The organism is Rhizobium sp. NZLR8 (assembly GCF_019685025.1).
In the GTDB taxonomy this organism is placed as follows: domain Bacteria; phylum Pseudomonadota; class Alphaproteobacteria; order Rhizobiales; family Rhizobiaceae; genus Rhizobium.
In genome coordinates this window covers 454,446-566,610 of record NZ_JABDVY010000001.1, presented here as the reverse complement: position 1 = coordinate 566,610, position 112,165 = coordinate 454,446, and the positions used below count along the sequence as shown (strand labels likewise).

114 protein-coding genes, 2 pseudogenes and 1 riboswitch (2 of these 117 only partly in view) are annotated in these 112,165 nt (G+C 61.8%); of the genes and pseudogenes, 58 read left to right on the top strand and 58 right to left on the bottom strand.

Features of this window, described 5'->3' with window-relative positions; genetic code table 11:
• The 3 genes from HJB89_RS02715 to HJB89_RS02710 form a co-directional block, all read right to left on the bottom strand.
• A protein-coding gene (locus HJB89_RS02715; RefSeq protein ID WP_207585249.1) for a hydrolase crosses the window boundary here: on the bottom strand, positions 1-336 show its 5' end (the start). 354 nt of this gene lie to the left of the window's left edge; 336 of the gene's 690 nt are visible here — the first part of the coding sequence; it begins with the start codon at positions 334-336; the stop codon falls past the left edge of the window.
• A gap of 894 nt (positions 337-1,230) precedes the next feature.
• On the bottom strand, positions 1,231-1,359 hold the full coding sequence (locus HJB89_RS33065; protein WP_259669602.1) for a hypothetical protein: 129 nt from the start codon (positions 1,357-1,359) through the stop codon (positions 1,231-1,233).
• A 128-nt stretch (positions 1,360-1,487) separates the two neighbouring features.
• The gene (locus HJB89_RS02710; RefSeq protein WP_221148860.1) at positions 1,488-2,420 is read right to left on the bottom strand and encodes a VOC family protein; all 933 of its coding nucleotides are present in this window, start codon (positions 2,418-2,420) and stop codon (positions 1,488-1,490) included.
• A 117-nt stretch (positions 2,421-2,537) separates the two neighbouring features.
• Here HJB89_RS02710 and HJB89_RS02705 point away from each other — a divergent pair, with 117 nt between their 5' ends.
• A complete protein-coding gene (locus HJB89_RS02705; protein WP_207585247.1) occupies positions 2,538-3,437 on the top strand; it encodes a LysR family transcriptional regulator in 900 nt (299 codons plus the stop codon).
• A gap of 19 nt (positions 3,438-3,456) precedes the next feature.
• Here the strand turns inward: HJB89_RS02705 and HJB89_RS02700 are convergent, their stop codons facing one another.
• From HJB89_RS02700 to HJB89_RS02690, 3 genes are all read right to left on the bottom strand, one after another.
• Positions 3,457-4,134 (bottom strand): gamma-glutamylcyclotransferase, encoded by a 678-nt coding sequence (locus tag HJB89_RS02700; protein WP_221149020.1) that lies wholly within the window; start codon positions 4,132-4,134, stop codon positions 3,457-3,459.
• Between the two features lie 83 nt (positions 4,135-4,217).
• Positions 4,218-5,054, bottom strand: coding sequence for an alpha/beta fold hydrolase (locus HJB89_RS02695; RefSeq protein WP_207585246.1), 837 nt, complete (start codon positions 5,052-5,054; stop codon positions 4,218-4,220).
• Between the two features lie 583 nt (positions 5,055-5,637).
• On the bottom strand, positions 5,638-6,000 hold the full coding sequence (locus HJB89_RS02690; RefSeq protein ID WP_311044364.1) for a carboxymuconolactone decarboxylase family protein: 363 nt from the start codon (positions 5,998-6,000) through the stop codon (positions 5,638-5,640).
• Between HJB89_RS02690 and HJB89_RS33555 the strand changes: the two genes are divergently transcribed.
• Together HJB89_RS33555 and HJB89_RS02685 are read left to right on the top strand one after the other, a co-directional pair.
• A complete protein-coding gene (locus HJB89_RS33555) occupies positions 5,945-6,151 on the top strand; it encodes a hypothetical protein (RefSeq protein WP_311044366.1) in 207 nt (68 codons plus the stop codon). The genes HJB89_RS02690 and HJB89_RS33555 overlap by 56 nt on opposite strands.
• A 123-nt stretch (positions 6,152-6,274) precedes the next feature.
• Complete coding sequence (locus tag HJB89_RS02685) at positions 6,275-7,204, top strand: TauD/TfdA family dioxygenase (RefSeq protein ID WP_221148859.1); 930 nt, start codon at positions 6,275-6,277, stop codon at positions 7,202-7,204.
• Positions 7,205-7,237: 33 nt separating this feature from the next.
• Here the strand turns inward: HJB89_RS02685 and HJB89_RS02680 are convergent, their stop codons facing one another.
• The 7 genes from HJB89_RS02680 to HJB89_RS02650 all read right to left on the bottom strand — a co-directional run bounded on the left by HJB89_RS02680 (position 7,238) and on the right by HJB89_RS02650 (position 15,232).
• Positions 7,238-8,059, bottom strand: a complete 822-nt coding sequence (locus HJB89_RS02680) for a bifunctional allantoicase/(S)-ureidoglycine aminohydrolase (RefSeq protein WP_221148858.1) — start codon at positions 8,057-8,059, stop codon at positions 7,238-7,240.
• A gap of 84 nt (positions 8,060-8,143) precedes the next feature.
• Positions 8,144-9,979: an ABC transporter ATP-binding protein gene (locus tag HJB89_RS02675; protein ID WP_221148857.1), complete on the bottom strand. Its 1,836-nt coding sequence runs from the start codon at positions 9,977-9,979 to the stop codon at positions 8,144-8,146.
• Positions 9,980-9,996: 17 nt separating this feature from the next.
• Positions 9,997-11,193: an aminotransferase class V-fold PLP-dependent enzyme gene (locus HJB89_RS02670; protein ID WP_221148856.1), complete on the bottom strand. Its 1,197-nt coding sequence runs from the start codon at positions 11,191-11,193 to the stop codon at positions 9,997-9,999.
• 70 nt (positions 11,194-11,263) lie between these two features.
• Positions 11,264-11,776: a RidA family protein gene (locus tag HJB89_RS02665; RefSeq protein ID WP_207585240.1), complete on the bottom strand. Its 513-nt coding sequence runs from the start codon at positions 11,774-11,776 to the stop codon at positions 11,264-11,266.
• A gap of 35 nt (positions 11,777-11,811) precedes the next feature.
• Complete coding sequence (locus HJB89_RS02660; protein ID WP_221115702.1) at positions 11,812-12,681, bottom strand: ABC transporter permease; 870 nt, start codon at positions 12,679-12,681, stop codon at positions 11,812-11,814.
• Positions 12,681-13,622 (bottom strand): ABC transporter permease, encoded by a 942-nt coding sequence (locus HJB89_RS02655; protein ID WP_221140034.1) that lies wholly within the window; start codon positions 13,620-13,622, stop codon positions 12,681-12,683. Before HJB89_RS02655 ends, HJB89_RS02660 begins: the two co-directional genes overlap by 1 nt.
• An 83-nt stretch (positions 13,623-13,705) precedes the next feature.
• On the bottom strand, positions 13,706-15,232 hold the full coding sequence (locus HJB89_RS02650) for an ABC transporter substrate-binding protein (RefSeq protein WP_221148854.1): 1,527 nt from the start codon (positions 15,230-15,232) through the stop codon (positions 13,706-13,708).
• Positions 15,233-15,446: 214 nt separating this feature from the next.
• Here HJB89_RS02650 and HJB89_RS02645 point away from each other — a divergent pair, with 214 nt between their 5' ends.
• From HJB89_RS02645 to HJB89_RS02595, 11 genes are all read left to right on the top strand, one after another.
• Entirely contained in the window at positions 15,447-16,031 is a 585-nt protein-coding gene (locus tag HJB89_RS02645; protein WP_207585236.1) for a DUF1349 domain-containing protein, read from the top strand.
• Between the two features lie 147 nt (positions 16,032-16,178).
• Positions 16,179-16,275, top strand: a riboswitch (TPP riboswitch).
• Between the two features lie 49 nt (positions 16,276-16,324).
• Positions 16,325-17,128: a hydroxyethylthiazole kinase gene (thiM, locus tag HJB89_RS02640; protein WP_221115699.1), complete on the top strand. Its 804-nt coding sequence runs from the start codon at positions 16,325-16,327 to the stop codon at positions 17,126-17,128.
• Entirely contained in the window at positions 17,125-17,760 is a 636-nt protein-coding gene (gene thiE / locus HJB89_RS02635; protein WP_221148852.1) for a thiamine phosphate synthase, read from the top strand. The genes thiM and thiE overlap by 4 nt, the downstream gene beginning before the upstream one ends.
• On the top strand, positions 17,757-18,578 hold the full coding sequence (gene thiD / locus HJB89_RS02630; protein WP_207585233.1) for a bifunctional hydroxymethylpyrimidine kinase/phosphomethylpyrimidine kinase: 822 nt from the start codon (positions 17,757-17,759) through the stop codon (positions 18,576-18,578). Before thiE ends, thiD begins: the two co-directional genes overlap by 4 nt.
• A gap of 221 nt (positions 18,579-18,799) precedes the next feature.
• Positions 18,800-19,279, top strand: a complete 480-nt coding sequence (locus tag HJB89_RS02625; RefSeq protein WP_221148851.1) for a GNAT family N-acetyltransferase — start codon at positions 18,800-18,802, stop codon at positions 19,277-19,279.
• 24 nt (positions 19,280-19,303) lie between these two features.
• Positions 19,304-20,326: a glycoside hydrolase family 3 N-terminal domain-containing protein gene (locus HJB89_RS02620; RefSeq protein WP_221148850.1), complete on the top strand. Its 1,023-nt coding sequence runs from the start codon at positions 19,304-19,306 to the stop codon at positions 20,324-20,326.
• A 39-nt stretch (positions 20,327-20,365) separates the two neighbouring features.
• Complete coding sequence (locus HJB89_RS02615) at positions 20,366-22,012, top strand: ABC transporter substrate-binding protein (RefSeq protein ID WP_221148849.1); 1,647 nt, start codon at positions 20,366-20,368, stop codon at positions 22,010-22,012.
• 102 nt (positions 22,013-22,114) lie between these two features.
• Positions 22,115-23,092, top strand: a complete 978-nt coding sequence (locus HJB89_RS02610; protein WP_221148848.1) for an ABC transporter permease — start codon at positions 22,115-22,117, stop codon at positions 23,090-23,092.
• Position 23,093: 1 nt separating this feature from the next.
• Positions 23,094-23,972, top strand: a complete 879-nt coding sequence (locus HJB89_RS02605) for an ABC transporter permease (RefSeq protein ID WP_207585228.1) — start codon at positions 23,094-23,096, stop codon at positions 23,970-23,972.
• A complete protein-coding gene (locus HJB89_RS02600; protein WP_207585227.1) occupies positions 23,969-24,772 on the top strand; it encodes an ABC transporter ATP-binding protein in 804 nt (267 codons plus the stop codon). Before HJB89_RS02605 ends, HJB89_RS02600 begins: the two co-directional genes overlap by 4 nt.
• Positions 24,769-25,668, top strand: coding sequence for an ABC transporter ATP-binding protein (locus tag HJB89_RS02595; protein WP_207585226.1), 900 nt, complete (start codon positions 24,769-24,771; stop codon positions 25,666-25,668). The genes HJB89_RS02600 and HJB89_RS02595 overlap by 4 nt, the downstream gene beginning before the upstream one ends.
• Positions 25,669-25,687: 19 nt before the next feature.
• On the opposite strand, the gene HJB89_RS02590 is transcribed toward HJB89_RS02595, so the two are convergent.
• On the bottom strand, positions 25,688-26,125 hold the full coding sequence (locus HJB89_RS02590; RefSeq protein WP_207585225.1) for a VOC family protein: 438 nt from the start codon (positions 26,123-26,125) through the stop codon (positions 25,688-25,690).
• 244 nt (positions 26,126-26,369) lie between these two features.
• Between HJB89_RS02590 and HJB89_RS02585 the strand changes: the two genes are divergently transcribed.
• Positions 26,370-27,050, top strand: a complete 681-nt coding sequence (locus HJB89_RS02585; RefSeq protein WP_207585224.1) for a spermidine synthase — start codon at positions 26,370-26,372, stop codon at positions 27,048-27,050.
• A 120-nt stretch (positions 27,051-27,170) separates the two neighbouring features.
• Positions 27,171-27,708: pseudogene (locus tag HJB89_RS33675) on the top strand (ISAzo13 family transposase); the annotation flags it as partial.
• Positions 27,709-27,728: 20 nt separating this feature from the next.
• On the opposite strand, the gene HJB89_RS02570 reads toward HJB89_RS33675, so the two are convergent.
• From HJB89_RS02570 to HJB89_RS02530, 9 genes are all read right to left on the bottom strand, one after another.
• Positions 27,729-28,457, bottom strand: coding sequence for an amino acid ABC transporter ATP-binding protein (locus HJB89_RS02570; protein ID WP_207585221.1), 729 nt, complete (start codon positions 28,455-28,457; stop codon positions 27,729-27,731).
• Positions 28,458-28,489: 32 nt separating this feature from the next.
• Complete coding sequence (locus HJB89_RS02565) at positions 28,490-29,164, bottom strand: amino acid ABC transporter permease (protein WP_207585220.1); 675 nt, start codon at positions 29,162-29,164, stop codon at positions 28,490-28,492.
• A complete protein-coding gene (locus HJB89_RS02560) occupies positions 29,161-29,838 on the bottom strand; it encodes an amino acid ABC transporter permease (protein ID WP_221148847.1) in 678 nt (225 codons plus the stop codon). The genes HJB89_RS02565 and HJB89_RS02560 overlap by 4 nt, the downstream gene beginning before the upstream one ends.
• 131 nt (positions 29,839-29,969) lie before the next feature.
• Positions 29,970-30,758: an ABC transporter substrate-binding protein gene (locus HJB89_RS02555; protein WP_207585218.1), complete on the bottom strand. Its 789-nt coding sequence runs from the start codon at positions 30,756-30,758 to the stop codon at positions 29,970-29,972.
• 93 nt (positions 30,759-30,851) lie between these two features.
• Positions 30,852-32,015, bottom strand: a complete 1,164-nt coding sequence (locus HJB89_RS02550) for a saccharopine dehydrogenase C-terminal domain-containing protein (RefSeq protein WP_221148846.1) — start codon at positions 32,013-32,015, stop codon at positions 30,852-30,854.
• Positions 32,012-32,518, bottom strand: coding sequence for an Lrp/AsnC family transcriptional regulator (locus HJB89_RS02545; RefSeq protein ID WP_207585216.1), 507 nt, complete (start codon positions 32,516-32,518; stop codon positions 32,012-32,014). The genes HJB89_RS02550 and HJB89_RS02545 overlap by 4 nt, the downstream gene beginning before the upstream one ends.
• Before the next feature lie 766 nt (positions 32,519-33,284).
• Positions 33,285-34,079: an HpcH/HpaI aldolase/citrate lyase family protein gene (locus tag HJB89_RS02540; protein ID WP_207585215.1), complete on the bottom strand. Its 795-nt coding sequence runs from the start codon at positions 34,077-34,079 to the stop codon at positions 33,285-33,287.
• Between the two features lie 99 nt (positions 34,080-34,178).
• A complete protein-coding gene (locus HJB89_RS02535) occupies positions 34,179-34,382 on the bottom strand; it encodes a hypothetical protein (RefSeq protein ID WP_207585214.1) in 204 nt (67 codons plus the stop codon).
• Between the two features lie 110 nt (positions 34,383-34,492).
• Positions 34,493-35,395 carry a choline sulfate utilization transcriptional regulator gene (locus HJB89_RS02530; protein WP_221115693.1) on the bottom strand — a complete coding sequence of 301 codons (903 nt, stop codon included), beginning with the start codon at positions 35,393-35,395 and terminating at the stop codon, positions 34,493-34,495.
• A 96-nt stretch (positions 35,396-35,491) separates the two neighbouring features.
• Here HJB89_RS02530 and betC point away from each other — a divergent pair, with 96 nt between their 5' ends.
• Complete coding sequence (betC, locus tag HJB89_RS02525; RefSeq protein WP_207585212.1) at positions 35,492-37,006, top strand: choline-sulfatase; 1,515 nt, start codon at positions 35,492-35,494, stop codon at positions 37,004-37,006.
• Between the two features lie 18 nt (positions 37,007-37,024).
• On the opposite strand, the gene HJB89_RS02520 is transcribed toward betC, so the two are convergent.
• Together HJB89_RS02520 and HJB89_RS02515 are read right to left on the bottom strand one after the other, a co-directional pair.
• Positions 37,025-37,885 carry a sugar phosphate isomerase/epimerase gene (locus HJB89_RS02520; protein ID WP_207585211.1) on the bottom strand — a complete coding sequence of 287 codons (861 nt, stop codon included), beginning with the start codon at positions 37,883-37,885 and terminating at the stop codon, positions 37,025-37,027.
• 66 nt (positions 37,886-37,951) lie between these two features.
• Entirely contained in the window at positions 37,952-39,322 is a 1,371-nt protein-coding gene (locus tag HJB89_RS02515) for an amidase (RefSeq protein ID WP_221148845.1), read from the bottom strand.
• Positions 39,323-39,584: 262 nt separating this feature from the next.
• Between HJB89_RS02515 and HJB89_RS02510 the strand changes: the two genes are divergently transcribed.
• Positions 39,585-39,863, top strand: a complete 279-nt coding sequence (locus HJB89_RS02510) for a hypothetical protein (protein WP_221149018.1) — start codon at positions 39,585-39,587, stop codon at positions 39,861-39,863.
• Positions 39,864-39,956: 93 nt separating this feature from the next.
• A complete protein-coding gene (locus HJB89_RS02505; protein WP_207585209.1) occupies positions 39,957-40,388 on the top strand; it encodes a DUF1810 domain-containing protein in 432 nt (143 codons plus the stop codon).
• Positions 40,389-40,509: 121 nt separating this feature from the next.
• On the opposite strand, the gene HJB89_RS02500 is transcribed toward HJB89_RS02505, so the two are convergent.
• Complete coding sequence (locus tag HJB89_RS02500; RefSeq protein WP_207585208.1) at positions 40,510-40,707, bottom strand: hypothetical protein; 198 nt, start codon at positions 40,705-40,707, stop codon at positions 40,510-40,512.
• Positions 40,708-40,777: 70 nt separating this feature from the next.
• Entirely contained in the window at positions 40,778-41,401 is a 624-nt protein-coding gene (locus HJB89_RS02495; RefSeq protein ID WP_221148843.1) for a TetR/AcrR family transcriptional regulator, read from the bottom strand.
• A 127-nt stretch (positions 41,402-41,528) separates the two neighbouring features.
• Here HJB89_RS02495 and HJB89_RS02490 point away from each other — a divergent pair, with 127 nt between their 5' ends.
• Complete coding sequence (locus HJB89_RS02490) at positions 41,529-41,744, top strand: hypothetical protein (protein WP_007627616.1); 216 nt, start codon at positions 41,529-41,531, stop codon at positions 41,742-41,744.
• 55 nt (positions 41,745-41,799) lie between these two features.
• On the opposite strand, the gene HJB89_RS02485 is transcribed toward HJB89_RS02490, so the two are convergent.
• Positions 41,800-42,327 carry a winged helix DNA-binding protein gene (locus HJB89_RS02485; protein WP_207585618.1) on the bottom strand — a complete coding sequence of 176 codons (528 nt, stop codon included), beginning with the start codon at positions 42,325-42,327 and terminating at the stop codon, positions 41,800-41,802.
• 87 nt (positions 42,328-42,414) lie between these two features.
• Between HJB89_RS02485 and HJB89_RS02480 the strand changes: the two genes are divergently transcribed.
• Positions 42,415-46,023 (top strand): hydantoinase B/oxoprolinase family protein, encoded by a 3,609-nt coding sequence (locus tag HJB89_RS02480; protein ID WP_207585628.1) that lies wholly within the window; start codon positions 42,415-42,417, stop codon positions 46,021-46,023.
• A gap of 206 nt (positions 46,024-46,229) precedes the next feature.
• Here the strand turns inward: HJB89_RS02480 and HJB89_RS02475 are convergent, their stop codons facing one another.
• Positions 46,230-47,093, bottom strand: a complete 864-nt coding sequence (locus tag HJB89_RS02475) for a DUF1989 domain-containing protein (protein WP_207585617.1) — start codon at positions 47,091-47,093, stop codon at positions 46,230-46,232.
• Positions 47,094-47,614: 521 nt separating this feature from the next.
• Positions 47,615-48,472 carry an SDR family oxidoreductase gene (locus HJB89_RS02470; protein WP_207585616.1) on the bottom strand — a complete coding sequence of 286 codons (858 nt, stop codon included), beginning with the start codon at positions 48,470-48,472 and terminating at the stop codon, positions 47,615-47,617.
• A gap of 182 nt (positions 48,473-48,654) precedes the next feature.
• On the opposite strand from HJB89_RS02470, the gene HJB89_RS02465 reads away from it, so the two are divergent.
• Positions 48,655-49,494 carry an IclR family transcriptional regulator gene (locus HJB89_RS02465; RefSeq protein ID WP_207585615.1) on the top strand — a complete coding sequence of 280 codons (840 nt, stop codon included), beginning with the start codon at positions 48,655-48,657 and terminating at the stop codon, positions 49,492-49,494.
• 22 nt (positions 49,495-49,516) lie between these two features.
• On the opposite strand, the gene HJB89_RS02460 is transcribed toward HJB89_RS02465, so the two are convergent.
• Both HJB89_RS02460 and HJB89_RS02455 read right to left on the bottom strand, forming a co-directional pair.
• Positions 49,517-50,725 (bottom strand): amidohydrolase/deacetylase family metallohydrolase, encoded by a 1,209-nt coding sequence (locus tag HJB89_RS02460; protein WP_221149017.1) that lies wholly within the window; start codon positions 50,723-50,725, stop codon positions 49,517-49,519.
• Positions 50,726-50,896: 171 nt separating this feature from the next.
• Positions 50,897-51,766 (bottom strand): sigma-70 family RNA polymerase sigma factor, encoded by an 870-nt coding sequence (locus HJB89_RS02455; RefSeq protein ID WP_221131891.1) that lies wholly within the window; start codon positions 51,764-51,766, stop codon positions 50,897-50,899.
• A 127-nt stretch (positions 51,767-51,893) separates the two neighbouring features.
• On the opposite strand from HJB89_RS02455, the gene HJB89_RS02450 reads away from it, so the two are divergent.
• The gene (locus HJB89_RS02450; protein ID WP_207585613.1) at positions 51,894-52,352 is read left to right on the top strand and encodes a carboxymuconolactone decarboxylase family protein; all 459 of its coding nucleotides are present in this window, start codon (positions 51,894-51,896) and stop codon (positions 52,350-52,352) included.
• A 60-nt stretch (positions 52,353-52,412) separates the two neighbouring features.
• Here the strand turns inward: HJB89_RS02450 and rhaI are convergent, their stop codons facing one another.
• Together rhaI and HJB89_RS02440 are read right to left on the bottom strand one after the other, a co-directional pair.
• Positions 52,413-53,708, bottom strand: a complete 1,296-nt coding sequence (gene rhaI / locus HJB89_RS02445; protein ID WP_207585612.1) for an L-rhamnose catabolism isomerase — start codon at positions 53,706-53,708, stop codon at positions 52,413-52,415.
• 194 nt (positions 53,709-53,902) lie between these two features.
• Positions 53,903-55,999 (bottom strand): bifunctional rhamnulose-1-phosphate aldolase/short-chain dehydrogenase, encoded by a 2,097-nt coding sequence (locus HJB89_RS02440; RefSeq protein ID WP_221148841.1) that lies wholly within the window; start codon positions 55,997-55,999, stop codon positions 53,903-53,905.
• A 197-nt stretch (positions 56,000-56,196) separates the two neighbouring features.
• On the opposite strand from HJB89_RS02440, the gene HJB89_RS02435 reads away from it, so the two are divergent.
• The 9 genes from HJB89_RS02435 (at position 56,197) to HJB89_RS02395 (ending at position 65,164) form a co-directional block, all read left to right on the top strand.
• Positions 56,197-57,009: a DeoR/GlpR family DNA-binding transcription regulator gene (locus HJB89_RS02435; RefSeq protein ID WP_207585610.1), complete on the top strand. Its 813-nt coding sequence runs from the start codon at positions 56,197-56,199 to the stop codon at positions 57,007-57,009.
• 46 nt (positions 57,010-57,055) lie between these two features.
• The gene (gene rhaS, locus HJB89_RS02430) at positions 57,056-58,051 is read left to right on the top strand and encodes a rhamnose ABC transporter substrate-binding protein (RefSeq protein WP_007627590.1); all 996 of its coding nucleotides are present in this window, start codon (positions 57,056-57,058) and stop codon (positions 58,049-58,051) included.
• A gap of 74 nt (positions 58,052-58,125) precedes the next feature.
• Complete coding sequence (locus HJB89_RS02425; RefSeq protein ID WP_221131890.1) at positions 58,126-59,661, top strand: sugar ABC transporter ATP-binding protein; 1,536 nt, start codon at positions 58,126-58,128, stop codon at positions 59,659-59,661.
• 25 nt (positions 59,662-59,686) lie between these two features.
• Positions 59,687-60,688 (top strand): ABC transporter permease, encoded by a 1,002-nt coding sequence (locus HJB89_RS02420; protein WP_221131889.1) that lies wholly within the window; start codon positions 59,687-59,689, stop codon positions 60,686-60,688.
• Positions 60,685-61,692 carry an ABC transporter permease gene (locus HJB89_RS02415; protein WP_221131888.1) on the top strand — a complete coding sequence of 336 codons (1,008 nt, stop codon included), beginning with the start codon at positions 60,685-60,687 and terminating at the stop codon, positions 61,690-61,692. Before HJB89_RS02420 ends, HJB89_RS02415 begins: the two co-directional genes overlap by 4 nt.
• Positions 61,689-62,009: an L-rhamnose mutarotase gene (gene rhaM, locus HJB89_RS02410; protein ID WP_207585605.1), complete on the top strand. Its 321-nt coding sequence runs from the start codon at positions 61,689-61,691 to the stop codon at positions 62,007-62,009. Before HJB89_RS02415 ends, rhaM begins: the two co-directional genes overlap by 4 nt.
• Positions 62,006-63,385, top strand: a complete 1,380-nt coding sequence (locus HJB89_RS02405) for an FGGY-family carbohydrate kinase (protein WP_221148839.1) — start codon at positions 62,006-62,008, stop codon at positions 63,383-63,385. Before rhaM ends, HJB89_RS02405 begins: the two co-directional genes overlap by 4 nt.
• An 89-nt stretch (positions 63,386-63,474) precedes the next feature.
• The gene (locus HJB89_RS02400) at positions 63,475-64,233 is read left to right on the top strand and encodes a fumarylacetoacetate hydrolase family protein (protein ID WP_221115681.1); all 759 of its coding nucleotides are present in this window, start codon (positions 63,475-63,477) and stop codon (positions 64,231-64,233) included.
• Positions 64,234-64,384: 151 nt separating this feature from the next.
• Positions 64,385-65,164 carry an ABC transporter ATP-binding protein gene (locus HJB89_RS02395; RefSeq protein WP_221131885.1) on the top strand — a complete coding sequence of 260 codons (780 nt, stop codon included), beginning with the start codon at positions 64,385-64,387 and terminating at the stop codon, positions 65,162-65,164.
• Between the two features lie 110 nt (positions 65,165-65,274).
• Here the strand turns inward: HJB89_RS02395 and mmsB are convergent, their stop codons facing one another.
• The 7 genes from mmsB to HJB89_RS02360 form a co-directional block, all read right to left on the bottom strand.
• Positions 65,275-66,156, bottom strand: coding sequence for a 3-hydroxyisobutyrate dehydrogenase (gene mmsB / locus HJB89_RS02390; protein ID WP_221148837.1), 882 nt, complete (start codon positions 66,154-66,156; stop codon positions 65,275-65,277).
• A 9-nt stretch (positions 66,157-66,165) separates the two neighbouring features.
• The gene (locus tag HJB89_RS02385) at positions 66,166-67,761 is read right to left on the bottom strand and encodes a GMC family oxidoreductase (RefSeq protein WP_221149016.1); all 1,596 of its coding nucleotides are present in this window, start codon (positions 67,759-67,761) and stop codon (positions 66,166-66,168) included.
• 69 nt (positions 67,762-67,830) lie between these two features.
• Positions 67,831-68,820, bottom strand: coding sequence for a branched-chain amino acid ABC transporter permease (locus HJB89_RS02380; protein WP_221148832.1), 990 nt, complete (start codon positions 68,818-68,820; stop codon positions 67,831-67,833).
• Between the two features lies 1 nt (position 68,821).
• Complete coding sequence (locus tag HJB89_RS02375) at positions 68,822-69,709, bottom strand: branched-chain amino acid ABC transporter permease (protein ID WP_221131882.1); 888 nt, start codon at positions 69,707-69,709, stop codon at positions 68,822-68,824.
• 4 nt (positions 69,710-69,713) lie between these two features.
• The gene (locus tag HJB89_RS02370; protein ID WP_207585598.1) at positions 69,714-70,415 is read right to left on the bottom strand and encodes an ABC transporter ATP-binding protein; all 702 of its coding nucleotides are present in this window, start codon (positions 70,413-70,415) and stop codon (positions 69,714-69,716) included.
• Positions 70,415-71,197, bottom strand: a complete 783-nt coding sequence (locus HJB89_RS02365; RefSeq protein ID WP_221115676.1) for an ABC transporter ATP-binding protein — start codon at positions 71,195-71,197, stop codon at positions 70,415-70,417. Before HJB89_RS02365 ends, HJB89_RS02370 begins: the two co-directional genes overlap by 1 nt.
• 5 nt (positions 71,198-71,202) lie before the next feature.
• Positions 71,203-72,408, bottom strand: a complete 1,206-nt coding sequence (locus tag HJB89_RS02360; RefSeq protein WP_221131880.1) for an ABC transporter substrate-binding protein — start codon at positions 72,406-72,408, stop codon at positions 71,203-71,205.
• A 174-nt stretch (positions 72,409-72,582) separates the two neighbouring features.
• Between HJB89_RS02360 and HJB89_RS02355 the strand changes: the two genes are divergently transcribed.
• Complete coding sequence (locus HJB89_RS02355; protein WP_221148830.1) at positions 72,583-73,536, top strand: LysR family transcriptional regulator; 954 nt, start codon at positions 72,583-72,585, stop codon at positions 73,534-73,536.
• Here HJB89_RS02355 and HJB89_RS02350 read toward each other — a convergent pair whose 3' ends face one another.
• On the bottom strand, positions 73,537-73,875 hold the full coding sequence (locus HJB89_RS02350; RefSeq protein ID WP_183834382.1) for a cupin domain-containing protein: 339 nt from the start codon (positions 73,873-73,875) through the stop codon (positions 73,537-73,539).
• A 175-nt stretch (positions 73,876-74,050) separates the two neighbouring features.
• Between HJB89_RS02350 and HJB89_RS02345 the strand changes: the two genes are divergently transcribed.
• From HJB89_RS02345 to HJB89_RS02330, 4 genes are all read left to right on the top strand, one after another.
• Positions 74,051-75,238 (top strand): acyl-CoA dehydrogenase, encoded by a 1,188-nt coding sequence (locus HJB89_RS02345; RefSeq protein ID WP_207585594.1) that lies wholly within the window; start codon positions 74,051-74,053, stop codon positions 75,236-75,238.
• A gap of 89 nt (positions 75,239-75,327) precedes the next feature.
• A complete protein-coding gene (locus tag HJB89_RS02340; protein WP_221115673.1) occupies positions 75,328-75,789 on the top strand; it encodes a DUF4126 family protein in 462 nt (153 codons plus the stop codon).
• Positions 75,786-77,147, top strand: coding sequence for an FAD-containing oxidoreductase (locus HJB89_RS02335; protein WP_221131878.1), 1,362 nt, complete (start codon positions 75,786-75,788; stop codon positions 77,145-77,147). Before HJB89_RS02340 ends, HJB89_RS02335 begins: the two co-directional genes overlap by 4 nt.
• 40 nt (positions 77,148-77,187) lie before the next feature.
• Entirely contained in the window at positions 77,188-77,757 is a 570-nt protein-coding gene (locus HJB89_RS02330; RefSeq protein WP_221115671.1) for a DedA family protein, read from the top strand.
• A 15-nt stretch (positions 77,758-77,772) separates the two neighbouring features.
• Here the strand turns inward: HJB89_RS02330 and HJB89_RS02325 are convergent, their stop codons facing one another.
• Complete coding sequence (locus HJB89_RS02325) at positions 77,773-78,816, bottom strand: NAD(P)-dependent alcohol dehydrogenase (RefSeq protein ID WP_221139984.1); 1,044 nt, start codon at positions 78,814-78,816, stop codon at positions 77,773-77,775.
• A 294-nt stretch (positions 78,817-79,110) separates the two neighbouring features.
• Positions 79,111-79,266, bottom strand: a complete 156-nt coding sequence (locus tag HJB89_RS02320; RefSeq protein ID WP_221131876.1) for a hypothetical protein — start codon at positions 79,264-79,266, stop codon at positions 79,111-79,113.
• Positions 79,267-79,311: 45 nt separating this feature from the next.
• Here HJB89_RS02320 and HJB89_RS02315 point away from each other — a divergent pair, with 45 nt between their 5' ends.
• The 8 genes from HJB89_RS02315 (at position 79,312) to HJB89_RS02280 (ending at position 88,581) form a co-directional block, all read left to right on the top strand.
• Entirely contained in the window at positions 79,312-79,671 is a 360-nt protein-coding gene (locus HJB89_RS02315) for a copper resistance protein CopC (protein ID WP_207585589.1), read from the top strand.
• 299 nt (positions 79,672-79,970) lie between these two features.
• Positions 79,971-80,060: a K(+)-transporting ATPase subunit F gene (locus HJB89_RS02310; RefSeq protein WP_003547774.1), complete on the top strand. Its 90-nt coding sequence runs from the start codon at positions 79,971-79,973 to the stop codon at positions 80,058-80,060.
• A gap of 67 nt (positions 80,061-80,127) precedes the next feature.
• Positions 80,128-81,831, top strand: a complete 1,704-nt coding sequence (kdpA, locus tag HJB89_RS02305; RefSeq protein ID WP_221115669.1) for a potassium-transporting ATPase subunit KdpA — start codon at positions 80,128-80,130, stop codon at positions 81,829-81,831.
• Between the two features lie 82 nt (positions 81,832-81,913).
• On the top strand, positions 81,914-83,974 hold the full coding sequence (gene kdpB / locus HJB89_RS02300; RefSeq protein ID WP_221148828.1) for a potassium-transporting ATPase subunit KdpB: 2,061 nt from the start codon (positions 81,914-81,916) through the stop codon (positions 83,972-83,974).
• A 22-nt stretch (positions 83,975-83,996) separates the two neighbouring features.
• Positions 83,997-84,566: a potassium-transporting ATPase subunit KdpC gene (kdpC, locus tag HJB89_RS02295; protein ID WP_221115667.1), complete on the top strand. Its 570-nt coding sequence runs from the start codon at positions 83,997-83,999 to the stop codon at positions 84,564-84,566.
• A 94-nt stretch (positions 84,567-84,660) separates the two neighbouring features.
• Positions 84,661-87,366, top strand: a complete 2,706-nt coding sequence (locus HJB89_RS02290; RefSeq protein ID WP_207585585.1) for a sensor histidine kinase KdpD — start codon at positions 84,661-84,663, stop codon at positions 87,364-87,366.
• Positions 87,366-88,058 carry a response regulator transcription factor gene (locus HJB89_RS02285; RefSeq protein ID WP_207585584.1) on the top strand — a complete coding sequence of 231 codons (693 nt, stop codon included), beginning with the start codon at positions 87,366-87,368 and terminating at the stop codon, positions 88,056-88,058. Before HJB89_RS02290 ends, HJB89_RS02285 begins: the two co-directional genes overlap by 1 nt.
• 67 nt (positions 88,059-88,125) lie before the next feature.
• Positions 88,126-88,581, top strand: coding sequence for a PTS sugar transporter subunit IIA (locus HJB89_RS02280; RefSeq protein WP_221148826.1), 456 nt, complete (start codon positions 88,126-88,128; stop codon positions 88,579-88,581).
• 152 nt (positions 88,582-88,733) lie between these two features.
• Here HJB89_RS02280 and HJB89_RS02275 read toward each other — a convergent pair whose 3' ends face one another.
• On the bottom strand, positions 88,734-89,750 hold the full coding sequence (locus HJB89_RS02275) for a porin (RefSeq protein WP_207585582.1): 1,017 nt from the start codon (positions 89,748-89,750) through the stop codon (positions 88,734-88,736).
• Between the two features lie 359 nt (positions 89,751-90,109).
• Between HJB89_RS02275 and HJB89_RS02270 the strand changes: the two genes are divergently transcribed.
• The 5 genes from HJB89_RS02270 (at position 90,110) to HJB89_RS02250 (ending at position 94,943) form a co-directional block, all read left to right on the top strand.
• Positions 90,110-91,135 (top strand): sulfate ABC transporter substrate-binding protein, encoded by a 1,026-nt coding sequence (locus tag HJB89_RS02270; protein WP_207585581.1) that lies wholly within the window; start codon positions 90,110-90,112, stop codon positions 91,133-91,135.
• Positions 91,136-91,143: 8 nt separating this feature from the next.
• Positions 91,144-92,001: a sulfate ABC transporter permease subunit CysT gene (gene cysT / locus HJB89_RS02265; RefSeq protein ID WP_207585580.1), complete on the top strand. Its 858-nt coding sequence runs from the start codon at positions 91,144-91,146 to the stop codon at positions 91,999-92,001.
• On the top strand, positions 91,991-92,863 hold the full coding sequence (gene cysW / locus HJB89_RS02260) for a sulfate ABC transporter permease subunit CysW (RefSeq protein ID WP_207585579.1): 873 nt from the start codon (positions 91,991-91,993) through the stop codon (positions 92,861-92,863). Before cysT ends, cysW begins: the two co-directional genes overlap by 11 nt.
• 10 nt (positions 92,864-92,873) lie before the next feature.
• Positions 92,874-93,914 (top strand): sulfate/molybdate ABC transporter ATP-binding protein, encoded by a 1,041-nt coding sequence (locus HJB89_RS02255; protein ID WP_221148825.1) that lies wholly within the window; start codon positions 92,874-92,876, stop codon positions 93,912-93,914.
• Between the two features lie 159 nt (positions 93,915-94,073).
• Entirely contained in the window at positions 94,074-94,943 is an 870-nt protein-coding gene (locus HJB89_RS02250) for a cell wall hydrolase (protein ID WP_221115666.1), read from the top strand.
• A gap of 31 nt (positions 94,944-94,974) precedes the next feature.
• Here the strand turns inward: HJB89_RS02250 and pepT are convergent, their stop codons facing one another.
• The 9 genes from pepT to HJB89_RS02205 all read right to left on the bottom strand — a co-directional run bounded on the left by pepT (position 94,975) and on the right by HJB89_RS02205 (position 105,042).
• Entirely contained in the window at positions 94,975-96,207 is a 1,233-nt protein-coding gene (pepT, locus tag HJB89_RS02245) for a peptidase T (protein WP_221115665.1), read from the bottom strand.
• A 93-nt stretch (positions 96,208-96,300) separates the two neighbouring features.
• Positions 96,301-97,359, bottom strand: a complete 1,059-nt coding sequence (locus HJB89_RS02240; RefSeq protein WP_207585575.1) for an ABC transporter ATP-binding protein — start codon at positions 97,357-97,359, stop codon at positions 96,301-96,303.
• A gap of 4 nt (positions 97,360-97,363) precedes the next feature.
• Positions 97,364-98,194 (bottom strand): carbohydrate ABC transporter permease, encoded by an 831-nt coding sequence (locus tag HJB89_RS02235; protein WP_207585574.1) that lies wholly within the window; start codon positions 98,192-98,194, stop codon positions 97,364-97,366.
• Positions 98,195-98,198: 4 nt separating this feature from the next.
• Positions 98,199-99,134, bottom strand: coding sequence for a carbohydrate ABC transporter permease (locus tag HJB89_RS02230; protein ID WP_207585573.1), 936 nt, complete (start codon positions 99,132-99,134; stop codon positions 98,199-98,201).
• 208 nt (positions 99,135-99,342) lie between these two features.
• Positions 99,343-100,602, bottom strand: coding sequence for a sugar ABC transporter substrate-binding protein (locus tag HJB89_RS02225; RefSeq protein WP_207585572.1), 1,260 nt, complete (start codon positions 100,600-100,602; stop codon positions 99,343-99,345).
• A gap of 34 nt (positions 100,603-100,636) precedes the next feature.
• Entirely contained in the window at positions 100,637-101,809 is a 1,173-nt protein-coding gene (locus HJB89_RS02220; protein ID WP_207585571.1) for a PLP-dependent transferase, read from the bottom strand.
• Complete coding sequence (locus HJB89_RS02215) at positions 101,806-102,528, bottom strand: FadR/GntR family transcriptional regulator (RefSeq protein ID WP_207585570.1); 723 nt, start codon at positions 102,526-102,528, stop codon at positions 101,806-101,808. Before HJB89_RS02215 ends, HJB89_RS02220 begins: the two co-directional genes overlap by 4 nt.
• A 298-nt stretch (positions 102,529-102,826) precedes the next feature.
• Positions 102,827-103,807, bottom strand: a complete 981-nt coding sequence (locus tag HJB89_RS02210; protein ID WP_221148823.1) for an NADP-dependent oxidoreductase — start codon at positions 103,805-103,807, stop codon at positions 102,827-102,829.
• Between the two features lie 344 nt (positions 103,808-104,151).
• A complete protein-coding gene (locus tag HJB89_RS02205; protein WP_221148821.1) occupies positions 104,152-105,042 on the bottom strand; it encodes a LysR family transcriptional regulator in 891 nt (296 codons plus the stop codon).
• A gap of 103 nt (positions 105,043-105,145) precedes the next feature.
• On the opposite strand from HJB89_RS02205, the gene HJB89_RS02200 reads away from it, so the two are divergent.
• Positions 105,146-106,021 (top strand): SDR family oxidoreductase, encoded by an 876-nt coding sequence (locus HJB89_RS02200; protein ID WP_207585567.1) that lies wholly within the window; start codon positions 105,146-105,148, stop codon positions 106,019-106,021.
• 26 nt (positions 106,022-106,047) lie between these two features.
• Here HJB89_RS02200 and HJB89_RS02195 read toward each other — a convergent pair whose 3' ends face one another.
• Together HJB89_RS02195 and HJB89_RS02190 are read right to left on the bottom strand one after the other, a co-directional pair.
• Positions 106,048-106,866 (bottom strand): endonuclease/exonuclease/phosphatase family protein, encoded by an 819-nt coding sequence (locus HJB89_RS02195; protein ID WP_207585566.1) that lies wholly within the window; start codon positions 106,864-106,866, stop codon positions 106,048-106,050.
• 94 nt (positions 106,867-106,960) lie between these two features.
• A complete protein-coding gene (locus HJB89_RS02190; RefSeq protein WP_221131953.1) occupies positions 106,961-108,424 on the bottom strand; it encodes a phosphatidylserine/phosphatidylglycerophosphate/cardiolipin synthase family protein in 1,464 nt (487 codons plus the stop codon).
• Between the two features lie 166 nt (positions 108,425-108,590).
• Between HJB89_RS02190 and HJB89_RS02185 the strand changes: the two genes are divergently transcribed.
• From HJB89_RS02185 to HJB89_RS02170, 4 genes are all read left to right on the top strand, one after another.
• On the top strand, positions 108,591-109,232 hold the full coding sequence (locus HJB89_RS02185) for a UdgX family uracil-DNA binding protein (protein ID WP_207585565.1): 642 nt from the start codon (positions 108,591-108,593) through the stop codon (positions 109,230-109,232).
• A gap of 143 nt (positions 109,233-109,375) precedes the next feature.
• Positions 109,376-109,630, top strand: a complete 255-nt coding sequence (locus tag HJB89_RS02180) for a DUF2934 domain-containing protein (RefSeq protein WP_003574663.1) — start codon at positions 109,376-109,378, stop codon at positions 109,628-109,630.
• A 135-nt stretch (positions 109,631-109,765) separates the two neighbouring features.
• The gene (locus tag HJB89_RS02175) at positions 109,766-109,948 is read left to right on the top strand and encodes a hypothetical protein (protein WP_207585564.1); all 183 of its coding nucleotides are present in this window, start codon (positions 109,766-109,768) and stop codon (positions 109,946-109,948) included.
• A 10-nt stretch (positions 109,949-109,958) separates the two neighbouring features.
• Complete coding sequence (locus HJB89_RS02170; protein ID WP_221148816.1) at positions 109,959-110,132, top strand: hypothetical protein; 174 nt, start codon at positions 109,959-109,961, stop codon at positions 110,130-110,132.
• A 28-nt stretch (positions 110,133-110,160) separates the two neighbouring features.
• Here HJB89_RS02170 and HJB89_RS02165 read toward each other — a convergent pair.
• Positions 110,161-110,513 (bottom strand): annotated as a pseudogene (locus HJB89_RS02165) (hypothetical protein).
• 142 nt (positions 110,514-110,655) lie between these two features.
• Between HJB89_RS02165 and HJB89_RS02160 the strand changes: the two are divergent.
• From HJB89_RS02160 to HJB89_RS02150, 3 genes are read left to right on the top strand one after another with little or no spacing between them, the layout of a single operon-like run.
• Entirely contained in the window at positions 110,656-110,970 is a 315-nt protein-coding gene (locus tag HJB89_RS02160; protein WP_221115662.1) for a plasmid stabilization protein, read from the top strand.
• Between the two features lie 59 nt (positions 110,971-111,029).
• The gene (locus tag HJB89_RS02155) at positions 111,030-111,320 is read left to right on the top strand and encodes a DUF3175 domain-containing protein (protein WP_221115661.1); all 291 of its coding nucleotides are present in this window, start codon (positions 111,030-111,032) and stop codon (positions 111,318-111,320) included.
• A 5-nt stretch (positions 111,321-111,325) separates the two neighbouring features.
• Positions 111,326-112,051 (top strand): glutathione S-transferase, encoded by a 726-nt coding sequence (locus tag HJB89_RS02150; RefSeq protein ID WP_221115660.1) that lies wholly within the window; start codon positions 111,326-111,328, stop codon positions 112,049-112,051.
• Positions 112,052-112,063: 12 nt separating this feature from the next.
• Here the strand turns inward: HJB89_RS02150 and ligD are convergent, their stop codons facing one another.
• On the bottom strand, positions 112,064-112,165 hold the end of the coding sequence (gene ligD, locus HJB89_RS02145) for a non-homologous end-joining DNA ligase (RefSeq protein WP_221148815.1). The gene runs 777 nt beyond the window's last position; the window shows 102 of its 879 coding nt (coding positions 778-879); its start codon lies beyond the right edge, outside the window — the gene reads right to left on this strand; it ends in the stop codon at positions 112,064-112,066.

The window sequence follows — 112,165 nt, the reverse complement described above, 5'->3', positions numbered from 1 at the left end:
CGAGACGACGATCTTCTTGCGTGCGTTGGCGGCATTCTTCGCCAGCGCGTCACGGACGTTCTGATCGTCCCAGGAGTTCATAGAGGTCCGCTCGAGAATATCGTTCTCCGGGTAGACGGCGAGCAGTTCCGGAAAAGTATTGCCCGAGAAGGATTCGGTTTCGACCGTGGTGATCGTGGTGGGGACGTTGAAGATCTTGGCGGCCTTGGCAAGGCCGACGACATTGTTCTTCAGTGTCTGGCGATCAATCGACTGCACACCGAACGCCATCTGCGGCTGCTGGTCGATGAAGATGAGCTGGCTGTTTGCCGGGGTCAGGACTTCGAGCTTGGACATAGTCAATTCCTCTTCGGTTGTTTGGACCGCCTGTGCGGTGTCAGAATGGGCAGCAGCATCGGATGCCGCGGCACGACGCTCGTTCTGCAATCCTTGGAGTGTTGCGGGTTCCCTTTGAGAGCCGCTCACTCGTTGTCTTGGCTGCTGAATAGAAATCTATTGCGTCGGCTCTCGACACGGAATTGCAATATTACTTGCGAATGAATTACACATTTCGCAACAATGGACATCAAGCCTCAGCTTCCGCCGTTCCGTAGTGGGGAAGCGCCCGCCGCTCGCCCGATCAGGGGAGTCGGAACCACGCCTGGAATCTGGCGCCGAAACGCCTGGGCCGCTCCAGCGCGCGCGGCCAGATTTGCCTGTCTTTCGTTCCATGGATCTGACTATTCGACAAGACCTGCGGCGAACTTCGCGCGAGAAACTATCCTAATATGACCCGACGCGCCACAACGGTGGATTGAGCGGAAATTTGCAAACCAGCGGCTCGGGAAGTCTGTTCGACCTCCACGCCCTCTTCATAAGAGTTCATTGTGAGGGAGCATCGGCGGTCGCCAACAATATGGGCGAATGGGTCCAGACGGGCAGTGCACGCACTCTCGTGACGAGGCCTCTTCGGGAAGCCGAGATGACAATGGCCTATGTCGCCAGAGGTTACACCGAGCGGGATCCTGCCGTGGTCATATCCGGCCGACGACGCGTTTCTCATCGTGCTCCATCTGATCGAGTCGAGCATTCCGACATATGGCAGAACAGACCGCCCTCTCCTCCGGAGATCTTATCCCAAAGGATCCGTCTGTCTCATAAGTCTGCGCAGGGCGCGGCAATCGCCGTCCGCGGAAAGTTCGAAGCATTCGTCATACATCTCCCGCGGAAGCATCTGACCGAACTCGCGGATCAGACAGGTGAGGGCTGAATGATCTGGCTGTCTGTCGCGGCATGGATGATCCTACGGTGCGGGATATCGGCGCTGCCCTCCTGCCCCTGATCGGTCAGGATGGCGCGGACCGCTCTCTCGTCGCGCATATCGCCCTCGCCCTCAACGCCCACATAGCTCATCGCTGCGGGCGTTCGCGCAGGACGCACTGAAGCGCCGCGATTCAGGGATCCGCGACGCTTCAAGTTCTTCGTCACATGACGATCAATGCTGGGCATCAGGCCGCCAGTGGCACGAGGTTGGCCTGGATCTCATCCCGGAATTCCTCGTATCGGCTCGGGAGCTTGAGTGCTTCGCCGAGATGCGCGGTGTCCTCGTCTCGGTTGAAGCCCGGCTCGTTCGTGGCAACCTCGAACAGAACGCCACCCGGCGTGCGGAAGTAGATCGCCCAGAAATAGTCGCGGTCGATGACAGGCGTGACCTGATATCCGGTATCCATCAGCGTCTTGCGTACCTCAAGCTGCTTCTCGCGGTTGTCGACCGCAAACGCGATATGGTGGACCGAACCCGCACCCTGACGGGCAAAAGGCGTCTTCGGCAGTGCTGCAAGATCGATCGTGTCCGCTCCGTTTCTGTTTGGAATGATGAAGCGAGTCACATCGCCCTCCTTTTCGGCGCGTTGGTAGCCCATGAAGCCGAGCAGTTCTTCAGTCGCTGCGATATCGTGCAGGCTGAAGCGAGCGCCGGCGAAACCGCGGATGGCAGCATCGCTAGGGATACCGTCGCCCAGCCATGGGGCGCGGGTATCGTCGGCGGACTCGATAAGCGCAAGGCTGTCGCCATCCGGTCCCATGAAACGAAGACGGTTGGCACCAAAGACGGTGTCCGTTTCCAGCCCGTCGACACCTTGAGCGGTGAAGCGATCCTGCCAGAACTTCAGCGAACCCTTCGGCACGGAGAACTGCGTTTCACCGACCTCGCCCACGCCTGGACGCCCCAGCATCATGTTCTGGAACGGGAAGTAGGTCATGACCGTCCCGGCTGAGCCGTTCTCGTCGCCGTAATACAGATGATAGACGCTTGGGTCGTCAAAGTTGACTGTCTGCTTGACGCGGCGCAGGCCCAACGTGTCGGTGAAGAAGCGGTTGTTCTGCCGCGCATCCGATGCCATCGAGGTCACGTGATGCAGTCCCTTGATATCCTTGATCATGTCGATGCCTTTCAATGGGCGTTGATGTTCGTGTGTTGATATGAATGTAGGCCGGTTGATCGCCGCCGAGAATTGCAATATTCCTTGTGATTGAATTGCAATTTTTGAAACAATGATATGAACGATTACAAAGCTCTCCGAACCTTCCTCCTCGCCGCCGAGAAGCGGAATTTCGCCCAGGTAGCCCGCGAACTGGACATGACACCCGCAGCCGTCACGCGTGCCATCGCCGCGCTCGAGGCAGAACTCGGCGTTCAGCTCTTTGTGCGCACTACGAGGCAGGTTTCCCTCACGACCGATGGCGCGATCTTTGCCGCGCAGATCCAGCCTGCGGTGAAGACGCTCGAAGACGCACGGCGCGAGGTGATGAACACTCACAAGGCTGACGAAGGGCGGCTCCGGATCAGCGCGCCGACATGGTTCGGAAAGGCAGTGCTGCCGCCGATCCTTTCAGGATTCAAGGAACGATATCCAAAGATGAGCTTCGAGATCTCGCTGTCCGATGGATTGGTGAACATTGTCGATGACGACTACGACCTGGCGATCCGCATCTCATCCCAACCATCGGACAAGTTCACGATCTGGCGCAAGATCCGTGCCGTTCCTCGGATACTCATCGCGGCGCCCGGGAGTCGGTTCGCCGAAATGCAGCACCCGAACGAACTGACACCTGACGACTGCCTCGCCTATAGCGGTGAGAGCCGGCGCGAGAACTGGGTGCTGTCGGATGGTGGATCCAGCATGACGATTTCGGCAGGTCGGGCCTTCAGCGCCAACAGTGGCGAGGTTCTGGCGGACATGGCCGCCGACGGTGTGGGCGTTGCCATGCTACCGGGGTTCAATATTGCCGACCACATCCGCAGCGGTCGTCTTGTCCATGTCTTCAAGGGATGGGCTCCGCCCGACCTGTGGTTGACGCTCTACTACCCGCCATATCAGGCCCTGCCGCCCCGGATCGCATCCTTCTCGAAGTTCTTCGAAGAGCAAGTCCCGGCGCACATGGTCATGCTGGATTGACGTTCAGTTAGGACGACGATCAGGCTGCTTGCTTTGCCTTGATCTGCTCGGCCACGAGCGCCTGCAGATGCCAGAGATTTCGGTCTCGGATCCCCTCGGCCTCAAGATCAACGATCGTGTTGTGCAGATATTGCGCGCACGATCCGCCCTGCCCGCAGGCGTTTGCGATCAGCTCCGCGGTGGTCTGCCTCGGCAATGGCTTGGTGAGGCCGGATCGTCTGGTACTTGCCCAGAAGGTCAGGGCGTTCTTCATGCCTTCAGGCGTCTGCACGCGAACCCACCGGACCATGGCGGCGACTTCGTGGTACTTGATTTCGCGCGCCACGAGCGCACCGAGATCCTGGCGGCGACGCTCTTCGGATAAACGGAGTACCACACCATCACAACGCCCGCCGCGTTCGAGAACCATCATCAGACCTGGTTGTTCGCTGGTTGCCCGCCAACGTTCGATCCTCAGCGAAAACGATCGATGCCATCCATATGCGAATGCTGGCATTCGGGCTGCCGGCTCGAACTCAGGGTTCCAGATAAGGGACCCGTAAGCGAAGACCCAAATCGGTTCGCCACCTGCCTCTCGTTCAATCCTGTCGACGAGACAGTCAAGTTCCGCCTCGCAGAGTGGTGTCCAGCCCGGTTCTGGGCCATCGTCCAGGACGTCTCGCAACGTCAGGGCAACAAGCTCTGGGGTCAACAGCATCATGGTCCCGTTCCGAATTTCGTGCTGTGTTCAATAAAAGATCGGAGCCGCGATTGCTTTCACATCGCGGCTCCGGGTCTTGTTTAGGACTGCACGAAGGCCAGAAGATCGGCGTTCAGGACATCGGCATTGACGGTCAGCATGCCGTGCGAGAAGCCGGGATAGGTCTTGAGTGAACCATTCTTCAACAGCTTTGCCGACTTCAGGGCCGAATCCGCGATCGGAACGATCTGGTCATCTTCGCCGTGCAGTACGAGCGTCGGAACCGTGATCGCCTTCAGGTCTTCCGTTTGGTCCGTTTCGGAGAAGGCCTTGATGCCGTCGTAGTGGGCCTTGGCTCCGCCCATCATTCCCTGCCGCCACCAGTTCTGGATCACACCTTCCTGAACTGTCGCGCTATCACGATTGAAGCCGTAGAACGGACCGGCCGGAACGTCGCGGAAGAACTGGGCGCGGTTCGTCGCGAGCGCCGAACGGAAACCATCGAAGACTTCGATCGGCAGGCCTTCCGGGTTGTTCTCGGTCTTCAGCATCAGCGGCGGCACAGCCGAGACGAGAACCGCCTTGGCGACGCGGCCGGCGGGCTGGCCGTGCTTGGCGACATAGCGGGCAACCTCGCCGCCGCCCGTCGAGTGGCCGATATGCACGGCATTCTTCAGGTCGAGCGCTTCTGCGACGGCGAAGGCATCGGCGGCGTAATGGTCCATATCGTGTCCGTCGGCAACCTGGGCGGAGCGACCGTGACCGCGGCGGTCATGGGCGACGACGCGGTATCCCTTCGAAAGGAAGAAAAGCATCTGGGCGTCCCAGTCGTCCGATGACAGCGGCCAGCCGTGATGGAAGACGATCGGCTGCGCATCCTTCGGACCCCAGTCCTTGTAAAAGATCTCGACGCCGTCGTTGGTGGTTATATATGCCATTGTCTTGGTTCCTTCGATTGGGTTGGTGGCGGGAGCAGCATTGGCTGCGAAGCTGAGAGAGGGTGAAATTGCCATGGCCGCTGCGGCGGCGCCTGCGGAGAGTAGTACGCCCCTGCGTGTTCATGGAAGAAAGGTTCTGAGCCATCTCGCGTCTTGCGATTTCATCATTGAAAACTTCAGGCGACGCTGTGTTCGTCTGACGGATCGATATTGCCGTCAGATCCTCACACCCACAATTGCGTGAATAGTTTCTATTTTATTGCCGGGTCTGCAATAATGAGACGCGCCTTCGCAGAAGTGAAGGTTCGATCTTGAAGCCGCCCCCGAAATCGAGCAAGGCGGCGTTCATATCCGGACGTTTCATCAGGACGAAGAACGATCTCTTTGAGATGCCTGCAGCATCCCTCGCGGCCCGCAAGGCGCCGAGGAAAGGATCCTTGGAGGGTATTTAGCAGAAGGCGGGTGTCTGGTTCCCAGAGCCAACGGCCAATTTAACGTTGCATTATATCACTCCCGTATCTGGAGGTGGAGATTGCAGATGGCGGCAGCTGCGCATGTGATGCCAGCGCCAAGTCCCTTGTTTCTATCGCACCTCAAATTCCGGATCGGGCGGAACCTGCATGGCGAGAGCGAGATGGTTTGTCTGGCCGGCAAGTCCGATGATCGTCAGGAGTTCGCCGTGTTGGGCATCGGTCATTCCCCGCGCACGGGCGGCAGCGGTATGGGATTGAACGCAGTACTGGCAAGCATTGGCGGTTGACACCGCTATGTAGATCATCTCGCGCGTCAACGGATCGATCGCGCCCTCGACCGTCATGACCGATTTGAGCGTTTCCCATACGCGTTTGAGGTTTGCGGGATCGTTTGCAAGAGCACGCCAGAAATTGTTGATGAAGTCGGTCTTGCGTGTCGCCCTCTCCCGGCACCGATTTACGGCCTCTGAAATTGCCGGGCCATCCGGCGCAGCCTGCGGACGATACGAAGAAACGACAGGCGCCGCCAGTCTCCCCGTCGGCGAGGAAACCATCGGCAAGGAAGGAAAGATCGAAGTCGGTTGTTTCAGAAAAACAGGCAAAGTTAGAAATTTTTGTCTATAGATTTTATAGATTATTTTGTTTCATGGACCTGTCGATTTCAGCGATGAGATTTTCGAACACGCTCTGCTTCTTAAGGCGCGCATGTGACCCGCAGCTGTCTTCCCATATCAACAGGAGATTTCCATGAGCAATCCGGTTCTCGTCAATCAGATCATTCCCGAGTCCGATGTCGTGCCGCTGACCGGCCGTGTCGGAGCCGAAATCAAAGGTGTCCGCCTCGGCGGAGAACTTTCGGATGCAACGGTGGCGGCCATCAATCAGCTTCTCCTGAAGCACAAGGTCATCTTCTTCCGCGACCAGGGGCACCTTGACGATTCCGAACAGGAATCCTTCGCACGCCGCCTGGGCGACCTGGTGCCGCATCCAACCCAGGGACCGGTCGCCGGCACCGCTTCCATCCTCAACCTCGATTCCAGCCGCGGCGGCGGCAGAGCGGACCAGTGGCACACCGACGTCACCTTCGTCGATGCCTACCCCAAATTCTCTGTCCTTCGCGGCGTCGTCATTCCGGCGGCCGGCGGCGACACGATCTGGTCCAACACCCACGCCGCATACGAAAGCCTGCCGGCGCCGCTCAAATTGCTGGCGGATAATTTATGGGCCATTCACAGCAATGCCTATGACTATGCCGCCGTGCGCCCTCGCGCCACGGATGCAGAGAAGAAGCATTTCGAGGAGGTTTTCACCTCGACCATCTACGAGACCGAGCATCCGGTCGTGCGTGTTCATCCGGAAACCGGCGAAAGATCGCTGCTGCTTGGGAATTTCGTTCAGCGCCTGATCGGCGTATCGAAGGCCGATTCCGCAAAACTCTACGAGGTCTTCCAGTCCTATGTCACCGCCCCGGAAAATACCGTGCGCTGGCGCTGGAGAGCCGGAGATGTCGCGATCTGGGATAATCGCGCCACCCAGCATTATGCTGTCAACGATTATGGCGACCAGCACCGGGTGGTGCGCCGCGCCACCGTTGACGGCGACGTCCCTGTCAGCGTCGACGGTCGCCGCAGCACAACCCATGTCAAGGCTGCCAAGCGACAAGCAAAGGCGGCGTGATCACGGCCGCATGGATGTCGCCCGGCGCAGGTTCTACCAGAGTTTCATGTGCCGGTTGACGTCCTTGTAGAGCAGGTAGCGGAACCGGCCGGGGCCGCCGGCGTAACAGGCTTGCGGGCAGAAAGAGCGCAGCCACATGAAGTCGCCGGCCTCGACCTCGACCCAATCCTGGTTGAGGCGATAGACCGCCTTTCCTTCAAGCACATAAAGGCCATGCTCCATCACATGGGTTTCCATGAAGGGGATCACCGCACCCGGCTCCAGCGTCACGATATTGACGTGCATATCGTAGCGCACATCGGCAGGATCGATGAAGCGGGTCGTGCCCCAGCGCCCATCTGTGTCGGGCATCGCCCGGATCGGATGGTCGTCCTCATGCGTGACGATCGCCGGCGGCAGCTCCAGCCCGTCGACCTCCTGAAAAGCCTTGCGGATCCAATGGAAGATCGCGGCAGCCGAACCATCGTTTTTGAGGCGCCAGGCCGAAGCGGCCGGGATATAGACGAAGGAGCCGGCGCGCAGCGCGTGGCTGACGCCTTCAAGCTCCACCGTCATGCCGCCTTCGACGACGAAGAGGACCGCCTCGGCCCGCTTGTCCGGTTCCGGCCGGTCGCTTCCGCCGCCCGGCTGAACTTCCATAACATATTGCGAGAAGGTCTCGGAGAAGCCGGAAAGCGGCCGGGACAGAACCCATGCTCGCGTTCCCGTCCAATGCGGAAGGACGCTCGTGACGATATCGCTCATGACGCCGCGCGGGATGACCGCGTAAGCCGTGGTGAAAACGGCCTTGCCGGAAAGCAATTGGGTCTGCGGCGGCAGACCGCCAAGCTTCGAATAATACTCTGTCTTGTCCATTGATGCGGCTTTCCAGGCAGGTGTCACTACATCTGCTTTATGCGCCGCCAGCCCGTTAGGCAACTGCCATTGGGCCAAGCCAACCTACCGATCGGCCATCACCAGATGACCCGGTCCGACTTCACGATAGAAGGTGGCTGGAGGCTGATAGTCGACCGGGCGCATCGGGCTCTTGATCTCGTCATTCGCCACCATCCGCTTCTCATGGCGGCGGTCGGGATCGGGCACCGGCACGGCGGCGATGAGTTTCCTGGTATAGGCATGCTGCGGATTTTCGAAGACGGCGGCCCGCGGGCCGATCTCGACGATCTCGCCGAGATACATCACCGCCACCCGGTGGCTGACGCGCTCGACCACCGCCATGTCGTGCGAAATAAACAGGAATGCGAGGTTGAGGCTCTGCTGCAGGTCCAGCATCAGGTTGATCACCTGCGCCTTGATCGAAACGTCGAGCGCCGAGACGCTTTCGTCGGCAACGATGACCTTCGGCTGCAAGGCAAGCGCCCGGGCAATACAGATGCGCTGGCGCTGGCCGCCGGAAAATTCATGCGGGTAACGCGCCGCCATATCCGCGGACAGGCCGACCTTCACCAACAGGTCGGCGACCACGTCCCTTGCGTGCTTTGCATTGCCCATCCTGTGTTCGAGATAGGGTTCGGCGATCGCAGCACCCACCGTCATGCGCGGATTGAGGCTGGCAAAGGGATCCTGGAAGATCATCTGCACGGATTTTCGCATCTCGCGCAGCTCCCTCCTGTCGAGGCCGAGCACCTCCCTGCCCTCGACGAGAACGGAACCGGCTTGCGGCTCGATGAGCCGCAAGATGGCGCGCCCCGTCGTCGATTTACCGCAGCCGGACTCGCCGACGAGCGACAGCGTCTCCCCGGCATGGAGATCGAAGGAGACGTTCTCGACCGCGTGCACGCGGCTGGTCAGCCGGCCGAACAGGCCGGAGTGAATGTCGAAACGCTTGGTGAGGTTCTTCACCTCAAGGACCGGCGCCATCGCGACCGTATCGGCGGCTTCGGCCGGAATGTCGGATTCCCCCGTCGCCGTATTGACCACGGGGAAACGCAGAGGCCGCTGGCGGCCCTGCATTGAGCCGAGCACCGGCACGGCCGATAGCAGCGCCCTGGTATAGGGATGTCTGCCGCGGTGGAAAATATCGGCGGTGAGCCCGCTTTCGACCTGTTCGCCGCGATACATCACCACCGTCCGGTCGGCGATCTCGGCGACGACGCCCATGTCATGGGTGATGAACAGAACCGAGGTCCCCTCCTCCTCCTGCAGCATCTTGATGAGATCGAGGATCTGGCCCTGGATCGTCACGTCGAGCGCCGTCGTCGGCTCGTCGGCGATCAGCAGTTTCGGCCGGCTGGCAAGGGCCATGGCGATCATCACCCGCTGGCGCATGCCGCCGGAAAAACGATGCGGATATTCGCCGAAACGCGAGGCGGCAGAGGGGATGCGGACTTTTTCCAGCAGCCTAATCGTCTCGGCTTTGGCATCGGCTCGGCTCATATCGGAATGGCAAAGCAGCGCCTCGGAGATCTGGTCGCCGATGGTGAAGAGCGGATTGAGCGATGTCATCGGCTCCTGGAAGATCATCGCCACCTCGTTGCCGCGCACCTGCCGCATGGCATGTTCCGGCAAGGCCAGCAGGTCGCGGCCGCCGAGCAGCACGCGGCCCTCGACGCGGCTCGTATCCGCCTGCAGCAGCCGCATGATGGAGAGCGAGGTGACGCTCTTGCCCGAGCCGGATTCGCCGACGATCGCCACCGTCTCGCCGGGTGCGACGGTGAACGAGACATCGCGCACCACCGGCTTCCAGGCGCCATCCACCAGAAAGGAGGTGGTTAGCCTGTCGACGGAAAGAACGGGTGCGCTCGTCTCGATCGGTTGCGCTTGAACCTCAGCCATATCGCTCCCCTTGCGGCTTAATCCGGCCAGCGCAGCGCGGCATCGAAGCGGTGCCGGCTGCGGTTTTCGATCGGCGTCGCGATGATTTCGTTGGAAGCGCGCGCCTTGTCGAGTTCCTCGGCCAGGCGGTTTGCGACGATGACGTCCTGGCCCGGATGCAGGTTGCACGGGTCGAGATAGAAATAACGGTGCTCCACCTCATGGTCGCGCACGATGATCGGCGGGTTGCCCCTCGCCAGCGCATCGGCCAAGTCCCAGGCGGTGATATGGGCCTCTTCGGGATCGACGATCAGGCGCAGCCGCTCGAGCGGATTGTTGGTCGGGTCAGGCTCGATCAGCGAGGTCAGGCCGGGGCGGCCATCGAGTGTGCGCTTCCACAGGTTGAGATAACCGGTCTCGCGTTCGCGGATGCCGGCATGGTCACGGTTTTCCCAGGCTTCCAGCGCTGCCATGACGCCGAAGATGCTTTCCTTGCCGACCTTCATGCCGCGGCCGATGCCCATGTTCTGCAGGAAGGCATGGCGCACCAGTTCCTTCCGGCCGGCAACGATGCCGGAGGTCGGGCCGCCGAGGAACTTGTGGCCGGAATAGAGGGCGATATCGGCCCCCTGCTCCAGGAAAATCCGGAGATCGTATTCCGAGGCGGCATCGACGATCACAGGCACGCCCTTGGCATGGGCGACCTCGACGAATTCCTTGAGGTTCAACAGGCCGTAATCGACGACATGGTGGGAGACGACATAGACGGCGGCGGCTGTTTTGTCGGTGATCGCCTTTTCCATGTGGAAGCGATGCGTCGAGGTCGCCTGGCCGATCAGCACGGCCTTGCCGCCGGCAAGCCGGATCGCCTGGTCGACCGGAGCGCCGTAGCTCACCACATGGCCCATCTGCACCAGCACTTCGTTCTTCTCGGGCACGGCATCCGGCAGCTTCTCGATCGCCAGCAGATTGTCGCCGGTGATGGCGCCGGCGGCCGCCAGCGAAATACCGGCCGAGCAGGAGGCGGTGACGAAGCCCGCCTCACCGCCGGTCAGCCGGGCGATGATGGCGCTTGCCTTGCGCTGCAGGTCGTTGATCTCGACGAAATGCGGCAGGATCGATGCCATCGCCTCGATCGCCTCCGGCACGACGATCGACGCGCCGAGGCTGGTCATCGTGCCGGATACGTTGATGACGGGCCGAAGGCCGAGCGAAGGTCTGATATCATTGGGCATGAAGGTCTCCAGAAGTCTGGGTCGAGGAACGGGCCATGGGTGGACCCTTCTCCAAATATGAAAGCTCTCGTCAGCCATTCAAGGCAACGATCGCCTCGATCTCGACGGTGATGTTGCCCGGCAGCGAGCCGAAGCCGACGGCTGAGCGCGCATGTTCGCCGGCCGCGCCGAAGACCGCGATCAGCAGATCCGAGCAGCCGTTGATGACGCTCGGATGATCCTCGAACTCAGGCACGGCATTGACCATGCCGAGCAGCTTGACCACCCGCTTGACGCGGGAGAGATCGCCGAGCGCATCATGCATGACGGCGAGCAGATTGATGCCGGTCAGCCGTGCATGCCGATAGGCCTCCTCGACACTGACGCCGGCGCCGACCTTGCCGGCATGCAGGAAGCCATCGGCCTCGCGCGGCCCCTGGCCGGAGAGGTAGAGCATATTGCCCTCCACCACATGCGTCACGAAATTGGCGATCGGCGGCGGCGGCGGCGGAAGCTTGATGCCGAGGGCGGCTAACCGTTGGTAAGGCGAGTTCTCGACCTTGCCGGCGGCGGTGGGAAACTGATTCACGCAAACTCCTGTCATGCAAATTTGGATTGGGCCGACGTCTGGTCGGCGGATTAAAGGTCCTTGCGAAGTCTTGGATCGAGCATGTCCCTGAGGCCGTCGCCGACCATCTGCAGCGACAGCACCGAGAGGATGATGGCGACACCCGGAAACAGCGTCATCCAGTCGGCCTGGCCGATATATTGGCGGCCGGCGGCGATCATCGTTCCCCAGGTCGGGATTTCGGGGCTGACGCCGAGGCCGAGGAAGGAGAGCCCGGCTTCGGCGAGCATGGCGCTGGCGAAGAGGAAGGTGGCCTGCACCAGGATCGGCGAGAGCAGATTGCGCAACACATGCCGGGTCATGATGTGGAAGGTCGAAATGCCGAGCGCCTTTGCCGCCTCGACATAGGGCAGCTCGCGAATGACCAGCGTCGACGCACGGACGATGCGGGCAAGGCGGGGCGCATAAACGATCGACAGCGCGATGATAACCGTGGTCAAGGAGGGACCGAGGGCGGCGACAAGCGCGATCGCCAGCAGAATATCGGGAAAGGCCATCATCGCGTCGATCAGCCGGGCGATCGGCGTATCGAGCTTCTGGAAAAAACCGGCAAGCAGGCCGAGTGTCACGCCGATCACGGCTGACAGGCTGACGACCGCCACCCCGACGAGCAGCGACAGGCGGCCGGCAAAGATCGTGCGCGAGAAGACGTCGCGGCCGAACTCGTCGGTGCCGAAGAAAAAGGTGCCGCTCGGCGGTTTCAGCCGGTTGACGATGGAAAGTTTGGACGGCGAATAGGGCGCGACGACAGGGGCGAAGACCGCCAGCAGCACGAAGATCGTCAGGATCAGCAGGCCGAAGGCCACCGTCTTGCGCTTCAGCAGGCGGCGGACGAATTTGCTGCCTTCGCTCTCGGCGGGCTTGATCGCGATATCGGCCATCAGTAGCGCACCCTCGGATCGACCAGCAGATAGAGCATGTCGATTGCAAAATTGATCAGCACGTAGAGGGCGGCGATGACGAGCAGCGCCCCCTGGATGACGGGGTAATCGCGGCGCAGCACCGCCGAGACGACGAGATTGCCGACACCCGGCAGGCCGAAGACGGTCTCGGTGACGACGGCGCCCGAAATCAGCACCGCCGCCGTCAGGCCGAGCACCGTCAGGATCGGGATCAGCGCATTCTTCAGCGCGTGCTTGAGGATGACCTTGCGCTCGACCAGCCCCTTGGCGCGCGCCGTGCGGATATAATCATCGCCGAGCACATCGAGCATCGACGCGCGGGTGAAACGCAGGATCAGCGCCGAGGAGACGATGCCGAGCGCGAAGGCCGGCAGGGTCAGATGATACATCCGCTCAAGGAAGGTCGAGCCGGGGCCGCCATAACCCGAGACCGGGAAAAGGTTGAGCCGGACGGCGAAGAACTGCATCAGGATGAGGCCGAGCCAGAAGCTTGGGATGCTGGCGGCAAACATCGCCAGCGTCGTTGCCGCCTGGTCGACGAAGGAGCCGCGCCGATAGGCCGCATAGATGCCGATCGGCAGCGCGATGACGCCGGCAATGGCCAGCGAAAACAGCGTCAGGAAGAAGGTCGGCTCGGCGCGGTCGAGCAGAGCCGAGGTGACAGGCATGTTGAGGAAGATCGACTGGCCGAGATCGCCCCTCAGCAGCTGACCGATATAATAGAAATATTGCAGGCCGAGCGACTGGTCGAGGCCGAGGCGGCTCCGCAGATCGGCAACATCCTGCGGCGTCGCATCCGGCCCGAGCATGACGGCAGCCGGGTCCCCCGGCGTCACGCGCACGATGACGAAGACGATCGTGACGACGAGAAACATCACGACGATCATGCCGAACAGGCGCTGGAGGATGTAGCGGATCATGAATGCTGGCCTTCAAGCCCTTGCAGATGCGGCAGAAAAGAAGACCGGCACCGGCCACGAAGGGCCAGCGCCGGCGGCGATGTTTACTTCTTGATCGAAGCGTTCCAGAAATACGGCCATGGGGCCGGATCGACACCTTCGAGCTTGACCGATTTCGCCGAGACGGCGTTGAAATCGCCGATCTTCATAAAGGGCGCATCTGTATAAACCGCCTTCTGGACATCGGCCCAGAGCGCGGCGCGCTTCTTCGGGTCGACCTCGGCGGTGAAGGCATCGACGGCGGCCTTGCGGGCCGGCGTATCCCACCAGCCGGGCGAGCTGGTCGAAAGCGAGCCGATCAGGGCCGGCTCCGGCAGGAACGGGCTGTGGGTGATGTAGATATCCCAGAGCTTCGGATCGGTGCGGCGCTGAGTCAGCGTCGCCCAGTCCACCACCTGCATATCGACGGTGAAGCCGGCAAGCTTCAGATATTCTGCGGCGACCTGCGCCATCTTATAGTGGAATTCGTACTGCCGGCTGGTCAGGATGCGGATCGGCTCGCCATTATAACCGGCCTTCTTGGCAGCAGCGGCCGCCCCTTCCGGATCCGCGAGATTATAGGCGCCTTCGACGCCGGCATCGGTCGACCAGGAAAAGGACTTCGGATAGATGGCGCCGTCGAGCGCATAGAAATCCTTGCTGCCGAAAGCGGCGGCCAGCATGTCTTCCATGCTGAGTGCCTGGCGAATCGCCTTGCGGACCTCGACATTCCCAGCAACACCTTCCTTCGTGTTGAAGACGAAGACCGGATAGCCGAAGGGCTTCAACATGACCGGCTGCGAGGCAGTCGACGCCTTCACCTTGTCGTAGGATTCGACGGCGATCGAATCGACATAATCATACTGGCCGGAGACGGCGGCTTCGACACGGGTGTTCGGATCGGGCACCGGCACGAAGCGGATTTCATCGAGATATTGATGGCGGGCGCCGCCATAGCCATTGCTGTCGCCGTCACGGGACTTGTAGCCATCGAAGCGGACGAGCTGGATATACTGGTCGGCCTTGCGCTCCTTCAGCATATAGGGACCGGTGCCGATGAACTCCTTCATCGGCTCGTCCTGTTTTTCCGAGGGAATGATGATCGCCGCCGAATTATTGAAGGCAAGCAGCGAAGTCAGCGGCGCATAGGGCTGCTTCAGCGTGATTGTGACGGTCGAAGGATCGACAGCAGTGATCTTGTCGATGAAGCCCGACACCTGCTTGCCGCGCGAGGCGATCTTCATCCAGCGGGTCAGCGAGGCGACCACATCGTCCGAGGTCATGTCGCTATTGTCGTGGAACTTGATGCCGGTCCTGAGCTTGATCGTATAAGTTTTGCCATCGGCGCTGATCTCAGGCAGGCTTTCGGCCAGCAGCGGCGTGACGTTCCAGCTCTTGTCGAAAGTGTAGAGCGTTTCGAAAATATGCTGGGTGACAATGCCGACGAGATCGGCCGTCGACGACATCGGATCAAGCGTCGGCGGCTCGCCGATCGTCGCGACATTGATGACGCCGCCCTTTTCCTGGGCAAGCAGGGTCGAGGGCAGGGCGACAAGCGCGGTGCCAAGGAGAAATGCGACAAGTGTTTTCATGTGAGGGCTCCCGGTCAAGTTCCACAATTATGTAATCACTCTTTTTGTAAAAGAATAAGAGCTGGATTGATCCTGTCAAGCGTGGGTGACCGATTATGCCTCTGCCGGGATACCGGAACGCGAGAAAACACAATCTTCGGCTGCGCCCTGCACGAAGGCTGCGCATTATGCCAAGCACACGGATGGTCAGGCTTCAGCGGAACGGGAGAAAAGAATGAACATCAATTTCAAGGGCGGAAAATGGCTGAACGAACCGGCCAGCTGGCACGCCGACGACACCGCCCTCACCCTGACGACCGATGAAAAAACCGATTTCTGGCGGGAAACCCATTACGGCTTCACCCGCGACAGCGGCCATTTCCTCGCCTTTCCCACGGCAGAGAGCTTCACCGCCCAGATCCGCATCCAGGGCGAATTCCGCACCCTCTACGACCAGGCTGGCCTGATGGTGCGCCTCGACGGGAAACGCTGGGTAAAAACAGGCGTGGAATTCACCGACGGCGAAGCTTTCCTCAGCACCGTCGTCACCGACGGCAGGTCCGACTGGTCGGTGTCACAACCCTTCAAGGGACTCGAAGATTTCCACATCCGCGTCACCCTCGCCAACGGCGCCCTGCGCATCCAGACCTCTTGCGACGGGAGCCGCTGGCCGCTGCTGCGGCTAGCGCCCTTCCCGGCCGCCGACGGTTACGAGGTCGGGCCGATGGCCTGCACGCCGGAGCGCAGCGGGTTGACGGTGCGCTTTTCGGAGTTCTCGATCGGGTTGGCGATTGCGACGGATCTTCATGATTTGAGTTAGACGCTATTATAAGATTCTCTGCGGACACGATCTGGGGTGATCCACGAATGTTGGCCGTTCTATTCGTTGCCCCTGCTGTAAATGCCACACAAATAGGACTGTCATTTTCGAGATGACATCCGCCCCATTCTCTGCGAAAAAGAGCGCGATGAGAGACAGGGGCGCCCGTCGACAGACGGGCTGAGAAGCACCCTTCGAACCTGAACCGGATAATGCCGGCGGAGGGAGTCGCTCGGGGTCGCGGCACTGCCGTACGAATGACCCCGTGCCCGCCCCCGCCTGAAAGGGGCCACATGCAGACCAGGACCACACCAGGAGCCATGCTGAAGGCGATGCGCGAAAAGCCGCCGCTCGTTCAGTGCATCACCAATTACGTCGCCATGAACATTGCCGCAAATGTTCTGCTGGCCGCCGGCGCCTCGCCCGCCATGGTGCATGCCGCAGAGGAAGCCGGCGAATTCGCCGGCATCGCCAATGCGCTGACGGTCAACATCGGCACGCTGTCGCCGCAATGGATCGACGGCATGCAGGCGGCGGCGAAGGCAGCGACCTCAGCCGGCAAACCCTGGGTGCTCGATCCGGTCGCCCATTATGCCACGGCTTTCCGCCGCGATGCGGTCGCCGGTCTGCTGGCGCTCAAGCCCACGATCATCCGTGGCAATGCCTCCGAGATCATCGCGCTCGCCGGCGGCGAGAGCCGCGGCCAGGGCGTCGACAGCCGCGATCCGGTTGAACAGGCGGAAGGTTCGGCGCGATGGCTCGCCGAGCGCCAGCAGGCGGTCGTCGCCGTCACCGGTGCAGTCGATTTCGTCACCGATGGGGAGCGGGCGGTGCGGATCACAGGCGGATCGGCCTTGATGCCGCAGGTCACCGCCCTCGGCTGCTCGCTCACCTGCCTCGTCGGCGCCTTTGCCGCCACAGTGCCCGAGGATATGTTCGGGGCGACGGTCGCAGCCCTTGCAACCTTCGCCATCGCCGGCGAAGAGGCAGCACTCGGTGCGGCCGGTCCCGGCTCCTTCGCCTGGCGCTTCCTCGATGCGCTGAACGCGCTTGACGCCGAAACGCTCGATGCCAGGGCCAGGATATGGGCCGCATGAAGACCTTCGATCTTTCGCTCTATCTCGTCCTCGACCCCGATCTCTGCGCCGGGATCGGCATGGTCGAGACCGCCCGCCTTGCCGTTGCCGGCGGCGCGACAATGGTGCAACTGCGCGACAAACATGCCGGCACGACCGGGATGATCGAGACCGGACGCGCGTTGAAACAGGCGCTTGATGGCACCGGCGCCCTGCTCATCGTCAACGACGATGTCGAGGCGGCTATCGCCATCGGCGCCGACGGCCTGCATATCGGCCAGGAAGACATGGATGCGGCGAGAGCGCGCAAGATGATCGGCCCCGGAATGATCCTCGGCCTGTCGGTCGAGACCGAGGCGCTCGCCGCTGCCGTCGATCCCAGCCTCGTCGATTATACCGGCGTCGGCCCGGTGTTTGCGACGCCGACCAAGGCCGACCACAAGCAGCCGATCGGCTTTGAGGGCCTGGCAAGGCTGGTGGCGGCTTCGCCGGTGCCGTCGGTTGCGATCGGCGGCCTGAAGGCAGAGCATGTGGCCGAAGTCTTTGACGCGGGCGCCAAGGGGCTTGCCGTCGTCTCCACCATCTGCGGCACGCCGGACCCTGAAGCCGCCGCTCGCCGCATCGCCGGAGAAATCCGAAAGGCCCGCGCATGATCCGCAACGTCCTCTCCATCGCCGGCTCCGATCCCTCGGGCGGCGCCGGCATCCAGGCCGATCTCAAGGCCTTTTCCGCTCGCGGCGTCTACGGCATGGCGGTACTGACCGCGCTGACGGCGCAGAACACTCAAGGTGTCACCGGGGTGCATCTGGTGCCGCCGCAATTCGTCGCCGACCAGATCAACGCCGTCTTTGCCGATGTGCGCGTCGATGCCGTCAAGATCGGCATGATCGCCAATGCCGGCATCGCCGATGCCGTCGCCAACGCGCTTGTTGCCGCACTGGCCGACCGGCGCAGCATCCCCATCGTCATCGACCCCGTCATGATCGCCAAGGGCGGCGCCGCCCTGCTGGCACCCGAAGCGGTCGACGTGCTGACCAGCCGGCTGCTGCCGCTGGCGACACTTCTGACCCCGAACCTGCCGGAGGCCGCCGCCCTGCTGCACCAGCCGGTGGCGACAAACCGGTCTCACATGGCGGCGCAGGCCGAGCAGCTGCGCGCGCTCGGCCCGGCGGCCGTGCTGGTCAAGGGCGGTCATCTCGACAGCGACGACAGCCCCGACGTGCTTGCCACAGCCGACGGCCTGCACTGGTTCGAAGCCAGACGCGAGCCGACCAAGAACACCCACGGCACCGGCTGCACGCTGTCGAGCGCGTTGGCGGCAGAGCTTGCCAAGGGCGCCTCGGTGTCTGAGGCCGTCGCCATCGCCAAGGATTACCTCGCCGGCGCGGTCGCGGCATCAGGAAGCCTCACCGTCGGCTCCGGCCACGGCCCGGTGCAGCATTTTCATGCGCTCTGGAGAGTCGAGGGATAAGCGCGCACATCGACGCACGCTTCCATCGAAACGGCTCGGGCTCGCGCCCCGAGCCGTTTTTGCGTTCGGCAACTACCTTGCTTTGAAAGCAGGAGCGTAACGGCGAGCAGCGTTGCGACCCATCTGAAAAATCCCTGTTGACAAGCCCAGCCAGATCGCCAAATCTATGTCATTAAAAGGGGATATATTCCGTAATAGAGGAATATCAGGAGGAGTGACGGGTGCCAGACCTGCTTGTGAGCTTATACTCCACACAGCTTGCCGATCTGAAGCGGAAAGCCGACGATGTCAGCGTTTCCATCCGCCCGGCCCTTCCCCCGGAATTGCATCTCGTCGTCAACTGGGTTCGCGAAAACTTCAGCGAAAACTGGGCGAGCGAAGTTGCAATCGCCTTCACGCGTCAGCCTGTTGCCTGCCTGATCGCCGTCGACGGCGGCAAGCTCAAGGGCTTTGCCTGCTATGACACGACGGCGCGCGGCTTCTTCGGCCCGACCGGCGTCGACCGCCAAGCGCGCGGCAAGGGCATCGGGCTCGCCCTTTTTTCCGCCTGCCTTCAGGCGATGAAGACGCTCGGTCACGCCTATGCCTTCATCGGCGATGCCGGCCCGGTCGATTTCTACGCCGGGACCGCCGGCGCCATCGTCATCCCCGCCCCCGACAAGGGCATTTACGAAGGCATGCTGAGAAGCATGCCGAAATGACCATCTGATCCCGGAGTTACAGAATTGTCCTCGACCCCGCTCGCCCTTTTCGTCGGCCTTCCGAATCCCGCGATTTCGGATGATGAATTCGCCCTCTTCCGCGAGACCAATCCGCTCGGCCTCTTCGTCGGCCGGCGCAACCAGCGCGAGCCGGAACAGACCAGGCGCCTGATCGAACGCTTTCGGCAAGCCGTCGGCCGCGACGATGCGCCTGTCTTCACCGACCAGGAAGGCGGCCGCGTCCAGCATCTCGATGCCGGGCCTTGGCCGCTTTTCCGCAGCTTCGGCCAGTTTGCCGAACTTGCCCGCCGCGATTTCGATCTCGGCAAAAAAGCACTGCGCCTTTCCTCCCAGGCCATGGGCGCGATGATGACGGAACTCGGTCTTTCCAGCGGCTGCTCGCCCGTTCTCGATCTCGTCTTCGAGACGACGAGCGCGGTCATCGGCGCCCGCTCTTTCGGCCCGGATCCCGATGTCATCGCCGCCCTCGGCCGCGAGGTGGTCAATGGCCTGCTCGAGACCGGCAACATGCCTGTGATCAAGCACATTCCCGGCCATGGCCGTGCGACGCTTGACTCCCACAAGGAGCGCCCGCTGGTCGACGCCTCCCGCGCGACGCTCACTGCGACCGATTTCAAGCCCTTCGTCGCGCTGAAGGATACGCCCTGGGCGATGGTCGCCCATGTCGTCTACTCGGCCTATGACGCGGAGCTGCCGGCCTCCGTCTCACCTGTCATGCACGACGTCATCCGCAACGACATCGGCTATGACGGCGTGCTGATTTCCGACTGCATCTTCATGGAGTCGCTCGCCGGCACCCTGCCGGAACGCGTCAGGCAGGTGCTCGACGCCGGCTTCGACATCGCCCTCCACAGCCATGGCGACATTGCCGAAAGCGAGGCCGCCGCCAAGGCCGCCCGGCCGCTGACGGACGCCGCGCTGCAACGGATCGCCGCCGGCAAGGGCCGCCTCGGCAATCTCAAGGTCGACGTCCGCGCCGCCCATGCTGAAGTCGAAGACATGTTTGCAAGCGCGCTGGTCTCCTGACCGGCGCATCTCTCATCGTATAAAAAAGGGGAATAAGACATGAAAAAATATCTTCTTGCCGCCGCTGCGCTGACGCTGCTTTCGGGCTCTGCCCTGGCGCAGACGATCCTGACGGCAAATATCGAACCGGCGACGACCTGGGTTCGCAACTTCAATCCGTTCAACCAGACCTCGTCGCGCCAGTCGACGCTCGATTTCATCTACGAGCCGCTGGTTATCTTCAATCGCTTCGACAGCAACAAACCGGTTTATCGCCTGGCCGAAAGCTTCAAGCTCTCCGACGATCTGAAGAGCATCGATTTCAAGCTGCGTCCGAACCTGAAATGGTCGGACGGTAAGCCGCTGACCGCAGCCGACGTCAAGTTCACCTATGATTATCTAAAGAAATTCCCGGCGCTCGACTTCGTCAGCATCTGGACCTTCATCACCGACGTGCAAGCCGTCGACGGCCAGACGGTGCGCTTCACGCTCGCCAATCCGAGCTCGCTCGCCGCCGAGCAGATCTCGCAACTGCCGATCGTTCCCGAATATGTCTGGAAGGACGTCGCCGATCCGGTCACTTTCGCCAATGAGACGCCGGTCGGCAGCGGCCCGCTGACTGAGGTGCCGCGCTTCACCGGCCAGACTTACGACCAGTGCCGCAATCCGAATTACTGGGACAACGCGCATCTGAAGGTCGATTGCATGCGCTTCCCGCAGCTTGCCGACAACAACCAGATGCTGACGGCGACGGCCGACGGCACGCTCGACTGGGGCGTCTCCTTCATTCCCGATATCGACAATGTCTACGTCTCCAAGGACCCGGCGCATTTCCACTACTGGTATTCGCCGAGCAGCATGGTCGCCTTCCTGTTCAACCTGGACACGGCGAACGAGAACAACAAGAAGGCCTTCAACGATCTGAAGTTCCGTCGTGCCGTCTCGATGGCACTCGACCGCAAGACGATGATCGATGTCGCCGGCTACGGCTATCCGACGCTGAACGAAGACCCCGGCCTGATGGGCGAGCTTTACAAGAGCTGGGCGGATCCATCGGTCAAGGCCGACTTCGGCAAGTTCGCGACTTATGACGCCGATGCCGCCAAGGCGCTGCTCGACGAAGCGGGCTATAAGGACAAGGACGGCGACGGCCTCCGCGACAATCCCGATGGCAGCAAGATCTCCTTCTCGATCATCGTCCCGAGCGCCTGGACCGACTGGATCGACACCGTCAACCTCGCCGTCGAAGGCATGCAGGCAGTCGGCATCGACGCCAAGATCGAAACGCCTGAAGAAGCCGTCTGGACCGGCAACCTCATCAACGGCACCTTCGATGCGGCGATCAACAGCTTGCCGGCATCGGCCTCGCCCTATTATCCCTACAAGCGCGCCTTCAGCGCTTCGGACAAGGGCAAGACCCGCTTCACCGCGCAGCGCTGGTTCAATCCTGATGTCGAGAAGCTCGTCACCGAGTTCACCCAGACCGCCGATCTTGCCGAGCAGAAGGATGCGATGAACAAGGCGCAGCGCATCGTCGCCGAAAATATGCCCGTCATTCCGGTGTTCAACAATCCGAACTGGTATCAGTACAACACCAAGCGTTTCACAGGCTGGTCGACCAAGGAAAACCCCTTCGTCAATCCGTCGATCTCGCGGACCAACCCGGCACGCCTGCTCAACCTCTTGGCCCTCGAACCCGTCAAGTAAGCATCATCATCCCGGGAGCGGCGTCAGAGCATGATGCCGAAAACTGTAAGCGGTTTTCGGATGCTCATCTAGACGCGCCGCTCCCGTCACGACGGAGTTCCCATGGCTTTCCTGCTTCGCCGCCTCGTCTTTTACATGGCAGCCTTCATCGCGGCAGCGACGATCAATTTCTTCCTGCCGCGGCTGATGCCGGGCGATCCGGTGCAGATCATGTTCTCCAACGCCGGCACCGAATTGCCACCGGAAAGCCTGCAGGCGCTGAAGCTCACCTTCGGCTTCGTCGACGGCCCGCTCTGGCAACAGTATCTCACCTATCTCGGCAGCATCTTCACCGGCGATCTCGGCCGCTCGATCAAGTATTTCCCGCTGCCGGTCACATCGGTGCTCGGCCATGCTCTCATCTGGACCGTCGGCCTGATGGGCACAGCGACGATCATCAGTTTTGCACTTGGCACCCTGCTCGGCATCGCCGCCGCCTGGCGCCGCGGCAGCAGGTTCGACGTTATCGTCTCCGTCGGCGCGATTTTCGCGACCTCGGTGCCGGCCGTCGTCACCTCGCTGATCGTGCTCTTCATTTTCGGCTTCACGCTCGGCTGGTTTCCGAACGGCTACGCCGCCGATCCATCGCTCGATCCAGCCTTCAGCCTGCAATATCTCGGCAGCGTCGCCTATCACGGCATCCTGCCGATGGTGACGCTCTGCACGGTGCTGATCGGCGGCTTCACCGTCACCATGCGCAACAACATGATCAACCTGCTCGGTGAGGACTATATCGTTATGGCCCGCGCCAAGGGACTTTCCGACCGACATGTGATGCTCTGGTACGCCGCCCGCAACGCCCTGCTGCCGACCGTCTCCAGTCTCGCCATCGCCATCGGCACCATCCTCGGCGGCTCGCTGGTGACGGAGGTCGTCTATAACTATCCCGGCCTCGGCAACATTCTCTACCAGGCGATCCTCGCCCGCGATTACCCTGTCATCCAGGGCCAGCTCCTCATCATGACTGCGACCATGCTGATTGCCAATTTCATCGTCGACGTCAGCTATATGCTGCTTGACCCGCGGCTGAAGGGAGCGTGAGATGATGACCCTACTTCGAAACCGCAAGGCGCTCACCGGCCTCGTCATCATCGCCGTCATCATCATCATCGCGATCGCCGCACCGCTGCTGACGCAATATGATCCCGCCGCCCGCACCGGGCGGCCGCACCAGCCGCCGTCGCTCGACCATATCCTCGGCACCACCCGCATCGGCCAGGATGTCTTTGCCCGGCTGATTTACGGCGCCCGCACCTCGCTTGCCGTCGGCTTCGGCGCCGGCCTGCTGATCACTCTTGTCGGCACCGCGCTCGGCATCATCTCCGGTTATCGCGGCGGCAGAACCGACGAGGTGATCAGCTTCTTCACCAATATGGTGCTGGTCGTTCCCAACCTGCCGCTGCTGCTGGTGCTGGCCGCCTTCATCGGCCAGGCAAGCCCGCTCGTCATCGCCCTCATCCTTGGCGCCACCTCCTGGGCCTGGGGCGCACGCGTCACCCGCGCCGAAACGCTCTCCGTCAAGCACAAGGATTTCATCAAATCGGCCGAGATGATGGGCGAGCCGCAATGGCGGATCATGACCTTCGAGATCTTTCCCAACGTGATTTCGATCGTCGGCATCAATTTCATCGGCAGCGTCATCTTCGCGATCATCACCGAGGCGACGCTGGAGTTTCTCGGCCTCGGCGATCCCCGCGCGATCTCGTGGGGTACAATGCTCTACAATGCCCAGAAGGCCTCGGCCCTTTCGGTCGGTGCATGGTGGGATATTCTCACCCCCTGCTTCGCGCTCGCCTTCCTCGGCATCGGCATGTCGCTGTTGAACTTCGCCGTCGACGAGATCGCCAATCCGCGGCTGCGCACCGGCAATCACCTGAAGCGCTGGTCCCTGCTCGTCCGTTCCGGGGAGGGCCGCCTGTGACGCAGCCGTTGCTTTCGGTGAGGAACCTCACCATCGACTATATCGGCGAGGAGAAGGATTTCCGCGCCGTCGACGATGTCAGCTTCGACGTGGCGCCGGGCGAGGTCTTCGGCCTTGCGGGCGAATCCGGCTGTGGCAAAAGCACCATCGCCTTTGCCATCAGCCGCCTGCACAAACCGCCGGCCCTGATCCGCAAAGAGAGCCGCATCCTGCTCGACGGCCGCGACGTGCTCGGGCTCGACCGGCAGGCGCTTGCCGCATTCCGTTGGCGCGAGGTCGCCATGGTCTTCCAGAGCGCCATGAACTCGCTGAACCCGGTGCTGCGCATCGAGGCGCAATTCTACGATATGCTGCGCACCCACAAGGGCATGAGCCGTGCGGCGGCCCGCGAGCGCACCGCCGAGATGCTGAGGCTCGTCGACATCGCGCCGGACCGCATGCGTGACTATCCGCATCAGTTTTCCGGCGGCATGCGCCAGCGCATCGTCATCGCCATCTGCATGGCGCTCGATCCGAAGCTCGTCGTCATGGACGAGCCGACGACGGCGCTCGACGTGGTCGTCCAGCGCGAGATCCTGCAGCGCATCAACGAGCTGCGCCGCAATTTCGGCTTCTCCGTGCTGTTCATCACCCATGATCTCGGGCTGATGGTGCAGTTCTGCGACCGCATTGGCATCATGCTGTCAGGCAGGCTGGTGGAGCAGAACACGGCCGCGGCGATCTACCGGACGCCGCAGCACGACTACACCAAAAAGCTCTGGGCCTCCTTCCCCTCGCTGCATGGAGGAGTGCTGTTATGAGCGATGCCATACTCGCGCTCGACGCGGTGACGAAGACTTTCGGCCACGGCACCGGCACCGTGCATGCGGCGCGCGTCATCTCGTTTTCGCTGCATGCCGGCAGGGCGCTGGCGCTCGTCGGCGAATCCGGCAGCGGCAAGACCACCTGCGCCCGCATGGCGATGCGCGAATATCTGCCGACATCGGGCCGGATTCTCTACAAGGGCCGGCCGGTCGAAGCGGCGAACTCCGCCGAGATCGCCCGCTACCGCCGCTCGGTACAGATGATCTTCCAGGATCCCTTCGCCTCGCTGAACCCCGCCCACACCATCGCCCATCATCTGAGGCGGCCGCTGAAGCTGCATCGCCCGGAGATCAAAGGAAGCGAGATCGACGGCGCGGTCCGCGAACTGCTTCACCGTGTCAGGCTCGATCCCGATCTTCTCGCCCCGAAATATCCGCATGAACTCTCCGGCGGCCAGCGCCAGCGCGTCAACATCGCTCGCGCACTCGCCGTGAAGCCGGAGGTGATCGTCGCGGACGAACCGACCTCGATGCTCGATGTCTCGGTGCGCCTCGGTGTATTGAATCTGTTGAACGAGATGAAACAGGAGATGAACCTCGGCCTGCTCTACATCACCCATGACATAGCCACCGCCCGTTATGTCGCAGAAGACATCGCCGTGATGTATGCCGGTCAGATCGTCGAATGGGGCAGTACCGCCCGGGTGATCGACAATCCGCTGCATCCCTATACAAGGCTGCTGCTCTCGGCCGTGCCCGATCCCGACATCCGCTTCGAGGATCCGAAGGCTCGTCTCCGGCCCGACGAGGTCGAGGATATCCGCCGCCGTTCGGCCGCGCCGCAGGACGAGATCGTCGAAGTGGAGCCGGAGCATTTCATGCGGATGATCTGACAGCCCGTTTGATTGCGCCTCAGCTGAGTTCTTGCGCAAGCCCGAGGAGAAGCCCTTCGGGCCCACGGATGTAGCAGAGCCGATACGCGTCCTTATACTGGACGACCTCGCCTACGAGCTGCGCGCCCCGCGCGCTGAGCCTTTCCAGCGTCATGTCGATGTCATCCACGGTGAACATGACGCGGAGATAGCCGAGCGCGTTGACCGGAGCGTTGCGGTGATCTGCGACGATATCAGGCATGAGGAAGCGGGAAAGCTCGAGCCGGCTGTGGCCATCAGGTGTGCGCATCATGGCAATCTCGACGCGTTGATCGCCCAGTCCAGTGATACGTCCGGCCCATTCTCCTTCGATCGTGGCCCGTCCTTCGAGCTCGAGGCCGAGTTCGCCAAAGAAATCAACCGCTGCTGCGAGGTCTTCGACGACGATGCCTACATTGTCCATCCGCTTGAGCGCCATGTTTCCAATCTCCAAAGTGTCGTTGCAATCTACGAGGTGCCGCCTCGTCTGACAAAGGACGTTTGAGGCGCCCCAACACCGACAGCCGTCCGAACCCAATTCGCTGCTGTCCACATCAGAAGCTTGAATCATGGACCGCCTCAAACCACCGCGCCGTTTTCAAACGGTCTCCGAGGCCTGCTGACTGGCCCGGCTCATCGCCGCATGCTAGGGGACGGTTCCTTTCAAACGAGGCAAAGCCGTCATGCTGCCCTGGATACAGCTCGATTCCGCGACCATTCCCGGTGAAAACGGCGAACTGCGATTGAAGCGGCGCGGCGGCGAATTCTCGATCATGCTCGGCGCCAATGAGCTGATGAACAGCCGCCTCAGCGGCTCGGAGGAAGCGCTGGCGACACTTTCCTGGGAGCGGATCAAGGCGCATCCGAAGCCGAGAATCTTGATCGGCGGGCTCGGCATGGGTTTTACCCTGCGCGCCGCCCTGGCAGTTCTTCCCGAAGATGCCGGCGTCACCGTCGCCGAACTGGTGCCTGCTGTCGTTGCCTGGGCCCGCGGCCCGATGACCGAGGTCTTCAAGGGCTGTCTCGACGATCCGCGCGTCGGCATCCATCAGGGCGATGTCGGCGAGGCGATCCGCGCCGGCAAGGCCGCCTATGACGCGATCCTGCTCGACGTCGACAACGGCCCGGATGGGTTGACCCGAAAATCCAACGATCGGCTCTACGATTTCGCCGGCCTTCGCGCCGCCCGCGACGCACTTCGCCCCGGCGGCGCGCTTGCCGTCTGGTCGTCCGGTCCGGATCCGGATTTCACCAGCCGCCTCAAGGACAGCGGTTTTTCCGTCGATGCAGTCAACACCCGCGCCAACGGCAAACGCGGCGGCGCCCGTCACGTCATCTGGCTGGCGGTCAAAGCGACGAGCTGACGGGAGGCCCTGAAGTATTCCTCAGGCGGCGTCCGTCTGCAATTCGCCCTCTTCGCCCTGGCCGCGGAAAGCCTGCAGCATCAGGTTGAGAAGCTCCTTGGTGGGCTCACTACAGGCGAAAAGGTCGTGCCGTATGGCGTCTATGATGTGACGGCCAACACCGGCTTCGTCAGCCTCGGCATAACGAGCGACACGGCCGAGTTCGCGCTGCAGGCAATCCGATGTTGGCGCGAGCGAATGGGATGCGAGCGCTATCCAACAGCAAGCGACCTGACTATTACCGCAGACTGCGGCGGCTCGAATGGTGCGCGCGTGCGGCTGTGGAGGCTCGAGCTGCAAAGGCTCGCCGACGAGACCGGCCTCACCCTCACGTCCACCATTATCCGCCGGGCACATCCAAGTGGAACAGAATAGAGCACCGCCTGTTCTGCATACCACGCAGAACTGGCGCGGCCGACCGCTGACGGATCGTGTCGCAGTGGTGGAGCTGATCGGCGCGACAACGACGAAATCCGGCCTCAAGGTCGAATGCGCACTCGACACCCGCATCGACCAAAAGGGCATCAAGGTCAGCGATGCAGACATGGGGATTCTCGACATCACCGGCGACCCGTTCCATCCTGAATCGAACTACACAATCAAGCCCCGACGGTCGTAGCAGTTATTGCGCGGAGTGTCCTAATGGCGCAGGATCTTGCTCAGGAAGGCGCGGCTGCGGTCGGTTTTCGGGTTGGCGAAGAATTCATCCGGCGTGCCGCTCTCGACGATCGTGCCGGCATCCATGAACACCACGCGCTGGGCGACCTTGCGGGCAAAACCCATCTCGTGGGTCACCACCATCATGGTCATGCCTTCCTCGGCGACGGCGACCATGACGTCGAGCACTTCCGAGATCATCTCGGGATCGAGCGCCGAGGTCGGTTCGTCGAACAGCATGATTTTGGGGCGCATGGCGAGGCAGCGCGCGATCGCCACACGCTGCTGCTGGCCGCCGGAAAGCTGTGCGGGATAGGCATCGAGCTTGTCGGCAAGGCCGACCTTGGCAAGCAGTTCGCGGCCGGCCTTCTCGGCCTCGGCACGCGGGATCTTGCGCACGTGGATCGGCGCCAGCGTGACGTTCTCCAATGCTGTCTTGTGCGGGTAGAGGTTGAACGACTGAAAAACGAAGCCGATCTCGGTGCGCAGCCGTGTCATGTTGGTAGCGGGATCGCCGAGGCGCTGGCCGTCGACGATCAAATCGCCGTCACGGATCGTCTCCAGACCGTTGATGCAGCGGATCAAGGTGCTCTTTCCCGACCCGGACGGGCCGCAGACGACGACAACTTCGCGCGGCTCGACGCTCAGCGTGATATCCTTGAGCACATTCAGTGGGCCGAACCATTTGTTGACGCCGCGAAACTCGATCATGCTGGTTCAACCTTTCGGATTTTGCGGCGACGTCACAATTGCACCTCGCCATGGCCGGTTCCCATCCGGTGCTCCAGACGGCGGGCGAGCATGATCAGCGGATAGCAAACGATGAAATAGCCGAAGCCGACCAGGAAGAAGACCAGCAGGCCGTTCGGCACTCGCTGCACCACCAGCCAGCCGACCCGGGTGAGGTCGGTGAGCCCGATGGCCGAGACGACGGAAGAATCTTTGATCAGCAGCACATACTGCCCGACCAACGGCGGCAGCACGATGCGCATCGCCTGCGGCAGCACCACCTGACGCATCCGCTGCCAGCGTGACAGACCGGACGCCAGTGCCGCCTCGATCTGACCGATTGGTACCGCGCGGATGCCGGCGGCGACGATCTCGCAGATGAAGCAGGCGGCCAGGTTTGTCAGCGCAATGATGCCGGCGGTGAAGGCGTCGAGCTCGATGCCGAATTCCGGCAGAATGAAGAAGATCAGGAAGATCTGGACCAAGAACGGCGTGCCGCGGATCAGGTCGACCCAGGTGCCGATCGCCCCGCTGACCAGCCGGTTGCTGCCGGTTCGAAGGATGCCGAGGCAAAAGCCGATCAACGTACCCAGCACCAAGCTGATCAGCGACAGCATGATGGTCATGCTGAGGCCGCGCAACGCGAGGGGATAGCTGCCGGCGAGGCTTTGCAGCTGCTGCCAAATCATGTCCGCGCTCCTGTTGGTGCCATTCCGAGCCGACGTCCGGACAGCGCCGCCAGCCCCTTAAGACCGTAATAGAGCAGGAGGTAAAACGCCGCGATGGTGATGAAACCTTCCGCCGGCATGAACCGATCAGAGGCGAGCAGTTGCCCGGCACGTGTCAGTTCGGCGACGGAGATCAACGATAACAACGCCGAATCCTTGACCAGCACGATCGCTTGGCCCAGCAACGGCGGGATCGTTACCTTGAACGCTTGTGGCAGAACGACGAAGCGCATGCGTTGGATATAGGTCATGCCAGAAGCGACGCCCGCCTCCACCTGGCCGCGGGGGATCGACAGGATGCCGGCACGGATGATCTCGGCGACATAGGCGCCGCTATTCAGCGACAAAGCGAGAATGCCGACAACGAGTTCCGGCAGGATGAAGCCGAGCCGGGGCAGGCCGAAATAGAGGAAATAGAGCTGCGCCAGCAATGGCGTGGCACGCACCATGTCGATATAGGCCTTGGTCGGAAGACGAAAAAGCCGGGCGCGCTGCAGGTTCATGGCGGCCAGCACGATGCCAATGGCGAGCGCGCCGGCAAAGGAGAGGAGCGACAGCCACACGGTCGTAATGAGGCCCTGCCCGAACAGGGGCAGATATTCAACGATGGTGCGGAAGCTGAAGTTCTCGAGCATTGCGGGCGGACTACCTCAGGCGGCAAGGGGACGAATTGTCCAGACGGTTCCGCAACGCCGAGGCGCATGCGAAACCGTCCGGGCCATAAAGATGCCTAGATCATGATCCGGATCGATCAGCAGGGTCGAACCTAGTGATCCTTCTTCCAGTCGTCGGAATTGACCCAGTAGTCGAGGTTTTTCTGCAGGCGGCCATCGAGGCTTACCTGGTCGAGAAACTGGTTCATCCAGATCAGGAGGTCCTGCTCGTCATAGCGTGTGGCAAACGCCAGCGGCTCCTTTGACAGCATGTCGGGCATGATGGTGAAGCTGCCGGCCGGATAGGCCGTTGACTGGCCCTTCACTGCCGAGACGTCATTGACGCCGCAATCGGCCTGGCCGTTATTGACAGCATCAAGCAGCAGCGGGCCGCCGCCCTTGTAGCTCTTGATCTCGGCGTCGGGGAAGGCGGCCTTGGCCTCTTTCTCGCCGGTAGCACCCAGGAGCACAGCGATCTTGGTGCCCTTGGCCTTGCAGTCGTTGGTCGAGCCGAACTTGCCACCGGCCTTGGTGAAAACGGTGCTGCCGGTAAACATATAGGGTTTGGTGAAGGCGACTTTCATCCCCCGCGCCAGCGTCGGCGTCATGTCGGCGACCAGAAGATCAGCTTTGCCGGATAGCAGCGCCGGAATCAGGCCGTCCCAGTCGAAATCAAGGAAGGTGATCTTCACGCCCATTTCCTTGGCCATCAATTCGGCAAGTTCGACCGAACTGCCGGTCCGTTCACCGGCCTTCCCGACCAGGGAGAAGGGAGGGCCTTGTGTCTGCACCGCAACCCGCAACTCACCGCGCTTGGTGATGTCGTCGAGCGTCCCGGCGTTTGCAGCGGCCGCGATACTTGCGAGCGCAAGTGTTGTGATAAAAAGCTTGGCAATCTTCATTTGGCATTCCTCCCTGTTATCGTTGTCGTTCCCACCCTTGGGTGCCTTTTGAACGGCGGTGCCGTTGCCGGCGGCGACCGCGTTCGAAAATCCTCAATCCCAGCTAACCGTCTCGGAAACCCGGATGCCGCGCCTGGCCAATTCCTCGAAGAAGTGGCCGTCCGGCACATGCATCAGCGGGTTGAGCAGGCCGGGCTCGGCGATTTCGCCGCGCGCCAGCATCTGCGCCACGATGCTGGCGGGATAGCCGACGCCGCGGCTCATGCCGAACAGTCCAGAGGTCAGGTCGCGCTCTATGCTCAGGTCCGATGTCACTGTTTTGCGGCGGCCGCCTTTGCTGCCGGAAAAGACATTGCGCATCACGCAAAGATCCTTCTCGTCGGCGCCATACTGCAATTGGGGACCGAGCATCCGGCCGAGAAATTCGCGCGGGCTGGCGCCAAGGCCAGGCACTTTGTCTTCAGAGAGGAAGCCGAGTTCCTTCAGCGGAGCCCAGAACGCCGACCAGCCCGGCCAGCGCAGCGAATAGCGGCCACTGCGCTGCAGCCCCTTGGCAGAGCCGAGCATGCCGGCATAATGGAGCGCATCGCCATTCGGGAAGGCCTCCAGCCTGCCGAGGCCGGCGACCTCGATCTGATGGATGAAGCGATTGTCGTGTTGCCGGCGGGCCGGCACCTCGACCCGCTCGCCGTCCTCGATCAGCACGCTGTCGCGATTCTGGCTCATCAAAACCATGTCGAAGTTCCAGCTCACCTTGTAGCATAGCGGCTTGGTCATCGCTTTCGGCTCGGGGACGCCGCCGCAATAGGAATCGATGGAGGTGATGGTTTCGAATTGCCGGGCGGCCCGCGCATAGAGCACAAGGTCGATGCCGGGGTCGAGCCCGCATTCGGTCATGATCGAAACGCCCGCTGCCGTAGCCGCGGGAGCGAGATCGGCAATGGCCTTGCCGTAATTGGTGGTGACCAGCGGCGTGCACGTGGCGATCGCCGCCAGCACCGCCTCGCGCATCAGCGGCTGTGGCAAGAGGTCGATGACGGCGTCGGCATCCCTGATCACATCCGCCAGCACCGGACCGATCGGACCTTCCGGCACGACGAAACTTATGCGGGTAAGGTCGGTCAGGCCGCCAAGCCGGGCCGCGCCATCCGGCGCGATATCGACACAGACCACTTGCTCGACACCGTCGCTGGCGACGAGATCGGCGATCGCCGCCCGGCCTTGTAGGCCGAGGCCGCCGAGGACCGCGATCTTCATGCGGTTTCCTTTCGCATATTCTCGTCGGACCAGCAGCCTTCCGGCAGGCTGACCCACTTGTTGCATGCGGCCATGACGACGAAGGTCTCGCTGCGCACGATTTCGCCCGGCTCGCCCGCGCCGGGGATCAGCTCGCTGGTGACACGGTAGAGATCGTCAACATCACCGGCCACGGTCACGTCGACGATAATGTCGAAACGTCCGGTGACCACGCAGGCCGAGTTCACGAAAGGCAGCTCGGAGATGCGCTGCGCCAGTTCCCGTGCGCGGCCGCGCCCCTGCGCATTGATGCCGACGATGGCTGAAATCAATTCGGGGCGCTCGGTCAGGTTCAGCAATCCGACGATCTTGAGCAGGTTGCGGCCCACGAGACCGCGCAGCCGCACGCGCACGGTCGGAACCGAGATCGCCATCTTCTCGGCGAGGCGATTGACGCCAAGCTGCGCATCCTGCGACAGCAGCTTGACCAGTCGCCGGTCGGTCTGATCGAGATGTTCGCGCAAAGGCTCTGTCTTTCATAAATGGAAAGAATTTATGGCTCTTTCTTTCTAATATGAAAAAGAGTTTACGAGATTTCGATCTAAATGCAAGTGTATCGTTGATGCATGAAAAGACAATTGGGGCGATCGCGAAGGGTTGGCCAATGCGTTCCTTTTCGCACTGTTTAGTCATGCAATAAAATCGAAATACCCATTGAGGGCTTGTGCGTTGGAGTAACCAGCCGAAACTTCGACACGGGAGTCGCGTGATATTTAGTTAAACCGCCTGCTATGACGCTCCCCTTCGTGAACCCTCCGAAAAGCGAAGCGAGGGCCCCGGCGGCTACGAGCTCGAAATCAAGCCGCGCTGAAGGCACTATGCAGCGCGATGGCCGGAAAGCATTTTTGCGGGAACTGTCAATGAACTCCGAAAATGGATGCTCGTGGCGACCTTTCGATTGTGTCCGTCATTGCGGGACAGGTGCATCGAAACCAACACTGAGCTGACATGAGAGGAGTTTCAGCTGATCGCAGTCTTTACCGGTCCGTGAATTATCGGCTTCCATGTTGGGCTCGCGAAGTTCGTAATCGCGAAAGAGCCGTTGGCATTGGAGGCGGTAAATACCCTCTATCCCATAACCCATATGGTCGATCATGTTCAGTTCATGGCGGCGTGAGAAACGGGTTGCAGTAGCGGCGAGGCACCCCTCATGCAGCACATAATCTACGGGCTGGCCCAAGCGCAAAAATACGTGCCCGGAGAGGAACTGTGCAATGGGGGGCGCTCGGATCAGCTGCCCGAAGCGATCCTGCGGGCAGCATTGATGGCGCGGCGGGCGCCGGAGCGCAGTTGGGTGGTCTCGGCGCCGGCAATGACCAGATCGAAGCCGAATTTAAGCAATTCGCCGGCCCGCTCGCCGTCGGCGGCATAGGCGCAGGCGAATTTGCCGTGGGCGCGGCAGCGCGAGACGGCATGCTGCATGGCGCTATCGATCTCCGCGGCGTTCGGCGCCACCTGGTCGCCGTTCGACAGCGCGATCGAAAGGTCGGACGGACCGACGAAGATACCGTCGATGCCGGCAACGCCGAGAATGCCGTCGATCGCCTCGAGCGCCGCCCGGGTTTCGACCATGGCGATGGCGACGGTCAGCGCGTTGGCGTTTTTCAGATAATCGTCGGCGGACAGGCCGGTGTGGTTCAGCGCCAGCGACGGTCCCCAGCTGCGCTCGCCGAGCGGCGGATATTTCGTGGTCCTGACGAAGGCTTGCGCGTCTTCGGCCGAATTGATCATTGGCGCGATGATGCCGGAGGCGCCGGCGTCGAGCAGGCGCGAGGCGGAGGCGAAATCGCCGACCGGTATGCGCGCCAAGGCTGGTTTGCCGGCGAGGCGCACCTGGCCGACGGCGTTTGCTGCCGCCGGCATGTCCCACATACCGTGCTGCATATCCAGTACGACGGCGTCGAAAGCCTCCTGCGCCAGGTGGTTGGCGAGCGTGGCGTCCGGAATACCCACCCAGGCGGAGATCATGCCGCCCTGGTGGTTCCTGATCCGTGCCGCGAAACCGTCGATATCAGCTGCGCTCATGCCATTCTCCTCGATTTCGACAGGCCGCCAACGGCCCTATTTTCACTTCGAGGAATTCTTCGATGCCGAATTCCTGCGAAGCCCTGCACGGTTGCCGGCTCATCCTCGCCGGCGCAGCCGTGAAATCGTTATTGTCACGGCGAGCCCGGCCGCAGCCAGGATGGCTCCCCAGACGATCCAGATGCTTTGGTTGATCATGAAACTGGACGACGGATAGGGAAAATAGCCGCTTCCCTGTGCGACCCAGATCAGTCCCAGGAGGATCATCAGTAGCCCAACGACATATCCGGCAGTTCGCAACATGCTTCGGCCCTTCCGTGTGAATCGATGCCACAATGTCGATCGGCTTCGTTCATGACAAGGCTTCTTTCCCCGCCCGCACATATTCCGGATGCAATACGGCGTCTGGAAGGTCAGGGCCCGTCGGCTTCCTTCACCAGCCAGCTGCTGAGCCTCTCGCTATCGACATTGGCCGATTGCGGCGGGATCAGCCAGTAACCGCGGTCGCGGGACTCGAGCGGCGGCCCGGCTTGCACCAGCATGCGGGCGGAGAGCAGCGTATCGACGAGACCCATCCAGCCGATCGCCACGCCCTGCCCGCTCAGCGCAGCCTGAACGACCAGCGAATAAGTATTGAAGCTTATATCGCCGCGGCCGGCATGGGCGTCGCGAAGGACGGAGAATTCGGTCAGATAACTGCGCCAGTCGAACCAGGGCGATGGCATCGGCGTGTCGAGATGGATTAGAACCGCCTTGGCAAGCTGCCCCGGATCGTCGAACGGGCCATTGCGATCGAGAAAGCCCTGCGTGCAGACCGGCACGACCTTTTCCCGCAGCAGAAGCGTGCCGATGGCGCCGAATTCCGCCCGCGTGCCGAAAACGACCGCAACATCCGCCTCGTCGCGAAAGCCCGCAGCAAACCGCTGCGTCGCGACGATCTGTATATCCGTTTCCGGATGAAGAAGCCGGAAGCCGTCCATGCGCGGGATCAGCCAGAGCGACGAAAAGGCATAGTCGGTTCTCAGCCGGGCGACCGGTCTTTGGGCTTCGGCACGGAAGTTGCGGGCGAGTGCATCGATGTCAGCGACCGCCTTGGCGGCGACCACAAAAAGCCGCTCCCCCGCCGCGGTCAGCTCGACACCGCGATGCTGGCGGCGCAGCAGGTTGACGCCGAATTGCTCTTCCAGCCGGCGGATCTGATAGCTGACGGCAGGCTGCGTGAGGCCAAGGGCGCCGGCCGCCGCCGAAAAGCTGCCGAGCCTTGCGACCTCGACGAAGATGCGCATCCATCCAAGTTCCGGCAGACGATCTGACATAAAGAATCCTTTTGGCATCCATCGAAAAATGTCGCCTTTACAAGCGTAATGATAGAAGCTTTGATAAAACCTTCAAATGACAAAAAGGGAAGCCGCATGGCGCGTCCGAATATTCTCATCCTGATGGTCGATCAGTTGAACGGCACCTTGTTTCCCGATGGGCCTGCCGATTTTCTTCATGCGCCGCACCTGAAATCGTTGGCGGAACGTTCCGTTCGTTTCGCCAATGCCTATACCGCAAGCCCGCTCTGCGCACCGGCACGGGCGTCTTTCATGTCCGGGCAATTGCCGAGCCGAACGCGGGTCTATGACAATGCCGCGGAATTCGCCTCCGACATTCCGACCTACGCGCATCATCTGCGCGCCGCCGGATACCAGACGGCGCTTTCCGGCAAGATGCATTTCGTCGGCCCCGACCAGTTGCATGGCTTCGAGGAGCGCCTGACGACAGACATCTATCCGGCCGACTTCGGCTGGACGCCCGACTACAGCAAGCCCGGCGAGCGCATAGACTGGTGGTATCACAATTTGGGTTCAGTGACCGGCGCCGGCGTTGCCGAGATTACCAACCAGATGGAATATGACGACGAGGTCGCCTACCACGCCAGCCGCAAGCTGTTCGACCTCTCACGCGCCCACGACGGACGCCCCTGGTGCCTGACCGTCAGCTTCACCCATCCGCACGATCCCTATGTCGCGCGCCGCAAATTCTGGGACCTCTACGAGGATTGCCCGGTCCTTGACCCGGCGGTGGCGCCGATTGCCTTCGAGCGACAGGACCCGCACTCGCAGCGCCTGATGAAAGCCTGCGACCATGATGCTTTCGACATCAGCCGCGAACAGATCAGGCGGGCAAGGCAGGGCTATTTCGCCAATATCTCCTATGTCGACGAGAAGATCGGCGAGATTCTCGGTGTGCTGGAACGCAGCCGTATGGCCGAGAACACGATCATCCTGTTCGTTTCCGACCATGGCGACATGCTCGGGGACCGCGGCCTCTGGTTCAAGATGAACTTTTTCGAAGGATCGGCCCGCGTTCCGCTGATGATCTCAGTCCCCGGCTGGACACCCAAGCGCATCGATCAGCCTGTCTCCACTCTCGACGTGACGCCGACGCTGGCGGCTCTTGCCGGCATCGATATCGCCTCATTGAAACCATGGACCGAGGGCGAGGATCTGACGGCACTGGCCGAGGGCATCGGCAGCCGTGGGCCGGTACCGATGGAATATGCCGCCGAAGGTTCCGAAGCACCGCTCGTCTGCATCAGGGACGGTCGATACAAGCTTTCGCTCTGCGATAAAGACCCGCCGATGCTGTTCGATCTCGAAGCCGACCCGAGGGAATTGGACAATCTGGCAGCCGACCCGGTCCATGCCGAAACCTTGGCAGGGCTTGCCGACCAGGCCAGGCGGCGTTGGAACCTTGCCGAATTCGACGCCGCCGTGCGTGAAAGCCAAGCGCGCCGCTGGGTGGTCTACGCAGCGCTGCGCAACGGCGCCTATTATCCCTGGGACTATCAACCGCTGCAGAAGGCCTCGGAACGCTATATGCGCAATCACATGGACCTGAACGTGCTGGAGGAAAGCCAGAGGTTTCCGCGTGAGGAATGAGCGAAAACTGCTTCGGGATCAGGCCGTCCTGCGGGCCGGCGCCTCGCGAAGGAAATCCTCGATGAACTGCTTTTGCAGCAGGATGCCGTCCCATTCGTCGGGAAAAAACGGTGAGTCGTAGATTAGCGTGAAGGGGCCGGCGTAACCGGCCCTTTCGCACATTTCCAGGCACTTGCGGTAATCGTCGGCATCGAGGCCGCCAACACTGTAGTCGGCCTTAGCGTGGCAGATCTCGGCACGGCGCATGATGTCGGCCAGGCCTTCATATTTCGCGGGCGCTGCCCAATTGCCGAGGTCGCCGTTGAGGCCGACCTTGCCGTCCAGCCGGTCCAGCAGCCAGTTCATCTCGACCGGCGACGGCAGCAGGTCGAACCAGTTCTCGACGACGACACGCACGCCGCTGCCTTCCGCTTCGTCTGCCAGCCAGTTCAGGTGTCGGGCGGCGCGGCTAAGATTTTCGTCCGTCGGCGTCTGTTTGCCGGCGATGACGCGCATCCGCTGCGCCCCGAGGGAAGCGGCAGTGTCGATCCACTCCGCCATCCATTTGACGTCGCGTTCGGCCGTCTCGGCATGGCTCGGATCGCCATCCTCGACGAGCAGCGTCTGAAACAGCACGTTCGACGACGCCAGCGCATCGCGCAATTCGCCGAGATAGCCGGCGTCGAGGCTCGGCAGATGGAAGGAACATACCTCAAGCCGGTTGATGCCGCGCGCCGCCAGCGCCGCAGGCATGTCGATCAAGGCCGCCGCGCCAGGGCCATAGGGTTCCCTGGGCGCCGCGCTTTTGTCAGGATCGGGGCTATAGCCGTGGACGGCACCGAGCAGCCGATGCAATGACCACGTCGAAACCGCGAAGCGTCCGTTTTGCATATCCTGCACGTACTTTCCTCCAGCATCTCCTGAGGCCATCAATCGCAACAAAAACCCGGTAGTTCAATGGCCATTTCAGGCGAAATCGCCACGCACGACCGGTTCGGCGGCAAGGGCAACGCCGAGCAGCACCTCATCGCGACGGGCGGTGGCCGAGAGCAGCAGGCCGACCGGCATGCCCGCCTCGCCGGTACCGCAAGGAATGGAAACGCCGCACCAGTCGAGGAAATTGCCGAGCGCGGTGTTGCGCAACGTCTTGTTGTTCGTCGCGAAGAACAGTTCGTCGTCCTGCTCCAACGGACCAATCGGCGGAGCGATATGGGCGACGGTCGGAAAAGCGAGCAGCCGGTGGCCGACAAGGCGCTCGACTTCCGCGATCAGGCGGCTGCGCGCCTCGAGGATCGCCAGGTAATCGGCCAGTGTCGTCCTGCTTCCCAAGCGGGTGCGCATGACGACACGGTGATCCATCCTGTCCGCGTCCGGCCCGGCCAAGCGTTCACGGTGAAGCGCGAAAGCCTCCGCCGTCACCAGCGGACCATATCTCGTCATCAGATCGAAAATCTCGTCGAAGGCGGGAATGACGGCGCGGGCGACATGGACTCCGGCCTTTTGAAGACGTTCCAAAGCTGCCTCGAACGCGGCAATCACGCCCGGTTCGGCCCCGTCGAAAACGACATTCTCGGGCACGAGCAATTCCAGTCCTTGCAGCGGGCGCTCAGCGGCGTCAGGTGCCGTCAGCCCGCGCATCGCCGCATCGATCCAGACTGCGTCCCTGACGGTGCGGCAGAGCGGTCCCAACGAATCCAGGCTCTTTGCCAGCGGATAGACGCCCTCCATCGCGTGACGGCCCCGGGTTGCCTTGTAGCCGACGATGCCGTTCAGGGCGGCGGGAATACGCACTGAGCCGCCGGTATCCGTGCCCATGGCGACCGGCACCAGCCCGGCGGCGACCGCAACACCGGCGCCGGAAGACGAGCCGCCCGGAATGCGCCGGAGGTCGGTGCCGCGTGGATTGACCGGCGTGCCGTAATGCGGATTGATGCCGAGGCCCGAAAAGGCGAATTCGCTCATATTGGTGCGGCCGATAGCGACCATGCCCGCCTGCCTGAGGAAAGCGACGACGGCCGCATCGCGCTCGGCCGGCGCCTCCCCGCCCAGCACGACGGAACCCGCGGTTGTCGGCAGGCCTTCGATGTCGAAAAGATCCTTCCAGGCGATCGGAATGCCATCCAGCAATCCGAGCGAGCGCCCTTCCCGCAAACGCCTGGAGGCGGCGCGCGCCTCATCCATCCCCCGGCTTTCCAGCAGCGTGGTGAAAACGGCTTTGTCGGCGTAATCGGCGATGGATTCGAAGACAGCCTCGGCCACATCGACCGGATCGGCAGCACCACTTTGGATGAGGACGGAAAGCTGCGCGACCGACATCGCGCCGAAAGATTTACTCATGGGACGATCCACAGAAAGATGACCCCCTGGATTACCCCGGATCATTCCGGCGAACCAGAGCTTCACGTTATTTTGCATTTTATTAGTGCGATTTTCTGAACACTGAGTTTGCAGAATGCCCCTTCAATTGCCGCGATCGAAGACACACATGATGCACGCATGCAGAGCAGGTCCATAGTTTACTCTCGAGAGACCGGCGCCGCATGTGTTGCAGGAGTATTTAGAAATGACAGATTGTGAAGCTTTGAGCCGTCGCCAGGATATGGTGACCCGTCATGTGAAAGAGGACGAAACCGCCGGCGCAGGCGAGCGCGACTATGTTGACCATGTCAGCGCTCAGAAGCTGTCGGCCTTCGAGCGCCTGGTCGTCGTCGGCGCATTGGTTCTGTTGAGCTTTGCGGGTTTTGCCGCATACTCTTCCGGCAATACGGACCCAATGACGACATCGGCCATTGCCGCCCCCGCGGACGACAACACGCCGCATCATCAGCCTTACGGCCATTGCCGTGAGAGCAGCCCCTATGCTGAGAGGGTCTGCTGACAGCAGGCCTATTTCGCCGGGCAAAAACGCGTTTCGCCGGGCATGGAGACCTTGGCCCAGGCTGCATCGACAGCAGAAAAAGGGAAAAGGACCATGGCCGGTGATATCGATTACAATCTCGACCGCTTCATCGATGCCCAGAACGGCATTTACGAACAAGCGCTCTCCGAGCTGAAAGCCGGGCGCAAAACGTCCCATTGGATGTGGTTCATCTTCCCGCAGATCGCCGGTCTCGGCACGTCGGCAATGGCCGAAAAATATGCGATCCGCTCGGCTGAGGAAGCCGCCGCCTATCTTGCCGACCCCATTCTCTCAAGCCGGCTGCTGCGCTGCGTCGAGGCGATTTTGTCGGTCGACGGCCGATCGGCGCATGAGATCCTCGGTTCACCCGACGACCTGAAGCTGCGATCCTCGATGACCTTGTTTTCCGCGATCAGCGACCATGGCTCGCCCTTTCACCGAATGATCGAGCATTTCTATCAAGGGAAATTCGACGAACGGACGATGGAAATCCTCCGGACTTAGAACAGGTAGATTTTAGGCCCGGTCGGCCCAATGTCGTCCGAGACCGCCCACAGTTTCGGCATCATGCTCTAGCTCTCTAATTTAGAACAGGATTCAGATTTTAGGCCGACCGGGCCTGAAATCATCCTGTTCTAGCGGCCCGGCCTGCTTCCAGCGCAGCTATCTCGTCGGAGATTTCGCTCAGCCGCTGACGCAGATCGTTGTCGGTGCCGTCATCGACTTCTTCCTCGCCGAAACAATAGCGGGCGTCGTGAAGCTCCAGCTTGGCCTCGAGCTCGGCGCGTTTGGCATATAGGCGCTTGAGATAGACGTAGTTCATCTCCCGGTCTCCACTTGTCCTCCGGTTATGGATGAACGGTGTGAGAGCGGTAAGGTTCCCGAAGGATTGTTCAGGCGAAAGAAGCGATCGCCGCGTTGCAGGCCTTGGCGAAATGACCGCAGCAGCCGGCAGCACCCATGGCCTGGCGGCTGACACGCGCCCCCTCGAGCAGCAACGTCAACGTATCGGCAAGAAGCTCAGGCTCGCGCGCATCGGCCGCCGAACAGAGGGCGGCCAGGCGATCGCGCTGTTCGGCTTTGTGCCGTTCGATCATCTCGTGGGCGGGATGGCCCTCGCCCTTCAGCTCGATGGCGGCATTGGCGAGATCGCAACCGGCGGGCTCGCCGTTCAGACATTGCGCCCGCGTTTCCACCCAAGCATACAGCTGAGCGCGCGGATTGCCGGGACAGGCCGTCTCCAGCTCGCGCCAGATCGCACTCGCCTTTTCCGAGGCGCGGCGCAGCGTCTCGCAGACGAGTTCGTCCTTCGAGCCAAAATGCCGGTAGAGCGTCATCTTGTTGGTCAGAGCCGCGTCGGCGATGGCATCGACGCCGATGCCGCGGATGCCGCGCTCGCGGAAAAGCTCCGACGCGGTCGAGACGATACGCTCCCGCGGCGGGATGCGATCTTCTGGAACGGCTGCGGAGGTTTCATTCGAAGTTTCTGATTTTTTTGCGGACGTAGTCCTTGACATCAATGTGACCGATCGGTAACAAATGCATTGTTACTTACCGGTAACACCACGAAACGCGAAAGTCAATGTCGAGAACACGGCAGCGGAAAGTGGAACACGGGCGACCGCCCACGAAAGGAGGACAACCATGAGAAAGACCAGAGACGACCTGACGATATCCGAAGCCCTTCGCGACCCCCTGATCGCCATGGTGTTGCGCGCCGACGGCGTGAAGCTTGAAGATTTCAAGCAACTCCTGGAGACGGCCGCCGGTAAACGCGAACCGCGCTCGACCTCAGTGGGCAACATGATCGGAGCGCTCGCAAGCCGCGCCAATCTTCCGGCGATGCCCTGCTTCGGCTGAATAATCCGCTTGAAAATTTCGGGGGATCTTTCCCTGCCCCCGTCAAGGGCTGCCGTCATAAAGAGGCGGCGGCCCTTGCTGCTTGATCGTAATGCCCGGAAAGCGCCCGGAGCGTCGCCGCCACGGCCGATGTCGCCGCGGCATCGAGCCCGACCCCCTTCATAGACTCCACCAGCAGCGCCTCTCGCACCGCCCGGTATTTCAGGCAGGTTTCAACGCCCTTTTCGGTGGCGGCGATCAGTTTCTCCTTGCCTGCCCGAGCGCTTGTCACGAGGCCGCGCCTTTCCAGCTTCTTGATCGCGTAGATCACCAGATGTGTATCCTCGACGCCGAGCACACTGCAGAGATCGCCGAGCCGCTTCGGCCGCTGCCTGTGGGCCACCGAATGCAGCACCAGCACGTCGATTGCAGCACAGCCGGGCTCGCCCGCCGCCGTCATGCAGCGGACCATCCAGCGATCGAAGGCATTGCCGGCGAGGATCAGGCCGAATTCCAGCTCCGAAAGAGCCGGCAGCGCTCCATCTGCCAGATGTGCGGAGGAGACGATCGGCCCGATTTCCTGTCGCCCGCGCTGATCTGCCATGTCGCCCCTCCATGATTTCGAGAAGATAACGTTGACATTTTATCGATAAATCGTCAATAAATTTTCAGTTCAATGGGAGGCCGGATGATGGGCAGACAGTGGGATTTCTGGGTCGATCGCGGCGGCACTTTCACCGATATCGTCGCGCGCCGTCCCGACGGTTCGCTCACCGCCCACAAGCTGCTCTCGGAAAATCCGGAAGCCTATCGCGACCCGGCGGTGCACGGGATCCGTGAGCTGCTTGGTGTGACAGCCGGCCAGCCAATCCCTTCCGAGCTTATCGGTGCGGTGAAAATGGGAACGACGGTCGCCACCAATGCGCTTTTGGAACGCAAGGGCGATCCGACCCTGCTGGTGACGACGAAGGGCTTTCGCGATGCGCTGGAGATCGGCTACCAGGCCCGCGCCGATATCTTCGCCAAGAAGATCGTCAAACCAGAACTGCTCTATGCCGACGTTATCGAGGCCGAGGAGCGCGTGCTGGCGGACGGCACGGTGGAACGCGTCCTCGATGAACATGTCTTGCGGCAAGCACTGGAAGCCGCCTATACCAACGGCCTGCGCGCCGTTGCCATCGTCTTCATGCATGCCTACCGCTACCCCCAGCATGAGCAGCAGGCCGCCGCCATCGCGCACGCGATCGGCTTCACGCAGATCTCGCCGTCGCACGTGGTTTCACCGCTAATCAAGCTCGTCGGCCGCGGCGACACTGCCGTCGTCGACGCCTATCTGTCACCGGTTCTTCGGCGCTATGTCGATCAGGTCGCCGCCGAACTCGGCACCGTCGAGGGAGAAGGTCCGAAGCTGATGTTCATGCAGTCCTCCGGCGGGCTGACCGATGCGCATCTCTTCCAGGGAAAGGACGCGATCCTCTCGGGCCCCGCCGGCGGGGTGGTGGGCGCGGTCGAGGTCTCGCGCATCGCCGGTTTCATCAAGATGATCGGCTTCGACATGGGCGGCACCTCAACCGACGTCTCGCATTACGACGGTGAACTGGAACGCGCCTTCGAGACCGAAGTCGCCGGCGTGCGGATGCGCGCGCCGATGATGAAGATCCATACAGTCGCTGCCGGCGGCGGTTCGATCTTGAGCTATGACGGTTCGCGCTTCCGCGTCGGCCCTGAATCGGCCGGTGCGACACCCGGCCCGATATCCTATCGGCGCGGCGGCCCGCTCACCGTTACCGATGCCAACATCATGGCCGGCAAGCTGCTGCCGGAATTCTTCCCTGAAATCTTCGGCCCGTTGCAGGACCTGCCGCTCGATGCCGAGACAGTGCGCGCCGCCTTCGCCGAAATGGCGCAGACGATCGGCGGCGGGCGGACGGCGGAAGATGTCGCCGACGGTTTTCTCGCCATCGCCGTCGAGAACATGGCCAACGCCATCAAGAAGATCTCCGTCCAGCGCGGTTATGACGTTTCGGACTATGCGCTCACCTGCTTCGGCGGTGCCGGCGGCCAGCATGCCTGCCTCGTCGCCGACAGCCTCGGCATGAAGACCGTGCTGATCCACCCCTTCTCCGGCATTCTCTCGGCCTATGGCATGGGTCTTGCCGATATCCGCGCCACGCGCCAGCGCGCGGTGCTGACGGAACTCGCCGCAGCGTTGATGACGATCGCCGACGTCCGGGCCGGGTTGGCCGAGGAGGTGCGCGAGGAGTTGACGCTGCAGGGTGTCGAGGCTGCCGACATGGAGATCGTCACCCGGCTGCACCTGCAATACAAAGGCACCGACACCGCCCTGCCCGTCGCCTTCGGGCCGCAGGAGGAAATGGCGCAGGCCTTTGCCGCCGCCCATAAGAAGCAGTTCGGCTTCATCTTCGAAGACCGGCCTGTTGTCGTCGATTCCATCGAGGTCGAGGGCATTGGCGGCGGCGCCGACATCGAGGAGGCGGACATACAGGCGGAAGCCTTCGAGCCGGAAGCCCTGCGCACAACCCGCTTCTATTCCGGCGGAACATGGCGCGAAGCCGGCATTTTCAGGCGCGACGGGCTGAAGCCGGGCGCCGTCCTCAAGGGCCCCGCCCTCATCATCGAACCGCATCAGACGATCGTTGTCGAAGCCGGCTGGCAGGCACGGCTTACCGGCCACGACCATATCGTGCTCACCCGCGAGATCCCGCTGTCGCGCAATGCGGCGATCGGCACCAGCGCCGATCCGGTCATGCTCGAAGTCTTCAACAATCTGTTCATGGCGATCGCCGAGCAGATGGGGGTGACGCTGCAGAACACTGCTCATTCGGTCAACATCAAGGAGCGGCTCGATTTCTCCTGCGCCGTCTTCGACCGCACCGGCGCGCTCGTCGCCAATGCGCCGCATATGCCGGTGCATCTCGGCTCGATGGACCGGTCGGTCGAAACGATCATCCGCCTCAATGAAGGCCGCATCCGCCCGGGCGACGTCTTCGCGCTCAACGCTCCCTACAATGGCGGCACGCATCTGCCCGACATCACCGTCGTCACGCCTGTTTTCGACGATCCGGGCGAAGTCATCCTCTTCTACGTCGCCTCGCGCGGTCATCATGCCGATATCGGCGGCAAGGCGCCGGGCTCGATGACGCCGAGGGCGACGAAGGTCGACGAGGAAGGCGTGCTGATCGACAATTTCCTGCTGGTCGACGAAGGCCGTTTCCGTGAGGGCGACTTCGCAGCGATGCTGCAGGACCATCCCTACCCTGCCCGCAATCCGGCCCAGAACGTCGCCGACGTCAAGGCGCAGATCGCCGCCAACGAAAAGGGCGTGCAGGAATTGCGCAAGATGGTCTCCCATTTCGGGCTCGACGTCGTCGAGGCGTATATGGGCCATGTGCAGGACAATGCCGAAGAGAGCGTCCGCCGGGTGATCGCCCGTCTGAGCGACAGCGAATTCACCTATCCCACCGACCAGGGCGCCGTCATCAAGGTGAAGATCACCGTCGACAGAAAAGCGCGTGAGGCGACGGTCGATTTCACCGGCACGAGCGAGCAGCAGCCGACCAATTTCAATGCGCCGGAACCAGTGACGCGCGCCGCCGTGCTTTATGTCTTCCGGGTCATGGTCGAGCAGCCGATCCCGATGAATGCCGGCTGCCTGCGGCCGATCCGGATCATCGTGCCCGATGGCTCGATGCTGCGTCCGGCCTATCCGGCCGCCGTCGTCGCCGGCAATGTCGAGACCAGCCAGCATGTGACCAATGCGCTGTTCGGGGCGCTCGGAACGCTGGCGGCAGCGCAGGGCTCGATGAACAACCTGACCTTCGGCAACGCCGTTTATCAATATTACGAGACGATCTGCGCCGGCGGACCAGCCGGTCTGCTCAACGACGGCACCGGCTTCAGCGGCGCCGATGGTGTGCACACCCATATGACCAACTCACGGCTGACCGATCCTGAGGTGCTGGAATTCCGTTTTCCCGTCGTGCTCGAAGATTTCCACATCCGCCGCGGCTCCGGCGGCAAGGGAAAGTATAGCTCCGGCGGCGGAACTGAGCGCAGCATCCGCTTCCTTGAGATGATGGATTGCAGCATTCTCTCCTCGCATCGCATGATCCGGCCGTTCGGCCTCTTCGGCGGGGAAGACGGGCAATTGGGAAAAACCGAGATCCGTCGCGCGGACGGCAATGTCGAAAGGCTGGAGGGCGCTGACCAGGCAATGCTCGCCGCCGGCGACGCCGTGATCGTCACGACACCGACCGGCGGTGGCTACGGCAAGACATAGGTGCACTTGACGCCACAGCCAACTTTTGCCGCGTGCAGGACTGTAAGATCGTTTGGCTGTTCTCCTCCGACCCCAAGCAAGAAGACACTTTCTGGGGCAAATAAGGCGCCGAGCCGCGACCAACGGACCGAAAGCGTCGCTGCCCGTACCACGTTCACTTTCAAGGAAATAGTGAGCTCGGCACGCTGCCGCGACAGGAGAGGCCCTCAATCAAGCCCGTGGCTTCGGTCATATCCATTCAACGCGCGCGTCTTCCAATTCAATGGATAGCCTGCTGGTTTGAAGACTTCAACGATTAGGGGATAGCAGGCGGCCATGTCAGAGGAATGGACGGTAGAGCAGTCGCCTCCGGGGCATGCGGATATGCAGCCTAAAAGATCGATCTCGGCGAAGAATTCGAGGTAATCATTCGGCCGCACAGGGCTTGCCTTCATGAAGTACTGTCCGGTGTCGCGCGAAAATCCGGTGCACATGAAGACGTTCAGAACATCATGAACATGCAGTTCCGCTTCATTGATCGGAAGACCAGTTCTCTGTGCTAAGGCGCGGGTCAGGTTGGAGTGGCAGCAATAATGGTACTGCCCGCCGTCGCTCAGTAGGTTGTGGGTGTAAGGGTCACAACGTGTACCGATGACGTCGTGGACTGACCCGCCGAATTCGTCAAAACCATACCAATCGAGGGTATCGTGAGTTATGGTTGCGATCGGCCGGAGGTAGGGGAAGTTGGAAAAAAGCTGATCGCCAACGCCCACATGCGTCCCATTCAGGGCGCGCGTCTTGCCGCTGTAAAAGCGCTCGCCAATGTTCTTCAGGTTGAACAGGTTCAGATCGCCAACCTGCGCGCCCTCGGAACAAATGATCCTGCAGAAATGACCAGCGGGGACCTCCCACGTTGCAGCATCGCGCGGTGGGACGGTCACTCGATCAACGAGCTCCAACGCATCACGAAGCGTCCGATAGGCAGATAAGTCGGGGCGTGGCAGCGTGTCTGTCGGATAGCAGATGACGGGTTTAATCGCTTTCCGTACATCGGCATCGGCGGGAGCGGTGGTCATCGAGGTGGTTTTCATGTTGACGATCTCATACGGCTGAATTGTTTGGCAGGGACGATGGCAAGTCAGCACCGTCTAGACCAGTCGTTCATAGCTATGAAGTGACAAAGTCGGATCCGAAGCGGATTTCCCCACGCTGAAACTGAATAGCCCTCGCCAAGCGCCAGAGTTGGCAATTGCGAGGGCGAATTGAAGCAGGCCGACTAATGGGTGTCGGCCGGAATGTAATCGATTCCATTCGGATAATAGACGAAAAACACGCAGTCTTCGGGACCCATACACTTGTTGACGCCTTTGCCGGCCGGCACCAGGTCGAGCCCGGTTGTATCGCCATAAGAGCTTCTGCCCCTCCAGCATTTCGAACCATTGCTCTGACGTGGTAACCTGCCTCGACAAGTTTTTGAGCGACAGGGCACCCTGCGGGCCGGAGAGTTTATCCGCAAATCCTACCGAAGGTGGAACCGAACTCGGACGGGCTGGCGCTCCCGGCCAATGATTCCGCAGCGTAAGCGATGCAGATGGCGGATCGGGGTTCCGTCCTAGAGAATTGGTTTGCCGCCGGTGACCGCGATTGTCGCGCCGGAGACATAACTCGACAAGGGATCGGCCAGCATCACATAGGTCGTCGCCAGTTCGGCCGGCTGGCCGGGCCGTTTCATCGGCACCTGCTTGCCGAAACTGCTGACGCTTTCCTCTGGCAGGGTCGACGGAATGAGCGGCGTCCAGATTGGGCCCGGCGCCACCGCATTGGCGCGAATGCCTTTCTCCGCCAGAAGCTGGGCGAGCCCGGCCGTGAAATTCTGGATCGCGCCCTTGGTCGTCGCATATGCAAGCAGGGTCGGGTTCGGGCTGTCCGAATTGATCGACGCGGTGTTGATGATGGAACTGCCGGGCTTCATATGGGGAACGGCCGCCTTGGTCAGGTAGAACATCGCATGGATATTGACCCTGAAGGTCAGTTCCCACTCCTCATCGCTGATCTCGTCGATACTCTTGAAGCTCGCCTGATGCGCCGCATTGTTGACCAGAATGTCGATCCCACCAAGCTCCTTAACCGCCGTTTCGACGATCTGCCGGCAGTGGGCGGGATCCTGAATGTCGCCACTGACGAGCAAAGCCTTGCGCCCGGCCTGCTCGACCAGCCGTTTGGTCTCGTCGGCGTCCTCGTCCTCATCGAGATAGGAGATCAAAAGGTCGGCGCCTTCCCGGGCATAGGCGATCGCCACCGCCCGGCCGATACCGCTATCGCCGCCGGTGATGATCGCCCGCTTGCCCTTCAGCCGCTCGGACCCGCGATAGCTTTTTTCGCCGTGGTCGGGAACGGGGTCCATCTGTGCGGTGAAACCCGGCATCGGCTGCTTCTGGGATGGGAAAGGCGGTGTTGGATAATTCGTCATGATGATCTCCTGGTTCGGGATCAAACTCAGGCTGCGGCTTGTTGTTCCAAGTTTATGGCGGAGGTCCAGACGACCCCCCGCTGTGACATCCGCCCACACGATCAACCTACAAAATTTTGCGATTTGCCACAGCGACCGCTATGCCATAGTAATGTAACAGAATAGCAGTTTTAACGAGGTGCATGGAATTGGACGGAAAGACATCACCCGCAGTTTACACCGAAGACGAGGCCCATGCCGACGACGTCGCCAGCAAGGGTGCGCGGCGCGCCCGCGTCAGCGGCATCGATCGTGCGCTCCAAGTAATCGATCATCTTTATGAGACCGGCTCGCCTGCCGGCGTCTATGCGATCGCCAAGGCGGTGAAAGCGCCGCTGTCGACCGTTTACGTCATCGTCGACGATCTGGTCGAGAAGAACATGCTGACACGCCAGGCGGACGGCTCGATCTGGCTCGGCGCCCGGCTCTATCATTACGGCCTCGCCTATGCCCGCTCGCTGGATTTCATGAGCATCGCCACCCACGAGATGCACGATCTCTGTCGCCAGGCCGGCGAAACCGTGCAGGTCTGCGGCCGCGACGGCGACTATATGCTGGTGCTTGCCATGGCCGACGGCCCGAGCCATTTCCAGGTGGCGTCCCGCGTCGGTACCCGCGTGCCGCTGAACTGGACGGCGTCTGGCCGCCTGCTCACCGGCCACCTGCCGGAGGAGGAGCGCATCGAGCTATTCAAGCGCTGCGCCCGCTCGTCACCGACCGGCCGCGCCGAGATCGATCCGAGCACCCTGTCGGAAGCCGCCGGCAAGGCCTTCGAGGCGCGCCTGTCGATCCAGGCGGGAGAATCGGATTATGCGGTTGCCTGCATCGCCTCGCCGATCTGCGACCGCGACGGCCAATGCGTCGCCACCATTTCCATCGTGCTGCCGGAACAGAAGGCCTTTTCCGACGAAAATCACTATACCACGCATGTGCGCAGTTCGGCGGAGCGGATCGAAAAGCTGATGGGCTGGCGCAACCGCTGAGCGCTTCGCTCATCGGCGGATCCTACCGGTAGGAGTAACCGTGGCTGTGGCGCACGAGCTTGCGTGCCCGCGGCACATAGCGGCTGGCGGTAAAGGCATCGGCGCCAATCACCGCATACCGCGGCTCGAACAGCTTGTTGAGGACGGAGACATCGCCGTTGGAATCCGTCGCCTCAAGGTCGGAATCGACGAGGTCGAATATGGTGAATTCGGCCTGCGCGCCAACCGAAAGCCGGTTTTCCATCGACAGCTTGATGACCGATGCCGGCGCGTGGGTGACGGCCTCCACCACCTTGTCGAAGGGCATGCCGACGCTGAGCAGCTTCGACATCGTCGTCGCCAGGTCCCAGACCGGGAAATTCATCGAATGGCCGTGCAGGTCGGTCGAGATCGAAAACGGCAGAAGCCCGCGCGCGATCGCCGCTTCCGCCACCTTGAAGGAGAAGGAGGCGCCGCCATGGCCGATGTCGAGGCGGATACCCTCGGAGGCGCAGCGCTCGGCGAGATTGAAGAGATCCTCGTCCTCCATAATGCTCGAGCCGGCCTTGCCGTTGAAGCAATGGGTGACGACGTCGCCGGGGCCGAGAATCTCCAGCACTTCGTCATAGAGCGCCGGCGGCTCGCCGACATGCACCATCATCGGCACTTTCAGGATCTTGGCGATCTTCTTGCCGAGCTTGACGGGGGTGACGCCCCAGGAGCCGGTGATGACATGGCTCGCGCGCACCTTGATGCCGACGATGTGCTCGCTGTTTTCGGCATAGACTTCGAGGATGCGGTCGAGATCGATATCTCTTATATCCCTGAGTTCGGCGACGCGGTTGCAGGCGACGAGGCCGATCGAGCCGAGGTTCAGGAAGGCTTTGATGCGCTCACGCGCGGCCTCGATGATGTATTCGCGGAAACCATGGAAGTTCGCCTCGCCGGCCGAACCGGCGTCGACCAGCGTCGTGACGCCGCGCTCGACGCCGCATTCGGAGGGGCGGATGGAAATGTCGGTGCCGCCGTGCCAGATATGCACGTGAAGGTCGACCCAGCCCGGCGAGACGAAGGCGCCCTTGCCGTCGATACGCGTCACATCCTCAGAGACCGCGAGCGACGGACCGATTTTGGCGATCCTGCCATCGGCATTGACGAGAATGTCGATCGCCCCCTCGGCTGTGCCCGCCCCGAAAGCCACTGGTTTGACATTGGTGAGGAGAAGCGGCTTCTGAGGCTGGTCGCCGGACATGGTCATATTGTTGAATTCCATAGTTATGCTATATAAATCTTTATAATAGAATAAGACTGAGGACGCCGCTGTCAAGGACAATGACGCGGGATCCGCCGCTGAGGAAACGTCGATGGCGCGCTCGTTCCAAAGCGCGCCAGTCGCGAAGATCCGGTAAATCAGCGTTTACTTTCAATCCCGAAGGATCGAGTAGTCAAGCCGTTGGAGGTGATCCGGATCGGCAATGGCGTCGATCGCGGTGATCCTGCCGTCGGCGATCGTCAGCGCCACGACGACGCGGAGCTGGCCGGCGATCTGCACGACAAATCCGAGCTCGCCGTCGACAACGGCAATCTCTGCCGCCTGCGCCCGACCCTTGAAGGCTTCGGCTACCCCAGCTGCGCCGCGCATTTCGCCAATGCTGCCGAATCGGGCCGCCGTCGCATCCGGCCGGAAGACGACATCGGGGGCAAGCACGGCAAGCAAGGCCTCAAGATCGCCATTGCGCGATGCCGTCAAGAAAGCCTCCGCGATCGTCCGCTTGCGGCCGAAATCAACATCCGGCGCTTCGTCTGCCCCTTGCACCCGGCGGCGGGCGCGGCTTGCAAGCTGACGGGCAGCGGCAGACGAGCGGCCGATGATCGGCGCGATCTCGTCGAAGGGCAGATCGAACATGTCGTGCAGCACGAAGGCGACACGTTCGGCGGGCGCCAGCGTCTGCAGCACGACGAGCAACGCCACGCCGACCGATTCGGCAAGGGCTGCATCGCGCTCCGGATCGTTTGCCGGATCGGCGATCGCGGCATGGACCGGCATCTCCAGCGGTTCCTCGCGGCGGGTCTTGCGCGTGCGCAGCATGTCGAGGCAGATTCGCGCCACCACCGTCGTCAGCCAGCCGCCGAGATTACCGACATCGGTAGTATCCGTACGGCTGAGCCGCAGCCAGGCCTCCTGGACGGCGTCTTCCGCCTCGCTGCGCGAGCCAAGCATGCGATAGGCAGCGGCCTTCAGATGCGCCCTGTTCGCTTCGAATTCGTCGGCCAGCCAGTTTTTCTCGCCCATTTGTCACATTCCTCCGCTGCGTTCCGTCAAGGCCATGACGAATGAAACCCGGCCGATGTGACAGCGCCGGCGGATCGTCGAAAAGTAAACCGCATCAAGGAGACATACCATGCAGGAAAAACCGGTTATGCAAGAGAGAATGGGAAATCCCGCCCTCGTCCTGCCCGAGGCCATGCAGGCGCTCGCTGCCCTCAGCAAAGTGCCGACCGAGACCGGCCTTTCACTGAGGCTGCTTGAACTCGTCAATCTGCGCGCCAGCCAGATCAACGGCTGCAGCGTCTGCGTCGACGGTCATCCTCGCATCGCAAAGAAACTTGGCGAGACGGATGAAAGGCTCTTTGCCGTCAGCGCCTGGCGCGACTCGCCCTATTTCAGCGACGCCGAACGCGCAGCCCTTTCGCTGACCGAGGCGGTGACCCGCGTCAGCGACCGCGCCGACCCGGTGCCTGACGATATCTGGGACGAGGCGACCCGGCATTATGACGGAAGGAGCCTTGCGGCACTCGTCATCGCCATCGCCAATATCAATGTCTGGAACCGGCTGAACATCGCCACCCGCCAGATCGCCGGCGCCTGGAAGCCGTAAACAGCAATTGCCGGCAGCGCGTCACCCCACGCTGCCGGCAAATCTATTCAGTTTAGAAGCTCAGATGATGCCGCCGCCGCCGCCGGCAGCGGAGGCCGGGCGCTCGGCAGCCACCTTCTTGCGGTAGCCGCTGGCGCGATAGGCGGCGATCGGTTCGATCGCGCCGCCGGCCCGGCGCCGGGCTTCGGCGAGGATCGGCTCGACATCGGCGCGATAGGCGCGCTTCAAGGTTTCCGACGCCATCAACGCATCATTGTCGTCCTGGTAGGCAGACAGCGCCTTGCGGTCGACGATCAGCGCCTGCGCATAGGCGCGGCGGATTTCGTTGGCGCTGTTGATCAGGCTCTCGATCGGGTCGGTGACATTGTGTGACTGATCGATCATATGAGCCGGGTTGAAGTCGTTGACGCCACGCTGCTCGGCATCGACCAGCTCATTGAAGACGAGGAACAGCCGGTAGGGATCGATCGCGCCGGCATCGAGATCGTCATCGCCATATTTGGAATCGTTAAAGTGGAAGCCGCCGAGCTTGCCGAACTGGATCAGCCGGGCGACGATCATCTCGATATTGGTGTTCGGTGCATGGTGGCCGAGATCGACGAGGCAATGGGCCTTCGGGCCGAGCGTCTGGGCGATAAGGTAATTGGTGCCCCAATCCTGGACGATCGTCGAATAGAAGGCCGGCTCATACATCTTGTGCTCGGAGAACAGCTTCCAATCGTCGGGCAGCGCTTTGTAAATGTCAGCCATCGAGGCGAGGTAACGTTCGAAAGCCTTGGTGAAATTGCTCTGGCCGGGGAAGTTCGAGCCGTCGCCGATCCAGACCGTCAGTGCCTTGGAGCCAAGCGCCTGTCCGATCTCGATGCATTCGAGATTGTGCTCGACCGCCTGCGCCCGCGTTGCCGCATCGGTATGGCTGAGCGAACCATATTTGTAGGAATGGGCCTGGCCCGGCGCATCGGAAAAGGTGTTCGAATTCATCGCATCGAAGCCGAGGCCGAGCGCATTGCCCCTGGCCTTCAATTCGCTCACATCCGCCTTGTCCCAGGGAATATGCAGCGAGACGTTCGGAGTCGCCTGCGTCAGCTGGTTGATGACGGCGCAATCGTCGAGCTTGTCGAAGATGCCGCGCGGCTCGCCGGTGCCGGGAAAGCGGGCAAAGCGCGTGCCGCCGGTGCCGACACCCCAAGAGGGAACGGCGACGAAGAATTCCGCCACCCTGCGGGTAACCGCTTCGATATCGATGCCGCGGCGGTCGAGGTTCGCACCCAGCGCCTCGTAATCGGCTTTCAGTGCGGTTGCCCGCTTGTCGTTATCAGTTGCGACCAGATCCTGCGCGATCCTGAACTCGGCCATTTCTACCTCCCACATTTGTAATTGCTCCCCTTCTCCCCAGCGGGGAGAAGGTGGCCCGAAGGGTCGGATAAGGGGCGACACGGCATGACGCCCATAGTTCTTCGCTTCCCGCTCAGAACACGCAACGCTTCGCTCAGCGTCCCCCTCATCTGCCTGCCGGCATCTTCTCCCCGCTGGGGAGAAGAGACCAAGCCTTACCGCGTAAAACTCTGTACGTTGCCGGCATCGACGTTGATAATGTTGCCGGTCGATTTCGCCGAAAGGTCCGAGGCCAGGAAGTAGATCGCCTCGGCGATATCCTCCGGAAACACGTTCAGTTTCAGCATCGAACGCTTGCGGTAATGTTCCTCGAGATCGTCAACCTCGATCTTGGAGGAGGCGGCGCGCTGTTCGCGCCATTCGCCGCTCCAGATCTTCGAACCACGCAGCACCGCATCCGGGTTGACGGTGTTGACGCGGATGCCGGCATCCGCACCCTCCAGCGCCAGGCAACGGGCGAGATGGATTTCGGCAGCCTTTGCGGCGCAATAGGCAGACGCATTCGGCGAGGCGGCAAGGCCGTTTTTCGAGGCGACGAAAACGATGTTGCCGCCGAGCGCCTGACGGCGGAACAGGCGGAAGGCTTCGCGCGAAACCAGGAAATAGCCGGTCGCGAGAATATCGATATTGCGGTTCCACGTCGCAAGCTCGGTGGCTTCGATCGGCGCAGACGAGGCAATGCCGGCATTCGAGACGAGAATATCGATGCCGCCGAATTCGACACAGGCTTCCGTGAAGGAGGCGATCACCGCATCTTCCTTGGTGACGTCGAGGCGAACGCTGCGCACCGCATCGGCGCCAAACTTCTTGACGAAATCGGCTTCGGTGCCCTCGAGCGCCGCCTGGTCGATATCGGCAAGCACGACGCAAGCGCCTTCGCCGACGAGACGTGCGGCCGTCGCCCGGCCGATGCCGCCGGCGCCACCGGTGACGAAGGCCACCCGGCCGGCAAGGCTCTTCGGCTTCGGCATGCGCTGCAGCTTGGCCTCTTCGAGCAGCCAGTATTCGATATCGAAGGCTTCCTGTTCCGGCAGGCCCTGATATTCCGAGACCGTCGAGGCACCGCGCATGACGTTGATGGCGTTGACGTAGAACTCGCTGGCAATGCGGGCCGTCGCCTTGTCGCGGGCAAAGGACAGCATGCCGACGCCGGGAACGAGGAAGATGACCGGATTGGCGTCGCGCATGGCGGGCGAATTGTCATGCTTGCAGTCGTTATAATAGCGGGCGTAGTCGGCGCGGTAATCCTCCAGCGCCTGGTCGAGGCCGGCCACGATCGCTTCGACATCCGGCTTTTCAGGGTCGAAATCGACGATCAGCGGGCGGATCTTGGTGCGAAGGAAATGGTCCGGGCAACTGGTGCCAAGCGCGCCGAGCGGGCGCAGGTCCCGGGAATTGACGAATTCCAGCACGGCGTCCTGATCGTCGAAATGTCCGAGCTTGCGCTCCTGCTTGCCGATGCGACCGCGGATTTCCGGCATCAGCCGGGCGGCGATGGCGCGGCGCTCGGAGACGGCCAGGGTCTGGGCGACGGCACCGCCGAAAATCGTCTTGCCCTCGGTCTTTTCGGCAAACCAGACGATAGCCTTGTTGATGATATCGAGGGTCAGCTCGTAGCAGGCCTTGGCATCATCAGCCCAGGTGAACAGGCCGTGGCTTTCGAGCACGACACCCTTGGAATTCGGGTTGGCGGCGACGAAAGCGCCAAGGTCGAGGCCGAGCTGGAAGCCCGGGCGACGCCATGGCAGCCAGCCGATCTCGTCACCGAAGATCTGCTGCGTCAATTCTCTGGAATTCTTCGAGGCGGCAATCGCGATGATCGCATCGGGATGCATGTGGTCGACATGGGTGAAAGGCACGAAACCGTGCAGCGGCGTGTCGATCGAGGCGGCGCGGCCATTCAGGTTGAAGGTGCAGTGCGGCAGGAAACCGACCATGCGGTCTTCGTCTTCGACACCCTTGTAGATGCCTTTCAGCGATTCCAGCTTGTCCTGGTAGAGGGTGGCGAAACCGTCGAGCTTGATCGTGCCGACGTCGCCGCCCGAGCCCTTGACCCAGAGAACCTTCGCCTTGCCGCCGGTCAGCGGGTCGGTTTCCATCACCTTCGCCGAGGTGTTGCCGCCGCCGTAATTGGTGATGCGCTTGTCGGCGCCGAGGAGGTTGGAGCGATAGAGCAGCTTGCCGGGCTCATCAAGGCCTGCCGCATAAGCATCATCCCACCGGTTATCCAGAAGCCGGACGTTCGCCGCCATATCATCCTCCCATATAGGCTCGTGAGGCGCCGCGATCAGCGGGCCCTTTCGCTCACGGTATCGCGCATCAAAAGTGCGCTTGTCAATCGAAAACGATCATAATCGATTATGCTGCATCGCAATATGAAAATTTATGATCGTTTGTGATTGACAGGCATTAACGGATGCGAAATAAATATGACCAGAGGAGGAGCCCCATGCATGAACGCGAACGCCACCGCATTATCTTAAGCGCCGTTCAGGAAAAGTCCGTCGTGACGATCCAGGACATTTCCGAGCTGACGGAAGCTTCTGAAGCGACAATCCGGCGCGACATTGCGGCTCTTCATGTGCAGGGCAAGATCCGCCGCGTCCGCGGTGGTGCGGAGGCTGTGCATCCGCCGCAGCTCGGCAATCTTGCCGGCCGGCCCTTCCGGGTGTCAGAATCAGTCAACATCGATAAAAAACGTGCAATTGCCCGCGCAGCCGTCGAACTCTGCGAAGCCGGCGACGCCATCATTATCAATGGCGGCACGACCACCTTCCAGATGGTGCATTACATGGCCGGCCATCGCTTGCAGGTCATGACCAATTCTTTCGCGATCGCCGAACATCTGGTGAAGCATTCCAAAAACACGGTGACGGTGCCGGGCGGCGCGATCTATCGCGAGCAAAGCCTGATCCTGTCGCCTTTCGACAATGACGCGATCCGCAATTTTTATGCGCGGCGCATGTTCATCGGCGCCCAAGGCGTCGGCCCGCTTGGCATCATGGAGGCGGATGCGCTCATCATTCAGAGTGAGCAGAAGCTGATGCACCAGGCCGACGAACTCGTCGTCATGGCCGATTCAAGCAAATTCAATCGCCGGTCGAGCCTCATTCTCTGCGCGCTCGACCGCGTTTCTGTGATCATCACTGATGACGCGATTTCGGACGAGGCAGCTCGCATGGTCGAGAATGCCGGCGTCCGGCTCGTTGTCGCCAGCCCGGTGGCCCAGGGTGTGAGGGAGGATTCCTCGTCGGTCGCATGAGGCGCCGCCGAGGTGTGGAAGTCTAATCTTTAAGGGAGGAAAGTACATGAAACTCGCAAAGACACTTGCGCTCAGTGTAGCGCTCGCCGTCGCCATGATGGCCGGCACTGCAAGCGCCAAGGACATCAAGATCGGCCTGGTCGTGAAGTCGCTCGGCAACGGCTTCTTCGACGCCGCCAACAAGGGCGCCCAAGAAGCCGCCAAGGAACTCGGCGGCGTTGAGGTCATCTACACCGGTCCGACGTCGACGACGGCCGAAGGCCAAATCGAAGTCATCAACTCGCTGATCGCCCAGGGAGTCGACGCCATCGCCGTCTCGGCCAACGATCCCGATGCGCTCGTTCCGGCGCTGAAGAAGGCTGCTCAGCGCGGCATCAAGGTCATTTCCTGGGATTCCGGCGTCGCGCCGGAAGGCCGTATCCTGCAGCTGAACCCGTCGTCCAACGAGCTGATCGGCAAGATGTGCCTGACGCTCGTCAAGGACCACCTCGACGGCGGCAAGGGTGACTTCGCCATCCTGTCGGCAACGACCACCTCGACCAACCAGAACATCTGGATCGACCAGATGAAGAAGCAGCTCAAGGATTTCCCGGGCCTCAACCTCGTCACTACGGTTTACGGCGACGACCTCTCGGACAAGTCCTATCGTGAAGCCGAAGGCCTGCTGAAGTCGAACCCGAACGTCAAGGTCATCGTCGCTCCGACGACGGTCGGCGTTCTCGCCGCCTCCAAGGTCGTCGAAGACAAGGGCCTTGTCGGCAAGGTCTACGTCACCGGTCTCGGCCTGCCGTCCGAAATGGCCGGCGCGATCAAGTCGGGCGCCACCAAGGAATTCGCCATTTGGAACCCGATCGACCTCGGCTATTCCGCAGCCCAGATCGCCTATCACCTCGTCAAGGGTGACGCCGACGGCAAGCCGGGCAGCGAAATCACCGCCGGCCGCATGGGCAAGATCAAGATCGGCGACAACGGCGAAGCCGCCATGGCTGATCCCTTCGTCTACAATGCCTCGAACATCGACCAGTTCTCCAAGGTCTTCTGATCCAGAGCAAACACAGAAAAACCCGGCGGCCTTCAAGCCGCCGGGATTTCCCATTCGACACTGGTAGAAATCTGATGAACGCCGCCTTTCAACAAACCGCCACGGACAGCAAAACCGGCGATGCGCCCGCCATTCTGGAAATGCGCGGCATCTCCCAGATCTTTCCGGGCGTGAAGGCGCTCGACAATGTCAGCATCGCGCTCCACCCCGGCACGGTGACGGCGCTGATCGGCGAAAACGGCGCCGGCAAATCGACGCTCGTCAAGATCCTGACCGGCATCTACCGGCCGAACGAAGGCGAGATTTTGGTCGACGGCCGGCCAGTGACCTTTGCCAGCGCCCAGGCGGCGATCGATGCCGGCGTCACCGCCATCCATCAGGAAACCGTGCTTTTCGACGAGCTGACGGTTGCTGAAAACATCTTCCTCGGCCACGCGCCGCGCACGCGCCTTCGCACCATCGACTGGCAGGCGATGAACAGCCGCTCGAAGGCGCTGCTCATCGCGCTCGAAAGCAATATCGACCCGACGATCCGGCTCAAAGACCTCTCCATTGCGCAGCGCCACCTGGTGGCGATCGCCCGCGCTCTGTCGATCGAGGCCCGCATCGTCATCATGGACGAGCCGACGGCCGCTCTTTCCCGCAAGGAGATCGACGATCTCTTCCGCATCGTCCGGAGCCTGAAGGAACAGGGCAAGGCGATCCTCTTCATCAGCCACAAATTCGACGAGGTTTACGAAATCGCCGATGATTTCGTCGTCTTCCGCGACGGCCGCGCCATCGGCCAGGGCCGGCTCAAGGAAACGCCGCAGGACGAGATCGTCCGGATGATGGTCGGCCGCGACGTCGAGAACGCCTTTCCGAAGATCGATGTCGCTATCGGCGGCCCGGTTCTGGAGATCCGCAACTACAGCCATCGCACTGAATTCCGCGACATTTCCTTCACCCTGCGCAAGGGCGAGATTCTCGGCATATACGGTCTGATCGGCGCCGGCCGCTCGGAACTGTCGCAATCGTTGTTCGGCATCACCAGGCCGCTCTCCGGCACGATGATGCTCGAAGGCCGCGAGGTCTCGATCCATTCGCCGCAGGACGCGATCCGGGCCGGCATCGTCTACGTGCCGGAGGAGCGCGGCCGCCACGGGTTGGCGCTGCCGATGCCGATCTTCCAGAACATGACGCTGCCCTCGCTCGCCCGCACCTCGCGCCGCGGCTTCCTGAGAGCGGCAGAAGAATTCGCGCTGGCGCGCAAATATGCCGAGCGGCTGGATCTGCGTGCCGCCGCCCTTTCCGTGCCGGTCGGCACGCTGTCGGGCGGCAATCAGCAGAAGGTGGTCATCGGCAAGTGGCTGGCGACGTCGCCGAAGGTCATTATCCTCGACGAACCGACCAAGGGCATCGACATCGGCTCGAAGGCCGCCGTGCACGGCTTTATCAGCGAACTCGCCGCCGAAGGCCTGTCGATCATCATGGTCTCGTCGGAACTGCCCGAGATCATCGGCATGTCGGACCGCGTTCTGGTGATGAAGGAAGGCCTGGCGGCCGGGATTTTCGAACGCGCCGAGCTGACGCCGGAAGCGCTGGTGCGCGCCGCCACCGGCAATGCATGAGGCCCACAATGCATAAGGCAAGAGCATGGCAAGACTGATCAGAAAACGCGAAACCCTGCTGTTCCTCATCATTGTGGTGATGATTGCGATCTTTTCGACGCGGGCTGCGGATTTCGCAACGCCGGACAATCTCGCCGGCATTTTCAACGATACCTCGATCCTGATCATCCTGGCGCTGGCGCAGATGACGGTCATCCTGACGAAGTCGATCGACCTGTCGGTTGCCGCTAACCTCGCCTTCACCGGCATGGCGATCGCGATGATGAATGCCGCCTATCCCGATCTGCCGCTCGTCGTACTGATCCTTGCGGCGATCGTCATCGGCGCCTGTCTCGGCGCCATCAACGGCTTTCTCGTCTGGGCGCTGGAAATCCCGCCGATCGTCGTCACACTCGGCACGCTGACCATCTATCGCGGCATGGCCTTCGTGCTCTCGGGCGGGGCGTGGGTCAATGCCCACCAGATGACGCCGGTCTTCCTGTCGGTGCCGCGCACGCCGATCCTCGGCCTGCCCGTCCTCGGCTGGGTCGGCATCATCATCGTACTGTTGATGTATGTGCTGCTCAGATATACCCAGTTCGGCCGCTCGGCCTATGCAACCGGCGGCAATCCGACCGCGGCCGTCTATGCCGGCATCGATACCGGCTGGACCAAATTCCTCGCCTTCGTCCTGTCAGGCGCGCTCGCCGGGCTTTCAAGCTATCTCTGGGTGTCGCGCTATGCCGTCGCCTATGTCGATATCGCAAGCGGTTTTGAGCTCGACAGCGTAGCGGCCTGCGTCATCGGCGGCATCTCGATTGCCGGCGGCGTCGGCTCGGTCGCCGGCACCGTGCTCGGCGCACTCTTCCTCGGCGTCATCAAGAACGCGCTGCCGGTCATCGGCATTTCACCCTTCACCCAGATGGCGATCTCCGGAACCGTCATCATTCTCGCCGTCGCCTTCAACGCCAGGCGCGAGCGCAACCGCGGCCGCATCATCCTGCGCGACCGCGCCGCAGCCGAGATCAGAACGGAGGCCGCAGCATGAGCACCGTGCCCACACGCGAAAAGCGGGTCATCCCCGATCGTCTCGGCACGCCCTTCCGCCGCATCGCCGCCAGCTGGGAAGTGCTGCTCTTTGCCGTCGCGATCCTGATCTTCATCTTCAATTCCCTGGCTTCGCCCTATTTCCTCGACGCCTGGAACCTTTCGGACGCCACCTTCAACTTCACAGAAAAGGCAATGATCGCCTTTGCCATGGCGCTGCTCGTCATATCGGGCGAGATCGACCTCTCGGTCGCCGCGATTATCGCGCTCGCCTCGACGGCGATGGGGGCGGCAGCGCAAGCCGGCATCGGCACACCGGGCCTGGTTCTGATCGGCATCGGCACCGGCCTTGCCTGCGGCACCTTTAACGGCGTGCTGGTCTCGGTACTGAAACTGCCGTCGATCGTCGTCACCATCGGCACGATGAGCCTTTTCCGCGGCATTTCCTATATCGTGCTTGGCGACCAAGCCTATGGCAAATACCCCGCCGACTTCGCCTATTTCGGCCAGGGCTACGTCGTCTGGGTATTCTCCTTCGAATTCGTGCTGTTCTTCGTGCTGGCGATCCTGTTCGCCATCCTGCTGCACGCGACGAATTTCGGCCGGCAGGTCTATGCGATCGGCAACAATGATTTCGCTGCCCGCTTCTCCGGCATCCCGGTCGAGCGCGTCAAATTCATCCTTTTCCTGCTAACCGGCGTCATGAGCGGTGTCGCCTCCATCTGCCTCACCTCACGCCTCGGCTCGACCCGGCCGTCGATCGCCCAAGGCTGGGAGCTCGAAGTCGTCACCATGGTCGTGCTCGGCGGCATCTCGATCCTCGGCGGCTCCGGCACGATCGGCGGCGTCGTCATCGCCGCCTTCGTCATGGGCCTCGTCACCTTCGGCCTTGGCCTGTTGAACGTGCCCGGCATCGTCATGTCGATCTTCATCGGCCTGCTTTTGATCATTACCATCGCCATCCCGATCATCGCCCGCCGCGTCAAGCTCATGAGCTCCCGATGACCAGAGAAAAACACGCCTTCAAGATGCAGCTCAATCCCGGCATGGAAGCCGAATACCGTAAGCGACATGACGAAATCTGGCCGGAATTGGTCGATCTCCTGCATAGGTCGGGCGCCAGCGACTATTCCATCCATCTTGACCGCGAGACCAACACGCTGTTTGGCGTGTTGACGCGGCCCGCCGATCACACCATGGCAAGCCTGCCGGAGCATCCGGTCATGAAGAAATGGTGGGCGCACATGGCCGATATCATGGCGACCAACCCGGACAATTCGCCGGTGCAAAGCGACCTCGTCACGCTCTTCCATATGCCATGAACGCCAACTCCTATCGCCGCATCGCCGTACTCGACATCGGCAAGACCAATGCCAAGGTCGTCGTGCTCGACAGCGAAACCGGCGCCGAGATCGCCGTCCTGAAGCGCCCGAACATCGCGATCAAAACCGGTCCCTACCCGCATTACGACATTGAGGCGCTTTGGTCCTTTGCGCTCGATGCGCTGAAGAGGCTTGCGGGGGAAACGGGTTTCGATGCCATCTCGGTCACCACCCATGGCGCCGCCGCCGCGCTGCTTGGCGGGGACGGCACGCTCGCCATGCCTGTGATCGACTACGAACACGAATATCCGCAGGAAATTCGTGATGCCTATACGGCCTTGCGTCCCGCCTTCGACGAAACCTTCTCCCCACGCCTCGCGATGGGCCTCAATATCGGCGCGCAGCTGCACCATCAGAAGACCGCCTTTCCCGAGGAATTCGCCAGGGTGGCCACCATCCTCACCTATGCGCAATATTGGACGGCGCGGCTGACCGGTATCGCCGCCAATGAGCTGACCTCGCTCGGCTGCCATACCGACCTCTGGAACCCGAAGGCCGGCGACTATTCCTCGCTGGTCGACAGGCTCGGCATTCGCGCGCTGATGGCGCCGATCCGCTCCGCCTTCGATGCGCTCGGCCCGGTCCTGCCCGAGATCGCCACCGAGCTCGGCCTTGCAGCACCCGTGCCGGTCTATTGCGGCATTCACGATTCCAATGCCTCGCTGCTGCCGCATCTGGTCCATCGGGAAGCACCCTTCGCCGTCGTCTCCACAGGCACCTGGGTCATCAATTTCGGCGTCGGCGGCGACCTCGATCATCTCGATCAAAAACGCGACGCGCTCGCCAATGTCGATGCCTATGGCCGGGCCGTTCCCTCCTCGCGTTTCATGGGCGGGCGGGAATTCGAAATCCTTTCGGCCGAGATCGGTCCTGTCGACGAAAAGGCGGCCCAGGCGGCGATCGGCCCTGTCATCGGTAAAGGCATGATGCTGTTGCCCAATATCGGCCCCGGTTCCGGGCCGTTTCCGGGAAAGGTGAGCCGCTGGATCGGCGCCGAGCAGGCAAGCCGCGAGGAGCGTTATGCCACGGCCTGCCTCTATCTCGCTTTGATGACCGATGCCTGCCTCGGGCTGATTGGCGCCAAAGGCCCCGTCATCGTCGAAGGGCCTTTTGCCCTGAACGAGACCTATCTCAAGCTGCTTGCCGCCCTTACCGGCCGCGAGGTCATGGCCGTTCCTGGTACAACCGGCACCAGCCAGGGCGCGGCCCTCCTCACCGGCATCCGGCCGTTATCGGGTGCCGAGACGCATGTTCCGCCGACCGAGATCCCAGGGCTCTCGGCGTATCGCGATCACTGGTACGCGGCGATGGAATAAGAGTCTTTCCAAATACGGCCCAAGAACGGTCTTGCTCGCCCCTGCCTTGCGGTTAGTGTGCCCCTCGAAAACCAAGTCGAGGAGACAGCATGACAGAGACATTCGATCCGCGCGGGCTCGCAGTCAGGTTTCACAGCCTGCGCCAAGCCGGCAGGCAGGAGGAAACCGGCAGTTTCACCCTGCCGGCCGATCTGCATCAGGCGATGGAAGCGCAGAATTTCCTTGCCGCCGCAGATGGCATCTCCAGCAATGCTTGGAAAGTGACGGTCTCGCCGCAGGGCCAGGCGGTTACTGCTCCCCTGCATCCCTATGCCGAGGCTGCCGCCGGCGCCAGCATCCCCTGGTATCCGGGCCTGAAATTCGAGACCGAGATCGCCGTCCGTCTCGGCAAGGACCTGCCGATCCGCCCGGGTGCTCCCTACAGCCGCGCCGACGTGGTCGAAGCGATCTCCGCTGCCTATCTCGGCGCCGAACTGCTGGTCAGCGCCCTCAGGGAAAGCGGCGGCGTTTCCTTCCTGCTGTTCGTCGCCGACCGGCTCGGCAATAGCGGTTATGTGCTCGGCCCGAAGCTCGAAAAAAGCTTTGTCGACAAAGCCGGTGGCACGCCGCTCAAGGTCACCCATGCCGGCCGCACGATCTATGATGGCCCGGCGCAGCATCCGAAGGGCGACGTTCTCACCTGGCTCGTCGATTACGCCAATGATGGCTTGCGCCCAGAGACATCGCTGAAGGCAGGCGCGCTGATCACGACCGGCACGTTGAGCGGCGCGGTCGAACTGACCGAACCCGGCGAGATCGATATCCTGTTCGGCGACAGCAGGCTAAGTTTCTCGGTGTCGAAGTGTTGATTTGAAGCCCACGGGAGGATGTCACCGCATCCGGTCGGCGCGCGGAACCGTGTCGGACAGAAAGCATAAGTTGACAATTCAGGTTAAGTTTTGCAGGGAAAGGGAGGGCTTGCCCTCTCGAACCCGTGCGACACCGAACCCGGAGCAGACCATGCCTTCGCCTTTCCTTGACCTGTCGGGAGTCGATTATGCCATCGGGCCGAAATCCATCTTGCATGGCATCGACCTGACGCTCGAGCAGGGCCGCATCTACGGTCTGGTGGGGCCGAACGGTTCCGGCAAGAGCACGCTTTTGAAGATCATCGCCCGCCAGGTCGCGCCGAAATCCGGCGCCATCGCCTTCAACGGCAAACGGGCGGGCGATTGGGGCGCCCGGGAATTTGCCCGGCACGTCGCCTACATGCCGCAATTCACGCCGGCGACCGACGGCATGACCGTGCGGGAACTCGTGGCGCTCGGCCGTTTTCCCTGGCACGGCACGCTTGGCCGCTTCACCGCGACGGATCGCAACATGGTCGAGGAGGCAATTGCCCGCACCGAGCTTGACGATTTTGCCGATCGTCTCGTCGCCAACATGTCCGGCGGCGAGCGCCAGCGTGCCTGGATCGCCATGATGCTCGCCCAGGACGCCCGCTGCCTGTTACTCGACGAGCCGACCTCGGCGCTCGACCTTGCCCATCAGGCAAGCGTCCTCTCGCTGGTGCAGGAACTCAGCCATGAACGCGGGCTGACCGTCATCATCGTGTTGCACGACATCAACCTTGCCGCACGCTACTGCGACGCGATCATCGCGCTCAATCGCGGCCGGATCACCGCCGAGGGCACGCCCATGGAGATCATGCAGGCCGAGACGCTGCAGTCGATTTTCGGCGTCGGTATGGGTGTCTTTCCCCATCCGGTTCGAAACGAGCCGGTCAGCTATCTCTTATAAAGCAATTCCAGGAAAAGTGCGAAGCGGTTTTCCGTCCGGAATTGCGTTAAAACAAAAGGTTAGAGTGGTTCTGCGCTTCCATCAAAAGCTGAACCGCTCTAGCTGGTCGCTTACACCTTCTCGCGGAACATCTCGATGATGGCGGAAAAATCCCTGCCGCCATTGCCCTGCTTTTCGAAGAGCGCAAAAAGCTGGGCCGCTTCGGCACCCATCGGCGTTGAGGCACCGCTCGCCAGCGCCGCCTCCTGCGAGAGTCTCAGATCCTTCAGCATCAGCGCCGCGGCAAAACCCGGTTTGTAGTCGTTGTTGGCCGGCGACGTCAGCACCGGCCCGGGCACCGGGCAATAGGTATTGATCGACCAGCACTGGCCGGATGAGGTCGAGGCGACGTCGAACAGCGCCTGGTGCGAGAGGCCGAGTTTTTCGGCGAGCACGAAGGCCTCGCAGACGCCGACCATCGAGATGCCGAGGATCATGTTGTTGCAGATCTTTGCCGCCTGGCCGGCACCGGCCTCGCCGCAATGGACGATCTTCTTGCCCATCGCCTCGAGAATGGGTTTTGCTCTGGCGAAGGCCTCGTCCGAGCCGCCCGCCATGAAGGTCAGTGTGCCGGCGCTCGCCCCGCCGGTGCCGCCGGAGACGGGCGCGTCGAGCGAAAGGCAGCTTGCGGCCTTGGCCATCTCATGCGCCTTGCGGCTGCTCTCGACATCGATCGTCGAGCAATCGATGACCAGTGTGCCCTGCGCCGCGGTCTGCAGGATATCCGTCCAGGCCGTCAGCACGTGCCTGCCCTGCGGCAGCATTGTGATGACGATCTCGGCGTCCTTGACCGCCTGGCTGGCATGGCTTGCCGGCTTGACGCCGCTGTCCTCGGCCGCCTTCAGCACGGAGGCCGCGAGATCGAAACCGAGGACCTCGTGGCCTGCTTTGACCAGATTGGCCGCCATCGGCCCACCCATATTGCCAAGCCCGATGAATGCGATCTTTGCCATGGTCTTCTCCTATCGATTGTCTTCGAGGATCATCGCTGCCGCCTTTTCGGCGATCATGATCGTCGGCGAATTGGTGTTGCCCGAGGTGATCGACGGCATTACCGAGGCGTCGGCGATCCTGAGCTTGCCAAGCGCCCGGAAGCGCAGCCGGGGATCGACGACGCTGTCCCTGTCGGCGCCCATGCGGCAGGTACCGACGGGATGGAAGATCGTCGTGCCGATTTCGCCCGCCGCCTGCTCCAGATCGGCTTCCGTCTGATAGCTAGGCCCCGGCTTGAACTCCTCCGGCCTGAATCGGGCGAACGACGGCTGCGCGACGATCTTGCGCGTCAACCGTATCGAACGGACAGCTATGTCACGATCGCGCTGTGTCGAGAGGTATTTCGGGCTGATCGTCGGCTGGGCGGCGAAATCCGGGCTCGACAGGTGCACCGATCCGCGGCTTTCGGGCCTCAGATTGCAGACGCTCGCGGTGATTGCCGGGAAAGGATGGACGGGATCGCCGAACTTCTCCAGCGATACCGGCTGCACGTGATATTGCAGATCGGGCGTTTCCCGGTCCGGACCCGATCGGGTGAAGATACCGAGCTGGCTCGGCGCCATCGCCATCGGCCCGGAGCGGCGGACGAGGTATTCGAGCCCGATCGCCGCCTTGCCGATCAGCTTTGTCGCCTTTTCGTTCAGCGTCGGAACGCCCGTCACCTTGTAGGCCAGACGCAGCTGCAGATGGTCCTGCAGGTTCTCGCCGACACCCTTCACCTCAGTGACGACATCGACGCCCGCCTGCCGGAGAACCTCACCCTTGCCGATGCCGGACAATTCCAGGATATGCGGCGAGCCGATCGACCCGGCTGACAAAATGGTCTCCTTTGCCGCATAAGCACGTTGCGGCTCGCCGCGATGCTGGAATTCGACGCCGGCAACGACGCCCTCCTCGACCAGCAGCCGCCGAACCTGCGCCTTGGTCAGCACGGTCAGGTTAGAACGTCGCATCGCCGGGCGCAGGAAGGCCTTCGAGGTGTTCCAGCGAATGCCGGAACGCTGGTTGACGTCGAAATAGCCGGAACCTTCGTTGCTGCCGCGGTTGAAATCTGCGGTCTCCGGAATGCCTGCCTCCTTCGCCGCCTGCTGGAAAGCGTCGAGCACGGCCCAGCGCACCCGCGCCTTCTCGATCCGCCATTCGCCGCCAGCGCCGTGCATCTCGTCTTCGCCGCGATAAAAATCCTCGGACTTGCGGAAGAAGGGCAGGACATCGTCCCAACCCCAACCGCTGCAGCCCATCTGCCGCCAGAGATCGTAATCACGCGCCTGGCCGCGCATATAGATCATGCCGTTGATCGAAGAGGAGCCGCCGAGCACCTTGCCGCGCGGATAGCTCAGCGCCCGGCCGTTCAACCCGGCTTCAGGCGCCGTGGTGAAACACCAGTCGGTACGCGGATTGTTGATGCAATAGAGATAACCGACAGGAATGTGGATCCAGTGGTAATTGTCGCTGCCGCCGGCTTCGAGCAGCAGCACCCGGCTCCTGCCATCGGCTGACAGCCGGTTGGCGAGCACACAGCCGGCGCTGCCTGCCCCGATGATAATATAGTCGTAATGATCCATGTGCCCCACACGAAACCTCAGATGCCTGCCGCTTCCCTCTCCCCGCGGGACGGGAAGAGGTTCGCCCGCTCAGCGGCGATAGACGAATCCCAGTTTGCGCCCCAGCCGCGAGGCGTAGAATTCGCCGATAATGCCGCGACGAAAGATCAGCACGCAGACCATGAAGACGATGCCGGTGATGATCGTCACCGGAAATTCCGAGGTAGCGAGGTAGTTTTCCAACGCCACCACCAGCCCGGCGCCGAAGAGCGGGCCGACCAGCGTGCCGATGCCGCCAAGCAGCGTCATCAGGATTACTTCGCCCGACATCTGCCAGGCGACGTCGGTGAGCGTCGCAAACTGGAAGACGATCGATTTTACCGCGCCCGCAAGCCCGGCAAGGGCTGCCGACATGACGAAGGCGCCGAGCTTGTAACGCGCGACGGAATAGCCGAGCGAGACAGCCCGATTCTCGTTCTCGCGGATTGATTTCAGGATCATGCCGAAGGGCGAGTTGATGAAACGCCAGATGATCAGCACGCCGATGATGAAAACGGCCAGCACGAAATAATACATGTTGGTCGAGCTGTTCAGATCGATGAAGCCGAACAGATGGCCGCGCGCCACCGACTGGATGCCGTCCTCGCCCTCTGTGAATTTCGCCTGCAGGCAGAAGAAGAAGAACATCTGCGACAGCGCCAGCGTGATCATCGCGAAATAGATGCCCTGGCGGCGGATGGCGAAGAAGCCCATCACCAACCCGAGAAAGGCAGCCCCCGCCACGCCGATCAGGATGCCGAGCTCCGGCGGCAGGCCCCATTCCTTCACTGTATAGGCGGTGAAATAGGCGGCCCCGCCGAAGAAGGTGGCATGGCCGAACGACAGCAGCCCGGTATAACCGAGCAGCAGGTTGAAGGCGCAGGCAAACAGCGCGAAGCACAGCAGCTTCATCAGGAAGATCGGATAGAAGAAGAATGGCGCGAGCAGCAGGAGCAAAAGCCCAATGGCGAGGAAGCCCGCCTGCACCGAAAGGGCGGTTCGGCTTTTTTCCGTTTGAATGGTGTCGGTGATGTCGGTCATGTCAGGCATCCCGGCCGAAGAGGCCCGCGGGCCTGATGAGAAGCACGATCGCCATGATGACGAAGATGACGATGTTGGAAGCCTCGGGATAAAAGACCTTGGTCAGGCCCTCGGCGATGCCGAGCACATAACCGGTGATGATCGCGCCCATGATCGATCCCATGCCGCCGACGACGACCACGGCGAAGACGACGATGATCATGTTCGAGCCCATCAGCGGCGAGACCTGGTAGATCGGCGCGGCCAGCACCCCGGCAAAGGCGGCCAGGCCGGCACCGAGCGCGTAGGTGAGCGTCAGCAGCACCGGCACGTTGACCCCGAAGACCTGCACCAGTGTCGCGTTTTCGGTGGCGGCGCGGAGATAGGCGCCGAGCTTGGTCTTCTCGATCAGCAGCCATGTGCCGAGGCAGACGACCAGCGAGACGACCACCACCCAGCCGCGATAGATCGGCAGGAACATGAAGCCGAGATTGGCGCCGCCGGCTAGCGCTGCCGGCGTCGCATAAGGCTGGCCGGAGGAGCCGTAAAGATAACGGAAGGTGCCTTCGACCGCGAGCGCCAGCCCGAAGGTGAAGAGCAGGCCGTAGAGCGGATCGAGATCATAGAGCCGGCGCAGGAACAGCCGCTCGATGATGGCGCCGGCAAGGCCGACAATGAGTGGCGCCAGGATCAGCGACGGCCAGTAGCCGATACCGGCATAGGTCAACAGCAGATAGGCGACGAAGGCGCCGAGCATATATTGCGCGCCATGGGCGAAGTTGATCACCCTGAGCAAGCCGAAGATGATGGCAAGGCCGAGGCTGAGCAGCGCATAGAACGAGCCGTTGATCAGGCCGATCAACAGCTGGCCGAGCAACGCCTGCAGGGGAATGCCGAAGATCATCGTCATCTGGTCATACTCCCAGAACCTTGTGCAGCGTATCCATGCGCTGCGGCAGTTCGCCGACCGGGAATTCCGACACCATCTGCCCATGATCCATCAGATAGAAGCGATCGGCAATACGGCTGGCGAAACGGAAGTTCTGCTCGACCAGCAGGATCGTCATGCCGCGTCCTTTCAGGGTCTGCAGCACCTCGCCGATACGCTGGACGATGACGGGGGCAAGTCCCTCCGTCGGTTCGTCGAGAATAAGCAACCTGACGCCGGTGCGCAGGATCCGGGCGATCGCCAGCATCTGCTGTTCGCCGCCGGAAAGTTTAGTGCCGGGGCTGCTGCGGCGTTCGTAGAGATTGGGGAAGAGTTCGTAGATCTCGTCAAGCGTCATGCCGCCCTTCGCCACGACCGGCGGCAGCAGCAAGTTTTCCGAGACCGTCAGCGTCGAGAAGATGCCGCGCTCCTCCGGCACGAAGCCGATGCCGCGGTGGGCCGTCCTGTGCAGCGGCACCTGCATCATGTCGCTGCCGGCAAAGCTGATCCTGCCCTTGCGGGACCGCACGATGCCGGTGATGGTGCGCAATGTCGTCGTCTTGCCGACGCCGTTGCGGCCGAGAATGGTGATCGTCTCGCCTTCGGCCACTCGCATGTCGACACCGTGCAGGACGTGGCTTTCGCCGTACCAGGCGTTCAGTCCCTGGACTTCGAGGAGAGCGACCATCAATGCTCCTCCGTGCCCATATAGGCGACGCGCACGCGCTCGTCCTGGCTGACTGTGGCGTAGTCGCCCTCGGCGAGGATTTCGCCGCGCTGCAGCACGGTGACATGCTGGCAGATATTGGCGACGACGGAGAGATTGTGCTCGACCATCAGCACCGCCCGGTCGCGGGCGACGTCGCGGATGATGGATGAGACGACGGCGACATCCTCTAGCCCCATGCCGGCCATCGGTTCGTCGAGCAACAGCACCTTGGGATCGAGCGCCAGCGTGGTGGCGATCTCCAACACGCGCTTGCGGCCATAGGAGAGATCGGCGGCGATCTGATCGCGCTCCTTGGAAAGCCCGACGCTGGCAAGCAGTTGCTCGGCGCGCGCGTTCAGCCGGTCGAGCGCCGAGAGCGGCCGCCAGAACTGGGTGGAAAGATTGTTCGGCCGCTGCAGCGCCACCCGCACATTGTCGAGAACGCTTAAGTGCGGGAAGACCGCCGAGATCTGGAAGGACCGCACCAACCCCATGCGCGCCACCTTGTCGGGCGGCGTCTTGGTGATATCGGTGCCCATCAGGGTGATCGTGCCCGATGTCGGCTGCAGGAACTTGGTCAGCAGGTTGAAGACCGTCGTCTTGCCGGCGCCGTTTGGGCCGATCAGCGCATGCACGCTCGCATCATGCACGTCGAGATCGACGTTCTTGACGGCCGTGAAGCCACCGAAATCGCGGCGCAGGCCGCGGGCGGACAATACCACCCGCGGCTTTTCCTGCGTTTCAATTGCGGAAACCGCCATTGCGCTCACTTCACCAGATCGCAACCGCTCTTGGCGGGATCGATATAGGCTTCCTTGCCGGGAATGGTGGCAAGTACGTTGAAGTAATCCCACGGCTCCTTGCTTTCGGAAGGCTTCTTGACCTGCAGCAGGTACATGTCGTGGATCATCCGGCCATTGGCGCCGACCGTGCCACCACGGCCGAAGACGTCATCAACAGGCATTTCATGCAGCTGCTTGGCGACGGCTTCCGTTTCGTCGGTGCCGGCCTTCTGCACCGCCTTCAGATATTGCGTCACTGCCGAATAGGTGCCGGTGTGGATCATGTTCGGCATCTTGCCGGTGCGGGCGAAGAACTTCTTGGCGAAGGCGCGGCTTTCGTCATCGCGGTTCCAGTAAAAACCTTCCGTCAGCGTCAGCCCCTGTGCCGCCTCGAGGCCAAGACCATGTACTTCGGCGAGCGTGAAGAGCAGCGCCGCCAGATGCTGGCCGCCCTGGGTGATGCCGAATTCGGCCGCCTGCTTGATGGCATTCGAGGTGTCGAGGCCGGCATTGGCGAGACCGATCACCTTGGCGCCGGATGATTGCGCCTGCAGCAGGAAGGACGAGAAATCCTGGGTCGACAGCGGATGGCGGACGGCGCCGACGACCTTGCCGCCGCTCGCCTTGACGTAATCGCTGGTCTGCTGTTCCAGCGAATAACCGAAGGCATAGTCGGCAGTCAGGAAGAACCAGCTGTCGCCGCCCTGCTTGACGAGGGCGCCGCCGGTGCCGACGGCAAGCGCATGCGTGTCGTAGGCCCAATGGAACCCGTAAGGCGAGCAGGCCTTGCCGGTGAGATCGGTCGTCGCCGCACCGGTGACGATGTCGATCTTCTTCTTCTCCTTGGCGATAGCCTGCACGGCGAGCGCCACCGACGAGGTCGTCAATTCCATGATCGCATCCACCTGCTCGGTGTCGTACCATTGGCGGGCGATGTTGGAGGCAATATCCGGTTTGTTCTGGTGGTCTGCATCGACAATCTCGATCGGCACATCAAGCACCTTGCCGCCGAAATCCTCGACCGCCATCTTGGCAGCCTCGACCGAAGACTTGCCGCCGAAATCGGCATAGACACCCGACTGGTCGTTCAGGATGCCGATCTTGACCTTGCCGTCGGTCGCGCTCTGCGCGAGCACCGCAGTGCTGCTTGCAAGCAGAAATGCAACTGATGCAATGAGATTCTTACGCATATTCTCTCCTCCCAGAGATTGGCCAGATTGCGGATCTGTTCAGATTTGGCCAGCCGCACTCCTCGGAGCGGCCGACCCTTAGCCTACGATCAAGGAAATTCCGCCTTGAGGCAACGGGTGATTTACAACTAATTCCAAACAGTATCTGTTCATTTTTGAACAGAGGGGATCGCCATGAACAATCCACCGCAGTTTACTTGGGACGATCTGCAGTTTTTTCTAGCCGTAGCCCGCACTGGACAGCTCTCGACGGCGGCCCGGCAGTTGCGCTCTAGCCATGCCACGGTCTCGCGCCGCATCGACCGGCTGGAATTCACCCTCAAGGTCAAGCTCTTCGAGCGCAATCCGCGCGGCTATGTGCTGACCGCCATGGGCACGCGTTTCATCGAGACAGCCGAGCGGATGGAGCAGGAGATCGAGCGGCTGCGCGCCGATCTCGCCGACGGCTCGATGGCGCAGCGCGGCCTCGTGCGCCTCAGCGCGCCTGAAGGTTTTGCCAATTTCTTCTTCGCGACCGTGCTGCCGCGGTTTGCCGCCCAGCATCCGCACCTGGCGCTGGAACTGGTAACGATCCAGCAGATCATGTCGCTGTCACGCAAGGACGCCGATCTTTCCGTCGTGCTCGACGAGCCGAAGGGCGGGCCTTATTTTGCCGAGAAGCTGACCGACTATCACCTGCAGATCTACGGCTCGCGCGACTATCTGGCAAAGGCGCCTGAGATCACCTGCCGCGAGGACCTGCTCGGCCATCCCTTCGTCAGCTATATCGAGGAAATGATCTTCGCGCCGGGCCTGGATTATCTGAGCGATGTGCATCCGCGCATCAAGCCGCAATTCCAGAGTTCCAGCATCTTCGCGCAGCTCACCGCCACCCGAAACGGCCTCGGCCTCTGCATCCTGCCCTACTTCTTCGCCAGCCGTTATCCCGAGCTCGTGCGCGTGCTGCCCGAGGAAATCGACCTCAAGCGCCAATACTGGATCACCTGCCATCGCGACCTGAAACAGGCGCCGCGCGTTCGCGCCGTCATCGATTTCCTGCGCGAGGCGGTGCGCGGCGAGGATGTGCGCTTCGTGCCGCCCTACGTCACCGCCGCAGGCGCGCCGCGCCGGTCCGAAGCCGAAACTTGACTATTTGAGAAACTCGGCCCGGTGCGGGGTGAATGCATCGATCAGCCGACCCTTTTCCAGCGCCTTGACGCCGTGGACGAGATTGGGGGGCACGATGAAGCTGCCGCCCTGGCGCAGCACCTCAGTCCGGCCGTCGATCGTCACTTCGAAGCTGCCCTCGGCGACATAACTTGCCTGGATGTGCGGATGCGAATGAGCAGCACCGACAGCGCCGCTTTCGAAGGCCACTTCCACCATCATCATCTCAGGCAGATAGGTCATGATGCGCCTGACGACGCCGGGCTCGGGGTTGACCCATTCGGCGCCTTCGGCCGATACGAACAGATCGCTTGACGACATTTCCGTCTCCTCATTCCAGAATCGATCGCCGGCAAAGTGGATCATGCCGACGCTTTTGAAAAGATGGCGGGCGCTGTCTTTTCGATACGGCCGCCTTCTGTTGACGCGGTCGGCTGGCGGGTCTATGCGAGCTTGAGCGAGGCAAGCCTGAGTTCAAGGGTGAGGAGACGCCGACATGCAGCATACGCGCGAGGTTTTCGACTGGGCCGACCCGTTCCGCCTGGTGGAGCAGCTCACCAGCGAGGAGCGCATGGTGCAGGATACGGCCCATGCCTATGCGCAGGAAAAACTTGCGCCCCGCGTTCTCGACGCCTTCCGCAATGAAAAGACCGATCCTCAGATCTTCCGCGAAATGGGCGAACTCGGCCTGCTCGGCCCGACGATCTCGCCTGAGTATGGCGGCGCCGGTCTCGGTTACGTCGCCTACGGCCTGATCGCCCGCGAAGTCGAACGGGTCGATAGCGGTTACCGCTCGATGATGAGCGTGCAGTCCTCGCTGGTCATGGTGCCGATCGAAACATTCGGCTCCGAAGCACAGAAGCTGAAATACCTGCCGAAACTCGCCATCGGCGAATGGATCGGCTGCTTCGGCCTGACCGAACCCGATCACGGCTCCGACCCCGGCTCGATGGCGACACGCGCGAAAAAAGTCGACGGCGGCTACAGCCTCACCGGCTCGAAGACCTGGATATCCAATGCGCCGATCGCCGATATCTTCGTCGTCTGGGCCAAGACCGAGGACGGCCTCATCCGCGGCTTCATCCTCGAAAAGGGCTGGAAAGGGCTTTCGGCTCCCGCCATCCACGGCAAGGTGGGCTTGCGCGCCTCGATCACCGGTGAAGTGGTGATGGACGGGGTCTTCGTGCCCGAGGAAAATCTTCTGCCCGGCGTCACCGGCCTCAAGGGCCCGTTCACCTGCCTGAATTCGGCCCGTTTCGGCATCGCCTGGGGCGCGCTCGGTGCTGCCGAGGATTGTTATGCCAGGGCACGGCAATACACGCTGGAGCGCAAGCAGTTCAGCCGGCCGCTCGCCGCCAACCAACTGATCCAGAAGAAGCTCGCCGACATGGCGGCGGAGATCTCGCTCGGCCTGCAGGGCTGCCTGCGGCTTGGCCGCATGAAGGAGGAAGGCCATCCGCCGGTGGAACTAACCTCGATCCTCAAGCGCAACAGCTGCGGCAAGGCGCTGGAGATTGCGCGCGCCGCCCGCGACATGCTCGGCGGCAACGGCATTTCCGACGAATTCGGCATCGCCCGCCATCTCGTCAATCTCGAAGTGGTCAACACCTATGAGGGTACGCACGACATCCATGCGCTGATCATCGGCCGGGCGATCACCGGCATCGCGGCTTTCGCGAACTAATTCACCGGCCCGTCAAGGCGAATTGCCAGGCGCCTGACAATGTGCAACCTTTCCTCTCGCGGCACAAAGCCGGCAAAGAGGGGGATCGCATGTTTCTGCTTCTTGCATTGCTGATCGGTGTCGTTGCCGGCCTTCGCACCATGACGGCGCCGGCCGCCGTCGCCTGGGGTGCGGCACTTGGCTGGTTCGACGTCTCGCAGACGCCGCTTGCCTTCATGGGTTACAAGTGGACGCCGTGGATCTTCACGGTTCTCGCCGTCGTCGAACTGATCGCCGACCAGTTGCCGTCGACGCCGTCGCGCAAGGTGCCGATGCAGTTCGGCGCCCGCATCGTCGCCGGCGCGCTGGCAGGCGCAACCATCGGTGCGGCCAGCAGCCTGTTGTTCGGCGGGCTGATCGCCGGCGTAATTGGCGCCGTCATCGGCACCTATGGCGGCGCTGCCCTCCGCAGCCGGCTTGCCGCCTCCTTCGGCAAGGACCTGCCAGCCGCCCTCATCGAGGATGCCGTCGCCGTCATCGGCGCGGTGCTGATCGTGGGGGCCGTCGGATGAAAAGCTTCGACGCTATCGTGATCGGCGCCGGCCAGGCCGGCCCGTCGCTTGCCGCCCGCATGGTCGAAAAGGGCATGAAGGTGGCGCTGATCGAGCGAAAATTCCTCGGCGGCACCTGCGTCAATGCCGGCTGCATGCCGACGAAGACGCTGGTCGCCAGCGCCCGCGCCGCCCATGTCGCAAGAAGCGGCGCCGCTTATGGTGTCAGGATCCCCGGCGAGATCGCCGTCGACATGAAGGTGGTCAGAGCCCGCGCCGAAAAAGTCACGATGAATGCCCGCAACGGCCTGATCGACTGGTTGGGCGGCATGGACGGCATGAGCGTAATCTACGGCCATGCCCGGTTCGAGAGCCCCAACACCGTCAGCGTCAATGGCGAGACGCTGACCGCGCCGCGCATGTTCCTCAATGTCGGCGCGCGGCCCGTCGTTCCCGACCTGCCGGGCATCAATGAAATCGATTACCTCACCAGCACCTCGATCATCCATCTCGACACGCTGCCCCGGCATCTCGTGGTGATCGGCGGCAGCTATATCGGGTTGGAATTCGCGCAGATGTATCGCCGCTTCGGCGCCGGGGTCAGCGTCATCGAGCATGGCCCGAAGCTCGCATCGCGCGAGGACGAGGATATATCAGACGCGATCGCCGACATCCTGCGCTCGGAAGGCATCGGCATCCACACCGACGCCGGCAATATCGCCTTCGCCAGAAACGGCAGCGGGGTGAGCGTCACCGCCGGCCCGGCGAAGATCGATGCGAGCCATGTGCTGATCGCCACCGGACGCAAGCCGAACACCGACGATCTCGGCCTCGATGCCGCGGGCGTCATCACCGACAAACGCGGCTTCATCGCGGTCGATGACAGGCTCGCCACCAATATCGAGGGCATCTGGGCGCTCGGCGACTGCAACGGCCACGGCGCTTTCACCCACACCTCCTACAATGATTTCGAGATCGCCGCTGCCAATCTCCTCGACGGCGACGACCGCAAGGTTTCAAGCCGCATCCCGGCCTATGCGCTCTATATCGACCCGCCACTCGGCCGCGTCGGCATGACGGAGAAGCAGGCGCGCGCCTCCGGCCGCAAGATCATGGTATCGACCCGGCCGATGAGCCGGGTTGGCCGCGCCAACGAGCGCGGCGAGACCAAGGGCTTCATGAAGGTGATCGCCGATGCCGAGACCAAGCAGATTCTCGGCGCGGCGATCCTCGGCATCGAGGGCGACGAGGTGATCCACGGCTTGATCGATGCGATGAATGCGGGAACGACCTATCCGGCATTGCAATGGTCGGTACCGATCCATCCGACGGTATCGGAGTTGATTCCAACGCTGCTTGGCGATCTGAAGCCGGTTTAGCTGTGATGTTTGGAAATCGACAGCTGGAGGCGGACCCCGCGTGTCTATCGAACTGCTGATCGAGAATTACGGCCTGCTGGCGATCTTTCTGGGCGCCGCCTTTGAAGGCGAAACGGCCGCGTTCCTTGGCGGCGTGATTTCACACCGCGGGCTGCTGCCCTATTGGTCGGCGTCGCTCGCGGCCACGGCCGGATCTTTCGCCGGCGATCAACTATGGTTCCTCGTCGGTCGTTACGCGGCTAGCTGGAGCCTCGTCCGCCGGCTGAAGGAAAAGCCGGCGCTGGCGCGCGCAACCGCGCTTTTGGAAAAATATCCCACCGGTTTCATTCTTGCATTTCGTTTTCTGGTTGGGCTGCGGACGATCAGCCCCATCGTCATCGGCACGACACGGATACCGACCGGAAAATTCGTCCTCCTGAATGCCGCGGCCGCGCTGGTGTGGGGGCAGCTTTTCACGGCGCTCGGTTACCTGTTCGGACACGGCATCGAACAGATATTAGGCCACCTTCCCCTTCACCGCCATCTGCTGGTCGCAGCCGGAGGCGCGGCTGTCGTCGCAGGCGCGGCTCTGGTCTTTCGCAAAATGAAACTCAGCGCCAGGCGCTCGTAAAGGCGATGAGACGGCCTATTCCATCACGATCTGCAGCTTTACGTCGTTCGGCCGCGCCTCGACGGCGCGATCAAACGCCTTGATCGAATCCTCGAATGTGAAGGTCTCGGAAATCAGCGGTTTCAGGTCGACGCGACCCGAGCCGAGCAGGGCGATCGAGCGCTCATACTGATGCGCGTAGCGGAACACCGTCTCGATGCGGATCTCCTTGGTCGATGCCGTCGAAACGTCGAAGCCGATCGGGTTGACCGGCAGGCCGACGACGACGATGACGCCGCCCGGGCGCGGCAGCGCCATGATCGTCTCCCAGGCCTTCGGTGAGCCGGAGCATTCGAAGACGACATCGGCGCCCCAGCCGTCCGTCAGCCGGCCGACCTCTTCGCTCAGGTTCTTTTCGCGGATATTGACCGGAATGACGCCCTGATATTGCGCGGCGATATCGAGCTTCGGCTGGGCGAGATCGGCGACGATCGCCCGGGCGCAGCCGCCGGCAAGGGCAGCAATCGCCACCATCGTGCCGATCGGCCCGGCGCCGAGGACGACGGCGGTATCGCCGGGTGTAATCTTCGCTTTGCTCGCCGCCTGCATGCCGACGGCGAAGGGCTCGACCATGGCGCCCTCGGCGAAGCTGACATTGTCAGGCAGCTTGAAGGTGTAGTTGGCGGGATGCACGACCTCCGGCGTCAACACGCCATGGACCGGCGGCGTCGCCCAGAAGGTCACCGCCGGATCGATATTGTACATGCCGAGCCGGCTTGCCTTGGAATTCGGATCGGGAATGCCGGGCTCCATGCAGACGCGGTCGCCAACTTTCAGATGCGTGACGCCGGCCCCGACCTCGACGACCGTGCCTGCTGCTTCATGGCCGAGCACCATCGGCGCGTTGACCACGAAGGGGCCGATCTTGCCGTGCGTGTAATAATGCACGTCGGAACCGCAGACACCGACGGTGTGGATCCTGATCTTCACCTCGCCCGGGCCGGTTTCGAGCGGCAGATCGATATCACGAAGCGCAAGCTCATGCTGGCGCTCGAGGACAAGCGCACGGACTTTGGTCATCGTCGGTTTCCTTCCCTATGGCCCCTCGGTTCATCGAGTGCCGTTGAAGCGACTATAAGACGGGAAGGGGCGGCAATTCAATCTTAGAGATTAAGCTTTTGCTCAACATGCGATGAAATGCCCGCCTCTATAATCCGAAAGATTTGTGTTCCAAGACCTCTGTATGATTCCAGCCGAGACCGTCGGAGAGTACATTCTCCATACGAGATCCCGACCATGAGGACAGGCAGAGAGATGAAGAAAGATCCCGATAATGTCGGCGGAAATCGGTCTTGCGGCCTGACGATATCAAGGTCATTGCGGGAATTCTGGCGCCGGCTTGTGGACCCGATTGTCGAACTGCCGAAGGGCCGCCAGCCGCGGCCGGTGCGTGTTGTCGTCGAGACGAGGGATCGAAATCGCCACCGACAGCGTTATTAGCCATGAGCCGGCACGGCGCCACGGAAGCATGATGACTCCGGGCAGATGCGGATCAGCAAGATAAGGAAGACCATCATGAAATCGATCGTGTCATTCTGTCTGTTCGCATCCCTGCTCTTTGCCGCAAGTGGGGCGTCTGCGGCCCTCGAACAAGCATCGCTCCCGCCGCAGCAGGAAGAAAGGGTGGTGCCGGCCAATCTCGCGCTCACCTTCACCGGCCCGGTCAATCTTGCCCGCTCGACGGCCATCCTGTTCGATGCTGAGGGTTTGGCGCTTCCCACCGGCAAGCCATTTCTCTCCGGTCCTGAAGGATCGATCTTCAAGGTCCCGCTCGACCCTGCCATGGCGCCCGGCCTCTATACCATCGACTGGCGTGTCCTCTCGATGGACGGCCGCAGCGCCCAAGGCCAATACCGGTTCCGGATCGATCCTTAGCTCGCTCGCTGAAAAGCATTTATGAGATTTTTATATTGACGGCTCCTTGCTCGTCTCGAACCTTTATGCCCTTCGGTTCCATATTGATCTCCGAGAGATCGAAAAGATCATCTCCACGCCAGAAAGCATGAAAGGCGACCCCCCCAGGGTGTGCGCCCTTTGTCTTGTCTGACTCCAACAAGAACAACAGGAGTCACGATCATGATGGATATCATTCTGCTTGGCACCGCGATCATATTCTTCGCGCTGTGCTTTGCCTACACAAGAGCCTGCGACAGGCTTTGACAGGAGAAACGACGATGACCCTCGATTATGTCTTGAGCGGTGCCGTAACCGTGTTTCTCACTGTCTACCTCACCTACGCTCTGCTTCGCCCGGAACGCTTCTGAAAAGAACTGGCGCTTCTGAGGTCGCGCATGCGACCGAGAAGCAGCCGGGTATTGAAAGTTTACCTCCATGACCCTCAACGGATGGCTTCAGATCCTGCTTTACTGCGGGATCATCCTGGTGCTCGTCAAACCGCTCGGCGGCTACATGACGCGTGTCTTCAGCGGCGAGCGCACTTTCCTGTCACCCGTCCTCGTTCCGATCGAACGGCGACTTTACCGCATGGCCGGCACGGGCGAACGCGAGGAACAGCATTGGACCTCCTATGCCTTTGCCATGCTGCTCTTCAACCTTCTCGGCGTCATCGTGCTTTATGCGCTGCAGCGCCTGCAGGCCGGCCTTCCCTATAATCCGGCCGGCATGGCGGCCGTCCCGCCGGAGCTTTCGTTCAACACCGCCGTCAGTTTCGTCAGCAACACCAACTGGCAGAACTACGGCGGCGAAAGCACGATGTCCTATCTGACCCAGATGGCTGGCTTCACCGTCCAGAACTTCGCCTCCGCGGCGACGGGCATCGCCATCGCACTTGCCTTCATCCGCGCCTTCGCGCGCACGTCGGGCAAGGCCATCGGCAATTTCTGGGTCGATATGACGAGGGCCACCTTCTATGTGCTGCTGCCCATCTGCATCGTGCTGACGCTTGTCTATGTCTATCTCGGCGTGCCGCAGACGCTCGGACCCTATGTCAATGCGACGACGCTCGAAGGCGCGCAGCAGACGATCGCCGTCGGCCCCGTCGCCTCGCAGCTTGCGATCAAGATGCTCGGCACCAATGGCGGCGGCTTCTTCAACGCCAATTCGGCCCATCCCTTCGAAAACCCCGATGCGATCTCCAACCTCATCCAGATGGTTTCGATCTTCGCAATCGGCGCGGCGCTGACCAACGTCTTCGGCCGCATGGTCGGCAACCAGCGCCAGGGCTGGGCGATCCTTGCGACGATGGGCGTGCTGTTCCTCGCCGGCGTCACCGTCACCTATTGGGCGGAAGCCGCTGGTAACCCATCGATGCACGCCTTCGGTCTTGGCGGCGGCAACATGGAAGGCAAGGAAGTCCGCTTCGGCGTCGCCCTGTCTTCGCTGTTTGCGGTCATCACCACCGCCGCCTCCTGCGGCGCGGTCAATGCGATGCACGGCAGCTTCACCGCGCTCGGCGGCCTCGTTCCGTTGATCAACATGCAGCTCGGCGAAGTCATCGTCGGCGGTGTCGGCGCCGGCTTTTACGGTATCCTGCTGTTCATCATCGTCGCCGTCTTCGTCGCCGGCCTGATGGTCGGCCGCACGCCGGAATATCTCGGCAAGAAGATCGAGGCGAAGGAAATGAAGATGGCCGTTCTCGCCATCCTCTGCTTGCCGCTTGCCATGCTGGTTTTCACCGCGATCGCCACGGTGCTGCCGTCCGCCGTCGCCTCGATCGGCACCGCCGGCCCGCATGGCTTCTCCGAAATCCTCTACGCCTATACCTCGGCTGCGGCCAATAACGGCTCGGCTTTCGGCGGGCTGGCAGGCAATACACCCTGGTACAACGTGACGCTCGGCATCGGCATGCTCGCCGGCCGCTTCCTGGTCATCATCCCGGCACTGGCCATCGCCGGCTCGCTGATCGGCAAGAAGACGGTTCCGGCCTCGGCAGGCACTTTCCCCACGGATGGTCCACTCTTCGTCGGGCTGCTCGTCGGCACTATCCTGATCGTCGGCGGCCTGACCTTCTTCCCGGCCTTGGCGCTCGGCCCCGTCGTCGAGCACTTGGTGATGATCGCCGGCCAGACCTTTTGAGGTGATGCCGCAGCGATCCTCACGATTTGACAGGGCTGACCGGCATCCGGTTCGCCATCCTCTTTCCAAGCTGGAGCCTCTTATGAGCCAGGCAAAATCCGCGAGTATCGTCGATAGTCGCATTCTCATTCCGGCCATGGGCGCCGCCTTCAAGAAGCTTGACCCACGGGCACTTGCCAGAAATCCGGTCATGTTCGTCGTGGCCACGGTCTCGGTGCTGACCACCGTGCTTTTCCTGCGCGACCTCGCGGCCGGCAACGGCAATCTCGGCTTCTCCTTCCAGATCAATCTCTGGCTCTGGTTCACCGTGCTGTTTGCCAATTTCGCCGAGGCGGTTGCCGAGGGCCGCGGCAAGGCGCAGGCGGATTCGCTGCGCAAGGCGCGCACCGAGACCCAGGCCAAGCTGCTGACTGCCAACAATGGCAGCGACTACCGCATGGTGCCGGGCACCAGCCTCAAGGTCGGCGACGTCGTGCTCGTCGAGGCTGGCGACATCATTCCCTCGGACGGCGAAGTCATCGAAGGTGTGGCCTCTGTCAACGAGGCGGCGATCACGGGCGAATCCGCCCCCGTCATCCGCGAATCCGGCGGCGACCGCTCGGCGGTGACCGGCGGCACCCAAGTGCTGTCCGACTGGATCCGTGTCCGTATCACCGCGGCGGCCGGCTCGACCTTCATCGACCGTATGATCGCGCTGGTCGAAGGCGCTGAACGCCAGAAGACGCCGAACGAGATCGCGCTCAACATCCTGCTGGCCGGCATGACGCTGATTTTCGTGCTCGCCACCGCGACGATCCCGAGCTTTGCCATCTATGCCGGCGGCTCGATCCCGATCATCGTGCTCGTCGCCCTCTTCGTCACCCTGATCCCGACGACGATCGGCGCGCTGCTGTCGGCAATCGGCATTGCCGGCATGGACCGCCTGGTCCGCTTCAACGTGCTCGCCATGTCCGGCCGCGCCGTCGAGGCCGCCGGCGATGTCGACACGCTGCTGCTCGACAAAACAGGCACGATCACCCTCGGCAATCGCCAGGCGACGAGTTTCCGCCCGGTTCGCGGCGTCTCCGAACAGGATCTCGCCGATGCCGCCCAGCTCGCCTCGCTGGCCGACGAAACGCCTGAGGGACGCTCCATCGTCGTGCTCGCCAAGGAGAAATATGCGATCCGCGGCCGCGACATGGCGAGCCTCAAGGCGACCTTCGTGCCCTTCACCGCCCAGACCCGCATGAGCGGCGTCGATCTTGAAGGCGCCTCGATCCGCAAGGGTGCGGTCGATGCCGTGCTGACCTATGTCAATGGCGACGCGCCTTCAAAGAATGGCAGCGAGGTCGTGCGCGAACTGCAGTCGACCGCCGACGAGGTCGCCAAATCGGGCGGCACGCCGCTGGCCGTTGCCCGCGACGGCAGGCTGCTCGGCGTCATCCAGCTGAAGGACATCGTCAAGGGCGGCATCCGCGAGCGCTTCACCGAGCTGCGCCGCATGGGCATCCGCACCGTGATGATCACAGGCGACAACCCGCTGACGGCAGCCGCCATCGCTGCCGAGGCCGGCGTCGACGACTTCCTTGCCCAGGCGACGCCGGAGATGAAGCTGGCGCTGATGCGCGAGGAACAGGCCAAGGGCAAGCTCGTTGCCATGTGCGGCGACGGCACCAACGATGCGCCGGCGCTCGCCCAGGCCGATGTCGGCGTCGCCATGAACACCGGCACGGTCGCCGCCCGCGAGGCCGGCAACATGGTCGATCTCGACAGCGACCCGACGAAGCTGATCGAGATCGTCGAGATCGGCAAGCAGTTGTTGATGACGCGCGGCGCGCTGACGACGTTTTCGATCGCCAACGACATCGCCAAGTACTTCGCCATCATCCCGGCGATGTTCCTGACCTTCTATCCGCAGCTCCGCGTCCTGAACGTCATGGGGCTTTCGACGCCGCAAAGCGCCATTCTCTCGGCGATCATCTTCAACGCACTGATCATCGTCGCGCTGATCCCGCTGTCGCTGAAAGGTGTGCGCTATCGTCCGATCGGCGCAGGCGCGCTCTTATCGCGCAACCTGCTGATCTACGGCCTCGGCGGCATCATCGTCCCGTTCATCGGCATCAAGGCGATCGACATGGCCGTCGCAGCCCTCGGCCTCGCCTGAAACACTCCAAGGAGTAACAACAATGTTGAAAGAATTTCGCCCGGCCGTCGTCATGATCGTCGCCACCACCGCCATCACCGGGCTTCTTTATCCGCTCGCCATGACCGGTGCTGCCCAAGCCCTCTTTCCCAGCCAGGCGAACGGCAGCCTGATCGAGAAGAACGGTGAGGTGATCGGCTCGGCGCTGATCGGCCAGGCCTTTAGCAGCGACAAGTATTTCCACGGCCGCCCTTCGGCTGCCGGCGACGGCTATAATGCCGCTGCCTCCAGCGGCTCGAACCTCGGCCCGACCAGCAAGAAACTGATCGACCGCGTCAAAGACGATTACGAGACCGCCAAGGCGGCGAACCCGAATTCGGAGGTGCCCGCCGACCTCGTCACCGCGTCGGGCAGCGGCCTCGATCCCGATATTTCGCCGGAGGCGGCCTACTTCCAGGTGACCCGCGTCGCCAAGGCGCGAAGCCTGGACGAGGCCAAGGTCAAGGCGCTGGTCGACGGCGTCGTTCAGGCCCGTGAACTCGGCCTTCTCGGCGAGCCCACCGTCAATGTTCTGGCGTTGAACCAGCGGCTTGATGCTTCTATGACTGAGTGAAGGTAGGCGGGCCACAGCCTTTCCCTCATTGCTGTGCTCGTCACAGCAATGAGGGAAAGTGGAGCAAGCCTCGCCGACATGAAAGACCACACCCATGCCAGACGACAATCGCGACCAGGCCGGCAGGCCATCGCCCGATGCGCTTCTCGAAAAAGCCCGGGCGGAAACGCGCGGCCGTCTGAAGATCTTTCTCGGTGCCGCCCCGGGCGTCGGCAAGACTTACGAGATGCTGATCTCCGGCCGCGCCAAGATCGCCGATGGCCTCGATGTCGTCATCGGCGTCGTCGAGACCCACGGCCGCAAGGAGACCGAGGCGCTCGTCGCCGGTTTCGAAATCATTCCCAGCGTCGAAATCGACTATAGGGGCCGGCTGCTCCAGGAGATGGATCTCGACGGAATCCTCGCCCGCCGGCCTGATCTCGTGCTGGTCGACGAACTCGCCCATAGCAATGCCGAGGGCAGCCGCCATCCGAAACGTTACCTCGACGTCAGGGAATTGCTCGATCGCGGCATCGACGTTTATACGACGCTGAACATCCAGCATGTCGAAAGCCTGAACGACGTCGTCTCGCAAATCACCCGCATCCGCGTGCGCGAGACGGTGCCGGACTCCATCATCGACATTGCCGATGACGTCGAGATCATCGATCTGACGCCGGACGATCTCATTAAGCGTCTGCACGACGGCAAGGTCTACATGCCGCGCACCGCCGAGCGGGCGCTGACCAACTACTTTACCCCCGGCAACCTGACGGCGCTCAGGGAACTGGCGCTGCGCAAGACGGCGCAGCGCGTCGACGACCAACTGCTGACCCACATGCAGGCCCACGCCATCTCAGGCCCCTGGGCGGCGGGCGAACGTGTCCTCGTCTCGGTCGACCATCACCCGCGCTCCGCCTCGCTGGTGCGTTACGCCGCCCGCATGGCCTCGCGGCTGCGCGCCCCCTGGGCGGCCGTCTATATCGAGACCAACCGCTCGATCAATCTCAGCGAAGCCGAGCGCGATACCGTCGCCGCCACCCTGCGCCTTGCTGAACAGCTCGGCGGCGAGGCGATCACCCTTCCCGGCCGCGAGGTGGCCGAAGAACTCGTCCGCCACGCCACCGCCAACAACGTCACCCACATCGTCATCGGCGCCCCGAAGAAGCCGACCTGGCGCGACTGGTGGAACCGCTCGATCACCGACGAACTGATCCGCAAGACAGGCGAGATCAGCGTCCATGTCATCTCAGGCAGCGAGAAGGATGGCACCACCGCGCGCGGGGTCAGGGCGGCCGCCATCGCACCGCCACTGGATTTCAGAGCCTACCTGCTGGCGACCGTCTATGTCGCTATTGCGCTCGGCGTCGGCGTCGTGCTCGACCAGGTGCTTGACGTCCGCAACCTCGCCCTGGTCTTCCTGATGGCGGTGCTGACCTCCGCCGTGCTTCACGGCCTGCGGCCGGCACTTTACAGCTGCATCCTCAGCGCACTGTCCTTCAATTTCTTTTTCCTGCCGCCGCGCTACACGCTGACGATCAGCGATCCGGAAAGCGTGCTGGCCCTGTTCTTCTTCCTCGGCGTCGCCATCATCGCTAGCAACCTGACCGCGACCGTGCAGCGCCAGGCCGCCGCCGCGAGGCAGCGGGCGCGCACGACCGAAGACCTCTATCTCTTCTCGAAAAAGCTCGCCGGCACCGGCACGCTCGACGACGTCCTCTGGGCGACCGCCTTCCAGCTCGCTTCGATGCTGAAGGTCCGCGTCGTGCTGCTGCTGCCGGAAGAGGGCGGCATCGCCGTCAAGGCCGGCTACCCACCCGACGATACGCTCGACGATGCCGATATCGCCGCCGCTCGCTGGGCCTGGGAACACAATCACGCCGCCGGTCGCGGCGCCGATACCCTGCCCGGCGCCAAACGCCTCTACGTACCGCTCAGAACCGGGCGCACCGCCGTCGGCGTCATCGGCCTCGACAGCGACCGCCGCGACGGGCCGCTGCTGACACCCGAGCAGCAGCGGCTGCTCGATGCACTGGCCGACCAGGCGGCCCTTGCCATCGAGCGTGTCCAGCTTGTCGCCGATGTCGATCGGGCAAGGCTCGCGGCCGAAGCCGACCGGCTGCGCTCGGCGCTGCTCACCTCGATCTCGCACGACTTGAAGACACCGCTTGCCGCCATCCTCGGCGCCGCCGGCACGCTGCGCGACTATTTTGCCTCGATGCCGGAGGAGGATCGTAGCGACCTGCTTGCCACCGTCGTCGACGAATCCGAGCGCCTCAACCGCTTCATCGCCAATCTGCTCGATATGACCAAGATCGAATCCGGCGCGATGGAACCGAACCATGCGCTGCATTATGCCGGCGATATCGCCGGCAGCGCACTCCGTCGCGCCGCAAAGATCCTCGAGCGCCACAAAACCGAGATGCATATCCCCGCCGACCTGCCGATGGTGCGTGTCGATCCTGTCCTGTTCGAGCAGGTGATGTTCAACCTGCTCGACAATGCCGCAAAATACGCGCCCGAGGGATCGGTGATCGACATCGGGGGCTGGGCGGATGCCGATTACGTCGTTCTGCAGGTCGTGGACGAAGGCCTGGGCATCCCGCCGGCCGATCTCAACCGTGTGTTCGACACCTTCTATCGTGTGCGCAAGGGCGATCAGGTGCGCGCCGGCACCGGCCTCGGCCTTTCCATCTGCCGCGGCTTCATCGAGGCGATGGGCGGCACGATTACCGCCAGCAACCGGCCGGGCCGCCCAGGCGCGGTCTTCACCATCCGCCTGCCAAAACCCACCGACATTCCGAAACTGGATGAACTTTGATGAGCGGCTCAACCGTCAAAATCCTTGTCGTCGACGATGAGCCTCCGATCCGCAAGCTGCTCCGCGTCGGCCTGACCGCGCAGGGTTACGAGGTACAGGAGGCGGCCAACGCGGCCAACGCCCGTCAGTCGGTCGCCGACGCCATGCCCGACCTCATCGTGCTCGACCTCGGCCTGCCCGATACATCGGGCCACGACCTGCTGCAGGAGTGGCGCGACCAAGGGCATTCCATGCCCATCGTCATCCTTTCCAGCCGCACAGACGAGGCCGGCATCGTCAAGGCGCTGGAAAGCGGGGCCGACGATTACGTCACCAAACCCTTCGGCGTCAACGAACTCGGCGCCCGCATTCGCGTGGCGCTGCGCCACCGCCTGCAGCAGCAGGGCGAAAAGGCGATCTTTCAGACGGGCGGGCTGTCGATCGATCTGGTCAAGCGTATCGTTAAGGTCGACGGCCAGGACATAAAGCTGTCGCCGAAGGAATACGACATCCTGCGGGTGCTCGCCCAGCACGCGGGCAAGGTGCTGACACACCAGTTTCTTCTAAAGCAGGTATGGGGACCGGCGGCGGATGTGCAGTATCTGCGCGTCTACATCAGGCAGCTGCGGCAAAAAGTCGAGCAGATTCCCGACCAGCCGCACTATATCACCACCGAGACCGGCGTCGGCTACCGGCTCAGGGAACCGGACTGAACGCCCTTCCCTCCCGCTGCCCGAACGAACCAGAACAGCATCGAGCCCAGACAGCATAGAGAATGACATGAACCTTCCCAACATCATCCGACCGGAGCACACCTTCTTCGGCGTGTCGGCGCCGACGAAATGGCGCGCGCTGCAGGGTATAGCGGATAAGGCGGCCAAGGCCTTCTCTGTCGACGGCCAGACCATCCTGAAAGCGCTTGAAACGCGCGAGAAGCTCGGCTCCACGGGGATCGGCAACGGTATCGCCATTCCGCATGCGGCGATCGACGGCATGACCAGCCCGCGCGGCCTTCTCCTCCGCTTCGCCCAGCCGCTGGATTTCGAGGCGATCGACGATATCCCGACCGACATCGCCTTCGTGCTGCTCTTCGGGGAAAACAATCGCGGTGAATATCTGAACGTGCTTTCCGCCATCGCCCGGCGGCTGCAATCGGACGGCGTGCTTGCCGCCATGCGCAAGGCAAGGACGGTCGACGAATTCTATTCCGATTTCATCGCCGATTCCAGGGTATGAAAAAGGCGCGGCCCAAAGGTCGCGCCTCCTCGTCTGCAATCAGACTATCTTAGAGCGCCGCGCGTCCGAAAGGACGCGCTAAGGACGCTCTAACGCTTTGAACTGGCGCATAATCCTTTCCGAAAATCGATGACGATTTTCGGGGTTATGCGCTAGAAATCGCGCTGGAAGCGCAGGAAGCCGAACACTTCGTCGTCGCCTTCGTCCTCATCGTGATATTGCACGCTGAGCTTCGTCCTGAGGTCGTCAACGATACGGTAGTCGATCGTGACGCCGGTGGTGTAGGCGCTGCCGCCGCTGAAGCCGTTGCCGTCAGCGTCGAGAGCGATATTTTCGAAGTACTGGAAGCCGGGGGTGACCGACCACTTATCATTGATCTTCAAGGCGTATTCTGCTGCGATCGTCCATTCGGACTCTTCGTAGTAGTAGTTGGCGCCGCTTGCCCATACGCCGGCAATGCCGAGCGTGCCCGGGCCGATGTCGGCATAAACGATGCCACGGACCGCGACTTCGCTGGTGTCGGTGTCATAACCGGCAAGCAGGTAAGCACTGATGGCGCCGGCTTTGTAGGAGACCTGGCCTGCGACACCAAAATTGTTCGGACCGTCGCCCGGCTTGGTGGCGTAGTCGTCTTCCAGTTCGTCGACCGAGATGCCGGCGGCGAAAGCGCCGGACTCGTACTGATAACGGATCGAGTTGTGGGTCGTCTCGTTGCTGGCGAGCGTATCGGTCTCGCCGCTCATGTCGTCATCCCACCAGCTGTACAGCTTACCGACGCGGAATCCGGCAATATCGATATAGCCTTCATCCAGCAATGCTTCCTGGTCGGTGGCATTGTCGACATTGTAACGCAGCGTGATGACGCCGGTGAGCGTACCGTACTCGGTGTCGTTCTTGGCCTGGAAGGTGACCTGACCGCGAGTCCAGAAGTCTACGTCGGAATCGCCGGAGATCTGCTTACCGAAGCGCACTTCGGTACGAATGTAGCCGCCGATCGAAAGGCATGTTTCCGTCCCCGGAATATAAAAATAGCCGGTACCGTAGGCGTCGCAAACGCGAACATATTCCACGGGCTCGGGTTCCGCCGCCACGATGGCGTCGGCTGCGCGGGCTCCGGAGGCCGCGGCAAGGGCGGCAACGGAGGCAAAAAGGATAGTTCTGATATTCATTTTGAATGGCCCTAACAGGTTTGGAATGCGAGGCGCATTTCAAGGGATGCCCCCACGTAGCGGTCGGAGAATACGACCGCACGGGGGCCATATAGGAATCCGCAAGTGTCATCGCGGCAAAATCTGGGCAAAAATCAGCAGCACCACGGCGCTTTAGTGGAGGAACTGTGGCGAAAAAAACACGGTCCCGCGGCCGACGGCGGCGGCAACGAATTGGCCGCGGCCAACTTCGACACGTCTATTTCAAAATCACCCCTCAAATGGAATGACATTCTAACGGCAGGGCCGGAACCGGAAGAACCTTTGTTTCATTATACGACTGACTTGATAGAGTTAAGACAGAAAACAGGAGGGTTCCCATGCAGACACAACGGCTCACCCGGCTCCTCGCGGCCGCGGTCATGGCGGGCAGCTTCGCGATCGGGAGCATTGCTCCCGCTTTCGCGGATCAGACGCTGCTCAACGTTTCCTATGATCCGACTCGCGAATTGTATAAGGATTTCAATGCTGCCTTTGCTGCCAAGTGGCAAAAGGACAGCGGTGAAACCGTGACGATCCAAGCCTCGCATGGCGGTTCCGGCGCCCAGGCCCGCTCCGTCATCGACGGTCTCGACGCCGACGTCGTCACCCTGGCGCTCGAAGGTGATATCGACGCCATCGCCAAGGCGACCGGCAAGATCCCGGCCGACTGGAAGACAAAATTCCCCAATAATTCGACGCCCTATACGTCGACGATCGTCTTCCTCGTGCGCAAGGGCAACCCGAAGGGCATCAAGGATTGGGGCGACCTGGTCAAGGACGACGTGCAGGTCATCACCCCGAACCCGAAGACATCGGGCGGCGCCCGCTGGAACTTCCTCGCTGCCTGGGCATGGGCCAAACAGGCGAATGGCGGCGACGAAGCCAAGGCGCAGGATTATGTTGCGAAACTGCTGCAGCACGTTCCAGTTCTCGACACCGGCGCGCGCGGCGCCACGACCACCTTCGTCCAGCGCGGCCTCGGCGACGTGCTGCTTGCCTGGGAAAATGAAGCCTATCTTTCGCTCGAAGAACTCGGTCCCGACCAGTTCGAGATCGTGACGCCGAGCTTCTCGATCCGCGCCGACCCGCCGGTTGCCATCGTCGACGGCAATGTCGACAAGAAGGGTACACGGAAGGTCGCCGAAGCCTATCTCAACTACCTTTATTCGGACGAAGGCCAGAAGATCGCCGCCAAGCACTATTACCGGCCGATCAAGCCGGAAGCCGCCGATCCGGCCGACATAGCCCGCTTCCCGAAGCTGACGCTCGCGACCATCGACGACTTCGGCGGCTGGAAAGAAGCGCAGCCGAAATTCTTCGGCGACGGCGGGGTATTTGACCAGATCTACAAGCCGGCCCAATAATAGACTTCATGAAAGCACATAGCCCCACGCGGTGGCGGTTCAGGCGGCCGAGCGTCATTCCGGGTTTCGGAATGACGCTCGGCTTTACCTTGACCTGGCTCACCCTTCTGATCCTCATCCCGCTCTCGGGCCTTGCCGTCCGGTCGAGCGCGCTCGGCTGGGAGAAATTCTGGTCGATCGCGCTCGATCCGCGCACGCTGAACGCGCTGCGCATCAGCTTCGGCAGCGCCTTCATCGCCGCGATCGTCAATGCCGTCTTCGGCGTCCTGCTTGCCTGGGTGCTGGTGCGCTACCGCTTTCCCGGCAAACGCATCATCGATGCCATGGTCGACCTTCCCTTCGCGCTGCCGACCGCCGTTGCCGGCATCGCACTGACGACGCTTTATGCGCCGAATGGCTGGATCGGCCAGTTTCTGACGCCGCTCGGCATCAAGATCGCCTTCACCCCGGCCGGCATCGTCGTGGCGCTGATCTTCGTCGGCCTGCCGTTCGTGGTGCGCACGGTGCAACCGGTCATGGAGGAAATCGACAAGGAGGTCGAGGAAGCAGCCGCAACGCTCGGCGCCAATCGCTTCCAGACGATTTTCCGCGTGCTGCTGCCGGGGCTGGCGCCTGCCGCGCTCACCGGCTTTGCGCTCGCCTTTGCCCGCGGCGTCGGCGAATACGGCTCGGTCATCTTCATCGCCGGCAACCTGCCGTTCAAATCGGAGATCGCACCGCTTTTGATCATCATCAAACTCGAAGAGTATAATTACGCGGCAGCGACCGGCATTGCGGCGATCATGCTGATCATCTCGTTCGCCATGCTGCTCGTCATCAACCTCATCCAGAGCTGGAGCAGGCGGAGGTACGGCTATGGCGCTTGAGTCAACCGTTCAACCGGTCAAGCTGCGTTCGGTGACCACCGAAAACCGGATCGCGCGCCGCACGCTGATCATCGTCTCGATGGTCTTCCTGCTGCTGATACTGCTGCTGCCGCTCGCGGCCGTCTTCGTCGAGGCCTTCCGCAAGGGTGCCGGCCCGTTCCTCCAGGCGCTCGCAGACGCCGAGACCTTCTCGGCGATCCGCCTGACACTGATCGTTGCCGGCGTCAGCGTTCCCCTCAACCTCGTCTTCGGGGTCACCGCCGCCTGGGCGATCGCCAAGTTCGAGTTCAAGGGCAAGGCCTTTCTGACGACGCTGATCGACATGCCCTTCTCGGTCTCACCCGTCATATCGGGCCTGGTCTTCGTGCTGTTGTTCGGCGCCAATACCTGGCTCGGCCAGTGGCTCAGCGCTCATGACATCAAGATCCTGTTTGCGGTGCCGGGGTTGATCCTCGCCACCATGTTCGTCACCTTCCCCTTCGTCGCCCGCGAGCTGATCCCGCTGATGCAGGAACAAGGAACGGCCGACGAAGAGGCAGCCCTTTCGCTCGGCGCCAGCGGCTGGCAGACCTTCTGGCACGTGACGCTGCCGAATATCAAATGGGGCCTGCTCTACGGGGTGCTGCTCTGCAACGCCCGCGCCATGGGCGAGTTCGGCGCCGTCTCGGTGGTGTCAGGCCACATCCGCGGCCAGACAAACACCATGCCGCTGCAGGTGGAGATCCTCTATAACGAGTATAATTTCACCGGCGCTTTTGCCGTCGCCACACTTTTGGCCTTGCTGGCGCTCGTCACTCTTGTTTTGAAGACGCTGCTGGAAATGCGCTATAGCGCTGAAATCGCCGCCAGCCGGCGGCACTGAAGGATTTGGAATGGAAGTACGCGTTCAAAACATCCGCAAGGAATTCGATCGTTTTCCGGCGCTGCACGATGTCTCGCTCGACATCCGCTCCGGCGAGCTCATCGCACTGCTCGGCCCTTCGGGCTCCGGCAAGACGACATTGCTGCGGCTGATCGCCGGCCTCGAAAGCCCAACGGAGGGTCTGATCTTCTTCGGCGACGAGGACGCCTCGAAGAAAACCGTTCAGCAGCGCAATATCGGCTTCGTCTTCCAGCACTATGCTCTGTTCCGCTACATGACGGTGCTCGACAATGTCTCCTTCGGCCTGAAGGTCAGGAACAGCGCACGGCGGCCCACCAAGGCCGATATCCGCAAGCGAGCGCTGGAACTGCTCGACCTCGTCCAGCTTTCCGGTCTCGAAAAACGCTACCCCGCCCAGCTTTCCGGCGGTCAGCGCCAGCGTGTGGCGCTTGCCCGCGCCATGGCCGTCGAGCCGAACGTGCTGCTGCTCGACGAGCCCTTCGGGGCGCTCGACGCCCAGGTGCGCAGGGATCTGCGTAAATGGCTGCGCGATATCCATGACCGCACCGGTCACACCACCGTCTTCGTTACCCACGACCAGGACGAGGCCCTGGAGCTTGCCGACCGCGTCGTCGTCATGAGCCAGGGGGCGATCGAACAGGTCGGCACGCCGGATGAGGTCTACGACAACCCGAATTCTCCCTTCGTCTTCGGCTTCATCGGCCAGTCGAACTGCCTGCAGGTCGAAATCTCCGATGGTGACATCCGCTTTGAAGGCCGTTCGCTCGGCCTCAATGCCGATAGTGAGCCGGAGGGCCCTGCGCAGCTCTACTTCCGCCCGCATGACGTCAGGCTCTGCGAATCGGCTGAAAACTGCATTGCCGGCCAGCCGGTTTCCAGCCGCCGCGTGGCCGGTACCCGCCATATCGAATTGGATATCGGCAATGACCGCCCGCATATCGAGATCGAGCTGCCGCCGAGCGAGGCCGACAGGCTCGACCGCAACCGCGTGGCCTTCAAGCCGACCCGCTGGAAGCTGTTCCGCAGCTGATGGAGGTTGTCGCCAATGACCCGGCTCCTTGCAGGACTCTCATGTCGCGAGAGTCCATTTGGCTTTTTGTGATCTATGGTTGTTTGTATTTTAGTCACATGACGAGTAAAAGATTTTCACGATAAAAAGTAGGACTAATCCCACAGGAGGCACCTGGCGTTGAGGGCGGAGATTTCCTTTGGAAAATCCCTGATCGGGATTTTGTTCGCAGGGCTGGCGGCCGCAGGCTGCACGACGACATCGAAACCGGCGGCAACGTCGGCGAAGACCAAGCAGGTTCACGCGGCGAAGGTCACTTTCAATTATACGACCAAGGATCGCGACTGCCTGCAGCGCGCGATGTATTTCGAATCGCAGCATTCGGATGAGGACGGCTATATGGCTGTCGGAACCGTCGTCATGAACCGGCTCACCTCCGGCGCCTATCCTCCTTCGATCTGCGGCGTCGTCGCCCAGGAAAAGCAGTTTGCGCCCGGCGTGATGACGCGCGAAGTCAAGCCGCAGGCCGAAACCGAGCTGGCGACCGCCGCCGACGCGATCCTGAAGGGCGCACGCCATCCGGCGGTGAAGGATGCAATGTTCTTCCACACCGACGGGCTGAAATTCCCCTACAACAACATGCATTATGTGACGGTCGCCGGCGGCAACGCCTTCTACGAGAAGCGCGACTCCGACGGCATGCTCGAGACACCGCCGCCGCTGCCCGCCTATGAGGTGGCGATGAATTATGTACCGGGCGAAAGCATGCTGCCGCCGCAATTCGAGGCGCTGATCCCCTCGGCTGTTCCCGTTCCTCTCCCGGCTCCGGATCCGTTGGCGACGGCGAGCACGATATCGGCGATAAATATGGCGCCCACAGCACGTATGGCGCCCATCGCAAATCCCATGCCGATGCAGATCACCGCACCGGTGACTTCGCCGGAAACCTCGATCGAACCCGACCCGGGAATGCCGATCGCGATCCCCATTCCCCGCCCCGCCTATGACAGCGTCATGCTGCGCGGCAGCATTGCAGCGAACGGCGGCTAAACCAGTTTCGATTTTGAAGTGAACGCGTGCCTTAAGCGCGCTCTTCCCAGACCCTGGCAAGCTCGACGATCGTCTTGACTGCCTTTTCCATATCCTGGCGGCTGACCCATTCGAGCGGCGAGTGGAAGGCGTGGCCGCCGGCGAAGATGTTTGGGCATGGCAGACCCATGAAGGAGAGGCGCGAGCCGTCGGTGCCGCCGCGGATGCTGCCGCGCACTGGCGTCATGTCGGCCCGGCGCACCGCTTCGATGGCGTTGTCGACGATTTGCGGGTGGCGGTCGAGCACCACCTTCATGTTGCGATACTGCTCCTTGACCTGGAAATGATAGGTCGAGCCGGGATAGCCAGCCATGACCTCCTTGACGATGGCTTCGAGCATGGCTTCCTTTTCCACCAGCCCCTTGTCGGTGAAGTCGCGAATGATGAGGCTGAGCGACGCCTTCTCCATCGAGCCGGTCACCCCTGTCGCATGGATGAAACCCTGCTTTCCCTCGGTGGTCTCGGGCGCCATCTCCCTCGGCAGCCGGTCGATGATGGCGCCGGCGATCTTGATGGCGTTCTCCATACGATCCTTGGCGAAACCCGGATGGATCGCCACGCCTGCTATGCCGATCTCCACACCATCGGCCGAGAAGGTCTCGTCCTCGATATGGCCGGCGGTCTCGCCGTCCATCGTATAGGCAAAGTCGGCGCCGAGTTTCCTGAGGTCGACCTTGTTGACGCCGCGCCCGACCTCTTCGTCGGGCGTGAACAGGATTTTGATCGTCCCGTGCCGGAGAGCTGGATTGTCGACAAGGAACTGGGCCGCGGTCATGATTTCCGCCAGTCCCGCCTTGTCGTCGGCGCCGAGCAATGTCGTGCCATCGGTCGTGACGATGTCGTTGCCGATCTGATTGTTCAGCTCGGGATGCTCGGAAACGCGGATGACCCGGCTTGCATCGCCGGCAAGCCTGATATCCCCACCAGCATAGTTCCGGATGATCTGCGGCTTGACATTCGTGCCGCTGAAATCGGGCGCCGTATCCATGTGCGAGCAGAAACAGATAACCGGCACCGTCTTGTCGCTATTTCCAGGAATGGTCGCGTAGACATAACCGTGTTCATCGAGATGCGCGTCGGCAAGGCCGATCTTCAGCAGTTCATCGACCAGAACCCGGCCGAGATCCTTCTGTTTTTCGGTGGTCGGCTGCGTCGACGAGGCAGGATCGGATTGCGTGTCGATAACGACATAGCGGAGAAAGCGGTCGAGAACGGTATCGGTCATGGCATCCAATCCAGAAAGATCACCCGAGAGATATAATCCTCGCGGAGGATGCGGCAAAAGATTTTTCCGCTCGCGACGCGAGAGAATTGCCGTTCAGTCGATGCGCTTTCCCTCGCCGTCGAAGACGTGCAGATACTGGGCCGGGAAGGCCACGTTCACCTTCGGGCCTGCCTTCAGCGCTTCGCGATCGAGCGTGAAGATCTTGAACGGCAGGCCGTGCAGGGCAAGGTGCAGGATGATGCCGAAACCGGTGGGTTCGACGAGTTCGACATCGGTGGCAAGTCCTGCCCCGTCATTGGTCATCAGCACGTGCTCCGGCCGGATGCCGAGCGTCACCTTGGCGCCGTCTCCCAGCGGCAGCGGCTTTGCCAGCGGCACGATCGTGCCGTCCTGCAGCTTGACGCCGCCTTCGACATAGCTCGCCTCGAGGAAATTCATTCCCGGCGAGCCGATGAAGCCGGCGACAAAAAGATTGGCAGGGCGGTCATAAAGTTCCAGGGGACTGCCGACCTGCTGGACGACGCCGCCATGCATGGCGACGATCCGGTCCGCCAGCGTCATCGCCTCGATCTGGTCGTGGGTGACGTAGATCGAGGTCGCCTTCAGGTCGCCATGCAGTTTCTTGATTTCGGCGCGCATCTGTTCGCGCAGGCGCGCATCGAGGTTGGAAAGCGGTTCGTCGAACAGGAAGGCCTTCGGTTGGCGCACGATGGCGCGGCCCATGGCGACGCGCTGGCGCTGGCCGCCGGAAAGCGCCTTCGGCCGCCGTTCGAGCAGCGGATCGAGGCCAAGCTTGGCGGCGGCCGAAGCCACAGCGCTCGCGATCTTCTCCTTCGCCGTCTTCCGCAGCTTGAGGCTGTAGCTCATATTGCCGGCGACGTTCATATGCGGATAGAGCGCATAGGACTGGAACACCATGGCGATGTCGCGGTCCTTGGGATGAAGCTCGTTCACTCTGGCGCCTGCAATGCGGATCTCGCCTGATGTGACCTCCTCCAGCCCGGCGATCATGCGCAGCAGCGTGGACTTGCCGCAGCCGGACGGACCGACGAGCACGACGAACTCGCCATCCTTGATTTCGAGGTCGACGCCGTGCAGCACCTGCACATGGCCATAGGCTTTGCGGATATTCTGGATATCGATCGATGCCATTTGTTTAACCCTTGACCGCGCCGGCCGTCAGGCCCTGGACGAGATAACGCTGGATGAGCAGGAAGAAGAGGCCGGCCGGAATGAGCGCCATGACGCCCGCCGCCATCATCTGCCCGAAATCCACCGAGAATTTCGAAACGAAGGTGAGAAGGCCGACCGGGAAAGTCGCCGCGTCATTGCCGTTGATCAGCATCAGCGCAAACAACAACTCGCTCCAGGCGGCGGTGAAGACGAAGCCGAGCGTGGCGGCGATCCCCGGCAGCGTCAGCGGCAGGATGATCTGGCGAAACGCCGTGAACTGCGTCGCCCCGTCGATCATCGCCGCCTCTTCGAGATCCCTCGGGATGCCGTCGAAGAAGGACTGCATCAGGAAGGTGGCAAACGGCACGTTGAAGGCGGTGTAGACAATGACGAGACCGGTCAGGCTGTTGGTCAGATGCAGCGGCGACAGGATCTTGAAGATCGGCGCCACCAGCATGACCAGCGGAAACATCTGGGTCAGCAGCATCAGCGCGACGATCCAGTATTTGGCCCGGAAATTGAACCGCGACAGCGCGTAGCCGGAGAGTGAGGCGCAGATCGTCACCGTCACCGCCGTCGACGTCGAGACGATCAGGCTGTTCTTGAAGAAGGTCGGAAAGGCGCTGTGCTGCAGCACGAAGGCATAGTGCTCCCAGGTCGTGCGCGACGGCCACATCCGCACGCCTTCGCTATAGAGCAGGTCGTTCGGCGTCACCGAGACCTTGAGCAGCCAGAACAGCGGGAAGAGCGCGAAAGCGATATAGCAGAGGATTGCCAGACGGTGCGCGATGGTGGGAATGAGGGATCGTCTCATTGGCTCAATCCTTGTTCAGCAGCGTCTGCCGCAGCAGGATGATCAGCATCGAATAGGCAAGCAGCAGCCCGAGCAGCACCAGGGCGATCGCCGAGGCATAACCGAAATCGAGCCGCTTGAACGCCGTCGTGAAGATGTAGCTCGCAACGATCTGCGTGCGGTCGGCCGGCCCGCCATTGGTCATGACGACGATGAGATCGGCGAAGTTGGAGATCCAGACGGTGCGCAGCAGCACGGTGATGGCGATCGTCGGCGCCAGAAACGGCAGGGTGATCGAACCGAAACGCTGGAACCAGCCGGCGCCGTCGATCGACGCCGCCTCGTAGAGATCGCGCGGGATTGCCTGCAGGGCGGCAAGCAGCGTGATGGCGAAGAAGGGAATGCCCCACCAGACATTGGCGACGATCGGCCCCCACATCGCATAATTGGGATCGGAAAGGATATTGCCCGGCTCATGCATCAGCCCGAGGGCGAAGAGCCAGTGCGGGATCGGCCCGATGACCGGATTGAACAGCCAGGCCCAGTTGAGGCCGGCGAGAAAGGACGGCACCGCCCACGGCAGGAAGACCAGCGCCTGGGCGATTGCCCGGCCTGGGAATGGCTTGTCGAGCAGCAGCGCCAGGATGAGCCCGAAAGTAAACTGCAGGACAACGGAGGCACCGGTCCACCAGAGCGTGTTCCGCAGCGCCCCATAGAAGGCAGGATCCGTGGAAAGCTCGCGGAAATGATCGAGCCCGATGAAGCCGCCGGAAAACGGATTGAGCAGCTGGATATCGCGGAAGGCATAGGAAACGCCGACCGTCAGCGGCACCAGCATCACCGCGATGATCAGGATCAGCGACGGCGCGCTGTAGAGATAGGGCTCCGAAGCATCGGCAAGACGACGCAGCCATGGCCTGCGGTCGCGACGCATGTCGAGCGTATCGGCGGAAGTGGTCATCAGATTGCAGTTTCCATTGTCTTTACCGGTCGGGAATTGGTGACGTTTCCGAATGGAGAGACCGGAGCCCCCTCATCCGACCCTACGGGCCACCTTCTCCCCGCTGGGGGAGAAGGGGAATGAGGCGCCGCCACGCGTCCCTTCTCCCCAGCGGGGAGAAGGTGCCGGCAGGCGGATGAGGGGGCTTCTGCCACAAAGCCCTCTATCCTTATTTCTTAGTCAGGAACTTCTGCTGCGCCTTGGTCAGGTATTCCGCCCACTGGTTGGCCAGATCCTTCGCCGAGATGTCGCCCAGCATTGCCTGCTGCGAGGTCTTGATCGCCAGCGAATCCTTGAAGAAGGCAAATTCTTCGAGGTAGGTCGGCATCACCGTCGGTACCGTGTTCGGGTCCGCCAGTTCCTCGAACCAGCCCTTGAACTGGTCACCGGCATAGAAGGGATCCTTCTCGGCCGCAGTATAAGCCGGCAGGGCGCCGATGCGCTTGTTCCACTCGATATTGCCTTCCGGCCCTTCGAGGGTGGCGATCAGCTTCCAGGAGAGATCCTTGTTGCCGCTGGTCGAAAACATCGACCAGCCGCCATAACCGATGGTCGGGAAGGACTTGCCGTCCGGGCCCTTCGGCAGCGGCATGACGCCGAAATCGTCTTTTTTCATGCGTTCGGCGATGGCGATCAGCGCATCCGGATCCTGGTCGAGGAAGGCGCAGGTGCCGGAATAGAAACCGGCGACGACTTCGTTGAAGCCCCAGTTGATGCTGTCCTTCGGCGCATAACCCTTCTTGTAGAGATCGACCATCCATTCGATGCCCTTGGCCCAGCCGGGGCTGTTCATCGTCGAGGTGCCGTCGTCGTTGAAGTATTTGTTCGAACCGGCCATCGAGGCAGCAAAGATCATCCAGCCGTTGAGGCCGCCCGCTCCACCGCGCATGCAGTAGCCGTATTTGCCGGACAGTTTGGAGATCTTTTCGGACGCAGCGGTGAATTCCTCCAGCGTCTTCGGTGGTGCTGCGACACCGGCTTCGGAAAGCAGCTTCTTGTTGTAGAACATCGCCCTGAGATAGAAGCCGTAGGGCAGCATATAGGCGGTCTTCTTGACGTCGCGGCCAAGTTCGAGCGCGCGCGGCGTCAGTTCCTTGGTGTGCTCCCACTTTGCGAGATAGGGCTCGAGGCTTTCGAGCATGCCGTTATTGGCATAGAGCGACAGCCAGGTATCGGGCATTTCCATCACATCGGGCACATCGCCGGCCGATACCATGGTCGCAAACTTCTGGAACGCTTCGTTCCAGGGCAGCGAAATGATGTCGACCTTGGTGCCGGGATTGGCGGCTTCGAACTTGCCGACGATCGATTTCAGCGTTTCGGTGCGCTCCGGGCTGGTGATGACTTCGACGAGCTTCAGCGTCGTGTCGGCAAAGGCCGTGCCCGCCATCATCGAAGCAAAGAGCGTTGAGATTATTAGCTTTTTCATGCTCGGTTCCCCCTTGTTAGGTTTCTCTCAGGTTTCAGGATTGTGAGGCGGCGGCGAGCGCCTCCTCGATGTCTCTCCACAGGGCCTCGGTTCCTTCGAGGCCGACATGGAGGCGTACGGATCGCGCATGGATGCCGAAGGCATGTGCGGAATTCGGCTGTGCCTTCTGCTGAAGCACCACCTCGCCCGGTACGATCAGGCTTTCATGTCCACCCCAGCTTACACCCAATTTGAAGAGCTTGAGGTGATCGGCAAAGGCGCGGATATCGACACCCTCGCGGAAGATGAACGAAAACAGGCCCGAGGTGCCATTGAGCCCGGCGGGCAGACGGTTGGCGAGGCCGGGATGGCAGACCGTCTCCACGACCTCGAGCTTCTGCAGGCGCCTGGCGATTTCAAGCGCCGATGCCTCATGCGCCCGCATGCGTAGCGGCAGCGTGCGCAGGCCGCGGATCAGGAGCCAGGCGTCGAACGGCGATAGCTTGCCGCCGAGATAGGGATAGGCTTCGGCCTTGATGCGGGCGATCATCGCCTTCGAGCCGGCAACGATCCCCGCCACCACATCACTGTGGCCGCCGAGGTATTTCGAGGCGGAATGGATGACCAGATCGACGCCGAGCGTTAGCGGCCGCTGGAAGAACGGGCTTGCCCAGCTGTTGTCGATCATCGAGACGATGCCATGTTGCCTGGCGAGGGCCGCGAGCGCACCGATATCATGCGCCTCCATCACCCAGCTCGTTGGGCTTTCCAAGTAGAGGAGCTTGGCGCCGGGCAGCGCCCTGGCGACCGCTTCCTCGTCGCGCCCATCGACATAGGTCACCTCGATCTTCATCCGCTTGAGGATCGTGCCGAACAGGCGGAAGGCATCGGGATAGACGTGTTTGACGGCGACGATGCGGTCGCCCGGTTCGACAAAGCTCAGCACCGCAGACGAGATCGCCGCCATGCCGCTGGCAAAACCCAGCGCATCCTCGGCACCCTCGAGCTTGGCCAGCATTTCCTCGAAGGCGCGCACCGTCGGGTTCAGCCCGCGCGTATAGGTCGGCCGCACCTTCTCGCCGCGATAGACGGTGATCATCTCGTCGTAATCGGAAAAGGTGAAAAGCGAGGTCTGGAAGATCGGCGGCACGACGGCGTCGGCAAAATTGCCGTCGTCGTGGGCGGTGATGAGGGAAGCAAGATCGAACGGGTCTGCGCCGCTGCTCATTTGGACATTTCCTTGATGTCTTCCTCGACGATATCGAGAATTTTCAATGTTTCCACGCGCGCCGCCTCGGCATCCCCGGCCGCGATCGCGTTGAAAAGGGTGCGGTGAAAAGGGAAGGACCGGCGGGCGAAATCCTGCCGGTCGAAGGGATGTTCCCAGAAGCGCTCGAAGGTCTCGCGCATCTGCTCGAGCAACTGGCGAAACAGCGGATTGTGGGTGGCGTCGTAGACGGCGAGATGGAAGGCCAGATCCTCCGGCCCGGAGGTGCCCTTCTCCAGGTGCACGTGCTCCATGGCGTTCAGTTTCTCTTCGATGACGACCAGATCCTTCGCCGTGCGCCGGCGGGCCGCGACCATGCCCGCTTCGCATTCGATGCCGCGGCGAACTTCCAGCGTCTGCAGCAGCGCATCGCGCAGATGCACTGCATCGAACGACAGCGGCATATGGATCGTCGCTCTGGACACCGGCTTCAGCAGATAGGTGCCGCTGCCCTTGCGCGTCTCGATAACGCCGAGCGCCTGAAAGTGACGGATCGCCTCGCGAATGGTCGAACGCCCGACGGCAAGAGCCGCCATCAGCTCACGCTCGGTCGGCAGCCGGTCTCCCGCCTGCAGCCGCGCTTCCTCAACATAATCCGCCAGCGCATCGGTCACCTGACGCGCGCGGTCCATGGCGGGAAGCGGCCGGATCACCGGCCTATCGCTACGATTTGCCTTCATGGTTCCCCATTTTCTTATCAGGCAGTCAGGCTCTTGAATTGGTCTGACATCTTAGCATTTCTCAAAGTGGGGGAGGCGTCAAGGGGTGTTGTTGGTGTCGAGTTGCTCAGAATTTCCGGACAATATTGGAGAACTTTCGAAAAAACCCTCGTAAGATATTCGGAGATCGGGAGAATCACCCAGAAGGGGGCAGCCATGCAGCAGGTAGAGGATGGGCTTGAACACGGCGTCGCTCATGAGAACGCCTTCCGGTAAGGATGTAGGGCCTCAGTCGGAATGAAGAGCGCGAGAATAGTAATCAGCGGGTGAGGTCTGCGACGATCTTACCCGGCGCGTGGCCGGTACGATTGCGCTCGATTGCAGAGGCAAGATCATCGAACCCGACTACCTCGGCGATTGTCGATTGCAAAGTGCCCGCGTCGACCTGCTGAGCGATGGCAGCCAGACGCGAGGTGTCGGGCTTATTCGACAGAAAGACGCCCCGCCGACCATCCGGCGCACGCGATGCGACGTCTGGTGCCGCGATGCTCACGAGCAGGCCGTTAGATGACAACAGCGCCCAAGATGGGTCCAGAACCTTGCCGCCGACCAGATCGACGACGAAGTCGATCTTGCCTGTGAGGTGCTCCAGGGTCTGATGGCTGTAATCGATCACCTCGTCTGCACCCAGGGCTTCCACATGCAGAAGGCTTGTGGTCGAGGCAGTGGCATAGACGAACGCTCCCGCCGATTTGGCGAACTGAACGGCAAAGCCGCCCACCCCGCCAGCCGCACCCTGAATCAGCACCCGCTGTCCAGACAGGTCGAGATCCGCGGCCTGAATGACATGCCAAGCCGTCATAGAGGCCACTGGGATAGCTGCAGCCTGGACGTCAGACAGGCCCTCCGGGGTCTGGACGAGTTTGCCGGCCTCGATGACAAGATGGTCGGCGTAGGCTCCGACGCCACCGAGGGCGGCCATGACCCGATCCCCAGCCTTCACGCCTGTGACGCCGTGGCCGGTCCGAAGCACGACGCCGGCCATTTCGATGCCAAGCGTCGCGGGCAGGGTTAGCTTGAAGCGCTCGCGGAGATAGCCTTCACGGATTTTCCAGTCGATGCCGTTTACTGCGGCGGCCTTGACCGACACCAAGACCTCGCCCGGGCCCGGCTCGGGCGAGGATACCCTATCGACTGTCAGGGATTCGGGCCCGCCATAGGCTTGAAGACGTAAGGCCCGGCCGGTGGCAAGCGGTGTAGTGTTTGGATCGGTGGGTTCGAAATCAGGCGAATTGTTCATGTGGATCTCCTTCTGGGGTGAAAGATATGAGTCCAAAATTTGAGCCACAAGTCGTCGCAATGGGACAGTCCGTCTCGCAGAAGAGACACATCGTCTTCAGGCGTGCCTTTGATTCGGCAGACCGTGGCGCTAGCCACCAGTTGGCATGCTCGACATTGTCTGATTATCTGCTGGTGAAGTGTGCCCCCTTAGGGGATAGGATTCGGGACGAAGTACGCCTCTGAAAGTCTCACTCAGATTGGACGATGTCTGTATTAACCGCTTCTGCAACGCGTTTAGTCTTATTATTAAGCAGTGGGCAATTATGGTCTGAACGACATTCAGGCCCGAAAGCTGCCCTCTCATCATCTGGCGATAAAGGCGGCCAGTTCGTCAGGTGTTCCGTTTGGAAAAGCCTGTTTTAGAAAATCCAGGAACGCGGAGACTTTTGGGCTTAGCAGTCGGCGAGAGGGATACAACGTCCATAAGGCTATCTCGGGACCGTCGAAATCGCCCCAATTCACCAACCTCCCGTCAGTGATATCTTGCGCCACCAACGAGATAGGAAGACGTGCCGCACCGACACCGATACGTGCCGCATCCCTGACCATGATAAGAGATGCGAGACCGAGTGCAGGATCGATTGAAATCGAGGAGAGACCATTGGGTGTCTTCAGGCGCCATGTTTGTTGCTCGCCCGCCCCACGTATGACGCCAGGAGCGACAGCATCTTTTGTTGGACGCGGCAGGTCGGGGCTTGCTACGACGACAAGCCGATCCCGAAGAAATGCTCGCCCGATCAGGCTTTCATCAGAATCTGGATTGACCCGAATGACCAGATCGTAACCTTCCTCGATCATGTCGACAGGTCGATCCTCGGATGTGACCTCCAGCCGTACCTCGGGATATTTCAGTGCGAATTGAGCTGCGATTTTACCCATCGCGCTCTGAGAAAAAAGCACAGGCGCACTAATGCGCAGCTTTCCTTTGGGTGTTTGGCCGCCGGATGCGATCGCCGACGTGGTCTCGTCGAGTTCGGCGAGCAATCTCCCTGTCCGCTCGAAAAGCGCACGCCCCTCTTCGGTCAGTTTGAGGTTCCGCGCGCCCCGCTCAAACAGCCGAAGGTCAAGGCTGCTTTCCAACTCTGCGACGCGGCGGGACAGTGTTGCTTTGGGCCTTCCGGTCGCTCTTGCGGCTTTGCCGACCCCCCCGTGGCGGGCGACCAAATTAAAATCAGCAAGCGCAAGAAGATCCATAGGTGTCCCATCAGTGAGATAGTGTGTCCAAATTATCCGTCTATCGCACCGTCAGTGAACCACACACATTGGACATGTCAATCAATTTAACAGGAGAAACCCTATGACTATTCTCGTTACCGGCGCTACAGGCAACATTGGCCGTCAAGTCGTCGAACACCTTGTCAAGCGCGGTGCGGATGTTCGCGCCCTCGCTCGCGACCCATCGAAAGCCACGTTTCCGGACGGTGTGTCCGTCGTCCAGGGTGACTTTCTCGATGTCGATTCGCTACGCACCGCCATGTCCGGCGTTTCCACCTTGTTCCTTTTGAACGCGGTCGTGCCGGACGAATTCACGCAGGCCCTCATCGCGCTGAACGTCGCCCGATCGGCTGGCATCGAGCGCATCGTCTACCTCTCCGTGATCCATGCCGACGTCTACGTGAACGTACCGCATTTCGCTGGCAAGTTCAGCGTCGAGCGAATGATCGAGCAGATGGATTTCAAGGCCACAATCCTCCGTCCGGCCTACTTCATGCAGAACGATCTGATGGTGAAGGACGTCATTACCGGGTACGGCGCTTACACGATGCCGATCGGCCCCAAAGGCCTTGCCATGATCGACGTTCGTGATATCGCCGAAATTGCTGCCCTTGAGCTGCTGCGTCGTGAAAATGCTTCAGAGCCGCTCCCAATCGACCGGATTAACCTTGTCGGCCCACAGGTGTTGACCGGAACGGATATTGCCGCCATCTGGTCAGACGTGCTTGCCCGCTCGATCAACTACGGCGGCGACAACACTGAAGGCTTCGAGCAGAATCTGAAGCAGTTCGTACCAGCCTGGATGGCCTACGACATGCGTCTGATGGGCGAACGATTTATGACCGACGGGATGCTTCCCGAGGCCGGCGATGTGGCGCGCCTGACTGCATTGCTTGGCCGACCTCTGCACCAATACCGCGACTTTGCGCTGGAAACAACTACAACGCAGCGCCGGTAGCGGATTCTGCTGCGGGAATTTCGCACTTAGCCGCCGGCTGCCGGCCCCAGATCGATCAGCGCCTTGATCGGCAGATGATCCGAGGCAATACGCGCCAGCGGCGTGTCATGCGCTTCCACCTCCGAGATGATCCCCTTGCGGTTGGCGATGATGCGGTCGAGGGCGAGGAGCGGCAGGCCGGCGGGGAAGCTGGGGACGGCAGGCGGCAGTTCTCCGAAGGCGGATTGGAAGGTGTTGAGGGACGAGCGGTCGCCGAGCCGCCATTCGTTGAGGTCGCCGAGCAGGATGGTCGGCATCTCCTGCCTGTCGTTGATGAGGTCGACCAGCATTCGGGCCTGCTGGGCTCTGTTATGGCGCAGCAGGCCGAAATGCGCGGCGATGATGCGCAGCACCCCGCCCTCTTCGAGCTCGATTTCGGCGACCAGCGCGCCGCGCGGCTCCAGCCCCGGCAGCTTGACCTGGTGCACGTCATGCACCAGCCCCTTCTTGAAGAGCACGACATTGCCGTGCCAGCCATGCGCCTTGGCCATGCCCGCAATCGGCACCGGGATCAGCCCGGTTTCCCGTTCCAGCCGGCCGAGATCGAGAATGCCGGTGCGCTCGCCGAAGCGCGTATCGGCCTCCTGCAGGGCGATGACGTCGGCACCGATTTCATGAATCACCCGGCTGGTACGCTCCGGATCGAAGCGACGGTCGGTGCCGATGCACTTGTGCACGTTATAGGAGGCGATCAGCGTTCCGGCGCTGCGCGGTCTTGTCTCCGTATAGGCCGGGTCGAGCCGCTTTTTCCTGCTCCTGATCGAAGCGAGAATGCTGGCGGGAAGATTGACTTTTCTGGCGTGCATCGGAAGGCGCAGTCATTCCGTTGATCAAAAAGGGCTTCTCTCCGCAGTATAGGAGGGCAACGGGAACTTGCCATGTCCGATCACAAATAATCCTTCAGAGATAGGGTGAGCCCAGCCATAGCACCTTCTCGAGCAACCGCACCGGGAAGGGTCGCGCCCGCAAACCGTCCAGCGTCACCAGCGTTGCCGATTTCAGGGTTTCCTCGATATGCTCGTCGATCTCGCCGGCAAAACCCTCGTTCAGCACTTCGAGATCGACCTCGAAATTCAGCCTCAGCGAACGCGGATCGAGATTGGAAGAGCCGACATAGGCCCAGGTGCCGTCGATCGTCAGCAGCTTCGAATGGCTGAAGTTGCCGGTCGAGCGCCAGATGCGGCAGTAATTCTTGAGGATCTGATCGAATTGCGCCGTCATCGCCCGGTCGACCAGCACCAGGTTGTTGACTGAGGGAACGACGATATCGACTTCGACGCCGCGCCGCGCAGCCGTCACCAGGGCGCTGATCAGTTCGCGGTCCGGCAGGAAATAGGGCGACATGATGCGGATCGATTGGCGCGCCACGGAAAAGGCGCCCATCAGCATCTTGTGGTTGGTCTCGACGCTGCGATCCGGCCCGGAGGCGACGACGCGCATCAGGATCGGATCGCCGGGGCTGCGCTGCGGCGGTTCGATGCGCCAGGCCTCGCCGTTCAACAGCTCCTGCGTGGAAAAGCGCCAGTCTTCGGCGGCAAGATCGAAAAGGTCGGCAACCACTGGGCCGGTGACGCTGAAATGCGTGTCGTGAGCAAAACTCTCACCCGTCGCCTCCTCGCTGAAACCCGCGCGGATGTTCATTCCGCCTGTCAGCGCGATCTTCCCGTCTCCGATCAGGATCTTGCGGTGGGTGCGCAGATTGGCATAGGGCAGCCGCAAGCCCATGATGACGTTGCCGTTGAAGACGGCGACGGTGACGCCGCCCTCCCGGAGATGGCCGAGAATGCTCGGCACCGAATAACGCGCTCCGACCGCATCGATCAGCACCCGGACCTCGACGCCGCGCTTTACCGCCGCAATCAGCGCATCGGCGATGCGAAGGCCGATGACGTCGCGGTCGAAAATATAGGTTTCAAGCAGGATGCTGCGCGCCGCCTCGTCGATGATCGATTTCATCGCCGCATAGGCCTCGTCGCCGGTCTCCAGCACGTCGATCGTATTGCCTGAGGTCAGCGGATTGCGCGTCACCCGGTCACCGAGCGTCTGCAGCGCCGCAAAGCGGCGGCCGAACTGGCTGATCACCGTCTCGGCCTCGGCATCGAACGTCTCCAACTCGTCGATTTCGGCCGCAAGCAGCAGCGCGTCGCGGCGGATGCTCAGCGATTTGCGGCGGATACGGTTGATGCCGGCAATCGCATAGAGCACCGCACCGATGATCGGCGACAGGATGATGACGCCGACCCAGCCGATCGCCGCACGCACCTCCTCCTTGGTCATGGCAGCATGGATCGCCGCCGCGGCCCCCATGGCGATCGAAACAACAAAGAGGATATGCGGCCAGTAGGTCGACAGGAGATAGAACATCGCTGGCCAATATAGCCGCGAAACGGCAGCGTTCAATCGCGCCGGCTCTCTCCCATGACGCGAAATTTTTCGCGGTGATCATTTTCCAGGCTGGCGAGATCAATCGCGAGGGCAGGAACCATCCCGGCACAGATCGATTGATCCCAAGGAGATGAGGATCGCCATCATGAACATAGCCGCAACCGTCGGTCCTGCCCTGGCGCTCGATGTCGCCGATGCCGACAGCATTGCCGAACTGCGGCATCAGGCCGAAGGCTGCACCCGCTGTGATCTCTACAGGAACGCCACGCAGATCGTCTTCGGCGAAGGGCCGGGGAAAGCCGAGATCGTCCTCGTCGGCGAACAGCCGGGCGATCGGGAGGATCTGACCGGAAAGCCCTTTGTCGGTCCCGCCGGCCAGTTGCTCGATCACTGTCTGGAAGAGGCGGGTCTCGACCGCCAGCGCTGCTATGTCACCAATGCCGTCAAGCACTTCAAGTTCACGCCGCGGGGCAAACGGCGGCTGCATGCAAAACCCAATGCCGGCGAGATCCGGCGTTGCGCCTGGTGGCTCGGCGCCGAGCTCAACATCCTGCAACCGAAACTCGTCGTGGCGCTCGGCGCAAGCGCGGTTTATGCGCTGCTCGGGCCGAAGGTGAAGCTGACGCCGGCGCGCGGCCATATTCTGCAGCCGGCAAACCATTCGCCTGTGCTGGTCACCATCCACCCCTCCTATCTCTTGCGCATTCGCGACGAGGCAGAACGGCACAGGCTGCGGCTGGAGTTCGTGTCAGATCTGCACAAGGCGGCGGAGTTTGGGGCGCGCTGAGCGCCTCTTCTCAACCCTATTATGCTGCATTGCGAAATATTTCCGGTTGTGGGGGCGATTTCGCTTGAAACAGCTCCGTTCATCTGGAACCATCCAGGCAGTATCGCGTTCGAACGACCGCATCATGTGACTGGAGATCAGCGATGGCAGAAACTCGAGACGAGTGGATCAAAAAGCGTGCATATGCCCTCTGGGAAGAAGAGGGCTATCCGACCGGGCGAGAATCCATCCATTGGGAACAGGCACGACACGAGCGCGAAGCGCTCGAAGGCTCTGCTGCCTCTTCCGATGGGAAGGAAGTCAAGCCCAAGGCGAAGCGCAGCGTCGCCGGCAGCAAGACCAATGGCGTCGTGACACCGGCGCCGAAACGGACCGCGAGCCGCAAAACGGCGCTCTGAACCTGAATACCGAGCACTTGGATTAAAAAAGGGCGTCGTCGCGGCGCCCTTTGATGGTTTTCGTCATAAGATTGAATTAGTTGCGCTATATGGAATTTGAAAGGTGGGCTTCCACGCGGGGTGAACAGAGGCCGGATGACGCTGCAAGTTTTGAAGCTTCCCAAAAAAGTTGAGCCCTCGCCCGTTAACCGGGAACCAGAACATACACCGGTTGTTTATGGCGAAACCGGGGAAGTTGCCATGAACGACGGCCAGTCCGATATCCTCTCCGTCCCGCTCGTCGCAGCCAGCGGCCGCTCTTCGACCGCGCTCGTCTAGAGGGATGGAGATGTCGCTCCTCATCATCGCCGCACTGCTCTACCTCGGTCTCGCGCTCGGCTTCATCCTTGTCGTCGACAATCTCGTCGGGCTGATTTTCCGCGATCCCCGCGCACCGGTGCAGCCGCGCTCCTTCGACATTGGCCATGCCTTCGCTGCATCGCAAAAGCTCTATCGAAAATAACAGGTCGCAGGCATCCTCCCAGCTCGTTTTACGCAAGAGCGGCGCCGTCGAATTCGGGATATTTGCGCATCAGATCCACCTCACTGGTGCAGCGGTCGTCGCGCGCCGTCAGTTCGATCGAGATCGTGTCGGCGGGATCAAGGCGGCCGCTGTCGTGATGGTTGGCACCATCGTATAGACGGGAATACGCGCGCCGCTCTGGCTGACCAGAACGGCATCCCGCTCGAAACCTCTTTGCAGCAACCAGTCACGCGGCGCCATCAGGCGGATGTCGACCTCGTAGGAGTGCTCCTTGAGGCTGACGGTATAGGTAACCGGTGACACTTGGCCGTTGACGTCGATCGCGCCGTTTCCATCGGCTTTGACGATGTGGTTTTCCATGTTCTCGGCTCCTGTTTGCGGGCGGTTTTCCCATCTGGAATGGAGCGAACGCGGCTTTCGTTCCGATATCCGAGCGACCCTACCGCCGGAACTTTTGGCCTCAGCACCAGTTTGATCCCTTTGCACACCATTGGAGGCGACGATGCCGAGAGGTGACAAATCCGACTATACAGACAAGCAGAAGCGCAAGGCCGAGCACATCGAGGAGGGCTATGAGGATCGCGGCGTCTCCGAGAAAGAGGCTGAGCGGCGTGCCTGGGCGACGGTCAACAAGGAAAGCGGCGGCGGCAATAAATCCGGTTCCGGCCGCGGCAAGACGGATACGCACGGCTCCGCCGAAAAGGGTGGTCACATCGGCGGCGCTGCATCCGCCGCGCGCTCGAAGGAGGAACGGTCAGCTTCGGCGAAGAAGGCGGCCGCGACGCGCAAGCGTCATGAACACCACAGCCACCACTAACAAAAGGTGCGACTGGCGGTGATCTGCCGCCGGCCGCATCCGACAAAGGATTTTTAGACATGGCCAAGTCGAAGAAAAAATGGTCGCGAGATGTCACTGAACACAGCGATGCCATGGACCTGAAGGAAGGCGTGTTCAAATCGGACGATCCGAAGAAGATCGCCCGCTCCGTCAAGCACTCGGCCGAGGAGAGCCATCGGCGCAAGTCGAGCCCGTTCCGGGCGGCCATGTCGATGCTGACCTTCTACATCAACCGCGCCGGCGACCAGCTGACGAAAAAGCGGCGCGGCACCCTTGAAAAAGCCAAGGACGAACTGCGAAAAGACTTCGATCGTCAACCGAAGAAATGAGCACCATGGCATACGAGCTTTATTATTGGGACGGCCTGCAAGGCCGCGGCGAATTCGTCCGGCTGGCGCTTGAGGAAGCCGGCGCCGACTATGCCGACGTCACCCGCGAGCCTACGCGGGGGACGGACGCCATGTTCGCCCTCATGGATAGCGAAAGCGAACCGCATATTCCCTTCGCCCCGCCTTTCCTGAAGGACGGCGACCTGATTATCCCGCATGTCGCCAACATCCTGTTTTACCTCGGCCCGAAACTCGGCCTTGCGCCTGAGGACGAAGGCCTTCGCCATGTCGCCAACGGGTTGCAGCTCACCATCACCGATTTCGTCGCCGAGGTGCATGATACGCATCACCCGATCGACACGTCGCTTTACTACGAGGATCAGAAGCAAGAGGCGAAAGCCCGCTCCGCCGCCTTCATCCGCGATCGCATTCCGAAATTCCTTGGTTATTTCGAGCGTGTTCTGCGGCAGAACCCTGACGGCCTCGACCATATTGTGGGAAATGCGCTCACCTATGTCGACCTCTCGCTCTTCCAGATAATCGAGGGCTTGACCTATGCGTTTCCGAAAGCCATGGCGAAGCGCAAGGCGGAATACCCGGCACTGCTCGCCCTGCATGATCGAGTGGAAAAGCGTCCGAACATCGCCCGCTATCTCGCTTCGCCTCGCCGCTTGGCCTTCAACGAGGACGGGATTTTCCGGCATTATCCCGAGCTCGACAGCGCGGGGTGAGTGAAGAGCGGTTCATTCCAGCGGCATGGCCGCATCGAAGAAATCGCCCCATGGGTCCTTCGGCCGGGTCTTCAATTGCTGCGGCACGTTGGCAAGCGTGAAGGCGGCCGGGCC

Bases quoted from the DNA above. Each gene is read 5' to 3' on its own strand.
- HJB89_RS02220 (WP_207585571.1), bottom strand. From the start codon at position 101,809: ATGAGCAGCGGCGCAGACCCGTTCGATCTTGCTTCCCTCATCACCGCC.
- thiD (WP_207585233.1), top strand. From the start codon at position 17,757: ATGATCCGCAACGTCCTCTCCATCGCCGGCTCCGATCCCTCGGGCGGC.
- HJB89_RS02540 (WP_207585215.1), bottom strand. From the start codon at position 34,079: ATGAGCGCAGCTGATATCGACGGTTTCGCGGCACGGATCAGGAACCAC.
- rhaS (WP_007627590.1), top strand. From the start codon at position 57,056: ATGAAACTCGCAAAGACACTTGCGCTCAGTGTAGCGCTCGCCGTCGCC.
- HJB89_RS02645 (WP_207585236.1), top strand. From the start codon at position 15,447: ATGAACATCAATTTCAAGGGCGGAAAATGGCTGAACGAACCGGCCAGC.
- HJB89_RS02505 (WP_207585209.1), top strand. From the start codon at position 39,957: ATGGCCGGTGATATCGATTACAATCTCGACCGCTTCATCGATGCCCAG.
- HJB89_RS02270 (WP_207585581.1), top strand. From the start codon at position 90,110: ATGCAGACACAACGGCTCACCCGGCTCCTCGCGGCCGCGGTCATGGCG.
- HJB89_RS02695 (WP_207585246.1), bottom strand. From the start codon at position 5,054: ATGGCATATATAACCACCAACGACGGCGTCGAGATCTTTTACAAGGAC.
- HJB89_RS02180 (WP_003574663.1), top strand. From the start codon at position 109,376: ATGGCAGAAACTCGAGACGAGTGGATCAAAAAGCGTGCATATGCCCTC.
- HJB89_RS02665 (WP_207585240.1), bottom strand. From the start codon at position 11,776: ATGACAGGAGTTTGCGTGAATCAGTTTCCCACCGCCGCCGGCAAGGTC.
- HJB89_RS02515 (WP_221148845.1), bottom strand. From the start codon at position 39,322: ATGAGTAAATCTTTCGGCGCGATGTCGGTCGCGCAGCTTTCCGTCCTC.
- HJB89_RS02375 (WP_221131882.1), bottom strand. From the start codon at position 69,709: ATGACGATGATCTTCGGCATTCCCCTGCAGGCGTTGCTCGGCCAGCTG.
- HJB89_RS02675 (WP_221148857.1), bottom strand. From the start codon at position 9,979: ATGGCTGAGGTTCAAGCGCAACCGATCGAGACGAGCGCACCCGTTCTT.
- thiM (WP_221115699.1), top strand. From the start codon at position 16,325: ATGCAGACCAGGACCACACCAGGAGCCATGCTGAAGGCGATGCGCGAA.
- HJB89_RS02275 (WP_207585582.1), bottom strand. From the start codon at position 89,750: ATGAATATCAGAACTATCCTTTTTGCCTCCGTTGCCGCCCTTGCCGCG.
- HJB89_RS02365 (WP_221115676.1), bottom strand. From the start codon at position 71,197: ATGGCGGTTTCCGCAATTGAAACGCAGGAAAAGCCGCGGGTGGTATTG.
- HJB89_RS02405 (WP_221148839.1), top strand. From the start codon at position 62,006: ATGAACGCCAACTCCTATCGCCGCATCGCCGTACTCGACATCGGCAAG.
- HJB89_RS02470 (WP_207585616.1), bottom strand. From the start codon at position 48,472: ATGACGAATTATCCAACACCGCCTTTCCCATCCCAGAAGCAGCCGATG.
- HJB89_RS02605 (WP_207585228.1), top strand. From the start codon at position 23,094: ATGATGACCCTACTTCGAAACCGCAAGGCGCTCACCGGCCTCGTCATC.
- HJB89_RS02160 (WP_221115662.1), top strand. From the start codon at position 110,656: ATGCCGAGAGGTGACAAATCCGACTATACAGACAAGCAGAAGCGCAAG.
- HJB89_RS02320 (WP_221131876.1), bottom strand. From the start codon at position 79,266: ATGCTTCCGTGGCGCCGTGCCGGCTCATGGCTAATAACGCTGTCGGTG.
- HJB89_RS02315 (WP_207585589.1), top strand. From the start codon at position 79,312: ATGAAATCGATCGTGTCATTCTGTCTGTTCGCATCCCTGCTCTTTGCC.
- HJB89_RS02465 (WP_207585615.1), top strand. From the start codon at position 48,655: ATGGAATTGGACGGAAAGACATCACCCGCAGTTTACACCGAAGACGAG.
- HJB89_RS02210 (WP_221148823.1), bottom strand. From the start codon at position 103,807: ATGAACAATTCGCCTGATTTCGAACCCACCGATCCAAACACTACACCG.
- HJB89_RS02255 (WP_221148825.1), top strand. From the start codon at position 92,874: ATGGAAGTACGCGTTCAAAACATCCGCAAGGAATTCGATCGTTTTCCG.
- HJB89_RS33555 (WP_311044366.1), top strand. From the start codon at position 5,945: ATGAAGTCGGTCTTGCGTGTCGCCCTCTCCCGGCACCGATTTACGGCC.
- HJB89_RS33065 (WP_259669602.1), bottom strand. From the start codon at position 1,359: ATGCGCGACGAGAGAGCGGTCCGCGCCATCCTGACCGATCAGGGGCAG.
- HJB89_RS02650 (WP_221148854.1), bottom strand. From the start codon at position 15,232: ATGAAAACACTTGTCGCATTTCTCCTTGGCACCGCGCTTGTCGCCCTG.
- HJB89_RS02455 (WP_221131891.1), bottom strand. From the start codon at position 51,766: ATGGGCGAGAAAAACTGGCTGGCCGACGAATTCGAAGCGAACAGGGCG.
- rhaI (WP_207585612.1), bottom strand. From the start codon at position 53,708: ATGGCCGAGTTCAGGATCGCGCAGGATCTGGTCGCAACTGATAACGAC.
- HJB89_RS02325 (WP_221139984.1), bottom strand. From the start codon at position 78,816: ATGACCAAAGTCCGTGCGCTTGTCCTCGAGCGCCAGCATGAGCTTGCG.
- HJB89_RS02555 (WP_207585218.1), bottom strand. From the start codon at position 30,758: ATGAAGATTGCCAAGCTTTTTATCACAACACTTGCGCTCGCAAGTATC.
- HJB89_RS02285 (WP_207585584.1), top strand. From the start codon at position 87,366: ATGAGCGGCTCAACCGTCAAAATCCTTGTCGTCGACGATGAGCCTCCG.
- HJB89_RS02685 (WP_221148859.1), top strand. From the start codon at position 6,275: ATGAGCAATCCGGTTCTCGTCAATCAGATCATTCCCGAGTCCGATGTC.
- cysT (WP_207585580.1), top strand. From the start codon at position 91,144: ATGAAAGCACATAGCCCCACGCGGTGGCGGTTCAGGCGGCCGAGCGTC.
- HJB89_RS02185 (WP_207585565.1), top strand. From the start codon at position 108,591: ATGAACATAGCCGCAACCGTCGGTCCTGCCCTGGCGCTCGATGTCGCC.
- HJB89_RS02480 (WP_207585628.1), top strand. From the start codon at position 42,415: ATGGGCAGACAGTGGGATTTCTGGGTCGATCGCGGCGGCACTTTCACC.
- rhaM (WP_207585605.1), top strand. From the start codon at position 61,689: ATGACCAGAGAAAAACACGCCTTCAAGATGCAGCTCAATCCCGGCATG.
- HJB89_RS02510 (WP_221149018.1), top strand. From the start codon at position 39,585: ATGGTGACCCGTCATGTGAAAGAGGACGAAACCGCCGGCGCAGGCGAG.
- HJB89_RS02440 (WP_221148841.1), bottom strand. From the start codon at position 55,999: ATGGCGGCGAACGTCCGGCTTCTGGATAACCGGTGGGATGATGCTTAT.
- HJB89_RS02595 (WP_207585226.1), top strand. From the start codon at position 24,769: ATGAGCGATGCCATACTCGCGCTCGACGCGGTGACGAAGACTTTCGGC.
- HJB89_RS02705 (WP_207585247.1), top strand. From the start codon at position 2,538: ATGAACGATTACAAAGCTCTCCGAACCTTCCTCCTCGCCGCCGAGAAG.
- HJB89_RS02150 (WP_221115660.1), top strand. From the start codon at position 111,326: ATGGCATACGAGCTTTATTATTGGGACGGCCTGCAAGGCCGCGGCGAA.
- HJB89_RS02670 (WP_221148856.1), bottom strand. From the start codon at position 11,193: ATGCCCAATGATATCAGACCTTCGCTCGGCCTTCGGCCCGTCATCAAC.
- betC (WP_207585212.1), top strand. From the start codon at position 35,492: ATGGCGCGTCCGAATATTCTCATCCTGATGGTCGATCAGTTGAACGGC.
- HJB89_RS02385 (WP_221149016.1), bottom strand. From the start codon at position 67,761: ATGGATCATTACGACTATATTATCATCGGGGCAGGCAGCGCCGGCTGT.
- HJB89_RS02700 (WP_221149020.1), bottom strand. From the start codon at position 4,134: ATGCTGTTGACCCCAGAGCTTGTTGCCCTGACGTTGCGAGACGTCCTG.
- HJB89_RS02585 (WP_207585224.1), top strand. From the start codon at position 26,370: ATGCTGCCCTGGATACAGCTCGATTCCGCGACCATTCCCGGTGAAAAC.
- HJB89_RS02420 (WP_221131889.1), top strand. From the start codon at position 59,687: ATGGCAAGACTGATCAGAAAACGCGAAACCCTGCTGTTCCTCATCATT.
- kdpC (WP_221115667.1), top strand. From the start codon at position 83,997: ATGTTGAAAGAATTTCGCCCGGCCGTCGTCATGATCGTCGCCACCACC.
- HJB89_RS02615 (WP_221148849.1), top strand. From the start codon at position 20,366: ATGAAAAAATATCTTCTTGCCGCCGCTGCGCTGACGCTGCTTTCGGGC.
- HJB89_RS02335 (WP_221131878.1), top strand. From the start codon at position 75,786: ATGAAAAGCTTCGACGCTATCGTGATCGGCGCCGGCCAGGCCGGCCCG.
- HJB89_RS02280 (WP_221148826.1), top strand. From the start codon at position 88,126: ATGAACCTTCCCAACATCATCCGACCGGAGCACACCTTCTTCGGCGTG.
- HJB89_RS02550 (WP_221148846.1), bottom strand. From the start codon at position 32,015: ATGAAGATCGCGGTCCTCGGCGGCCTCGGCCTACAAGGCCGGGCGGCG.
- HJB89_RS02340 (WP_221115673.1), top strand. From the start codon at position 75,328: ATGTTTCTGCTTCTTGCATTGCTGATCGGTGTCGTTGCCGGCCTTCGC.
- HJB89_RS02710 (WP_221148860.1), bottom strand. From the start codon at position 2,420: ATGATCAAGGATATCAAGGGACTGCATCACGTGACCTCGATGGCATCG.
- HJB89_RS02485 (WP_207585618.1), bottom strand. From the start codon at position 42,327: ATGGCAGATCAGCGCGGGCGACAGGAAATCGGGCCGATCGTCTCCTCC.
- HJB89_RS02355 (WP_221148830.1), top strand. From the start codon at position 72,583: ATGAACAATCCACCGCAGTTTACTTGGGACGATCTGCAGTTTTTTCTA.
- HJB89_RS02490 (WP_007627616.1), top strand. From the start codon at position 41,529: ATGAGAAAGACCAGAGACGACCTGACGATATCCGAAGCCCTTCGCGAC.
- HJB89_RS02655 (WP_221140034.1), bottom strand. From the start codon at position 13,622: ATGATCCGCTACATCCTCCAGCGCCTGTTCGGCATGATCGTCGTGATG.
- HJB89_RS02310 (WP_003547774.1), top strand. From the start codon at position 79,971: ATGACCCTCGATTATGTCTTGAGCGGTGCCGTAACCGTGTTTCTCACT.
- HJB89_RS02475 (WP_207585617.1), bottom strand. From the start codon at position 47,093: ATGAAAACCACCTCGATGACCACCGCTCCCGCCGATGCCGATGTACGG.
- HJB89_RS02680 (WP_221148858.1), bottom strand. From the start codon at position 8,059: ATGGACAAGACAGAGTATTATTCGAAGCTTGGCGGTCTGCCGCCGCAG.
- HJB89_RS02360 (WP_221131880.1), bottom strand. From the start codon at position 72,408: ATGCGTAAGAATCTCATTGCATCAGTTGCATTTCTGCTTGCAAGCAGC.
- HJB89_RS02570 (WP_207585221.1), bottom strand. From the start codon at position 28,457: ATGATCGAGTTTCGCGGCGTCAACAAATGGTTCGGCCCACTGAATGTG.
- HJB89_RS02290 (WP_207585585.1), top strand. From the start codon at position 84,661: ATGCCAGACGACAATCGCGACCAGGCCGGCAGGCCATCGCCCGATGCG.
- HJB89_RS02610 (WP_221148848.1), top strand. From the start codon at position 22,115: ATGGCTTTCCTGCTTCGCCGCCTCGTCTTTTACATGGCAGCCTTCATC.
- HJB89_RS02425 (WP_221131890.1), top strand. From the start codon at position 58,126: ATGAACGCCGCCTTTCAACAAACCGCCACGGACAGCAAAACCGGCGAT.
- HJB89_RS02500 (WP_207585208.1), bottom strand. From the start codon at position 40,707: ATGAACTACGTCTATCTCAAGCGCCTATATGCCAAACGCGCCGAGCTC.
- HJB89_RS02380 (WP_221148832.1), bottom strand. From the start codon at position 68,820: ATGACCGACATCACCGACACCATTCAAACGGAAAAAAGCCGAACCGCC.
- HJB89_RS02565 (WP_207585220.1), bottom strand. From the start codon at position 29,164: ATGATTTGGCAGCAGCTGCAAAGCCTCGCCGGCAGCTATCCCCTCGCG.
- HJB89_RS02350 (WP_183834382.1), bottom strand. From the start codon at position 73,875: ATGTCGTCAAGCGATCTGTTCGTATCGGCCGAAGGCGCCGAATGGGTC.
- kdpB (WP_221148828.1), top strand. From the start codon at position 81,914: ATGAGCCAGGCAAAATCCGCGAGTATCGTCGATAGTCGCATTCTCATT.
- HJB89_RS02415 (WP_221131888.1), top strand. From the start codon at position 60,685: ATGAGCACCGTGCCCACACGCGAAAAGCGGGTCATCCCCGATCGTCTC.
- HJB89_RS02345 (WP_207585594.1), top strand. From the start codon at position 74,051: ATGCAGCATACGCGCGAGGTTTTCGACTGGGCCGACCCGTTCCGCCTG.
- kdpA (WP_221115669.1), top strand. From the start codon at position 80,128: ATGACCCTCAACGGATGGCTTCAGATCCTGCTTTACTGCGGGATCATC.
- HJB89_RS02190 (WP_221131953.1), bottom strand. From the start codon at position 108,424: ATGTTCTATCTCCTGTCGACCTACTGGCCGCATATCCTCTTTGTTGTT.
- HJB89_RS02370 (WP_207585598.1), bottom strand. From the start codon at position 70,415: ATGGTCGCTCTCCTCGAAGTCCAGGGACTGAACGCCTGGTACGGCGAA.
- HJB89_RS02395 (WP_221131885.1), top strand. From the start codon at position 64,385: ATGCCTTCGCCTTTCCTTGACCTGTCGGGAGTCGATTATGCCATCGGG.
- HJB89_RS02195 (WP_207585566.1), bottom strand. From the start codon at position 106,866: ATGCACGCCAGAAAAGTCAATCTTCCCGCCAGCATTCTCGCTTCGATC.
- pepT (WP_221115665.1), bottom strand. From the start codon at position 96,207: ATGACCGATACCGTTCTCGACCGCTTTCTCCGCTATGTCGTTATCGAC.
- thiE (WP_221148852.1), top strand. From the start codon at position 17,125: ATGAAGACCTTCGATCTTTCGCTCTATCTCGTCCTCGACCCCGATCTC.
- HJB89_RS02560 (WP_221148847.1), bottom strand. From the start codon at position 29,838: ATGCTCGAGAACTTCAGCTTCCGCACCATCGTTGAATATCTGCCCCTG.
- cysW (WP_207585579.1), top strand. From the start codon at position 91,991: ATGGCGCTTGAGTCAACCGTTCAACCGGTCAAGCTGCGTTCGGTGACC.
- HJB89_RS02215 (WP_207585570.1), bottom strand. From the start codon at position 102,528: ATGAAGGCAAATCGTAGCGATAGGCCGGTGATCCGGCCGCTTCCCGCC.
- HJB89_RS02200 (WP_207585567.1), top strand. From the start codon at position 105,146: ATGACTATTCTCGTTACCGGCGCTACAGGCAACATTGGCCGTCAAGTC.
- HJB89_RS02235 (WP_207585574.1), bottom strand. From the start codon at position 98,194: ATGAGACGATCCCTCATTCCCACCATCGCGCACCGTCTGGCAATCCTC.
- HJB89_RS02460 (WP_221149017.1), bottom strand. From the start codon at position 50,725: ATGTCCGGCGACCAGCCTCAGAAGCCGCTTCTCCTCACCAATGTCAAA.
- HJB89_RS02590 (WP_207585225.1), bottom strand. From the start codon at position 26,125: ATGGCGCTCAAGCGGATGGACAATGTAGGCATCGTCGTCGAAGACCTC.
- HJB89_RS02240 (WP_207585575.1), bottom strand. From the start codon at position 97,359: ATGGCATCGATCGATATCCAGAATATCCGCAAAGCCTATGGCCATGTG.
- HJB89_RS02660 (WP_221115702.1), bottom strand. From the start codon at position 12,681: ATGGCCGATATCGCGATCAAGCCCGCCGAGAGCGAAGGCAGCAAATTC.
- HJB89_RS02495 (WP_221148843.1), bottom strand. From the start codon at position 41,401: ATGTCAAGGACTACGTCCGCAAAAAAATCAGAAACTTCGAATGAAACC.
- HJB89_RS02175 (WP_207585564.1), top strand. From the start codon at position 109,766: ATGACGCTGCAAGTTTTGAAGCTTCCCAAAAAAGTTGAGCCCTCGCCC.
- HJB89_RS02450 (WP_207585613.1), top strand. From the start codon at position 51,894: ATGCAAGAGAGAATGGGAAATCCCGCCCTCGTCCTGCCCGAGGCCATG.
- HJB89_RS02400 (WP_221115681.1), top strand. From the start codon at position 63,475: ATGACAGAGACATTCGATCCGCGCGGGCTCGCAGTCAGGTTTCACAGC.
- HJB89_RS02530 (WP_221115693.1), bottom strand. From the start codon at position 35,395: ATGTCAGATCGTCTGCCGGAACTTGGATGGATGCGCATCTTCGTCGAG.
- HJB89_RS02535 (WP_207585214.1), bottom strand. From the start codon at position 34,382: ATGTTGCGAACTGCCGGATATGTCGTTGGGCTACTGATGATCCTCCTG.
- HJB89_RS02205 (WP_221148821.1), bottom strand. From the start codon at position 105,042: ATGGATCTTCTTGCGCTTGCTGATTTTAATTTGGTCGCCCGCCACGGG.
- mmsB (WP_221148837.1), bottom strand. From the start codon at position 66,156: ATGGCAAAGATCGCATTCATCGGGCTTGGCAATATGGGTGGGCCGATG.
- HJB89_RS02435 (WP_207585610.1), top strand. From the start codon at position 56,197: ATGCATGAACGCGAACGCCACCGCATTATCTTAAGCGCCGTTCAGGAA.
- HJB89_RS02170 (WP_221148816.1), top strand. From the start codon at position 109,959: ATGTCGCTCCTCATCATCGCCGCACTGCTCTACCTCGGTCTCGCGCTC.
- HJB89_RS02225 (WP_207585572.1), bottom strand. From the start codon at position 100,602: ATGAAAAAGCTAATAATCTCAACGCTCTTTGCTTCGATGATGGCGGGC.
- HJB89_RS02155 (WP_221115661.1), top strand. From the start codon at position 111,030: ATGGCCAAGTCGAAGAAAAAATGGTCGCGAGATGTCACTGAACACAGC.
- HJB89_RS02230 (WP_207585573.1), bottom strand. From the start codon at position 99,134: ATGACCACTTCCGCCGATACGCTCGACATGCGTCGCGACCGCAGGCCA.